Source organism: Dactylosporangium sp. NPDC051484 (genome assembly GCF_040689395.1).
GTDB lineage: Bacteria > Actinomycetota > Actinomycetes > Mycobacteriales > Micromonosporaceae > Dactylosporangium.
Map to the genome: position 1 here is coordinate 401,001 of NZ_JBFAZX010000003.1, position 112,104 is coordinate 513,104.

General features: G+C 72.0%; 109 protein-coding genes, 1 tRNA gene and 3 pseudogenes (2 of these 113 running past the window's edge). 71 read left to right on the forward strand and 42 right to left on the reverse strand.

Features of this window, described 5'->3' with window-relative positions; genetic code table 11:
* Positions 1-430, forward strand: the 3' end of a protein-coding gene (locus AB0367_RS08055) for an anti-sigma factor RsbA family regulatory protein (RefSeq protein WP_366225471.1). It extends 527 nt beyond the left edge of the window; 430 of the gene's 957 nt are visible here — the last part of the coding sequence; the start codon falls outside the window, past its left edge; it ends in the stop codon at positions 428-430.
* A 46-nt stretch (positions 431-476) separates the two neighbouring features.
* Here AB0367_RS08055 and AB0367_RS08060 read toward each other — a convergent pair whose 3' ends face one another.
* Entirely contained in the window at positions 477-3,230 is a 2,754-nt protein-coding gene (locus tag AB0367_RS08060; protein ID WP_366225472.1) for a carbohydrate-binding protein, read from the reverse strand.
* A gap of 222 nt (positions 3,231-3,452) precedes the next feature.
* A complete protein-coding gene (locus AB0367_RS08065; protein ID WP_366225473.1) occupies positions 3,453-3,641 on the reverse strand; it encodes a hypothetical protein in 189 nt (62 codons plus the stop codon).
* A gap of 212 nt (positions 3,642-3,853) precedes the next feature.
* On the opposite strand from AB0367_RS08065, the gene AB0367_RS08070 reads away from it, so the two are divergent.
* On the forward strand, positions 3,854-4,294 hold the full coding sequence (locus AB0367_RS08070; RefSeq protein WP_366225474.1) for an SRPBCC family protein: 441 nt from the start codon (positions 3,854-3,856) through the stop codon (positions 4,292-4,294).
* A gap of 5 nt (positions 4,295-4,299) precedes the next feature.
* Positions 4,300-4,401: pseudogene (locus AB0367_RS08075) on the forward strand (DNA-binding response regulator); the annotation flags it as partial.
* A 19-nt stretch (positions 4,402-4,420) separates the two neighbouring features.
* Here the strand turns inward: AB0367_RS08075 and AB0367_RS08080 are convergent.
* Positions 4,421-4,579, reverse strand: a complete 159-nt coding sequence (locus AB0367_RS08080; RefSeq protein ID WP_366225475.1) for a hypothetical protein — start codon at positions 4,577-4,579, stop codon at positions 4,421-4,423.
* Between the two features lie 208 nt (positions 4,580-4,787).
* On the opposite strand from AB0367_RS08080, the gene AB0367_RS08085 reads away from it, so the two are divergent.
* The gene (locus AB0367_RS08085) at positions 4,788-5,114 is read left to right on the forward strand and encodes a TfoX/Sxy family protein (RefSeq protein WP_366225476.1); all 327 of its coding nucleotides are present in this window, start codon (positions 4,788-4,790) and stop codon (positions 5,112-5,114) included.
* A gap of 395 nt (positions 5,115-5,509) precedes the next feature.
* Here the strand turns inward: AB0367_RS08085 and AB0367_RS08090 are convergent, their stop codons facing one another.
* On the reverse strand, positions 5,510-7,756 hold the full coding sequence (locus AB0367_RS08090) for a glycoside hydrolase family 3 N-terminal domain-containing protein (RefSeq protein WP_366225477.1): 2,247 nt from the start codon (positions 7,754-7,756) through the stop codon (positions 5,510-5,512).
* A 96-nt stretch (positions 7,757-7,852) separates the two neighbouring features.
* Between AB0367_RS08090 and AB0367_RS08095 the strand changes: the two genes are divergently transcribed.
* Positions 7,853-8,941 (forward strand): substrate-binding domain-containing protein, encoded by a 1,089-nt coding sequence (locus tag AB0367_RS08095; protein WP_366225478.1) that lies wholly within the window; start codon positions 7,853-7,855, stop codon positions 8,939-8,941.
* 140 nt (positions 8,942-9,081) lie between these two features.
* Complete coding sequence (locus tag AB0367_RS08100) at positions 9,082-9,282, forward strand: DUF1918 domain-containing protein (RefSeq protein ID WP_366225479.1); 201 nt, start codon at positions 9,082-9,084, stop codon at positions 9,280-9,282.
* Between the two features lie 131 nt (positions 9,283-9,413).
* Here the strand turns inward: AB0367_RS08100 and AB0367_RS08105 are convergent, their stop codons facing one another.
* A complete protein-coding gene (locus tag AB0367_RS08105; protein ID WP_366225480.1) occupies positions 9,414-10,334 on the reverse strand; it encodes an acyl-CoA desaturase in 921 nt (306 codons plus the stop codon).
* Between the two features lie 348 nt (positions 10,335-10,682).
* Here AB0367_RS08105 and zwf point away from each other — a divergent pair, with 348 nt between their 5' ends.
* On the forward strand, positions 10,683-12,185 hold the full coding sequence (gene zwf, locus AB0367_RS08110) for a glucose-6-phosphate dehydrogenase (RefSeq protein WP_366225481.1): 1,503 nt from the start codon (positions 10,683-10,685) through the stop codon (positions 12,183-12,185).
* Between the two features lie 108 nt (positions 12,186-12,293).
* Here zwf and AB0367_RS08115 read toward each other — a convergent pair whose 3' ends face one another.
* Positions 12,294-12,677: a VOC family protein gene (locus AB0367_RS08115; RefSeq protein WP_366225482.1), complete on the reverse strand. Its 384-nt coding sequence runs from the start codon at positions 12,675-12,677 to the stop codon at positions 12,294-12,296.
* Positions 12,678-12,864: 187 nt separating this feature from the next.
* On the opposite strand from AB0367_RS08115, the gene AB0367_RS08120 reads away from it, so the two are divergent.
* On the forward strand, positions 12,865-13,977 hold the full coding sequence (locus tag AB0367_RS08120) for a serine hydrolase domain-containing protein (protein ID WP_366225483.1): 1,113 nt from the start codon (positions 12,865-12,867) through the stop codon (positions 13,975-13,977).
* Positions 13,978-13,985: 8 nt separating this feature from the next.
* Here AB0367_RS08120 and AB0367_RS08125 read toward each other — a convergent pair whose 3' ends face one another.
* The gene (locus AB0367_RS08125; RefSeq protein ID WP_366225484.1) at positions 13,986-17,171 is read right to left on the reverse strand and encodes a BTAD domain-containing putative transcriptional regulator; all 3,186 of its coding nucleotides are present in this window, start codon (positions 17,169-17,171) and stop codon (positions 13,986-13,988) included.
* 248 nt (positions 17,172-17,419) lie between these two features.
* Between AB0367_RS08125 and AB0367_RS08130 the strand changes: the two genes are divergently transcribed.
* The 3 genes from AB0367_RS08130 to AB0367_RS08140 all read left to right on the forward strand — a co-directional run bounded on the left by AB0367_RS08130 (position 17,420) and on the right by AB0367_RS08140 (position 19,470).
* On the forward strand, positions 17,420-17,746 hold the full coding sequence (locus tag AB0367_RS08130) for a hypothetical protein (protein ID WP_366225485.1): 327 nt from the start codon (positions 17,420-17,422) through the stop codon (positions 17,744-17,746).
* A 72-nt stretch (positions 17,747-17,818) separates the two neighbouring features.
* Entirely contained in the window at positions 17,819-18,193 is a 375-nt protein-coding gene (rpsL, locus tag AB0367_RS08135; protein ID WP_366225486.1) for a 30S ribosomal protein S12, read from the forward strand.
* A gap of 167 nt (positions 18,194-18,360) precedes the next feature.
* Entirely contained in the window at positions 18,361-19,470 is a 1,110-nt protein-coding gene (locus tag AB0367_RS08140; RefSeq protein WP_366225487.1) for a MerR family transcriptional regulator, read from the forward strand.
* Here AB0367_RS08140 and AB0367_RS08145 read toward each other — a convergent pair whose 3' ends face one another.
* Complete coding sequence (locus AB0367_RS08145) at positions 19,471-20,301, reverse strand: hypothetical protein (protein ID WP_366225488.1); 831 nt, start codon at positions 20,299-20,301, stop codon at positions 19,471-19,473. It lies immediately after the preceding gene.
* Positions 20,302-20,462: 161 nt separating this feature from the next.
* Here AB0367_RS08145 and AB0367_RS08150 point away from each other — a divergent pair, with 161 nt between their 5' ends.
* Both AB0367_RS08150 and AB0367_RS08155 read left to right on the forward strand, forming a co-directional pair.
* Positions 20,463-20,651 carry a hypothetical protein gene (locus tag AB0367_RS08150; RefSeq protein WP_366225489.1) on the forward strand — a complete coding sequence of 63 codons (189 nt, stop codon included), beginning with the start codon at positions 20,463-20,465 and terminating at the stop codon, positions 20,649-20,651.
* 5 nt (positions 20,652-20,656) lie between these two features.
* Positions 20,657-21,001 carry a DUF1801 domain-containing protein gene (locus tag AB0367_RS08155; protein WP_366225490.1) on the forward strand — a complete coding sequence of 115 codons (345 nt, stop codon included), beginning with the start codon at positions 20,657-20,659 and terminating at the stop codon, positions 20,999-21,001.
* A gap of 304 nt (positions 21,002-21,305) precedes the next feature.
* Here AB0367_RS08155 and AB0367_RS08160 read toward each other — a convergent pair whose 3' ends face one another.
* Positions 21,306-21,965 carry a DUF4240 domain-containing protein gene (locus AB0367_RS08160; RefSeq protein WP_366225491.1) on the reverse strand — a complete coding sequence of 220 codons (660 nt, stop codon included), beginning with the start codon at positions 21,963-21,965 and terminating at the stop codon, positions 21,306-21,308.
* 199 nt (positions 21,966-22,164) lie between these two features.
* Between AB0367_RS08160 and AB0367_RS08165 the strand changes: the two genes are divergently transcribed.
* The gene (locus AB0367_RS08165) at positions 22,165-23,661 is read left to right on the forward strand and encodes an NAD(P)/FAD-dependent oxidoreductase (RefSeq protein WP_366225492.1); all 1,497 of its coding nucleotides are present in this window, start codon (positions 22,165-22,167) and stop codon (positions 23,659-23,661) included.
* 4 nt (positions 23,662-23,665) lie between these two features.
* Here the strand turns inward: AB0367_RS08165 and AB0367_RS08170 are convergent, their stop codons facing one another.
* Both AB0367_RS08170 and AB0367_RS08175 read right to left on the reverse strand, forming a co-directional pair.
* Positions 23,666-24,577 carry an LLM class flavin-dependent oxidoreductase gene (locus tag AB0367_RS08170; RefSeq protein ID WP_366225493.1) on the reverse strand — a complete coding sequence of 304 codons (912 nt, stop codon included), beginning with the start codon at positions 24,575-24,577 and terminating at the stop codon, positions 23,666-23,668.
* 107 nt (positions 24,578-24,684) lie between these two features.
* Positions 24,685-25,665, reverse strand: a complete 981-nt coding sequence (locus AB0367_RS08175; protein ID WP_366225495.1) for a fatty acid desaturase — start codon at positions 25,663-25,665, stop codon at positions 24,685-24,687.
* Positions 25,666-25,762: 97 nt separating this feature from the next.
* Here AB0367_RS08175 and AB0367_RS08180 point away from each other — a divergent pair, with 97 nt between their 5' ends.
* Positions 25,763-26,440 carry a copper homeostasis protein CutC gene (locus AB0367_RS08180; RefSeq protein ID WP_366225496.1) on the forward strand — a complete coding sequence of 226 codons (678 nt, stop codon included), beginning with the start codon at positions 25,763-25,765 and terminating at the stop codon, positions 26,438-26,440.
* Positions 26,441-26,492: 52 nt separating this feature from the next.
* Here AB0367_RS08180 and AB0367_RS08185 read toward each other — a convergent pair whose 3' ends face one another.
* A complete protein-coding gene (locus AB0367_RS08185) occupies positions 26,493-27,056 on the reverse strand; it encodes a DUF4291 domain-containing protein (protein ID WP_366225497.1) in 564 nt (187 codons plus the stop codon).
* On the opposite strand from AB0367_RS08185, the gene AB0367_RS08190 reads away from it, so the two are divergent.
* Genes AB0367_RS08190 through AB0367_RS08215 form a run of 6 tightly spaced genes read left to right on the forward strand, consistent with a single transcriptional unit; the run spans position 27,055 to position 31,005 of the window.
* Positions 27,055-27,396, forward strand: a complete 342-nt coding sequence (locus tag AB0367_RS08190; protein ID WP_366225498.1) for a MazG nucleotide pyrophosphohydrolase domain-containing protein — start codon at positions 27,055-27,057, stop codon at positions 27,394-27,396. The two genes, AB0367_RS08185 and AB0367_RS08190, sit on opposite strands and share 2 nt — an antisense overlap.
* The gene (locus AB0367_RS08195; protein WP_366225499.1) at positions 27,393-28,016 is read left to right on the forward strand and encodes a hypothetical protein; all 624 of its coding nucleotides are present in this window, start codon (positions 27,393-27,395) and stop codon (positions 28,014-28,016) included. Before AB0367_RS08190 ends, AB0367_RS08195 begins: the two co-directional genes overlap by 4 nt.
* 26 nt (positions 28,017-28,042) lie before the next feature.
* Positions 28,043-28,579 carry a MarR family transcriptional regulator gene (locus AB0367_RS08200; RefSeq protein WP_366225500.1) on the forward strand — a complete coding sequence of 179 codons (537 nt, stop codon included), beginning with the start codon at positions 28,043-28,045 and terminating at the stop codon, positions 28,577-28,579.
* Positions 28,563-29,354, forward strand: coding sequence for an ATP-binding cassette domain-containing protein (locus tag AB0367_RS08205; RefSeq protein ID WP_366225501.1), 792 nt, complete (start codon positions 28,563-28,565; stop codon positions 29,352-29,354). Before AB0367_RS08200 ends, AB0367_RS08205 begins: the two co-directional genes overlap by 17 nt.
* Positions 29,314-30,135 carry an ABC transporter permease gene (locus AB0367_RS08210; protein WP_366225502.1) on the forward strand — a complete coding sequence of 274 codons (822 nt, stop codon included), beginning with the start codon at positions 29,314-29,316 and terminating at the stop codon, positions 30,133-30,135. The genes AB0367_RS08205 and AB0367_RS08210 overlap by 41 nt, the downstream gene beginning before the upstream one ends.
* 27 nt (positions 30,136-30,162) lie before the next feature.
* Positions 30,163-31,005 carry an SAM-dependent methyltransferase gene (locus AB0367_RS08215; RefSeq protein WP_366225504.1) on the forward strand — a complete coding sequence of 281 codons (843 nt, stop codon included), beginning with the start codon at positions 30,163-30,165 and terminating at the stop codon, positions 31,003-31,005.
* 24 nt (positions 31,006-31,029) lie between these two features.
* On the opposite strand, the gene AB0367_RS08220 is transcribed toward AB0367_RS08215, so the two are convergent.
* Entirely contained in the window at positions 31,030-32,061 is a 1,032-nt protein-coding gene (locus AB0367_RS08220) for a LacI family DNA-binding transcriptional regulator (RefSeq protein WP_366225505.1), read from the reverse strand.
* Between the two features lie 161 nt (positions 32,062-32,222).
* Here AB0367_RS08220 and AB0367_RS08225 point away from each other — a divergent pair, with 161 nt between their 5' ends.
* The 5 genes from AB0367_RS08225 (at position 32,223) to AB0367_RS08245 (ending at position 37,261) form a co-directional block, all read left to right on the forward strand.
* A complete protein-coding gene (locus tag AB0367_RS08225; protein WP_366225506.1) occupies positions 32,223-33,563 on the forward strand; it encodes an extracellular solute-binding protein in 1,341 nt (446 codons plus the stop codon).
* Positions 33,564-33,637: 74 nt separating this feature from the next.
* Positions 33,638-34,471 carry a sugar ABC transporter permease gene (locus tag AB0367_RS08230; protein ID WP_366225507.1) on the forward strand — a complete coding sequence of 278 codons (834 nt, stop codon included), beginning with the start codon at positions 33,638-33,640 and terminating at the stop codon, positions 34,469-34,471.
* A complete protein-coding gene (locus tag AB0367_RS08235) occupies positions 34,461-35,318 on the forward strand; it encodes a carbohydrate ABC transporter permease (protein WP_366225508.1) in 858 nt (285 codons plus the stop codon). Before AB0367_RS08230 ends, AB0367_RS08235 begins: the two co-directional genes overlap by 11 nt.
* Entirely contained in the window at positions 35,315-36,412 is a 1,098-nt protein-coding gene (locus AB0367_RS08240) for a Gfo/Idh/MocA family oxidoreductase (protein WP_366225510.1), read from the forward strand. The genes AB0367_RS08235 and AB0367_RS08240 overlap by 4 nt, the downstream gene beginning before the upstream one ends.
* A gap of 3 nt (positions 36,413-36,415) precedes the next feature.
* Positions 36,416-37,261 (forward strand): sugar phosphate isomerase/epimerase, encoded by an 846-nt coding sequence (locus AB0367_RS08245; RefSeq protein WP_366225511.1) that lies wholly within the window; start codon positions 36,416-36,418, stop codon positions 37,259-37,261.
* A gap of 89 nt (positions 37,262-37,350) precedes the next feature.
* Here the strand turns inward: AB0367_RS08245 and AB0367_RS08250 are convergent, their stop codons facing one another.
* The 6 genes from AB0367_RS08250 to AB0367_RS08275 form a co-directional block, all read right to left on the reverse strand.
* Positions 37,351-38,229, reverse strand: coding sequence for an ROK family protein (locus tag AB0367_RS08250; RefSeq protein WP_366225512.1), 879 nt, complete (start codon positions 38,227-38,229; stop codon positions 37,351-37,353).
* A gap of 10 nt (positions 38,230-38,239) precedes the next feature.
* Positions 38,240-39,268 (reverse strand): serine/threonine protein phosphatase, encoded by a 1,029-nt coding sequence (locus AB0367_RS08255; protein ID WP_366225513.1) that lies wholly within the window; start codon positions 39,266-39,268, stop codon positions 38,240-38,242.
* Between the two features lie 69 nt (positions 39,269-39,337).
* The gene (locus AB0367_RS08260) at positions 39,338-40,405 is read right to left on the reverse strand and encodes a hypothetical protein (RefSeq protein ID WP_366225514.1); all 1,068 of its coding nucleotides are present in this window, start codon (positions 40,403-40,405) and stop codon (positions 39,338-39,340) included.
* 8 nt (positions 40,406-40,413) lie between these two features.
* Positions 40,414-41,613 (reverse strand): SPFH domain-containing protein, encoded by a 1,200-nt coding sequence (locus AB0367_RS08265; RefSeq protein ID WP_366225515.1) that lies wholly within the window; start codon positions 41,611-41,613, stop codon positions 40,414-40,416.
* A gap of 307 nt (positions 41,614-41,920) precedes the next feature.
* Positions 41,921-42,805 carry a GH25 family lysozyme gene (locus tag AB0367_RS08270; protein ID WP_366225516.1) on the reverse strand — a complete coding sequence of 295 codons (885 nt, stop codon included), beginning with the start codon at positions 42,803-42,805 and terminating at the stop codon, positions 41,921-41,923.
* Between the two features lie 71 nt (positions 42,806-42,876).
* On the reverse strand, positions 42,877-43,827 hold the full coding sequence (locus AB0367_RS08275) for a hypothetical protein (RefSeq protein WP_366225517.1): 951 nt from the start codon (positions 43,825-43,827) through the stop codon (positions 42,877-42,879).
* A gap of 177 nt (positions 43,828-44,004) precedes the next feature.
* On the opposite strand from AB0367_RS08275, the gene AB0367_RS08280 reads away from it, so the two are divergent.
* The 8 genes from AB0367_RS08280 to AB0367_RS08315 all read left to right on the forward strand — a co-directional run bounded on the left by AB0367_RS08280 (position 44,005) and on the right by AB0367_RS08315 (position 51,751).
* Entirely contained in the window at positions 44,005-44,799 is a 795-nt protein-coding gene (locus tag AB0367_RS08280) for a class II aldolase/adducin family protein (protein ID WP_366225518.1), read from the forward strand.
* A 76-nt stretch (positions 44,800-44,875) separates the two neighbouring features.
* A complete protein-coding gene (locus tag AB0367_RS08285; RefSeq protein ID WP_366225519.1) occupies positions 44,876-46,126 on the forward strand; it encodes an amidohydrolase family protein in 1,251 nt (416 codons plus the stop codon).
* Positions 46,127-46,136: 10 nt separating this feature from the next.
* Entirely contained in the window at positions 46,137-46,946 is an 810-nt protein-coding gene (locus AB0367_RS08290) for a GntR family transcriptional regulator (protein ID WP_366225520.1), read from the forward strand.
* Between the two features lie 126 nt (positions 46,947-47,072).
* Complete coding sequence (locus AB0367_RS08295; protein ID WP_366225521.1) at positions 47,073-48,188, forward strand: endonuclease/exonuclease/phosphatase family protein; 1,116 nt, start codon at positions 47,073-47,075, stop codon at positions 48,186-48,188.
* Positions 48,185-48,361 (forward strand): hypothetical protein, encoded by a 177-nt coding sequence (locus AB0367_RS08300; protein WP_366225522.1) that lies wholly within the window; start codon positions 48,185-48,187, stop codon positions 48,359-48,361. Before AB0367_RS08295 ends, AB0367_RS08300 begins: the two co-directional genes overlap by 4 nt.
* Positions 48,358-49,335, forward strand: coding sequence for a hypothetical protein (locus tag AB0367_RS08305; RefSeq protein WP_366225523.1), 978 nt, complete (start codon positions 48,358-48,360; stop codon positions 49,333-49,335). The genes AB0367_RS08300 and AB0367_RS08305 overlap by 4 nt, the downstream gene beginning before the upstream one ends.
* Positions 49,332-49,850: a hypothetical protein gene (locus AB0367_RS08310; protein WP_366225525.1), complete on the forward strand. Its 519-nt coding sequence runs from the start codon at positions 49,332-49,334 to the stop codon at positions 49,848-49,850. Before AB0367_RS08305 ends, AB0367_RS08310 begins: the two co-directional genes overlap by 4 nt.
* Positions 49,847-51,751: a DNA recombination protein RecN gene (locus tag AB0367_RS08315; RefSeq protein WP_366225526.1), complete on the forward strand. Its 1,905-nt coding sequence runs from the start codon at positions 49,847-49,849 to the stop codon at positions 51,749-51,751. Before AB0367_RS08310 ends, AB0367_RS08315 begins: the two co-directional genes overlap by 4 nt.
* A 24-nt stretch (positions 51,752-51,775) precedes the next feature.
* Here the strand turns inward: AB0367_RS08315 and AB0367_RS08320 are convergent, their stop codons facing one another.
* From AB0367_RS08320 to AB0367_RS08330, 3 genes are all read right to left on the reverse strand, one after another.
* Positions 51,776-53,026, reverse strand: coding sequence for an Ig-like domain-containing protein (locus tag AB0367_RS08320; protein ID WP_366225527.1), 1,251 nt, complete (start codon positions 53,024-53,026; stop codon positions 51,776-51,778).
* A gap of 132 nt (positions 53,027-53,158) precedes the next feature.
* Positions 53,159-53,536, reverse strand: a complete 378-nt coding sequence (locus AB0367_RS08325) for a DUF427 domain-containing protein (protein WP_366225528.1) — start codon at positions 53,534-53,536, stop codon at positions 53,159-53,161.
* 10 nt (positions 53,537-53,546) lie between these two features.
* A complete protein-coding gene (locus AB0367_RS08330; RefSeq protein WP_366225529.1) occupies positions 53,547-54,089 on the reverse strand; it encodes a TetR/AcrR family transcriptional regulator in 543 nt (180 codons plus the stop codon).
* A 100-nt stretch (positions 54,090-54,189) separates the two neighbouring features.
* Between AB0367_RS08330 and AB0367_RS08335 the strand changes: the two genes are divergently transcribed.
* From AB0367_RS08335 to AB0367_RS08350, 4 genes are read left to right on the forward strand one after another with little or no spacing between them, the layout of a single operon-like run.
* On the forward strand, positions 54,190-55,407 hold the full coding sequence (locus AB0367_RS08335; RefSeq protein WP_366225530.1) for an MFS transporter: 1,218 nt from the start codon (positions 54,190-54,192) through the stop codon (positions 55,405-55,407).
* A gap of 57 nt (positions 55,408-55,464) precedes the next feature.
* The gene (locus tag AB0367_RS08340) at positions 55,465-56,160 is read left to right on the forward strand and encodes an SDR family oxidoreductase (RefSeq protein ID WP_366225531.1); all 696 of its coding nucleotides are present in this window, start codon (positions 55,465-55,467) and stop codon (positions 56,158-56,160) included.
* Between the two features lie 7 nt (positions 56,161-56,167).
* Positions 56,168-57,142, forward strand: a complete 975-nt coding sequence (locus AB0367_RS08345) for a glutathione S-transferase C-terminal domain-containing protein (protein WP_366225532.1) — start codon at positions 56,168-56,170, stop codon at positions 57,140-57,142.
* Between the two features lie 9 nt (positions 57,143-57,151).
* Positions 57,152-57,880: an SDR family oxidoreductase gene (locus AB0367_RS08350; protein WP_366225533.1), complete on the forward strand. Its 729-nt coding sequence runs from the start codon at positions 57,152-57,154 to the stop codon at positions 57,878-57,880.
* Between the two features lie 37 nt (positions 57,881-57,917).
* On the opposite strand, the gene AB0367_RS08355 is transcribed toward AB0367_RS08350, so the two are convergent.
* The 3 genes from AB0367_RS08355 to AB0367_RS08365 form a co-directional block, all read right to left on the reverse strand.
* Positions 57,918-58,232 carry a hypothetical protein gene (locus tag AB0367_RS08355; RefSeq protein WP_366225534.1) on the reverse strand — a complete coding sequence of 105 codons (315 nt, stop codon included), beginning with the start codon at positions 58,230-58,232 and terminating at the stop codon, positions 57,918-57,920.
* Positions 58,229-58,978, reverse strand: coding sequence for a serine hydrolase domain-containing protein (locus AB0367_RS08360; protein ID WP_366225536.1), 750 nt, complete (start codon positions 58,976-58,978; stop codon positions 58,229-58,231). Before AB0367_RS08360 ends, AB0367_RS08355 begins: the two co-directional genes overlap by 4 nt.
* A gap of 73 nt (positions 58,979-59,051) precedes the next feature.
* Positions 59,052-59,510, reverse strand: coding sequence for a MarR family transcriptional regulator (locus tag AB0367_RS08365; RefSeq protein WP_366225537.1), 459 nt, complete (start codon positions 59,508-59,510; stop codon positions 59,052-59,054).
* Positions 59,511-59,602: 92 nt separating this feature from the next.
* Here AB0367_RS08365 and AB0367_RS08370 point away from each other — a divergent pair, with 92 nt between their 5' ends.
* The 3 genes from AB0367_RS08370 to AB0367_RS08380 all read left to right on the forward strand — a co-directional run bounded on the left by AB0367_RS08370 (position 59,603) and on the right by AB0367_RS08380 (position 62,326).
* The gene (locus AB0367_RS08370; protein WP_366225538.1) at positions 59,603-59,794 is read left to right on the forward strand and encodes a hypothetical protein; all 192 of its coding nucleotides are present in this window, start codon (positions 59,603-59,605) and stop codon (positions 59,792-59,794) included.
* Between the two features lie 151 nt (positions 59,795-59,945).
* Positions 59,946-61,265, forward strand: coding sequence for a hemolysin family protein (locus tag AB0367_RS08375; protein WP_366225620.1), 1,320 nt, complete (start codon positions 59,946-59,948; stop codon positions 61,263-61,265).
* Complete coding sequence (locus tag AB0367_RS08380) at positions 61,262-62,326, forward strand: hemolysin family protein (RefSeq protein ID WP_366225539.1); 1,065 nt, start codon at positions 61,262-61,264, stop codon at positions 62,324-62,326. The genes AB0367_RS08375 and AB0367_RS08380 overlap by 4 nt, the downstream gene beginning before the upstream one ends.
* On the opposite strand, the gene AB0367_RS08385 is transcribed toward AB0367_RS08380, so the two are convergent.
* Positions 62,323-62,889, reverse strand: coding sequence for a hypothetical protein (locus tag AB0367_RS08385; RefSeq protein WP_366225540.1), 567 nt, complete (start codon positions 62,887-62,889; stop codon positions 62,323-62,325). The genes AB0367_RS08380 and AB0367_RS08385 overlap by 4 nt on opposite strands.
* A gap of 155 nt (positions 62,890-63,044) precedes the next feature.
* Between AB0367_RS08385 and AB0367_RS08390 the strand changes: the two genes are divergently transcribed.
* Genes AB0367_RS08390 through deoC form a run of 4 tightly spaced genes read left to right on the forward strand, consistent with a single transcriptional unit; the run spans position 63,045 to position 66,637 of the window.
* Complete coding sequence (locus AB0367_RS08390) at positions 63,045-63,893, forward strand: NAD(P)-dependent oxidoreductase (protein WP_366225541.1); 849 nt, start codon at positions 63,045-63,047, stop codon at positions 63,891-63,893.
* Positions 63,890-65,182, forward strand: coding sequence for a serine hydrolase domain-containing protein (locus AB0367_RS08395; RefSeq protein WP_366225542.1), 1,293 nt, complete (start codon positions 63,890-63,892; stop codon positions 65,180-65,182). Before AB0367_RS08390 ends, AB0367_RS08395 begins: the two co-directional genes overlap by 4 nt.
* A 52-nt stretch (positions 65,183-65,234) precedes the next feature.
* A complete protein-coding gene (locus tag AB0367_RS08400; RefSeq protein WP_366225543.1) occupies positions 65,235-65,948 on the forward strand; it encodes a GntR family transcriptional regulator in 714 nt (237 codons plus the stop codon).
* A 14-nt stretch (positions 65,949-65,962) separates the two neighbouring features.
* Positions 65,963-66,637, forward strand: coding sequence for a deoxyribose-phosphate aldolase (gene deoC / locus AB0367_RS08405; RefSeq protein WP_366225544.1), 675 nt, complete (start codon positions 65,963-65,965; stop codon positions 66,635-66,637).
* 31 nt (positions 66,638-66,668) lie between these two features.
* Here deoC and AB0367_RS08410 read toward each other — a convergent pair whose 3' ends face one another.
* The 3 genes from AB0367_RS08410 to AB0367_RS08420 form a co-directional block, all read right to left on the reverse strand.
* Positions 66,669-67,091 (reverse strand): hypothetical protein, encoded by a 423-nt coding sequence (locus tag AB0367_RS08410; protein ID WP_366225545.1) that lies wholly within the window; start codon positions 67,089-67,091, stop codon positions 66,669-66,671.
* Positions 67,092-67,201: 110 nt separating this feature from the next.
* The gene (locus tag AB0367_RS08415) at positions 67,202-67,546 is read right to left on the reverse strand and encodes a hypothetical protein (RefSeq protein ID WP_366225546.1); all 345 of its coding nucleotides are present in this window, start codon (positions 67,544-67,546) and stop codon (positions 67,202-67,204) included.
* 19 nt (positions 67,547-67,565) lie between these two features.
* Positions 67,566-68,570: a LacI family DNA-binding transcriptional regulator gene (locus AB0367_RS08420; RefSeq protein WP_366225547.1), complete on the reverse strand. Its 1,005-nt coding sequence runs from the start codon at positions 68,568-68,570 to the stop codon at positions 67,566-67,568.
* A gap of 173 nt (positions 68,571-68,743) precedes the next feature.
* Here AB0367_RS08420 and AB0367_RS08425 point away from each other — a divergent pair, with 173 nt between their 5' ends.
* Both AB0367_RS08425 and AB0367_RS08430 read left to right on the forward strand, forming a co-directional pair.
* Positions 68,744-70,630, forward strand: a complete 1,887-nt coding sequence (locus AB0367_RS08425) for a ricin-type beta-trefoil lectin domain protein (RefSeq protein WP_366225548.1) — start codon at positions 68,744-68,746, stop codon at positions 70,628-70,630.
* 289 nt (positions 70,631-70,919) lie between these two features.
* Positions 70,920-71,966, forward strand: a complete 1,047-nt coding sequence (locus tag AB0367_RS08430) for a 3-deoxy-7-phosphoheptulonate synthase (RefSeq protein WP_366225549.1) — start codon at positions 70,920-70,922, stop codon at positions 71,964-71,966.
* Positions 71,967-72,019: 53 nt separating this feature from the next.
* On the opposite strand, the gene AB0367_RS08435 is transcribed toward AB0367_RS08430, so the two are convergent.
* On the reverse strand, positions 72,020-72,661 hold the full coding sequence (locus AB0367_RS08435; protein WP_366225550.1) for a hypothetical protein: 642 nt from the start codon (positions 72,659-72,661) through the stop codon (positions 72,020-72,022).
* Positions 72,662-72,904: 243 nt separating this feature from the next.
* On the opposite strand from AB0367_RS08435, the gene AB0367_RS08440 reads away from it, so the two are divergent.
* On the forward strand, positions 72,905-73,525 hold the full coding sequence (locus tag AB0367_RS08440; protein ID WP_366225552.1) for a class I SAM-dependent methyltransferase: 621 nt from the start codon (positions 72,905-72,907) through the stop codon (positions 73,523-73,525).
* Positions 73,526-73,553: 28 nt separating this feature from the next.
* On the opposite strand, the gene AB0367_RS08445 is transcribed toward AB0367_RS08440, so the two are convergent.
* Both AB0367_RS08445 and AB0367_RS08450 read right to left on the reverse strand, forming a co-directional pair.
* Complete coding sequence (locus AB0367_RS08445; protein ID WP_366225553.1) at positions 73,554-74,045, reverse strand: hypothetical protein; 492 nt, start codon at positions 74,043-74,045, stop codon at positions 73,554-73,556.
* Between the two features lie 47 nt (positions 74,046-74,092).
* A complete protein-coding gene (locus AB0367_RS08450) occupies positions 74,093-74,560 on the reverse strand; it encodes a helix-turn-helix domain-containing protein (protein ID WP_366225555.1) in 468 nt (155 codons plus the stop codon).
* A gap of 97 nt (positions 74,561-74,657) precedes the next feature.
* Here AB0367_RS08450 and AB0367_RS08455 point away from each other — a divergent pair, with 97 nt between their 5' ends.
* Positions 74,658-75,284 (forward strand): NAD(P)H-dependent oxidoreductase, encoded by a 627-nt coding sequence (locus tag AB0367_RS08455; protein WP_366225556.1) that lies wholly within the window; start codon positions 74,658-74,660, stop codon positions 75,282-75,284.
* Between the two features lie 239 nt (positions 75,285-75,523).
* A complete protein-coding gene (locus AB0367_RS08460) occupies positions 75,524-77,839 on the forward strand; it encodes an EAL domain-containing protein (RefSeq protein ID WP_366225557.1) in 2,316 nt (771 codons plus the stop codon).
* Between the two features lie 72 nt (positions 77,840-77,911).
* Here the strand turns inward: AB0367_RS08460 and AB0367_RS08465 are convergent, their stop codons facing one another.
* The 3 genes from AB0367_RS08465 to selA form a co-directional block, all read right to left on the reverse strand.
* Positions 77,912-79,201: a condensation domain-containing protein gene (locus AB0367_RS08465; RefSeq protein ID WP_366225558.1), complete on the reverse strand. Its 1,290-nt coding sequence runs from the start codon at positions 79,199-79,201 to the stop codon at positions 77,912-77,914.
* Between the two features lie 379 nt (positions 79,202-79,580).
* Positions 79,581-81,317 carry a selenocysteine-specific translation elongation factor gene (gene selB, locus AB0367_RS08470; RefSeq protein WP_366225559.1) on the reverse strand — a complete coding sequence of 579 codons (1,737 nt, stop codon included), beginning with the start codon at positions 81,315-81,317 and terminating at the stop codon, positions 79,581-79,583.
* The gene (gene selA / locus AB0367_RS08475) at positions 81,308-82,648 is read right to left on the reverse strand and encodes an L-seryl-tRNA(Sec) selenium transferase (protein ID WP_366225560.1); all 1,341 of its coding nucleotides are present in this window, start codon (positions 82,646-82,648) and stop codon (positions 81,308-81,310) included. Before selA ends, selB begins: the two co-directional genes overlap by 10 nt.
* A 218-nt stretch (positions 82,649-82,866) precedes the next feature.
* Between selA and AB0367_RS08480 the strand changes: the two genes are divergently transcribed.
* From AB0367_RS08480 to AB0367_RS08495, 4 genes are all read left to right on the forward strand, one after another.
* Positions 82,867-84,336 (forward strand): glycosyltransferase 87 family protein, encoded by a 1,470-nt coding sequence (locus AB0367_RS08480; RefSeq protein WP_366225561.1) that lies wholly within the window; start codon positions 82,867-82,869, stop codon positions 84,334-84,336.
* Positions 84,337-84,434: 98 nt separating this feature from the next.
* Positions 84,435-84,755 (forward strand): GYD domain-containing protein, encoded by a 321-nt coding sequence (locus tag AB0367_RS08485; RefSeq protein WP_366225562.1) that lies wholly within the window; start codon positions 84,435-84,437, stop codon positions 84,753-84,755.
* Positions 84,756-85,154: 399 nt separating this feature from the next.
* Positions 85,155-85,358, forward strand: a complete 204-nt coding sequence (locus AB0367_RS08490) for a hypothetical protein (protein ID WP_366225564.1) — start codon at positions 85,155-85,157, stop codon at positions 85,356-85,358.
* Between the two features lie 98 nt (positions 85,359-85,456).
* On the forward strand, positions 85,457-85,996 hold the full coding sequence (locus tag AB0367_RS08495) for a DinB family protein (RefSeq protein WP_366225565.1): 540 nt from the start codon (positions 85,457-85,459) through the stop codon (positions 85,994-85,996).
* Between the two features lie 19 nt (positions 85,997-86,015).
* On the opposite strand, the gene AB0367_RS08500 is transcribed toward AB0367_RS08495, so the two are convergent.
* Positions 86,016-86,111, reverse strand: a tRNA-Sec gene (locus AB0367_RS08500).
* Positions 86,112-86,173: 62 nt separating this feature from the next.
* Here AB0367_RS08500 and AB0367_RS08505 point away from each other — a divergent pair.
* A complete protein-coding gene (locus AB0367_RS08505) occupies positions 86,174-86,782 on the forward strand; it encodes an alpha/beta hydrolase (protein ID WP_366225566.1) in 609 nt (202 codons plus the stop codon).
* On the opposite strand, the pseudogene AB0367_RS08510 reads toward AB0367_RS08505, so the two are convergent.
* A pseudogene (locus AB0367_RS08510) lies at positions 86,743-88,065 on the reverse strand (M1 family metallopeptidase); the annotation flags it as partial. The gene AB0367_RS08505 and the pseudogene AB0367_RS08510 overlap by 40 nt on opposite strands.
* A gap of 197 nt (positions 88,066-88,262) precedes the next feature.
* On the opposite strand from AB0367_RS08510, the gene AB0367_RS08515 reads away from it, so the two are divergent.
* The 3 genes from AB0367_RS08515 (at position 88,263) to AB0367_RS08525 (ending at position 96,697) form a co-directional block, all read left to right on the forward strand.
* Positions 88,263-89,666 (forward strand): discoidin domain-containing protein, encoded by a 1,404-nt coding sequence (locus AB0367_RS08515; RefSeq protein ID WP_366225567.1) that lies wholly within the window; start codon positions 88,263-88,265, stop codon positions 89,664-89,666.
* Positions 89,667-89,992: 326 nt separating this feature from the next.
* Positions 89,993-93,196, forward strand: a complete 3,204-nt coding sequence (locus tag AB0367_RS08520; protein ID WP_366225568.1) for a BTAD domain-containing putative transcriptional regulator — start codon at positions 89,993-89,995, stop codon at positions 93,194-93,196.
* A 78-nt stretch (positions 93,197-93,274) separates the two neighbouring features.
* The gene (locus tag AB0367_RS08525; RefSeq protein WP_366225569.1) at positions 93,275-96,697 is read left to right on the forward strand and encodes an ABC transporter ATP-binding protein; all 3,423 of its coding nucleotides are present in this window, start codon (positions 93,275-93,277) and stop codon (positions 96,695-96,697) included.
* 87 nt (positions 96,698-96,784) lie between these two features.
* Here AB0367_RS08525 and AB0367_RS08530 read toward each other — a convergent pair whose 3' ends face one another.
* Positions 96,785-97,669, reverse strand: coding sequence for an NADP-dependent oxidoreductase (locus tag AB0367_RS08530; RefSeq protein ID WP_366225570.1), 885 nt, complete (start codon positions 97,667-97,669; stop codon positions 96,785-96,787).
* 171 nt (positions 97,670-97,840) lie between these two features.
* Here AB0367_RS08530 and AB0367_RS08535 point away from each other — a divergent pair, with 171 nt between their 5' ends.
* Positions 97,841-98,185 (forward strand): helix-turn-helix domain-containing protein, encoded by a 345-nt coding sequence (locus AB0367_RS08535; protein WP_366225621.1) that lies wholly within the window; start codon positions 97,841-97,843, stop codon positions 98,183-98,185.
* Here the strand turns inward: AB0367_RS08535 and AB0367_RS08540 are convergent.
* Positions 98,161-98,844, reverse strand: a complete 684-nt coding sequence (locus AB0367_RS08540) for a hypothetical protein (protein WP_366225571.1) — start codon at positions 98,842-98,844, stop codon at positions 98,161-98,163. The two genes, AB0367_RS08535 and AB0367_RS08540, sit on opposite strands and share 25 nt — an antisense overlap.
* Positions 98,845-98,989: 145 nt before the next feature.
* Between AB0367_RS08540 and AB0367_RS08545 the strand changes: the two genes are divergently transcribed.
* The 3 genes from AB0367_RS08545 to AB0367_RS08555 all read left to right on the forward strand — a co-directional run bounded on the left by AB0367_RS08545 (position 98,990) and on the right by AB0367_RS08555 (position 101,807).
* A complete protein-coding gene (locus AB0367_RS08545; protein WP_366225572.1) occupies positions 98,990-100,189 on the forward strand; it encodes a histidine kinase in 1,200 nt (399 codons plus the stop codon).
* Entirely contained in the window at positions 100,186-100,839 is a 654-nt protein-coding gene (locus tag AB0367_RS08550; RefSeq protein WP_366225573.1) for a response regulator transcription factor, read from the forward strand. Before AB0367_RS08545 ends, AB0367_RS08550 begins: the two co-directional genes overlap by 4 nt.
* A gap of 290 nt (positions 100,840-101,129) precedes the next feature.
* Positions 101,130-101,807 carry a hotdog fold domain-containing protein gene (locus AB0367_RS08555; RefSeq protein ID WP_366225574.1) on the forward strand — a complete coding sequence of 226 codons (678 nt, stop codon included), beginning with the start codon at positions 101,130-101,132 and terminating at the stop codon, positions 101,805-101,807.
* On the opposite strand, the gene AB0367_RS08560 is transcribed toward AB0367_RS08555, so the two are convergent.
* The 3 genes and pseudogenes from AB0367_RS08560 to AB0367_RS08570 form a co-directional block, all read right to left on the reverse strand.
* Positions 101,804-102,799 carry a DUF2332 domain-containing protein gene (locus AB0367_RS08560; RefSeq protein WP_366225575.1) on the reverse strand — a complete coding sequence of 332 codons (996 nt, stop codon included), beginning with the start codon at positions 102,797-102,799 and terminating at the stop codon, positions 101,804-101,806. The genes AB0367_RS08555 and AB0367_RS08560 overlap by 4 nt on opposite strands.
* 34 nt (positions 102,800-102,833) lie before the next feature.
* Positions 102,834-103,670 (reverse strand): NAD(P)H-binding protein, encoded by an 837-nt coding sequence (locus AB0367_RS08565; protein WP_366225576.1) that lies wholly within the window; start codon positions 103,668-103,670, stop codon positions 102,834-102,836.
* A gap of 82 nt (positions 103,671-103,752) precedes the next feature.
* A pseudogene (locus AB0367_RS08570) lies at positions 103,753-103,866 on the reverse strand (hypothetical protein); the annotation flags it as partial.
* Between the two features lie 9 nt (positions 103,867-103,875).
* Between AB0367_RS08570 and AB0367_RS08575 the strand changes: the two are divergent.
* The 9 genes from AB0367_RS08575 to kdpA form a co-directional block, all read left to right on the forward strand.
* On the forward strand, positions 103,876-104,229 hold the full coding sequence (locus AB0367_RS08575; protein ID WP_366225622.1) for a MerR family transcriptional regulator: 354 nt from the start codon (positions 103,876-103,878) through the stop codon (positions 104,227-104,229).
* 62 nt (positions 104,230-104,291) lie between these two features.
* Entirely contained in the window at positions 104,292-104,465 is a 174-nt protein-coding gene (locus AB0367_RS08580) for a hypothetical protein (RefSeq protein ID WP_366225577.1), read from the forward strand.
* Between the two features lie 213 nt (positions 104,466-104,678).
* A complete protein-coding gene (locus AB0367_RS08585; RefSeq protein ID WP_366225578.1) occupies positions 104,679-106,805 on the forward strand; it encodes an MMPL family transporter in 2,127 nt (708 codons plus the stop codon).
* A 178-nt stretch (positions 106,806-106,983) separates the two neighbouring features.
* Complete coding sequence (locus tag AB0367_RS08590; protein WP_366225579.1) at positions 106,984-107,250, forward strand: acylphosphatase; 267 nt, start codon at positions 106,984-106,986, stop codon at positions 107,248-107,250.
* A gap of 352 nt (positions 107,251-107,602) precedes the next feature.
* A complete protein-coding gene (locus AB0367_RS08595; protein WP_366225581.1) occupies positions 107,603-109,132 on the forward strand; it encodes a carbohydrate kinase family protein in 1,530 nt (509 codons plus the stop codon).
* Positions 109,129-110,742 carry a PfkB family carbohydrate kinase gene (locus tag AB0367_RS08600; protein WP_366225582.1) on the forward strand — a complete coding sequence of 538 codons (1,614 nt, stop codon included), beginning with the start codon at positions 109,129-109,131 and terminating at the stop codon, positions 110,740-110,742. Before AB0367_RS08595 ends, AB0367_RS08600 begins: the two co-directional genes overlap by 4 nt.
* Positions 110,743-111,170: 428 nt before the next feature.
* Complete coding sequence (locus tag AB0367_RS08605; RefSeq protein ID WP_366225583.1) at positions 111,171-111,302, forward strand: hypothetical protein; 132 nt, start codon at positions 111,171-111,173, stop codon at positions 111,300-111,302.
* Entirely contained in the window at positions 111,299-111,388 is a 90-nt protein-coding gene (gene kdpF / locus AB0367_RS08610; protein WP_366225584.1) for a K(+)-transporting ATPase subunit F, read from the forward strand. The genes AB0367_RS08605 and kdpF overlap by 4 nt, the downstream gene beginning before the upstream one ends.
* Positions 111,388-112,104, forward strand: the beginning of a protein-coding gene (gene kdpA, locus AB0367_RS08615; RefSeq protein ID WP_366225585.1) for a potassium-transporting ATPase subunit KdpA. 945 nt of this gene lie beyond the right edge of the window; 717 of the gene's 1,662 nt are visible here — the first part of the coding sequence; it begins with the start codon at positions 111,388-111,390; its stop codon lies off the right edge, out of view. The genes kdpF and kdpA overlap by 1 nt, the downstream gene beginning before the upstream one ends.

A 112,104-nucleotide genomic window follows, 5' to 3' on the forward strand; every position in this document is an offset into this window, starting at 1 on the left:
GGACTTCCTGCGCGGCCGTGCCTGGTCGTGGCGCGACCCCGTCGAGGACACCGAACCGCTGGCGTGCCTCACCGACCCGGCCCCCGCGGCCGTCCGCGCCACCGTTGTCGCCACGGCCACGGCCGCCGGGGTGCAGGCGTTCGAGGTGCGGGGCATGACCCTCGCCGCGACCGAGGCCGTCACGAACGCCATCGTCCACGGCGCGCCGCCGGTCGAGGTCCGCGTGTGGGCCGCCTCCGGCCGCATCGTCGTGGCGGTCACCGACCACGGCCCGGGCCTGTCGGACCCGCTCGCCGGCATGCGGCCGACGGGCGCGGCGACGGGCGGCCTGGGCCTGTGGGTGGCCCACCAGGTTTGCGCGTTCGTGTCCATGCAGCACCGCGACGGCGCCTTCACCGTCCGCCTGGTCGCCGGCCGGCCCCACCCCTGACCGCCGCCGGGCCGGCGCACCCGCCGGCCCGGCCCCGCGAACCGTGCTACTGGTTCCAGACCTGGAACTCCGAGAGCTGGCCCGCCGGCCAGCCGGTGTTCGCGCCGATCGTCACCCGCCAGTACCGCTGCGTCGCCGCGGGGAAGGTGATCGTGACGGTGTTGTTCGACGCGGGGGAGAACGTGTACGTCGCGGACGCCGCCACCGTGACGAACGACGATCCGTCGGCCGAGGCCTGCAGCGTCAGCGTCTGGTTGCGGGAGCCCCACGACGCCGGCAGCTGCAGCACGACCCGGCTGGCCTGGCGGGCCGAGCCCAGGTCGACCTGGACCCACTGCGGGAACGCGTTGTTGGCGCTCTCCCAGTAGCTGCCCTGGTTGCCGTCGGTGACGTTCGACGAGGCGTACGCCTGGTTGTGCGACGACTCGGTGGTCGGCCGGCCCGCGGCCAGGTTCGTCGGGGTCGTCGCGCCGGCCGCGGTGAACTGCAGGCTGTTGATGTTCCAGCCGCCGTTGTCCTCGGCGAGGGTCAGCACCTGGGTGCCGGCCGGCAGGGTGAGCGTCGCGGTGACGGTGGCCCAGGTCTGCCAGCCGCCGGTCGCCGGGAGGTTCACCGCGCCGGTGAGGTTGGTGCCGGAGGCGTCGGCCAGGTGCAGGGCGCCGGTCACGGCACTCGGCGCGGCGACCCGGGCACTGAGCGTGTAGGCACCCGCGGCGGCCACGTTGACGGTGTAGCGGAACCACTGGCCACCGCTGGTCCAGCCGAGGTTGTAGCCGCCGCCGGTGTCGGAGGTGGCCTCCAGGTCGACACCGTCGGCGCGGTAGGCGTTGCCGGAGCCGTTGACCGACGTGACGTTGTAGGCCAGGCCCTGACCGCCGGTGTCGTAGTTCTCGGCCTGGACCGTGCCGGGGATCGCGGCGGGGGTGCCGCCGTACGGGGCCTGGACCGGCCCGCCGCCGCCCTGCCAGCTGTTGCCGCTCAGCGTCGCGGCGAAGCCGCCGGAATTGTTCAGGTACGCCGACGCCCCGGCACGCAGCCCGGTGACCGTGTTGCCGGTGATGGCGGCCGAGCCGCTCGGCGCCGGGTAGAACGGCGGCGCGACGACGATCCCGTTGCGCCACGGCGACGTGACGGTGTTGTTCTGCAGCTGGGTGTTCGTCGACGTGGAGAAGCCGATGCCGTCGTAGAGCGCGTCGACGACGGTGTTGTTGGTGACGGTGACCCGATCGACGACGCCGACGTTCTGGCCGTCACCGCCGTTGCCGACCTGCAGCGCCGGCTGGCCCTGGTTGTAGCCGTTGCCGCCGGAGCGCGTCACGACGTTGCCGTTGACGGTGGCGCCGAGCAGGTCGCTGCCGTTGACGCCGAACCGGCCGGCGCCGAGGCCGATGTAGCGCGCCGTGTCGCTGATCGCGTTGTACTGCACGTCGTGCCCGCTGCCGCCGTAGATGCCGATGCCCTTGCCGCCCCACGGCGCGATCACCGTGTTGCGGGTGAACGACGCGTTGGACATCGGGGTGTAGTACGTCCGGTTGCCGTTGCCGTCGGTGTTGTAGTTGACGGAGTTGATGGCTATGCCGTCGTCGCCGGTGCCGCGCACGAAGTTGTTCGTCGCGGACAGGTTGTTGCCGACCGAGTTGTTCAGCGAGACGTTGTTGAGGTTGATGCCGTCGGCCCAGATCGTGGTGAGCCGGCTGTTGCGGACAGTACCGCCGGTGCCGGAGGCCCAGAAGCCCGACAGGGTGTGCTGGGTCCAGATGTTGTCGGCGACCCAGTTGGTGCCGGTGGTGTCCATCGCGCCGCCGGCGCCGTCGGCCGTGGCCCGGCTGGTGGCGTTGGAGTCGACGTGGAAGTCCTTCACCGTGCACGACGTCACCTGGAAGATCGCGCCGAGCGGGGTGTTGTTCGGCAGCGGTACCGCGCGATAAACGGTGCTGTACCAGGGCCCCGCGCCGGCGATGGTGATCCCCTGCGCGTGCAGGCCGTTCGTGCCCTTCAGGTAGAACGTCCCGGCCGGGATCCACAGGATCCTCCCCTGGGCCTGCGCCTGGTCGATGCAGTTCTGGATGGCCGTGGTGCTGTCCACGCCCGCGTTGTCGGGCACCGCGCCGCAGGAGGTGATGGAGATGGAGTTCGCCGGCTGGGCGATGGGCCCCGGCGGGTTCTCCACGTCGACGACGTCGATGTCGTAGTACGACGCGGTGTTCGCGGCGTCCTTCTGCAGCGTGAACGTGGCGCCCGGCGCGATCGGCGCTCCGGTGACGAACGTGCTGGCCTCGTCGAAGAAGACGCGCGGATTGCCGTCGGCGGGGTTCTGGTCGCTGCTGTCGTTGTAGTGGTTGTTGCCCTCGTAGACCCAGGTCTGCTTCGAGCTGAGGTTGAGGGCCTGGCGGAACGCGCCGTCGACGTACAGGTTGAGCGTGGCGGTGATCCCGCCGCCGGTGGGAGAGTCCGGGATGCTCGCGCGCACGACGAGCGCGCTGATCGGGCGGCCGGTGGTGTTCGTCCACTGCACGCGCTGGCCGGGGCCGGCCAGGTGTACGTACGCGTGGCCGGACGCCTCCAGGGCGGGACTGGAGTACTGCGTGGTCGGCGCAGCGGTCAGCGACACGGTGGTGGCGCCGCCGCCGGGCGTGCCGGCCTCGGCCTCGTAGCTGGTGAAGGGTGTGCTCGCCCCAGCGGCCGGGCCGGCGGCCGTGGCCGGTGCCGGCGGTGCGGCCACGAGCAGCGCGCCGGCCAGGGCGGCGGCGGCCGCCGGGGCCAGCGCGCGACGCGCGGCATTGATCGATGGTTGTCTCATCGGAGTCCTCCTCGGACCTGCGGTACGTAGCGGCGTACCTCGCGGTCCGTGAGCGCACCGCCGACGCGCGGTTCGGAACGCGACTGACGCAAGTATTTGCATACAACGCTTCGAACTGTCGCCCGTCAAGAGTCATCTTTCGCAGCGTCCTCGGCAAAAATTCGACTATCCCCGGACGGTGGTGGACCGGCGCGTGCCCTTACGCGTCGAATGAGAAGACGATCATGTCCAGCATGGGGATGCCGTCCTCGTGGATGGGCGGCCGGACAGCGCACGACGGCCGCGCCGACGAGCGCACCGCCCTCGCGCGCCGCGGATCCGCTCGTCGCCCTCCTCGGCGTCGCGCAGGATCGGCACGAGCCCCTCGGCCGCGGCCCGGTCCACCGCGACCAGCTCGAACGGCGGCGTCATGCGGCCTCCTTCGTCGGGAACCGCCAGGCTGGCACCCGTTCGCCGATGAGCTCAACCGATAAACGCCCGGGCCGCGTTGCGGCGAACCCTCACCTCGGTGGGGTACCCTCGCCGCCGCGATCGGTCGCGGAGGTCGAGTCCGGCGCTCACCCGGGCATGAGGCTCGGGCCGCTCGGGCGCTGATCGCCCCGCGCGAGGTGCACGATGGTGGCGTGGCCGTGGACGTGCTGACCCAGATCGAGATCGGCCGGCCGCGCGACGTCGTCGCCGCGTACGCCGCCGATCCGGGCAACGCCCCGCAGTGGTACGCCAACATCGACTCGGTCGAGTGGCGCACCGCGCCGCCCGTGCGCCTCGGCTCGCGGGTGGCGTTCGTGGCCCGCTTCCTCGGCCGGCGGCTCGTCTACACCTACGAGATCGTCGAGTACACCGCCGCCGAGCGGCTGGTGATGCGCACCGCCGAGGGGCCGTTCCCGATGGAGACCACGTACACGTGGGCGGACCACCCCGGCGGCGGCACCCTGATGACCATGCGCAACCGCGGCGAGCCGGCCGGCCTCGGCCGCCTCGCGGGGCCGTTGGTCGCGCTGGCGGTGCGCGCCGCGAACCGCAAGGACCTCGCCGCCCTGCGCCGCCGCCTTGAGCGGGGCTGAGTACGAGCGTCCCCACGGTGAGGGCTCACGTATCGCGACTGCTCGCCAAGCTGGCGTTGAACAACCGCGTGCGGATCGCCCTGCTCGTCCACGACGCCGTCGGCTGAAGAGCCGTCGACGGGGGTGTCAGCCGCCGAGCGAGGCGAAGAAGTCGCCGAAGCCGTTGGCGATGTCGAGGAGGCTGCCGCCGATGGAACCCACCACGTTGGCCGCGGACTGCGGACGGTACGCGACGAAGAACACCAGGAACGCCAGGCCACCCCATCTGAGGATCTTCTTGACCATGGTCGCCTATTCCTCCCCATCCGGACGCTGGACATTCAGCGTAGCCGATCTGTGACACTCAGTGAAGCTGCTCCGTGCGGTACGCAATGACGATCGCAACACACTGAGGGCATTCACGGGGGGTTCACTCAGGCCGCGCCGGACTGCGCGCGATGGGCGTGCGGCTCAGCCAGGGCGAGGGGACGACCGGGTCGTAGACTCGGCACCCGTGGCGTACGACGAGGTGCTGGCCGACCGCCTCCGCGAGCGGTTGCGGGACCGCTTGGGCGTGGCGGAGAAGCGCATGTTCGGCGGCCTGGCGTTCCTCACCGACGGCAACATGACCGTCGGCATTCACGGCGACGACCTGATCGTCCGCCTGAGCCCCGAGACCGGCGACGCCGCCCTGACCGGCCCCGGCACCCGCCCGTTCGACATTACCGGCCGCCCGATGCGCGGCTGGATCCTGGTCGCCGGCGACCATCTCGACGACGCGGACCTCGACCGCTGGCTCGCCGAGGCCACCGCCTTCGTCGCCACCCTGCCGCCGAAGTGACGCGACCGGGCACACGCGCGGATCTCAGCCGCCGTTGCGCCGGCCTGGACGGCCGGGGCTGGGCCGCGCTCCGCGGACCGCTCCCGCGCCGTGTGAGCACGGCCAGCGCGGTGCCGGCGAGCACGGCCAGCGCCGTGCCGGCGAGCACCCTGACGGCCGTCGGTGGTCGACCAGCCGGTGACCGGTATCGCCGGGCCGCCGTCGGGCACGCCGACGCTGTGCGTGCCCGCCATGGCAGGGGACCCGCCGTGGCCCGTCACCGCCGCGCGCGGCGTCGTCGGCAGCGTCATCAGGAAGCCCGGCGCCATGCCGGCCAGCGACACGGTGAAGCCAACCGGGTGGCGGAGCGCACGACCCGGGTCGGTGTTGTCCTTACTCGCCGCCCCGAGGCCCGATCAGCCCGGCAGGATCTCGAAGCCGGCCCGCAGCAGGTCGGCGGGCTTGGAGCTGCGCCCGACGAGCAGCTCGAAGCGGCCCGGCTCGACGACCCGGCGCCCGTCGGCGGTGACCAGCGAGCACGCCGCCGCCGGCAGTTCGACCTCGACCTCGATCCGCTGCCCGGGCTCGACGGTGACCTGGCGGAACGCCTTCAGCTCGCGCTCGGCCCAGGTGACGCTGGTGACGAGGTCGCTGACATACACCTGCACGGTCTCGATCGACGGCCGGGCGCCGGTGTTGGCCACCGTGACCCGGGCCCGCACGGTCCCGCCGACCGGCACCCGGTCGCGCTCGACGCGCAGGTCCGAGTATTCGACCGTGGAATACGACAGGCCCTCGCCGAAGGCGAACAGCGGCTCCTGGGTCAGATCGGCGTAGCGGTCGCCGTGCTGGCCGCGGATCTGGTTGTAATACACCGGCAGCTGCCCGGCGTGCCGGGCGAACGAGATCGGCAGGCGCCCGGCCGGCTCGATGAGCCCCAGCAGCAGCTCGGCGACGGCCCGGCCGCCCTGCATGCCCGGGTTGAACGCCTCGACGATCGCGGCGACGCCGTCGGCCGACGGCGGCAGGGTCGACGGCTTGGACTGGATCAGCACGACGATCACCGGCCGGCCGGTGGCGACGAGTGCGTCGAGCAGCGCGTGCTGGCCGCCCTGCAGCTCCAGCGTCGCCGTCGACTTGCCCTCGCCGGTCAGCGCCACGTTGTCGCCGAGCACCGCCACGACGGCGTCGCTGGCCTCGGCGAGCGCGACGGCCTCGGCGATCGCGGCCGGGTCGGCGGGCGCGGGCTGGAACAGCGGCGGGCGGGGCTGGCCGTCGGGGAAGTGGCTGCCGGCGGGGTCAGGCTGCAGGCTGCCGATCTGCGCGCCCGGGGCGTGCGCGACCGTCCAGCCCTGCGGGGCCAGCGCGCGCAGCCCGTCGAGCACGGTCGTGATCGTCTCCCGCGGCTGCCCGTCCGGCATCCAGTCGACCTGGCCTGAGGCGCCGGCCCAGTCGCCGAGCTGGGCGTGCGGGTCGTCGGCGTTGGGGCCGACGACCGCGATGCGCCGGGCCGCACCCGACAGCGGCAGCGTGCCATCGTTGCGCAGCAGCACCAGCGAGCGGCGGGTGAGCCGCAGGTTGAGCTCGGCGTGCGGGGCGCTGCCGATGACCGCGGCCTGGCGCTGCGGGTCGGCGGCGCGGGGGTTCTCGAACAGGCCCAGCTCGAACTTCAGGCGGAGGATGCGCCGCACGGCCGCGTCGATCTTCGTCTCGGCGAGGCGGCCCTCGGCGACGGCCTGCTGCGCGGCCTCGAAGAAGACCGGGGTGGTCATGATCAGGTCGTTGCCGGACTCGACCGCGACGACGGCGGCCTCCACGTCGTCGGCGCAGACCTTCTGCTCCCAGACCATCCGCCCGACGTTGTCCCAGTCGGTGACGAGGGTGCCGGGGAAGCCCCACTCGCGCTTGAGCACGCCGTCGAGCAGCCAGCGGTTGGCGGTGACCGGGACGCCGTCGATCGCCTGGTATCCGAGCATGAACGTGGCGCAGCCGGCCTGCACCGCGCGCTCGAACGGCGGCAGGAACCAGGAGCGCAGCTTGCGGGGCGTGAGGTCGGCCTCGCTGGCGTCGCGACCGCCCTGGGTCTCGGAGTAGCCGGCGAAGTGCTTGGCGGTGGCGAGGACCGCGGTGGTGTCGCCCAGGCCGCCGCCCTGGTATCCCCGGATCATCGCGGCGCCGAACTCCCCGACGAGGTGCGGGTCCTCGCCGAACGTCTCGTCGACGCGCCCCCAGCGCAGGTCGCGGGCGACGCACAACACCGGCGAGAACGTCCAGTGCAGCCCGGTCGTGGAGATCTCGGTCGCGGTCGCGCGCGCGGCACGCTCGACCAGCTCCGGGTCCCAGGTGCAGGCCATGCCGAGCTGGGTCGGGAACACGGTCGCGCCCGGCCAGAACGCGTGGCCGTGGATGCAGTCGTCGGCCATGAGCAGCGGGATGCGCAGCCGGGTGGCTTCCACCAGGGCCATCGCCTCGCGGATGCGGTCCGGGGAGGCGTGCAGCAGCGAGCCGGCCGTCCTCTTCAGCACCGCGTCGGCGAGGTCGAGCCGGGCGTCGAGCTGCAGCATCTGGCCGACCTTCTCGACGAGGGTCATTCGCCGGACGAGATCCTCGACGCGCTCCTCGACCGGCAGGGCCGCGTCCTGGTACGGGAGTCTCTCGGTCACAGTCGTCACGATCCGTCGTCCTCTGCCAGCTTGCTCGAAACTTTTTCCGGTGTTTCCGGTTGATAGGGACGTTATTGGTAACCTAGGCTGCTGTCAATGCGCGAAACTGTTTCGGGAGGCGGCATGGGCGACCAGCATCCGCGCGTCACGCTGGAGGACGTCGCCCTGGCCGCCGGGGTGTCGAAGGCCACTGCGTCGAAGGTGCTCAACGGGCGCCCCAACGTCGATCCGCGGACCCGTCGCAGGGTCGAGGAGACGATCATCGCGCTCGGCTACGTGCCCAGCACCGGCCCCCGCGAGGCACAGGCCGACACCTCCGTCGACGTCGTGTTCGACTCGATGGTCAGCATGTATTCCCTGCAGGTGCTCAACGGCATCCTGACCGCGGCCCGCGACCTCGGCGTCGAGGTCGTCGTTGACGTGCTTGACCAGGCCGGCGGGTCGGGCACGCCGCTGAGCGACGCGTGGCTGATGCGCTCCGCCGCCCGCCGCCGCCTAGGCGTCATCGTCGTGTCGCTGGCCCTCACCGCCGGCCAGGTCCGCACGGTGGAGGAGCTCGGCCTGCCGCTGGTCTCGGTGGACCTCACCGGCCCGCTCGGCGCCGGCCTGGCCAGCGTCGCCTCGACCAACTTCGCCGGCGGGACGCAGGCGACCGAGCACCTGCTGGCGCTGGGCCACCGGCGCATCGGCTTCGCCGGCCTGCCCGCGCAGATCGCGGCGTCGCGGGAGCGGCTGCACGGCTACCGCAACGCCCTCGAACTGGCCGGCGTCGAGGCCGACCCGTCCCTGGTCGTGCACGGCGGCTTCTCCGCCGAGGCCGGCTGCCGGATGGCCCTGGAGCTGCTGCGCCTGCCCGACCCGCCGACCGCGATCTTCGCCGCCTGCGACGGCACCGCGTTCGGCGTGTTCGAGGCGGCCCGGCGGCTGGGCCGCCGGGTGCCGCAGGAGCTGTCCATCGTCGGCTTCGACGACGTCGAGCCGGCCAAGCTGTCCTCGCCGCCGTTGACCACGGTTCACCAGCCGATCGCGGACATGGGCCGGGTCGCCATGCGCACCCTGCACACCATGGCCCGCGGCGGCGTGCCCGACTCGCTGCACATCCAGCTCGCCACCCACCTGGTGGTCCGCGAGTCGACCGCCCCTCCGCCGGGCGGGCAGTGCCCGGGGACGCCGCCGGTCAGCTGACCGTCCACCATGAGGACGGCCTGGTCGCGGGTTCGCGGATGCCGCTTTCCGGGATCCCGCCGCCTGCCCTGAAACCGCCCGGCCGGCCTCCGGACCGGGCATCCTGGAAGGGTGCGGCCGACAGCGACCGAGGAGGAGCGATGCACGCAAACGTCGGAGATCGCCTGATCGTCGAGGGCGCTCACGTCGGTGACGCCCGCCGCGAGGGCGTCATCACCCAGGTGCGGCGCGACGACCACACGCCGCCGTACACCGTACGCTGGCTCGACGGGCACGAGGGCCTGGTCTTCCCGGGCCCGGACGCCCACGTCGTGCCGGCGGAGTCAACCGAGTCCCGCTGACCGCCGTCGGGGGGGTGCGCCGGCGCCAGGTCGGGGCCGGACAACGCCGGGCGCGTCTGCGCCCGGCGGGCCCTCGTGACGGGTGCGGCGGGTGGCCTCGGCGTGCGCGCCACCTGACCGGCGGGCCGCGGCTACGTGGGAATGGCGGTGATGCGGGCCAGGCGCTGCGGGGTCGGCCAGCGCACGTTCCAGGCCCAGCCGGCCTTCTCGAACAGCCAGATGACGCGGGCCGAGACGTCGACCTGGCCGGGCAGCACGCCGTGGCGGGCGCAGGTCGGGTCGGCGTGGTGCAGGTTGTGCCACGACTCGCCCATGCTCAGCAGGGCGAGCGGCCAGAAGTTCGCGGAGCGGTCGCGGGCGGCGAACGGGCGCTCGCCGATCATGTGGCACACGGAGTTCACCGACCAGGTCACGTGGTGCAGGGCGGTGACGCGGACGAGGCCGGCCCAGAAGAAGGCCGTCACCGCGCCCTGCCAGCTCCAGCTGATGAGGCCGCCGAGCAGGGCCGGTGCGGCGAGGGTGACGATCGTGAGCGGGCCGAACAGCCGGTGCACGAGGCGGATGTCGCGGTCGGCCAGCAGGTCGGGGGCGAAGCGCTCCTGGTTGGTCAGGTCGCGCTCGAGCACCCAGCCCAGGTGCGCGTGCCAGAAGCCGCGCACCAGCGCCCCGGGGGAGGTGCCGAACAGCCACGGCGAGTGCGGGTCGCCCTCCTTGTCGGAGAAGGCGTGGTGGCGGCGGTGGTCGGCGACCCAGTGCAGGATCGGGCCCTGTACCGACATGCTGCCAACGATGGCCAGGCCGATGCGCAGGGCGCGCTTGGCCTTGAAGGCGCCGTGCGTGAAGTACCGATGGAAACCCACCGTCGTGCCGAGACACGTCACGGTGTAGAAGGCCGCGGCCAGGATGACGTCCAGCCAGGCCAGCCCCCAGCCCCAGGCGAGCGGGACCGCCGCGAGCAGCGCCAGGAACGGGATGATGACGAACGCGTAGACCGCGACGTGCGCCGGGATGGGGCGCTTGCGGCCGAGGAGGGGCTTCACCGCCGTGGTCATGCGCGGACCGTAGCCGCCGGTCATGGCTGGTACCCCGCGAACAGGATGCCAGCCCACGACGCTCAGGTGACGTGATTGGCGCGTTCCCGCCACGGTGTGATCGACATCGCGTACCTCACGCTCCGCTGCTCGATGCTCTGCGCATTCACTGAGTGCCCGCCTCGACCGGCCGGGACGCGGCGTCCGGCAAGCCGTCGGTGTCGTGGCGAGCGGGGTCGTCCCCAGGCCCTAACGTACTGACTAGGCTTGTCAGGGGACCGCCAGAGACGCCGGTCACGTTCCGGAATCGTTGCTGCGCGTTCCGGTTGACTCGTAATGTCACGGCGGAGTCCGACGGAGAGGCATCCCATGTCCAGCGACACGGTCCTGCAGGAATCCGACAACCGGCACGCCCCGCCGGCGACGGTGGTCATCTTCGGCGCCTCCGGAGACCTGACGCGCCGCAAGCTGATCCCCGCGATCGAGAGCCTGGCCCGGCACGGCCGGCTCACCGAGCGGTTCGCGGTCGTTGGCGTGGCCCGCACCCCCATGGACGACGAGCGGTTCATCCACAACGTGCTGGGCGACCGTGGACTGTCCGGCATGCCGCAGCTGACCGGTGGGGTGCGCTACATCGCCGGCGGCTACGACGATCCCGAGACCTACAAGAACCTGTCGGTGCTGCTCGACGAGCTCGACGAGCAGCGCGGCACCGCCGGCAACCGGGTGTTCTACCTGTCCACCCCGGCCGAGGCGTTCCCGCTGGTCATCAACGGCCTCGCCGGCGCCGGCCTGCACCAGGCCCGGGACGGCTCGTTCGCCCGGCTGGTCATCGAGAAGCCGTATGGGCACGACGAGGGCAGCGCCAGGCAGCTCGACCAGACCGTGCACGCCGCCTTCGAGGAGTCGCAGGTCTTCCGCATCGACCACTACCTGGGCAAGGACACCGTCCAGAACGTGCTCGCGCTGCGCTTCGCCAACGCGATCTTCCAGCCGATCTGGAACCGCACCTGGGTCGACCACGTGCAGATCACCGTGGCCGAGACCCTGGGCGTCGGCACCCGCGGCAGCTTCTACGAGCACGCCGGCGCGATGCGCGACATCGTGCAGAACCACGTGCTGCAGGTGCTCGCCCTGGCCCTCATGGAGCCCCCGGCGTCGTTCTCCGCCGAGGCGGTGCGCAACGAGAAGGTGAAGCTGCTGCAGGCGATCCGCCTGCCCCGGGGCCGCGACATCGACGACATCGCGGTACGCGGGCAGTACACCCGTGGCGGCACCCGCGAGGAACTCATGCCCGGCTACCGTGAGGAGCCCGGTGTCGACCCGCTCTCGCGCACCGAGACCTACGCGGCCCTGCGTCTCGACGTGGACAACTGGCGCTGGGCGGGCGTGCCCTTCTACGTGCGCACCGGCAAGCGGCTGCCCAGCCGTGTCACCGAGGTGGCGCTGCAGTTCCAGCGCCCGCCGCACCTGCCGATCCCCGACTCGCAACTGACCGAGCTGCAGCCGGACGCCCTGATCCTGCGCATCCAGCCGGACGAGGGCATCGCGCTGCGCTTCGGCGCGAAGGTCCCCGGCCACTCGTTCCGGGTCCGCTCGGCGAGCATGGACTTCTCATACGACAAGACGTTCCGCGAGGAGTCCCCGGAGGCGTATGAGCGCCTGCTGCTCGACGCGCTGATCGGCGACACGACCCTGTTCATCCGCTCCGACGAGGTCGAGCAGTGCTGGCGGATCGTCGATCCGATCATCGAGCGCTGGGCCGAGGACACGAGCCCGATCCCGACGTACGAGGCCGCTTCCTGGGGCCCGACGGATGCCAACCGGCTGATCGAGCGCAGCGGCCGCGCCTGGCGCAACACGGTGGCCTGACCCGGCCTGTTTCCCCGCGACCTCCTTCGACGCCTCACATTCGCCGCCGCGGCCAGGCGGGTCACCGCCTCGGCCGCGGCGCGGGAGTCGTCGGCGGCGTGCGGCGGGTCAGTCCCAGCGGGTGGCGTTGGCCTCGGACAGGGTGCCGGGGCGGTCCAGGACGACGCAGAAGTTCAGGCCGGCCGGATCGCGCATGACCTGCCAGTTCTCGGCGCGCTCCAGGCTGGTGGCGCCCAGCGCCTCCAGGCGGGCGACCTCCGCGTCCAGGTCGTCGGTGTGGAAGTCGAGGTGGATGCGGGCGGGGCCATCGCCGAGTTGCTGGACCAGCAGCAGCATGTCGTGGTTGGGCAGCTTCGCGCCGTTGAACTCCGGATACTTCGCCATGACCGGGAGGTCGGCGCCGGCCGCGTCCGACCAGAAGGCCACCGCGGCGGCGTGGTCGGGGCGCGGGGCGTCGATGACGATCGTGTACAGCCTGCTGAAGTGAGCCACGCACAGCAGTATGCGGCGGCAGAAGTCATCGAAAGCCCGCACGCGTCGAGCGGCCGGGTGCCCGGGCACACCGCGCCGCCGCCCTGGCGACAGCGGCCGCCGGCCCGCTTCGGCGGTAAGAATTCCGTAACGCCGGCGCAGAGCATAGGCACAAATGGCCTTTCCGAGCGGAGGGAACATGCGTGACATGCAGCAAGAGGTGACCGAGGCCATCCAGCAGATCGTCGCGTCCGGCCAGGAACGCGGGCTCCAGGTGGCGGTCTACCGGCACGGCGAACGAATCGTCGACGCGACCGCGGGCTACGCGGACACCGGTCGGCCCGTCACCTCTGACACGCTGTTCCACGTGACTTCGACCGGGAAGGGGCTCACGTCGACGGTCGTCCACGTTCTCGTGAAGGCCGGCGCGCTCAGCTACGACACACCACTCGTCGACCTGTGGCCGGAGTTCGCGGCCAACGGCAAGGACCGCACGACGGTCCGCGACGTGTTGACCCATTCGGCCGGTGTGCCGGCCGTGCCCGCGGATACGAGGCCGGAAGACCTCTGCGACTGGGACGAGATGTGTGGACGGATCGCCGGGGCGACGCCGTGGTGGGAGCCCGGGACGCAGACGGGCTACCACCCCCAGTCGTATGGTTACCTGCTCGGCGAGCTCGTCCGCCGGGCGACCGGGCAGAGCATCTCCACACAGATGCGGGAGCGTGTCGCCGGCCCGCTCGGGGTCGTTGACGAGTTGTACTTCGCGGTACCGCCGAATGAGCTCGGGCGGGTGGCTCGGCACGAGCAGGCCGACGGCGAGCACCTGACCGCGGAGATGGCGGCGGCGATGGCCGAGTCCGTCCCGTTCTTCCGCGTCCTCGACGGCTGGACAGCGGCGCCGCCGCATGCGATGCCCGACGCCGGCTACTGCAACCGGGTCGACGTGCTCACTTCCGAGATTCCTGCGGGCGGTGTGATGTCGGCACGTGCCATCGCTCGCATGTACGCGGCGTTGATCGGGCCTGTCGACGGCGTACGGCTGATCCCGCAAGACCAGTTCGCGCAGGTCAGTGCCGTCGAGGTGGGCGGAGTCGACGCGGTGCTCGGTTTCCCCGTCAAGCGGGGCCTCGGCTACGACGTCGGCTTCCAAGGCCCGCTCGACAGCCCCGCTCTCTTCGGTATGGCCGGCAGCGGTGGTACCGCCGCTTTCGCCGACCCGACCACGGGCATCGCGGTCGCCGTCGCGAAGAACCGGGTGACGGCCGGCGACTACACGTCATTTCTGGCGATCAGCGCCATTGTGGCGCGATATATCTGAGATCGGGCTCAGATATGGGCGTCGGGTGCCAGCTCGAGTCCCCGTTCGAAGCCGGCGTCGAAGGCCCCTCCCAGGGCGCCGCGGGCGGCGGTCGCGATGCGCTCGAGGTCCTCCCGCTCGGTGGCGGTGACGGGCTTGCCGATCGGCTCGCGGGCGGCCGTGGCGGCGCCGAGCAGCGTCGCGGCGGCGTGGTGGTCTCCGCCGGCGCAGGCCGTGCTGGCCAGGCCTGTCAGGGCGGCCGCGATGTCGCGGGCGGCGCCGAGGTTGCGTGCGATCCGCAGGGCTTCGCGGTGGTGTTCCGCCGCCGTGGTCAGATCGTCGCGAAGCTCGGCGATGTGGCCCAGCTCGACGAGGACGCTGGGGACGTAGAGGGGTTGGCCCGCCTCGGCGTCACGGTCGGCCGCGGCGTCGAGCAGCGAGCGGAGGTGTGTCGTGGCGCTGTCGTAGTCGCCGGTGCGTCGGGCTGTCCAGGCCAGACCCATGGTCGCGAAGAGAGCGAGCAGGGGTGCTCCCTGTTGCTCGGCGAGTGCCAGAGCTTCGCTGCTGTGGGCCCGGGCCTGCGGGTAGTCACCGCGTTCCATGGCGATCCAGCCCAGCCAGCCGAGGTGGCCGGCGACGTCGGCCCAGAGGCCGAGTTCGCGGGCGATGCCGAGTCCTTCGGTGTGCAGCGCGACAGCGGTGTCGTGGTCACCTCCCAGGCCGGCGTAGGCCCCGAGCCACTCGGTGGCCTGCAGCACCCCCCAGCGGTCACCGATCCGGCGGAAGAGCGCGGCGGCGTGGGTGCCGTCGCGGGCGACCGTCTCGGCGTCGCCGCGGATGTAGGCGAGTTTGGCCAGCAGCGTGAGGGTCGCGGCCGTACCCCACATGTCGTTGCTTTTGTCGAACCGGGACAGGGTGTCGTGCAGCAGGGTCTCGGTCGCGGTGACGTCGCCGAGGTCGATCTCGGCGTAGCCGAGGAACCACGCGGCGCGCGCGTAGGCGTCGTCGTCGGCGATCTCGTCGAACTCGTGCAGCGCCGCTTCGTGGCGGGCAGGCCAATCGCTCACGTCACCGAGCAGGAAGGCGAAGCCGGTCTCCCACGCGATGGCCGTCGCCCGCGCCGAGGCGCGGTTCGGTCCGGTGCCGACGGCCAGCGCGGCGCGCAGCGCACGGTGGGCCTCGCCGAGGCGGCCTCGCAGGAACCAGTACCAGGCGAGCCCGTTGACGAGTCGCACAGCGGCCTCGCCGGTCCGCTCGCGGATGGCGAAATCCAGGGCGGTGCGCAGGTTGGCCGCCTCGGCGTCGAGGATGTGCAGCCAGTGTGCCTGGTCAGGTCCCCGCACCAGGAGTTCGGCCTTCTCCGCCAGCACGATGTAGTAGCGAAGGTGGCGCTGCCGGGTCGGGCCGAGGTCGTCGGTTTCGCGGAGGCGGTCGAGGCAGTACGCGGCGACGGACTCCAGCAGCCGGTAGCGGGGCGCGTCGGTGTTGCGTTCGACGCGCACCACCAACGACCGGTCGACGAGGCGGGCGAGCAGATCCGGCACGTCCTGCGGGCCGATGTCGGCGGCGGCGCAGATCGCTTCGGCGGCATCGAGTGTGCAGCCGTCGGCATGCACGGCGAGGCGGCGCAGGACGATGCGTTCGGGTGCGGTCAGCAGCCGCCAGCTCCAGTCGATGGTCGCGGTCAGGGTCTGGTGGCGGGGCTGGCCGCCGCGGTGTCCCGGCGCCAGCAGGCGGAACCTGTCGTCGAGGCCGGCCACGAGTCGTTGGATGCCCAGACCGCGCACCCGGGTCGCGGCAAGCTCGAGCGCCAGTGGGAGGCCGTCAAGGCGCCGGCAGAGGGCGGCGACCAGGCCGGAGTTGGACGGGTCGAGGATGAACCCCTTGTTGGCGGCCGCGGCGCGGGCCACGAACAGTCGCACCGCGCTTGAGCCTCCCGGGTCGTCGGCGAGCGCCGGCAGGTCCAGCGGCGGCACCGGCCAGACGACTTCGCCGGGCACGTTGAGCGGCTCACGGCTGGTGGCGAGGACCACGAGATCCGGCGCCGCGTGCAGCAGCCGGGTCGCCACGGCGGCGGCGTCGGTGATGAGGTGCTCGCAGTTGTCGAGCACGAGCAGCATCCGGCGGGGCCGCAGCGCGGCGGCGAGCCGGTCGACGGGAGGTGCGGTCCCGGCCGCGGTGTCTCGAAGGCCCAGCGTGGTGATCACCGTGTCGACGACCGCGTCTTCGCCCTCGTCGACGGCGGCGAGCTCGACCAGCCAGGCCCCATCGGGGAAGGACGGCTGCGCGCGACGGGCCGCCTCCAGCGCCAGCCGGGTCTTGCCAACGCCGCCGGGACCGGTCAGCGCGACCAGCCGGTTGGCGTGCACCAGGTCGGTGACCTCGGTGACGGCCTCGTCGCGGCCGAACAGATCGGTGACCGGCGTGGGAAGGTTGCTCGTCGGCTGCGGTGCCGGTGGTGCCGCCGGTGCGTCGAGCGCCGGATCCTGAGCCAGCACCGCCCGATGGAGCGCCGCGATCTCGGGTCCTGGTTCGACTCCGAGCTCCTCGACCAGCTGAGATCGCAGTTCCGCGTATGTCTCGAGTGCCTCGGTCTGCCGACCGGAGCGGTAGAGGGCCAGCATGCGCAGACCACGAGTCCGCTCGCGCAGCGGGTTCTCGCTCACCACGTCGGCCAGGGAGTCGGCGACCGCGGTGTGCCGGCTCAGCGCGAGCAACGCCTCGGCTCGGTCGTCGAGCGCGCTCAGCCGCTGTTCCTCCAGGCGGGCCACCGCGACCTCGGCGAACGCCTCGTCGCGGTGGTCGGCGTAGGCGGGCCCGCGCCAGAGCGCGAGTGCGTCGTTGAGCAGGACGGCCCGGGCGTCCGCCCGCGGCTCGTCGGCTGCCCTGGTGAGCAGGGCGGCGAACTCGGTCGCGTCGAGCGAGCGGGCGTGCAGCGTGAACCCGGCCGGCCCGGACCCGACGAGCGCCCGGCTGCCGGGCTCGATGTCGTCGAGCGCCTTGCGCAGCTGCGACACCTTGACGGCGAGCGCCGCCGGCGGGTTGCCCGGCGGGTTGCCGCCCCACAGCTCATCGACGAGGCGATCCGTCGGCACCGGTTGCCCCGCTCGCACCAGGAGCGCCGCGAGCAGCGCGCGGACCTTCGCGCCTGGCACCGAGACCGTGCGCCCGTCGTCCGCCCATACCGTCAGCGGGCCGAGCACCCCGAAACGCATGTCATCCACCCTCAGCAGCCGATGCCCCGTACGGTCGTACAGTACGTCGCCGCCTGACCGACGCGCCGACGATGAGGAATCCACGAACGCGAGCGCGCTCCGGCGGCGCCGTCGCACCGCATCGAGCGGCTGGCCGGTTCGGCCTCTAGAAACCGATCGTAAGAGGACGGTAAGCGGTCCACGGCAGCCTGGCGGCAAGAGATCGCGGCCGTGTCACGGCGGCGCCGGACGGGAAGGACCGCACGAACGTGGGCAACCTGATCATCTCCACCTTCATCACGCTCGATGGTGTCCAGGAGAACCCGCAGGATTGGTCGCTCGGCTTCTGGAGCGACGAGTACGGGCGCTACGCGCGGGATCTGCTGTTCGCCGCCGACGCGCTCATCATGGGCCGCGTGACCTACGAAGGGTTCTCGGAGACGTGGCCGGCGGTCGACGACCAGGGCACCCCGACCGCGGGATACGCGAGCCGCATGAACAGCATCCGCAAGTACGTCGTCTCCCAGACCCAGCTTCCCAAAGGGGTGATCGTCCTGTCCTACCGGCCGAGGAAGACGGATCACCCGCTGTCGTGAGCGGTTGACCCTCCCACGAAGGGAGACGCGATGCTGGGGTGTCGGTTCGCCCAAGATGCGCGAAGGGGCAAAATGCCAACGATCCAGCAATTGGTTCGCAAAGGTCGCAAGAAGAAGCCGAAGGCGTCCAAGACGCCCGCACTGAACGGCAGCCCACAACTCGCCGGGATCTGCGTTCGCGTTTATACGACCACGCCCAAGAAGCCCAACTCGGCCTTGCGGAAGGTGGCACGGGTGAGGCTGTCCAGTGGCGCGGAGGTCACCGCGTACATTCCAGGGGAGGGCCACAACCTCCAGGAACACTCGATGGTCCTCGTCCGTGGCGGTCGGGTGAAGGACCTTCCCGGCGTCCGCTACAAGATCATTCGGGGGGCGCGGGATGCGGTAGGAGTGCGCGGGCGTGGACAATCCCGCAGCCGCTACGGATCCAAGCAGAAGAGTTCATAGTCGCCGGCCCGCCGCGGTCGCCGCGATGGCGAATGACCCGGCGGGACGGTGTTTCTCGGTGTGGCCGTCGCGGCGCCGATAACCTGTGGTGTGGGCGATGTCGGTCGGCGGTCGATCGTCATGCCCGTGGTTGACTCTCCCGCGATGGGAGACCTGATGGTGGAGGCGTGACGGTAGCCGACGAGGAATCGCTGAGCATCGGCGACCTGGCCAAACGGTCGGGTCTGCCGGTCAAGCTCATCCGGCGCTGGTCCGACTGCGGCCTTCTGCCTCCGAGCGAGCGCACCCGGGCCGGATACCGCCGCTACGACGCACGGGCCGTCGCGCGGCTCGAGCTGGCGAGGACGCTGCGGGAGCTTGGTCTCGGACTGGCGGCGATCCGCGAGGTCGTGGGATCGCAGAGAGGGCTTTCCGAGGTAGCGGCCACGCACGCCGACGCGCTTGACGCTCAGATTCGTACGCTGCGGCTACAACGCGCCGTCCTGCGTTGGGTCGCGGCGCATCATTCGACCGCCGAGGAACTCTCGGTCATCAGCAGGCTGACCCGTCTGTCCTCCGCGGAACGTGCCGCGATGATCCACCGGTTCGTCGCCGAGACGGTTCAGGGACTCGATGTGCCCGACTATCGCGATCGGCTTCGGGCCGCCATGCCGGACCTGCCCGACGACCCGAGCGCGGAACAGGTCGACGCGTGGATCGAGCTCACTGATCTCATGCGGGATCCGCGGCTGCGAACGGCGATGCACCGCGTCGCCAGCTACGCGGATGAGCACGCACCGGGCCCACACGCAGCCGCTGAGACGGCAGCTGTCGAACGAGTGACCGAGATGTGGACCCGAACGGTGTCCAGGGCGCTGATGGACGGCATCCGCGCGGACTCGCCGGACGCTGAGCGGATCGTCGCCGAGATCGTCGAGGTTTGGCTGCCCACCCAAACCGGGATCGACGAGGACTGCCGCGAGGCCAGACACCGGCTCCTCGAGCAACTCGAGATCGCCGCGGATGCTCGCGCGGAACGCTATTGGCAGCTGGTATGCATCATCAGTGGCAAGCCGGCGCCGCCGAGTATCGCCGCTGCCGGCCAGTGGCTCGTCGTCGCCCTGCGCGCGAATCCGCAACCGGCTTCCAAACCCGCGAACACGCGAGCGTCCGTCGCGGCCCGTCAACGAGCACTGAATGCGGTGCCATCGCACCGGCGCCGACGTTACCGCGTGCTCTTCACCGCGGACCGCAAACGGCCGGTGACCGACGCGGCGTTGTCGGCTCGGGAGCAATAGTCAAGACTTGTCGATGCCCGGGAACGACACGGCGGTGCTCAAGTCGCCAAGAAACGCGCTCGAATCGAGGTCCAGGGCGATGTCCAGGTCGCCGCCGTAGCTTATGCCTCCCAGTCGGCTGACCTCGATGTACCACGGCGACAGGCCGTCGCGCACTCCGTCCGGGGACATGCAGGTGCCGCCCAGGTGCTCGGCGTGGAAGACGTCGAACCGGTCCGGTACGTCGACGTAGGCGTCGCCGTCGGACGGGAAGCTCACCGGTGCCACGCCTGCGTTGGGGTCGTCGCGGGGGACCAGCCACAGGGAACCGTATTGGCCGTGCCTCGCCCTCCAGGAGGTGCTGTCGAACTCGCCGTCGGCGAGCGAGGGCGCCGCAGCGGGCCGGGCGACCCGTGGTCCGTTCAGCTCCGCCTCGGTCAGCCACACCATGGCGAGCAGGGACGCGACGCCATCGTCGGCGATCCGCAGTCGTGGGTGCGGCCTGGCCTGGGCGAGTTCGGCCCAGAACGGGTGCCCGGGCGCGACGACGCCGGCGGAGGTCCCGGCGATGACCGCTGTGACCTGCGGCGACGGGTCCCTGAAGTAGAGCTCGTCCTCCCATTGGAATACCGCGACGGCCACCAGGTCGGGTCCGTGCCGCCGGTACGCCTCGGGCAGCCACAGTGTGAAGCAGTGCAGCATCGGTTGACCGGTGCGCGGGGAGCGTGGCCAGGTCGAGACGTCGATGCCCGGCCCGGCTGGACCGGCCCATCCTGCCGGCAGCCTGGGCCGGTCGCCGGCCTCCTCGGCGACATCGTCCTCGGTCCAGATGTCGAACGCCTCGATCGTCACGGGCCGGACAGTAGTGCACGCTGACCTTGATGATCAATATGCGCCACGTCGGGCCGGGCGGGGCGCCCACCGACGCCGGCCGCCGTAAAGAAACGGTAAGGCCGCCGCGCAGGATGGTGTGCGGCGGGCCGGGAGCGCCCGAGCGACGGGGGAAGGCGACGATGAACCACATCCAGCACAACGTGCGGGACGCGGTCGTGGGCATCGACGTGTTGCTCGGGTCTTCGGTCACGCGCCCCGGCTCCGCCACCGGGATCGTCGTCGCGGCGGCGAACAACCGGGTCACGGCCGGCGACTACCCGACGTTCACGACCATCGGCGAGGTCGTGGCGAATACAGCTGAGGAGTGAGAACCTTGACCGACATCGACGAGTACGTGGCGGGCCAGCTCACCGGCCCGCAACAGGCGATCGTGGCCGAACTGCGCACGCTGATGGCGCGACACGCGCCCGGCACGCGGGAGGTGATCAGCCGTGGTTCGCTCGCATGGGAGGGCCGCAAGCTGGTCGCGATCGTCAGCCGCAGCAAGACCCACATCACGCTGGCATTCGCACGCGGCGCGGAGTTCATCGACCCCCATGGCCGGCTCGAAGGCATCGGCAAGACCACCCGCCATGTCAAGCTCAAGTCGCCATCCGATGTGGACGATGCCCTCTTGGTCGAGTACGTGCGGCAAGCGGTCGCATTTGATCAAGGCTAGGCACGCAAACCTGTCCTGGCTGAGCAGAACGCTTCCCCGTCAACACGCCTCGTGTGAGCGGTGCGGTGACCGGCCCGCTGAACATGCCCAGCGGGCCGGCCAGGTGCGTACTACTAATTAGTGCGGTGTCCACCAACGTTCGCCGGGTTTGCTGCGCATCGATCTTGCACTTGTGGTGCCTGACAAACCCGGCATTCGCGGAGTGTCTCGGCGCCAGAACTGCAAGATCGACAAGGGTGACCCCGGTCAACGTTGGTGGACATCGCACTAGTCGGTCAGGCCGCAGAGGTCGCGCCGCCCGCGGTCACGGCTCCCTCATGAGCCTGCGACGACTGCCGCGCACCTGGTCATAGAAGCGAGCCGACAGTCGTGGAAGGGCGGCGAAGACCGCATCGCGGTCTTTGAAGGCGATCGGCTCTCCGGCCAGCGGTAGCGGCTCGTCACGGCGGGCCTCATAGCCGCGCCTCTCGAGTTCCTCCTCAAGCCCGTCGACCTCGTCGGGGTCAAGGCTGACGTGGCCACGCTTGTCTACCGAAGAGCTGAGTTCGGGCGCCCCGGTCACCCTTCGCCACGCCTCGTTCGCCACGTAAAGGAAGTCCTCGCAGTCGGCGAAGCAGTCGTCCGCCACCGGGTCCATCGCCGACACGCCCGGCACGTCCAGCAAACTGTCCGGATTGGCCAGCGCCGCCTCGAACGCGGCGCGCCCCTGCACCAGAAGCCAGTCTCGGAAGTACAGGAAGCCGTCGTCGGAGCCGAAGCCGGCGTTGATCAGCCGGCAGGCGGTCAGCAAGTCCTCGCGATAAGCTGCCCACTCCAATTCGTCTTGGATCTGCGCGAAGTCGGCGATGTCGGCCAAAGGCCGCCGGGCCAAGGCGTCTGTGACAAACTCCGGCACAGCGCTCCAGTCGCCGCCAGCCTGCGCCCGGGCGCCGTCGACGACGGCCCAGAACTGATCAACATCCATCTGGGCATGGTAGGGGCCGCGGCCGGGCCGCCGAACTGTCTCGTATGCCACCGTTGCGTCGGAGATTCCGCATCACCGCCCCGGGGCGGTGACAATTCGCACTGGAATCAGGCGAACTCGGTGCGTTTCGCCCTTGGCTCGCAGACGTCGAACCGCGACGCTGAAACAAGCAACCGACGACGGCCACCTGGAGGTGCCAATGCCCGAGGTCGAACACCTCGACGTCGTCATCGTCGGCGCCGGGCTCTCCGGCATCGGTGCCGCCTGCTACCTGCGGCGCTCCCACCCGCACCGTCGCTACGCGATCCTCGAGGCCCGCGGGGCCAGCGGCGGCACGTGGGACCTGTTCCGCTACCCCGGCGTCCGCTCCGACTCCGACCTGCACACGTTCGGGTACGAGTTCCGGCCCTGGCGCGACGAGCGCTCGATCGCCGAGGGCCCGGCGATCCTGCGGTACCTCCGCGAAACCGCGGCCGAGCACGGCATCGATCGGGCGGTGCGCTACCACCACCGGGTCGTCGCCGCCTCGTGGTCGTCGCCCGACGCGCGCTGGCGGCTGGAGGTCGAGCGTGCCGACACCGGCGAGCGGACCGCGCTGACCTGCACCTGGCTGTTCTGCGCCGGCGGATACTACCGCCACGACGAGGGGTTCACCCCGCGCTTCGAGGGCCGCGAGCGCTTCCGCGGGCCCGTCGTGCACCCGCAGGAGTGGCCGGACGACCTCGACCACGCGGGCAAGCGTGTGGTCGTCATCGGCAGCGGTGCCACCGCGGTCACCGTGCTGCCGGCGATGGCGGGCACCGCCGCGCACGTGACGATGCTGCAGCGCACCCCGAGCTACGTCCTCTCGGTGGCATCGCGGGCCGCGCTGGCGGCCCGGCTGCGCCCGCTGATCGGCGAGCGGCGGGCGCACGAGACGGTGCGCCGGCTGAACATCGCCCGGCAGCGGGCCCTGTGGCGGTTCTGCCGCCGGTACCCGCGGGCGGCGCGCCGGTTCATCCGGTGGACCAACGTCCGGCAGCTGCCGAAGGGCTATCCGGTCGACGAGCACTTCAACCCGCCGTACGACCCCTGGGACCAGCGGCTGTGCTTCGTGCCCGACGGCGATCTGTTCCGGGCCATCCGGGCCGGCACCGCGTCCGTGGCCACCGGCCGCATCGCCACCTTCACCGAGACGGGTGTACTGCTGGAATCGGGCCAGGAGCTGCCCGCCGACATCATCGTGACCGCGACCGGCCTCAACGTGCGGGCGTTCGGGGGCGTCGCGCTCAGCGTCGACGGTGCGCCGGTCCACCTGCCCGACACCGTCGCCTACAAGGGCGTCATGCTGTCCGGGGTGCCCAACCTCGCGTACGCGATGGGCTACACCAACTCGTCGTGGACGCTCAAGGTCGGGCTGCTGTGCGAGTACTTCTGCCGCCTGCTGTCCCACATGGACGAGCGCGGCTACAACGTGTGCCGCCCGGAGCCGGCCGACCCGGGCATGCCGACCCGGCCGCTCCTGGACTTCGACGCCGGCTACATCCAGCGCGCCATCGGCGAACTGCCCCGCCAAGGCGACCGCGCGCCGTGGCTGACCTCGACGAGCTACCACGCCGACGTGAAGCTGCTGCGCCACGGGTCGATCGCCGACCCGGAGCTCCACCTCAGCTCGAGCCGTGCGACGGTGCCGGCAGGTGGGCGGGCTCGAGGTTGAGTGGTCAGCGGACGATCATCGCGAGTTCGTCGATCTGGGCCGGGTTGTCGGCGTAGCAGTAGAAGACCACCTCGTCAGCGCCGAGTTCGCGGTATGCGGCGATAGCTTCGGTGATCTGGCCCGGTTCGGTGAGTGGTTGACCCCAGCCGGGCCGGCCGGTGAATGCGTAGTATTCCGCGACTGCTCGCCGGGCCTGTCGCACCGTTTCGGCTGTGCCGACGGCGACGTTGATCTGGCAGACCAGCCGTGGTCGTCCTGACCGGCCCGCGGCGTGCCACTGGTCGCGGACGGTTTGCAGCAGGTGCCCTGCCCAGGTCGGCGGGGCGGCGCAGATGAACCCATCGCCGTGGCGTGCGACCCGCTGCAGCGCCGGCTGCGCGAATCCACCGATGAGCATGGGCGGACCCGCCGGCGTGGCTGGTCGCGGGCCGATGAGCGTTCCCGCGTAGGGCCGGCCCTGCCAGACGCCGCGCAGGTCGGTCAGTTGCTGCTCGAGGATGCGGCCGCGCTGGTTGATCGGGGTACCGGCGGCGGCGTGGTCATCGTCGCGGCCGCCGATGCCGATGCCGAGGACGAACCGGCCGCTGGACATGTGATCGAGGGTGGCGACCTGCTTGGCCAGCAGCGCGGTGCTCCGTAGCGGGCCGAGCAGCACCTCGGTCTGCAGGCGGATACGGGTGGTCGCGCCGGCCAGAACGGACAACGCGACGAGCGGTTCGGGGTTGTCGAACGCGAGCCGGTCGAGCAGTGCGAGCGTGTCGAAGCCGGCCGTTTCGGCGCGGTGGGCCCAGTCGAGTAGGCGACCGGGCGAGCTGATCGGCAGGCCGATACCGAAATCCATCGTGAACTCCTCAAGGTGGGCAGCCAGCAGTGCTGTCGCCACCTCCTCCCCGCCGGTGCGGGGCCCCGTGTCCATCTGCGACGTACTTCTCAGACGACGGAAGACGGAGTTCCACCAAGGATTCTACGGGGTACGGCGGGGCCGTGGGTGCCAGGCCGCTGCGGCGGGTCCGGCGAGCAGCCTCAGCGACTCGTCGAGGGCGCGCCCGACATCTGCGCTGTCCACTCTGGCACCGTATCGGCGTCCGGCAGCGGGCGCACGTCGTCGGCCGTGGCCGGGACCGGGCCCTGGAACTGGCGGGCGATGGCGGTGAACCAGCCCAGATGTAGCTCGTCGCGGTCGGCGGCGAACGCGGCCCGCAGCTCGTGCCAGCGCAGGCCGGGGTGGCGGTGGTGCACGTTGTGCAGGTTGAAGGCCAGCACGAAGTACTCCAGCGGCCGCGGCAGGCGCAGGTTCATCGCGTCGAGCGGGCGCTCCAGCCGGGTGCGGTAGTGGTACGCGTTGTCGGCCAGCGACACGATCAGGGCCCGGGCGCCGACCGCGCTCCACAGCAGCCACGCGTGGCGGCCGTAGGCTATGGAGGATCCGGTGTAGGTCACGATGACCGCCAGCGCCTCAAGCCGGAACCGGCGGAGGTTGTCGCGGCGGGAGACCCGCTCCAGCAGCAGGCCGCTGACCGAGTCCAGCGAGTCGGTCCGGCGCACCAGCATCCGCCAGCCGGGCCGGGGGAGCAGGACCAGCAGCACCGAGGCGAGTTCCGCGAGGTACAGGCCGCCGAGCAGCCGCGGGTAGTAGGAGCGCGCCGCGGCCAGCCACGTGGTGTGGGCCGGGTCGTAGACCTCGGTGCGCTCCCGCTGGGTGCGGCTGAACCGGTGGTGCAGCAGGTGCCCGGCCTTGAGCAGGGTGAACGGGCCGCCGTAACCGGTCGCGAGCACGCGGCCGAGCCGGTCGTTCCAGCGCCGGTCGCGCAGCAGCGTGCCGTGGATGCCCTCGTGGATGAGCGACCACAGCGGGACGGTGGTGAGTGCGATCGGCACGAGCAGCCAGGCCCAGCGCGCGTCGAGCGGGAGCAGCAGGAGGGGCAGCGCGACGAGTTGCAGCAGCAGGGTGGCGAGCGCGGCACTGGCCAGCGCGATCGCCAGCACGGACTGACGGCGGACCATGAACGCACGTTAACCGGGCAAGGAAACCACCGAGTGACTTCCTCACGAAGCTTTCCCTCGGTACTGCCGGAAGCTACGCCCTGTCACGATTGGCCGCATGCTGCTGGAGATCATCGCGCTGGACGCGCTCGACGCCCGAAACGCCGCGGAGGGCGGCGCCGACCGAGTCGAGCTCGTCAGCGACATGGCGGCCGACGGGCTGAGCCCCGACCCGCGGACCGTCGCCGCGGTGCGCGCCGCCACGGCACTGCCGGTCCGCGTGATGCTGCGCACCGCTCCCGGCTTCGCGGCCGACCTGCCCGCGCTGCGCCGTGTGGCCCGGGACCTGCGCGCGGCCGGCGCCGCCGAGTTCGTGCTGGGCTTCCTGGACGCCGCCGGGGGCGTGGACCGGGCCGCGCTGGACGCGCTGCTGCCGGCGCTGGACGGCGCGCCGTGGACGTTCCACCGCGCGATCGACCACGCTGCCGCCCGCGCCGCGGCCTGGCGGGCGCTCGCCGGCCGGCCCGGCCTGGACGCCGTGCTCACCGCGGGCTCCCCGGACGGCATCGGCGCTGGCCTGGACGTCCTCGCGGCCGAGGCCGCGGCGCACGGTCACCGGATCCTGGCCGGCGGCGGCCTGCGCGAGGGCCATCTGGGTCGGCTGGTGGCGGCGGGCGTCACGGCGTTGCATTCCGGTAGCGCGGCACGCCGGGGCGGCGACTGGTCGGCCCCGGTCGACCCGTCGCGGGTACGCCGTCTCAGGACGCTGCTCGCCGCCGCGGACGGCGAAGCATAGGAGTGGACAAGTCCGGCACGCGAAGTGTGCCGCCCGTGCGCCGCGCCCGCTGTCAATACTCGCGCTCGGCCGGCAGTAGCGCGCGGGCCGCGTCGAGGTCGCCCGCGCGCACCAGCCCATGCGCGCGGTGGGCCAGCCCGGTGACGTCGGTGAGCCCGACGATCCACTCGTCGGCGTAGCGCCGCACGGCCACCCCGCTCAGCCCCAGTTGCAGTGAACGCCGCTGCGGCATCGGCCGCAGGTGCAGGTCGCGCTCCGGGTCCCACTGCACGCGCACCGGGCTGGCGCGCAGCTGCCGCTGCCACTCGGCGCGGCTGCCGTGCACGCCGTGGTCGTAGTGGCTCAGGCAGGCCCGCGCGAGCGCCCACTCGAACCCGTCGCGGCGCATCTCGACGGCGAGGACGTGCTCCTGGCCCTCCTTGGTGGCCCAGCCGCTGCGGTACATCATCCACAGGAACGACGGCTTGATCCACGTCATGCGGTCGCGCTTGAACGCCGCGGTGAAGCGCCCGGCGGCCACCGCGGGAAGGGCGATCTGCGGCCCGTACGCCTGGTAGACCGTGATCGTCTCCGCGCAGTACGCCGCCCGGATCTGTCGCGTCTCGCTCTGCGTCATGCTGAGCATTGTGGACAACCCCCGACCCTTCACGCTCGCCGATTTGCCAGGCGTCGCCGCCGATGTGGCCGCCAAGCTGACCGACGCCGGCTTCACCGAGGCGCCCCACCTGCGCCAGGCGCTCGCCCTCGCCGAGGAGGCCGGCGAGTTCGTCGGCGCCGTGCGGCGCCACTATGGCCTGGCCCGCCGTTCCGGCTCGTTCGAGGACGTCGAGGCCGAATTGGCCGACGTGGTCATCACCGCCTTCGTCACCGCCCACACGATGGGCATCGACCTCGAGCGGGCCGTGGCCGCCAAGCTCGGCGTGGTGTACACCCGCGGCTGGCGGGAGGAGCGGTGAGCTGGCTGGAGATCGTCGGCTGGGCCGGCTCGGCGCTGCTCGTGTGGTCGCTGCTGCAGCGCCGCCTGCTGCGCCTGCGCGCGTTCAACCTGATCGGCTCGGTGATCCTGATCGGTTACAACGCCGGCGTGCGGGTCTGGCCCATGGTCGGCCTCAACCTCACCCTGGCCGCCATCAATGTCTGGCAGTTGTACTCCCTGTTGCGCACCCGCCACGACGAGCACAAGTACCAGGTGGTGCAGGTCGGGACCGACGACAACTTCCTGGCGCACGTGCTGCGGGTCCACTGGGCCGACATCGCGAGGTTCAACCCCAGCTTCCGCTTCGACGACGAACACCGGCTGGTGTTCTTGACGCTGGACGCCGATGTCGTCGTCGGCGTGCTCATGCTCCGCCCGGACCCCGAGGATCCGCGGGTGGCACAGGTCGAGCTGGACTACGTGACCCGCCGATACCGCGACCTCAGCCCGGGCGAGTTCGTCTTTCGCCGCAGCGGGCAGCTGACCGCCCACGGGTTCCGCCGCGTGCTGACCCCGCCGGGCATGGTCGCCCCCTATTACGCCCGCCTGGGCTTCCGGCCGGTCGGCGACCGGTACGCCCTGGAACTCCCTTCTGATTAGCTCTGCTAACGAGGTATATTACTGGGGTGGATCACGCGGGCCTGGCCGACGCGCTCGGCGCGCAGCTCATCGGCGTGCGCCGGGTGCTGCGCCGGCGCCTTCGCGCTGACCTGCTCGCGGGCCTGATCGCGGGCTCGGGCGCCACGCCGCTGACCGGCAGCCAGGTGGAGCTGCTGCGCCTGGTCGAGTCCGCGCCGGGCATCGGCGTCGGCGCCGCCGCGCAACAGCTGCACCTGGCCGGCAACTCGGTCAGCACGCTGGTCAACCAGCTCACCGAGGCGGGCCTGCTGCGCCGGGACACGGACCCCGCCGACCGGCGCTCGGCCCGGCTGATGCTGACCCCGGCCGCCGCAGTGCGCCTGGACGCGTGGCGTGCCGCGCGGGTGTCGCTGCTGGCCGGCGCGCTTGGGGAGCTCGAGGACGGCGAGCGAGACGCGCTCGCGGCGGCGGTGCCCGTCCTGGCCCGCCTCGCCGGCATCATCCTGGCGACCGATCCACAGCCTAGTTTCCTAGGACACATTGCCGAGCGTGACGAGGGAGACCGCGATGACAGCGGCGGTTGAGATACGCGGGCTGCGGCACCGGTTCAAGGAGACGGTCGCGGTCGACGACCTCTCACTCAGCGTCCGGCCCGCCGAGATCTTCGGCCTGCTCGGGCCCAACGGCGCCGGCAAGACGACCACGATCCGGGTGCTGACCACGCTGCTGCCGCCCCAGGCGGGGGAGGTGGCCGTGTTCGGGCTCGACGTGCGGCGCAACCGGATGGCGGTGCGGCGGGCGATCGGGTATGTCCCGCAGGCGCTGTCCGCCGACGCCGCCCTCAGCGGCCGGGAGAACGTGGCGCTGTTCGCGCGGCTGTTCGACGTGCCCCGCGCCCAGCGGCGCGACCGGGCCGAGGCCGTGATCGAGGCGATGGGGCTGGCCGAGGCGGCCGACCGGCCGGTCGGGACGTATTCGGGCGGCATGATCCGCCGGCTGGAGCTGGCGCAGGCCCTGGTGAGCGCGCCGCGCCTGCTGGTGCTGGACGAGCCGACGATCGGGCTTGACCCGGTGGCGCGTGCCGGCGTATGGGAGCGCATCACTCAGGTGCGGGCGGAGACCGGGATGACGGTCCTGGTCACCACGCACTACATGGAGGAGGCCGAGGAGTATTGCGACCGCGTCGCGCTGATGCACCGCGGCCGCGCACGGGCGCTCGGCACCCCGCAGGAGCTGATCGCGTCGGCGCAGGGGGAGAGCCTCGACGACGTGTTCCGCGAGTACACCGGAGATGATCTCGACTCGGGAGGGTTCAGCGATGTCCGCGCAGCTCGTCGCACCGCAGGCCGCCTCGGCTGACGTGCGGCCCGCCGGCCCGGTGCGGGTGCTGCTGACCCGCATCGTGGCGATGTGTCTCGTCGAGCTGCAGAAGCTGCGGCGGGACCGGACCGAGGTCGTCACGCGGGCCATCCAGCCGGCGCTATGGCTGATCATTTTCGGCCAGACGTTCACGCACCTGCGGGCGATCCCGACCGGAGGCATTCCGTATCTGGACTTCCTGGCGCCCGGCATTCTGGCCCAGTCGGCGCTGTTCGTGTCGATCTTCTACGGCATCCACATCATCTGGGAGCGCGACGCCGGGGTGCTGGCGAAGCTCATGGTGACGCCGACCCCGCGCGCGGCACTGGTGACCGGCAAGGCGTTCGCCGCCGGCGTCCGGGCGCTGGTGCAGGCGGTGGTGGTGATCGTGCTGGCCGCGGTGCTGGGGGTGGCGCTGACGACCAACCCGCTGAAGCTGCTCGGCACGGCGCTCGTGCTGGTGCTGGGCTCGGCGTTCTTCTGCTGCCTGTCGATCACCCTCGCGGGCCTGGTGCTCAAGCGGGACCGGATGATGGGCATCGGTCAGGCGATCATGATGCCGCTGTTCTTCGCGTCGAACGCGCTGTACCCGGTCTCGGTGATGCCGGGCTGGCTGCGCATGCTCAACCACGTCAATCCGCTGAGCTACGAGGTTGACGCGCTGCGAGGGCTGTTGATCGGCACCCCGTCGCGGCTGCTGCTCGACATCGCCGTGCTGGTCGGATCGGTCGCGGTGGCGGTGTTCGCGGCCTCGGCGATGCTGGGCCGGCTCACCCGATGAGACGGTGATGGACTACGATATCCATTCATGACGGTGGACGGGGGCGTCGACGAGCAGGCCGGCTGGTCAGAGCGGATCGACACGAGCACGCCGCACCCGGCCCGGCGATACAACTACTGGCTCGGCGGCAAGGACAACTTCGCCGCCGATCGTGAGTCGGGCGACGCCATCGCCAAGGTCTTTCCCGCGATCCGCACGACGGCCCTGGAAAACCGTGCGTTCCTGCGGCGGGCAGTGCGGTTCCTGGCCGCCGAGGCGGGCGTGCGGCAGTTCCTGGACGTCGGCACCGGCATCCCGACCGCGAACAACACGCACGAGGTGGCGCAGTCGATCGCACCGGAGTCGCGGATCGTCTACGTCGACAACGACCCGATCGTGCTGACCCATGCCCGCGCGCTGCTGACCAGCACGCCGCAGGGCGCGACCGCGTATATCGACGCGGACCTGCGCGATCCGGCCTCGATCCTGGCCCACGACAGCGTGCGCGGGACGCTCGACTTCGACCGGCCGATCGCGCTGATGCTGATCGCGATCGTGCACTTCCTGTTCGACGAGCACCGGCCATATGACACGGTCCGCCGCCTGGTCGACGCCCTGCCGTCGGGCAGCTATGTGGTGATGACGCACGGCACGAGCGACCTGGCGTCGGCTGCGATGCGCCAGCACGCGGAGGAGGAGATCCGCTCCGGCCGGCTGCGCCTGGACGCGGTGCCCCGCTCGAAGGACGAGATCGCCCGTTTCTTCGACGGCCTGGAGCTGGTCGACCCGGGCATCGCGCCGATCGTGGAGTGGCGCTCGACGGTGCCGCCGCAGGACCGTCCGCCGTTGGCCGACGCCGCGCTCTATGGTGTGGTGGCCCGCGTCCCGTAGGCCCCGCTCCGACCGGCGGAGGCGTCACCGCCGGGGCCCCGGTCCGGTCGATCCGCGCACGGTCAGGTGCACCGGCAGCATGACCTGCTGGCGGGTGGTGGGCGACGGGGCGGCCGTGCGGTCCAGCCGGGACAGCAGCATCGACACGGCGACCCGGCCGGCCTGCTCGATCGGGGCGGTCAGCGTGGTCAGCGGCGGGTGGCAGAAGTCGGCGCCGAAGATGTCGTCGCAGCCGACGACGCTGATGTCCTCCGGGACGCGGACGTGGCGCTCGCGCAGGCGCTGCAGGATGCCGATGGCCAGCAGGTCGTTGAAGACGATGCATGCGGTGGCGCCGGTGTTGAGCAGAGCGTCGGCGGCGGCCGGGCCGGAGCCGCGGCCGGACGGGAACGGGCCGATCCGGGTGAAGGTGAGGCGGTGTCGGGCGGCGACGGCGCGCATCGCGTTCCAGCGGGCCTCGTTGGGCCAGGAGCGCTGGGGGCCCGACACGTAGGCGATGTCGCGGTGACCGAGCGACAGCAGGTGCTCGGCGGCCTGGCCGATGCCGGCCGGGGTGTCGATGATGGCGCTGGGCACGCCGCGGACGTTGCGGTTGATGGTGACGAGGGGGATGTCCCCGGCGAGGCGGGCGAGCTCCTTGTCGGGCAGGCGGGACGCGGCGAGGATGGCGCCGTCCAGGGAGCGGCGCATCTTGTGCAGCATCTCGGCCTCGAGCTCGCCGGTGTCCTCGGTGTCGATCAGCAGCTGGGCGTAGCCGGCCGCCTTGAGCTGCTGCTGCGTGCCGCGGATGACGCCGTAGTAGAACGGGTTGGTGACGTCGGAGACCAGCACGGCGATGGCCCGGGTGCGCCCGGACGACAGCGCGCGGGCCGGTGAGTTCGGCACGTAGCGCAGCTCGCGGGCGGCGGCCTCGATGCGTTCGCGGGTGGCGGCGTTGACCCGGCCGGGGTTGTTCAGCGCGCGGGACACGGTCGACGCGGCGACGCCGGTGGCCTCGGCGATGTCGTTGATGGTGACCGGGCGTTTCCCGTCGGCACCGAGGGGCAGGGCGGGCATGGCGCACAGCAAAGCAGGTTTGGCAAAAGATGGCAAACGATTGCCGCCACCGGAGCTGCGCTGATAGCTTCGCCTCGATCCGCTGGTCAAGCAGCATCGATGCGCCGCCGACACCCCCGATGACCCGGCGGCTCACCGCTCACTGAGGAGTGGACACCCCTATGAACCGATTGAAGATCATCGCCATCGGTGCCGCCGCGGCTCTGGCACTCGCGGCCTGCGGCGACGACGCGAAGAGCGACGGCAGCGCCGACGGTGCGCTCAACGGCGCCGGCAAGACCCTCAACGTCCTGATGGGCGCCAACACGATCTACCCGCAGCAGCAGAAGCAGTGGTTCACCGACATCAGCAACGCGTTCAAGGCGCAGACCGGCGCCGAGGTGAAGTTCGAGACGTTCGCCTCCGCCAACGAAGAGCTCACGAAGATCCAGACGTCGGTGGTGTCGGGGCAGGGCCCGGACATCTACGCGCTGGGCACCACGTTCACCCCGACCGCCTACTCCACCGGCGCCTTCCTGGAGCTGCAGGACGCCGACTGGCAGAAGGTCGGCGGCAGGGACCAGTTCCTGCCGGCCACGTTCGGCATCTCCGGGCCCGACGCGCAGCACCAGGTCGGCATCCCGTTCGCCAGCCGCCCGTTCGTCATGGCGTACAACACCGAGCTGCTCAAGGCCGCCGGTATCGACAAGCCGGCCGAAAGCTGGGACGGGCTGCGCGAGCAGGCCAAGAAGCTCACGACCGGCGCCACTCACGGCATGGCCGTCGCCTACGCCGACGGTTTCGACCCGTGGAAGTTCATCTGGGCGATGAGCGTGCAGGCCGGCAACCCGCTCGTCGCGGGCAAGAAGGCGTCGCTGGACGACCCGGTCACGCTGAAGGCATACGAGACATACCTGGGCTGGCTGGCCACCGACAAGGTCGTCGACCCGGCGTCGGTGGGCTGGAAGAACGCCCAGGCGATCGCCGAGTTCGGCGCCGGCAAGGCGGCGTTCCTGCCGATGGTGTCGGCCTCGTCCAAGGTCACCCTGGACAAGTCGCAGGTTGCCGGCAAATACGCGTACGCCGTCATGCCGACGATCCCGCCGGGGCAGAGCAGCCGGCCGTCGGGCGGTGTCGGCGCGACCAGCATCCTGTCCGGCGACAACCTCGTCGTGGCCAAGTACAGCAAGAACAAGGACCTCGCCCTGGCCTTCATCAAGCTGATCACCAGCGCCGGGCAGCAGAAGTCGTACTACCGCACGTTCGGTGACCTGCCGACCAACGCGGCCGCGGCCAAGGAGCTGCAGTCCGACGCGGCCCTGGCGGCGATCGTCGACTCGGCGGGCCACTCGGCCGGCACGCCGTTCAACGGCGGCTGGAGCAAGGTGCAGCTGGCCCTGCTCAACGTGGTCGTGCAGTCGATTCCGGACCTCAAGGCCGGCAAGGTCGACGAGGGCCACCTGAAGTCGCTGGTGGGCGCCGCGCAGAAGGACGCCCAGAGCGCCGTCAACGAGGCGAAGTGACGACGATCGCACGAAGCGCCCGGACGGCCCGACCGGCCGGCCGGGCCGTCAGCCGGCGTCAGCGTCCACTGTGGATGTTGGCGCCGGGTGGCGTCCTGCTGCTGCTCGTCATCGTGCTGCCGCTGGCCGTCGCGCTGCTGGTGTCCACGCTGGACCTCAACCAGTACACGCTTCGGCAGTGGACCGGCGCGCCGAACGTCGGATTCGACAACTACGTGAAGGCGTGGCGGGAGACCGCGCTGCCGCACGCGATCTGGGTCACCGTCGGCTACTCGGTGATCGTGACCGTGGCCGCGGTGCCGGTGGGCCTGGCCGCCGCCCTGGCCACCCAGCAGCGCTTCACCGGGCGGGCGCTGGTCCGCTCGGCATTCCTGATCCCGTACGTGCTGCCGGCGTTCGTCGTGGGCACGGTGTGGCGGACCATCCTGCAGCCGGCCGGGCCGCTGGACCGGGTCCTCGGCGAGCAGAACCTGTGGCTCAACGGGCCGCGCAGCTACTGGGTGCTGGTGTTCGTGCAGCTGTGGACGTCGTGGCCGCTGCTGTATCTGCTGGCGCTGTCCGGGCTGCAGGGCATCGCCGAGGACGTGCACGAGGCCGCGGCGCTGGACGGTGCCGGCTGGTGGGCGAAGCTGCGCCACATCGTGCTGCCGCACCTGCGCGGTGCGCTCGCCCTCGGCATGGTCATCGAGTTCCTGCACACCCTCAACAGCTTCACGCTGCCGTATGTGCTCTTCGGCGTCCCCGCCCCGCACGACGTCGAGGTGCTGCCGGTGCTCACCTACGTGGAGAGCTTCCAGAACTTCAAGTTCGGGCTCAGCGCCGCGATGGCGGTGCTGTCACTGGTGCTGGTGGCCGTCCCGCTGTCGGTGTACCTACGAGCGGTGAGGCTGAACCGCGATGAAGACTGACGTCCAGCGCCTGCTGCCCCGGGGTCTGCAGGCGGCCGTCGTCGCGCTGCTGCTCGTCTTCGCGCTGACGCCGGTGCTGTACATGCTGTTCGCGAGCGTCAACGACGACCTGGCGGTGGCCCGCGGCGGGTTCTGGCCCAGCGCCTTGCGCCCCGGCAACTACCTCGACATCTGGAATACCGTCGAGCTCGGTGACGGCCTGCTCAACAGCGTCCTCGTCGCCGGTGGCGTCGCCGTGCTCTGCGCGCTGGTCTCCGTGGCCACGGCGTACGTCCTGGTGCGCTTCTCCTTCTTCGGCCGCGGCCTGGTCCTGCGCGGGCTGCTGGCGCTGCAGAGCATTCCGGGCACCCTGATGCTGCTGCCGGTGTTCGTGCTGTTCGCCAACCTGGCCCGGGTGCTCGGCATCGACGTGATCGGCACCCGGTGGGCGCTGTTCGTCACCTACCTGACGTTCGCGCTGCCGTTCTCCACCTGGGTGATGGTCACCTATCTGCGCGGGCTGCCGCGCGAGCTGGACGAGGCCGCCCGCCTCGACGGCGCCTCGTCGTGGCGGATCCTGCGCTCGATCGTCGTCCCGCTCAGCTGGCCCGGCCTCGTCGTGTCCGGCATCTTCGCGTTCCTGCTCGGCTGGAACGACGTCCTGTTCGCCTCGGTCATCACCGACGCCGACACCCGCACCGCCGCCGTGGCGCTGCAGGTGTTCGGCGCGACCCAGGAGGGCGGCGCCATCCCGCTCTACGGGCAGCTGATGGCCTCCGCGCTCGTCTGCGCGCTGCCGGTGGTGGTCTTGTACCTGGCATTCCAGCGGTTCCTGGTGGGTGGCCTGACGGCCGGAGGAGTGAAATGAGTTCGGAAACGACGCGGCTCAACGTGGCGATCGTCGGCAGCGGCATCATCGGTGTCAACCACGCCGAGGCGATCGGGCGGCACCCGCGGCTGCGGGTCGCCGCGCTCGTCGATGCCCGCATCGAGGCCGCCGAGGGCCTCGCCGCGAAGATCGACCCGCGCCCGGCGTGCCATCTGACCCTGGCCGAGGCGCTGCGGGCGCAGCGGATCGACCTCGTCGCCATCTGCACCCCCAGCGGCCTGCACGTCGAGGCGGCCGAGCAGACGCTGCGCGCCGGGGCGCACCTGCTGGTGGAGAAGCCGCTGGACACCAACCTGGCCAAGGCCCGCGAGTTCGCGAAGGTGGCGCTGGAGGCCGAGGGGCGCGGCCTCGTCTGCGCGATGGTCAGCCAGCACCGCTTCGACCCGGCGATGGTCGCCGTGCGGACCGCGGTCCGCGACGGGCGGCTCGGCCGGATCACCTCCGCCGTGGTGTCCATGCCATGGTGGCGCGACCAGGCGTATTACGACTCCGCCGACTGGCGCGGCACGTGGGCGTACGACGGCGGCGGGGCGCTGGCCAACCAGGGCATCCACCTCGTCGACCAGATGCTCGCCCTGCTCGGCCGCCCCGAGGAGGTCTACGCCCGCACCGCGCTGGTCTGCCACGAGCGTATCGAGGTCGAGGACCTCGCCGTGGCCACGATCCGCTTCGCCGGCGGCGCCCTCGCCGTGCTGCACGCCACCACCGGCGCCCACCCCGGCCTGCCGGTCCGCCTCGCCCTGCACGGCACCGGCGGTTCCGCGATCCTGCAGGACGACCAGCTGGAGTACTTCCACTCCGCCACCTCCGGCGGCCTGGACCTGGCGCCAGCCGAGCGCTACGGCGCCCCGAAGGCCGCGGACGGGTTCGTCGTCGGGCACCTGCGGCAGTACGAGGACATCGTCGAGGCGATCGACACCGGCCGACCACCAGGCGTGCGGGTCGCCGACGGCCTGCTCGCCCTCGCGCTCGTGCGGGCCGTCTACGTCTCGGCCACCCTCGGCCGCCCCGTCGACTTCGGCCAGGTCCTCGACGGCGTCTTCGACGACGTCACCGTCACAACCCAGGAGTAGCACGTGAGGTTCTCCGTTTTCACCGCCTCGACGCCCGACTGGACCCCCGAGGAGGCCGTCGCCAACCTCGCCGAGCAGGGCTGGGACGGTGTCGAGTGGCGCGTCACCGACCAGGAGCCGGCCGACGCGCCCGGCTTCTGGGCCGGCAACCGCGCCACCTGGCCCCTCACCGGCCTCGAGGACCGCCTCGGCGACATCGACCGCCTGACCCGTGGCGCCGGCCTGGACTACTCCGGCATCGGCGGCTACGCCCGCAGCTTCGAGCGCGACGACGTGGCCCGGCTGCTCGCCGCCACCGCCGCCCTCGGCGCCGGCCGGGTGCGGGTCAACATGCCGCTGCTGCGGACCGGCGACTACCGCGACCTGTTCGCCGGAGCCCGCAAGGACCTCGAGTGGGCCACCGCCGAGGCCGCCCGCCACGGCGTCGCCGTCCTTGTCGAGCTGCACCACGAGACCATCGCCTCGTCCGCGTCCGCCGCCCTGCGCCTCCTCGACGGGCTCGACCCGGCCGCCGTCGGCGTCATCCACGACCTGGGCAATCTCGTCATCGAGGGTCACGAGGACCACCGGGCCGCGTTCCAGCTGCTCGGCCCCTACCTGCAGCACGTCCACGTCAAGAACGTCGCCTGGCACCGGACCGGCACCGCCGCCGACGGTACCGTCTCCTGGAAGGCCGACTGGGCCACGTTGCGCGAGGGCCAGGCCGACGTCGGCGCCTACCTGCGGGCCCTGCGCGAGCACGGGTACGACGGCTGGGTCACCCTCGAGGACTTCTCCACCGCCCTGCCGCTGGCCGAGCGCACCCGCGACAACCTCGCCTACGTGCGAGCCCAGCTCGCCGCGGCCTGATCGGTCGCCGACACCGGCACAGATGCGTGACGGCGTTGCCGGGCCGGCAGGCCCGGCTCGCCGGAGCGGTGACCGTCGAGACGGCCGGGTCAGGCGTCGGTGCGCCCCGCGTAGGCGGCGCCCAGCATGGCCGAGCGCTCGGTGTCGCGGACCGGCCGGGCCGGCACCGCCAGGCCCAGCGCCGGCGCGATGAGGTCCCACGCGCCGACCATCGAACCGCCGAACACCACGACCTCGGCGCCGAAGCGCTCCAGCCATGAGGTGAGCAGCCGGCCGAGGATGCCGAACGCGGCGTCGACGACCTCGCGGGCGTCCTGGTCCCCATCCCGGGCGAGCGCCGCCAGCCCCCGCATGCCGTCGACGGTGGTGCCGGTGCGGGCCAGGTATCCGCGCACCAGCGCCCGGTCCGACACGAGATCCTCGATGTTGACCCCGTCGACGTCGCAGAAGTGGATCTCGCCGTCGGGCGGCACGTCGGGCCCGCTGGAGACCACGGCCCCGTCGGCGAGCCACGACGAGCCGATGCCGGTGCCCAGCGTGATCGCCACACTCCGGCTGGTCCCCAGCGCCGCCCCGTCGATCCACTCGCCGAGCAGGAACGCGTCGGCGTCGTTCACGAATGTGAACGCTCCCGGCTCGGCGGGGATCGCCGCGGCCAGCGCCGCGCGCAGGTCCAGCCCGTGCAGGTCGTCGAACTTGCCGACCCCCTCGTGCAGCGACACCCCGGCCACGTAGTCGAACGGCCCCGGTATCGCCACCGCCCACCGGTCGCCCGGCGCGGGCAGCAGCCGCTTGGCCGCGTCCGCGAGCACACCGACGATCGTGTGCGCGTCCTGCGCGGGATCGAGCTGGTGCCGCTGCTGGTCAAGGATGCGATGACCAGCGACCTCGACGCTACCGGCGGTAACGTGACTGCCGCCGATCTCGAGAACCCGCACGGGGTTGGAAACGGATAGGGTGCCCTGCACGAAGTAAACGTTATCGTACGGCTGAATTGTTGATCTGATCCGTGTAGGGGTAGGCCGTGTGCTTCGATGTCTGGATCAGGCCGGCGAAGAAGTCGTTCATCCGGACCGCCGTCGGCGCGTCGCGCAGGACCAGGCGGCGGGCCTCGGCCGGGGCGTCGTCCAGCTCGGCCGGCAGCGCGCCCGTCGCGGCCTCGGCGACCAGGGCCTGAGCGCGTTCCCAGTCGCCGGGGGAGCCGAGTGTGAACGCCAGCCACGTCGCCAGATGACCGGCGGTGAAGTTACGGTCGTAGCCGGCGTGGGCCCGCAAGAACGAGACCTCGTCCGGTGCGCGGGCGAATGTGGAGTGCAGGGCCAGGCCGAAGTCGGTGAGGTAGACCCGGCGGCCGTCGGTGAGCAGGTTGCCCATGTGGGCGTCGAAGTGCAGCAGGCCGCCCGCGTTCATCGCGGCGAGGCCGGCCTCCAGCTGGGCCGCCACCGCCGCGCAGAATCTCCCGTCGCCGTCGGCCAGCCGCTCGGTGAGCCAGGGGCCCAGCTCGTAGGGGATGCGCTCCAGGAACAGCACCAGCGCCGACCCGGCCGCGTTGAGCTCCGTCAGCCGCCGGCGGACCGCCGCAGACCCGTCCCAGAACGCCACCCGCTCCTCGACGTCGACGGTCTCGGCCGGGACGCGGGGCAGGACGCGCCAGTGGTACAGCATTGGAAACCCGGGATGGCGGCCAGAGCGCACCCAGGCCGTGGTGAGGCGGTGCGCGGTCAGCTCCCGCCACGCGCCGAATCCGGCCGAGCCGATGCCGTACTGGTAGAAACCGGGCAGCCCGAACAGGTTTCCGGTGTCGTGCGGCGCGGCCAGCTCGGTGGCGGTCAGCGGGACCCGTTTGACGAACACCGGGACCCCGTCGACGTCGAGGCCGGCAGTCTCGCCGCCGATGCCGGCGCCGAGCGGTGTGGCGGTGGCCACTATCGCGGTCAGGGTGTCGTCGTCGAGCTTGGCCAGGGCTGGCGCGGCGCGCGTGAACGCCGTGGCGCGGTGATCGATCACGGTCGCAGTCTGCCACTCGGCGGTGGCCGGTGGGGGGCGCGCCCGGACGGCGCGCCCCGGTGCACGGCGTCAGTGCTTGTTGACCGCGTACAACCCGATGATCGTCACGATGACCGCGATCGCGGCGAGGACGGCCAGGGCGATCTTCATGGCGCTGTACGGGCGCTCGCCCGCGACCTCGCCGGTCACGCCGTTGACCTGGATGTTGTACGTCTTGCCGGCGTACAGGTAATAGGCGATCCACACCGGCAGCAGCATGAGCTTGAACGTCACGTCGTTGTACTGCGTGTGGATGCGGTCGACGCGCTGCACGTCGCCGCCGATGTCGTCGCGGCAGTCGCCCTCGATCACCGGGGCCATCTTCTGCTTGGCCGCATCCAGACCCGACTCCGGCTCGACGTCGTAGCGCAGCGTCTCGTGCCCGGCGAGGTACTCCGGGCGATACGGCTGCGCGTCGGGCAGCGGCCACGGGTCGAGCGAGTCGAGGTGCTTCTGCGAGACCTTCGTCGTGCCGGTCACCAGCACGTCGTCGAAGTCCCGCGCCACGGTGCCGCTCGCGTAATACCAGCGTGTCTTCTGCACCTGGCGGGTCTTCGTCTCACCGTTCTCGGTGTAGGTCTCGGTGACGTAGTAGTGCTCGCCGCGCTGGCCCACGTAGTCCGAGACGGTCCGGGAGTCGTACGTCCAGTGCGGCAGGTACATGCTCTTGGCGGACTCCGCCTCGGACACCTTCTTCAGGCCCGACGGCGCGAACCAGCGTGACGACGCCCACTTGCCCAGCGCCTCGCGCAGCCGGCGCCTGTCGAGCACGAAGGGCAGCACCGCCTCCGGGACCACGAGGTCCTGGGGGTTGAGCTGGGCCACGACGGGGGCGCTGCAGAACCGGCAGCGGTCGGAGATGGCGTCGCTCTCCGTCTGCGCGCCACAGTTGCGGCAGACGAAGACGTTCTTGGCCAGCATCGCCACCGGCTTGCGCGGAAGGCTGGTGAAGTTGAGGTAGTCGTGCTCGCGGACTCGCGCGCCGGTGGACTGCAGCACGGTCTCGTGGCCGCAATAGGGGCATTTGAGCACGTTCGTGCCGGGTGCGAACTCGACGTTGGCGCCGCACCCGGCGCACGGATACTGGCTCTGCGACATGGTTGAAATCAGCCGATCGGGGGTAGCGGCGGGGGCACGACGGCGAAGAGGTTGCCGAGCTCGGGCACCTGACCGGCCGGCGTCCAGTTGGCCATGCCGTTCTTCCACACGAGCGTGTCGCGGTTGATCTGCCCGGTCTGCACCTGCGTGCCGAGCGCGCCGGCGTCGAACGGGCCCGCTTGGGCGCCGTTGATCGCCGCGTACCACTGCGCCTGCTGCGGCAGCGGCGGCGGCGGGGCGGCCGGCGCGGCCTGGTGAGCCGGCTGCGGTGCGTAGTGCGGATCGTACTGCGGCTGCTGCGGAGCGTATTGCGGCTGCTGGGGGGCGTACTGCTGCTGCGGCGGGCGCTGCTGCGCGGCGTTCATCGAGTTGGCCACCTGCTGCGCGGCCGCCATGCCCAGGCCCAGGCCGAAGCCCTCGCCCGCGCCGCCCTGGTTGTTCGCCGCGGCCTCCATGGCGTTGGCGGCCTGGAACTTCGTGTACTGGTCCAGGTTGCCCAGCACACCCATCGAGGTGCGCTTGTCCAGCGCCTCCTCGACCTCCGGCGGCAGGGAGATGTTCTCGATGATGAACTTGGGGATCTGGATGCCGTAGCTGGCCAGCTCCTGGGTCAGCACCCCGGCCAGCTTCGTGCCGATCGTGAGCTGCTGCGCGGCGAGGTCGAGCACGGGCACCTGCGCGGTGGCCAGGGCGCTGCCGAGGTGGCCGACGATGAGCTGGCGCAGGAACTCCGACACCTCCTCGGTGCGGAACTGCGGGTCGGTGCCGACGAGCTCCTTGAGCAGCTTCTCCGGGTCGGTCACGCGCAGCGAGTACGCACCGAACGCCCGGATTCGCACCATCCCGAACTCCGGGTCGCGCATCATGACCGGGTTCTGGGTGCCCCACTTGAAGTCGGTGAACTGCCGGGTGTTGACGTAGTACACCTCGGCCTTCCACGGCGAGTCGAACCCGTACTTCCAGCCCTTCAGGGTGGACAGGATCGGCAGGTTCTGGGTCTGCAGCGTGTGCGTCCCCGGGACGAACACGTCGGCGATCTGGCCCTCGTTGACGAAGACCGCGACCTGCGACTCGCGCACGACGAGCTTGGCGCCCATCTTGATCTCGTTCTGGTAGCGCGGGAACCGCCAGACGATCGTGTCCCGGCTGTCGTCGAGCCACTCGATGATATCGATGAACTCGCCTTTGACCTTGTCCCACAGTCCCACGTCGTCCCCCTTGCATCTGGATCGCCAAGCGTCGCAGACCCTAGCAACCGTTTCCGTGAGGAACGCAAGGTTGTCAGGGCAGACGCTGTTGTGTATTTCAGCGTATGAGTTGCCTCGCGTCAGTCAGGAACCGGGCAGCCGTCGCGGGCTTCGATGGCCGAGGCCTTGGAGAACGGAGAAATCCGCCGCTTCACGACAGATTTTTTCGAACATGTCCCCATTTAGTGAGAAAAGTTTCGCGCCCTCCACCGTCGGTCCGAGGCGGTGTGGCGACGCGGGTGCGACCCGGAATCTGCACAGCGCGTCCTCAGCCGCCGGGCGGGGGCGGCCAGGCCAGTGCCCGCAGGCCGGCCGGGCCGCCGTTGACGACGTCACGGTCGTGGCTGTGGCGCTGCTCGGGGTCGCCCGGCTGGTACTGCCACAGCGCGAACGTGCTCCACCCGGCGGGCAGCCTGGTGGCCTTCGCCGAGTAGTTGGCGATGTCCAGCGGATAGCCGCCGTACGACGCGTCGTCGCCCGTGCACGGGTTCCACCAGTAGGTGTTCGTGTAGATCATCGGCTTGCGGCCGATGCCGGCCTCGATCCGGTCCATGAACGCGCGGATCCACGCGCGCATCTGTGACGGGGTCAGGCCGTAGCAGTCGCCGGCCCGGACCGCGGCGTAGGGCCACTCGAGGTCGACGAACGGAACGAGGGTCCGCGCGTCGCGGGTGAACCTCGCGTGGCGCAGGAAGAACTCCGCCTGGCCCACCGGGTCGCCGCGGTCGGGGCGGGCGTAGACGTAGGCGCCGACGTACCGTCCGGCGGCCCGCGCGGCGGCGTAGTCGGCCGCGAAGTGCGGGTTGACGTACCCGGTGCCCTCGGTGGCCTTGATGTACACGAATTGGCTGCCCGCCGCGACCTCGGTGGGCCAGTGCACGGTGAAGCGGCGATGGTCGTGGCTGGACAGGTCGATGCCGCCGATGGGAAAGCCGGCCGGGCGCCCGGCCTGGATCGCGGCGACCGCCTGCGGTGACGGCGGCCCCGCCGGCGGGAGCGCCGGGCGCCCCGGCGGCGCGGCGCTCACCCCCCACAGGGAGCCGGTCAGCAGGAGCAGCGATGCGGCGACGGTCCGGCGCTGCCAGGGTGTCCGCGCGATGCCGCGCGAGATGCGGCGCGCGTGGTCCACCGCCGCGTCCCAACGCTTCGGCATGATCCCAGTGTGCCCGCCGGGCTTCAGGAGGCGCCGCCCCGGCGCCGCGCCGCCGGACCGCCGCCGGGCGGTCATGGGGTGACGGCGTCGTGGAGGTTGCGCATGGCCAGCAGCGAGGAGCGCACCTCCTGCAGCAGCTCGGTGGTGCTCAGCGGCCGCCCCCACGCCCGCGTCGCGAGGTCGTCGAAGCCGACCGTCTCGATGCCGCAGCCGTAGCGGAGGCCGAGCAGGCGCACGGCGTCGCAGTGCTGGTGCCGGACGTACGGGTCGTTCGTGACCAGCAGTACGCGCTCGGCGGCGGTCGGTGTGCACACGTGCTCGGCCCACCCGACGAGGGTGTCGGCCGTGTTCGCCCGGCGCGGCGGCCGGGTCGACGCGGCGGCGAGCACGTGGACCTCCTCGACACCCGGGCGCGGGCCCGGCCAGACCCGGTGCCACCAGCCGTCACCCTCGTGCGTGGCCGCCGGCTCCGCGAGGTTGAGGAACTGGCGCAGCCCCACCATCATCATGTCGGCCTCGGTGTCGATCGGGCCGAGCCCGAGGCGGATGCCCTCGCGGTGCTCCCGGTCGTCGCGCCACCGCAGGCTGCCCAGCCCGGCGAGGGTCCGGGCGCGCAGGTCGCCCTCCAGCAGCCGGGCGACGTAGCCGGTCCGCCCGAGGGCCACGCGGATCCCGCCGCCGAGGACGACGACGTGGTCGTAGCCGTCGCGCGCCGGGCGGTCGCGCCCGGCGAGGCCGAGCACGTGGATCAGCTCGCGCAGCCGGGCGTCCAGGTCGGGGCCGTAGTCGAGGTGGGTGGTGTCGAACCGTTCCCTCACCCCGGCCCGGAAGTCCCAGACCTGCGAGAACTGCGCCGCCCACGCCAGCGCTGGCCCGACCGGGCCGGGCGGCACGTGGCCGCCGAAGTGTCCGACCAGCTCGGCCAGCGCCGGCGAGGTCACCCACTCGCCGATCGAGGCCGCCACCGCCGCCGGATCGGGCCCGCCGGGCTCGCACGGCGGCAGCGGGAACGGTTCCGTCACCGCGCAGACACTACAAGACGCTCTCGCGGATCGCGGGGAAAGGAGCCCGCCCCCTGCCCGATCTGACCCGGGGCCGCGCAGCACGCGCCGAAAAGCCAACCAAGCGATTGCTTGCTTTTCGCGGTACGCCTTGCTAAATCTTTTAAAAGATTAGTTCTTAACCGTGAGGGAGGGGACGTGTCAGCTGCGACGGACACCGCCGCCGAGGCGCCGGTCAAGCAGGGGGGCACGGCCGTCTGGGCGCCGCGCATCACGCCGCCGATCGGGGTGGAGCTCACCGAGCCACAGGCGCTCGCGTGTGCCTTCCGGATCCTGGCGCACGACGGCTTCAGCGAGAACATCGCCGGGCACATCACCATGCTCAAGAACGACGACGGCGACATGTGGATCAACCCGTGGGGGTTGTGGTGGGACGAGGTCTCGGCCTCGGACCTGTGCGTGGTCGACCGCGACGGCCAGGTCGTCGAGGGGCGCTGGGACGTGACGCCGGCGTTCCACATCCACACCGAACTGCACCGGGCGCGGCCCGACGCGCGGGTCGTGGTGCACAACCATCCGTACTACGTGAGCGTGCTGGCGGCCGTCGGCGTGCTGCCCGAGATCGTGCACCAGACCGGGTCGATGTTCGACGGCGACCTCGCGTTCGTGCAGGAGTACACCGGCGAGGTCGATGACGCCGAACTCGGTGCGGACCTGGCCCGGCGCATCGGCGACAAGTCCGTGGTCATCCTGGCCAGCCACGGCATCATCGTCACCGCGCCCACCGTCCAGGAGGCGACGTACCGCTCGGCGAGCATCGACCGGGTCTGCCGCCTCGCCTACGACGTCATGCTGCTCGGCCGCGACCCCCTGGCCATCGCGCCCGGGCTGCGGCACGGCATGAAGCAGTCGCTGCTGGAGCGCGGCACCGACGTTTTCTGGGCTGGCGCGGTGCGCTCGCTGCTGCGCCGTGAGCCCGAGGTATTGGACTAAGACGGACCGACCTGGACCAATCCGGGCCGATCCGGACTGAGCTGGACTGTTCTGAACTGACAGGAGCGACACCCCTATGGCATCGATTGACGAACTGCTGCGCAACACCGGATTCACCACCGCCGACCGGAACAAGGTCACGTTCCTGCCCGACCCGCCGCGGCAGGAGCGCAAGTACACGTTCATCTCCGTCGACGACCACATCGTCGAGCCGCCGGACGCGTTCGAGGGCCGCATGCCGGCGAAGTTCGCCGAGCAGACCCCGCACGTCATCGAGAAGGACGGCAGCCACGTCTGGGTGTACGACGGCAAGGAGTTCCCCAACGTCGGGTTCAACGCCGTCGTCGGGCGTCCCGTCGACGAGTACAGCATGGAGCCGAGCCGCTTCACCGACATGCGCCGCGGCTCGTGGGACATCCACGAGCGCATCAAGGACATGGACCTCAGCGGCGTCTACGCCTCGCTGTGCTTCCCGTCGTTCCTGCCGGGCTTCGCCGGGCAGCGCCTCCAGCTGTCCACAAAGGACGCCGAGCTCGCGCTGGCCGCCACCCGCGCCTGGAACGACTGGAACATCGAGGCGTGGTCCGGCGCCTACCCCGACCGGATGATCCCCTGTCAGCTGCCGTACTTCCTCGACCCGGAGGTCGGCGCCCAGGAGATCTACCGCAACGCCGAGCGCGGCTTCAAGGCGGTGACGTTCACCGAGGCGCCGCACATGCTCGGGCTGCCGTCGCTGCACACCGGGCACTGGGACCCGATCATGCGGGCCTGCGCCGAGACCGGCACCGTGGTGAACCTCCACATCGGCTCGTCGGGCACCTCGCCGTCGACCGCGGCGGACGCGCCGCCGGACGTGGTGGGCGTGCTGTTCTTCGGCTACTCCATGTTCTCCGCCGTGGACTGGCTCTACTCGCGCATCCCGGTCCGCTTCCCGGACATCAAGATCGTGCTGTCGGAGGGCGGCATCGGCTGGGTGCCCGGCCTCGTCGACCGGCTCAACCACATGCTCAGCTACCACTCGATGTACGGCACCTGGAAGGGCATCGACCTCACCCCGGCCGAGGTGCTGCTGCGCAACTTCTACTTCTGCGCGGTCGAGGACCCGTCGTCGTTCGCGCTGCGCGACGTCATCGGCGTCGACCACATCCTGCTGGAGCAGGACTACCCGCACTGCGACTCCACCTGGCCGCACACCCAGCGCACCATCGAGGAGGAGATCGGCGGCCTGCCCGAAGCGGACGTGCGCAAGATGACGTGGGAGAACGCCTCGGTGCTGTACCGCCACCCGGTGCCGACTGCCGTGCAGAACGACCCGAACGCCTACTAGGTTTCAGCGCATGCCCGATTCCGCCGTGGACGACGAGCCGAAGGTCCGCGTCCATCGCCTCGCCGAGCAGGTGGCCGACCACATTCGCGGCCGGATCATCCGCGGCGACTTCGCCGACGGTGACCCGCTGCCGAAGTCGGAGGAGCTGATCCGCCGATACCCGGTCAGTATGCCGACGTTTCGCGAGGCGATGCGCATCCTGGAGGCGGAGGGCCTCATCACGGTCCGCCGGGGACGGCTGGGCGGTGCGATCGTGCACCGGCCGTCCCCGGCGAACCTGGGGTACAACCTCGGCCTCGTGCTGGCCGCCCAGCGGGCCGGGATCGGCGACGTCGCCGTCGCGCTGCGCCACGTCGAGCCGGCCTGCGCCGCGCTCTGCGCCGCCCGCCGAGACCGCGCCCGCACGGTGGTACCGCGCCTGCGGGAGCTGCACGATGAGTACCTCGCCAGCATCGACGACCTGCCCGCCGTCGTGGGCGTGTCGCGTCGCTTCCACGAGGCCCTGGTGAGCCTGTGCGGCAACCCGCCGCTCATCGTCCTCGCCGGCGCGCTGGAGGCGCTGTGGTCCAGCCACGAGGAGAGCTGGGCGAGCCGCACGGAGCCGCATGGTGTACCGCTGAGCAAGCGCCAGGCCTCGGGCGAGGTGCACGGCAAGATCCTGGAGCTCATCGAGGCGGGCGAGGCCGAGGCGGTGCACCAGCTGGTCGCGTCGCACCTGGCCACGGCTCAGCGCAACCCGAAGCCCGCCAGCGATCCGGCCATCGACCTCACCCTGGTGCGCGAGCTGATGCAGCCGCCCGGCGCGGCCGCCGACTCATGACGCGAAGCCCGTCCCGTGGTAGAAGAACCGGCCCAGGCCGACCGTGAAGATGAGCAGGCCGTAGGCGGCGTGCTCCATTCGGCGACCATCCGTGGGACACTGTCATCCAAAGATGACCGTCTCCTCATGGTCGCGTGGACGATGCGCATCGCGAGCTACAACGTCGAGAACCTGTTCAACCGGGCCAAGGCGCTGGATCAGCGCACGTGGGCGGCCGGGCGGCCGGTGCTGGAGGCGTTCGCGCGGGCGGGGGAGCTGCTCGAGGAGCCGATCTACACCGACGAGGTCAAGCACGACATCCTGCGCGAGCTGGGCCGGCTCGGGCTGCGCAACGGTGACCTGGCGAAGTTCGCCCGGCTGCGGCAGAACCGCGGGCGGCTGCTGCGCCGCTCGCGCGACGGGCGGGTCGAGGTGGTGGCCGGCGGGCGCGCGGACTGGATCGGCTGGGTGGAGCTCACCACCGACCGCTGCGACGAGACGGCGCTGCTCAACACGGCCCGGGTCATCCTGGACCTGCGCGCCGACGTGCTCGGCGTCGTCGAGGCCGAGAGCCGGCACGCGCTCAAGCGGTTCACCGAGGGCGGGCTGCGCGGCCGGTATCACCACATCATGGTCATGGACGGCAACGACGAGCGCGGCATCGACGTCGGGGTCATGTCCACCCCCGGCTTCCCGCTCACCGGCCAGCGCACCCACGTCGACGACGCCGACGAGCGCGGGCGGGTGTTCAGCCGGGACTGCCCGGAATACCACTTCGAGCTGCCCGGCCGGCAGGAGCGCCTGGTGGTGCTCGTGAACCATCTCAAGAGCAAGGGCTACGGGGGCAAGGTCGCCTCGGACGCCATCCGGCGGCGGCAGGCGGCGCGCGTCGCGGAGATCTACCGGGCGCAGCGCTCGCCCTTCGTGGTGGTGCTCGGCGACCTCAACGACACGCCGGAGAGCGAGCCGCTGGCGCCGCTGCTGCGCGGCACCGATCTGCGCGACGTGTCGAGGCACCCGGGCTTCGACGACGGCGGGCGGCCCGGCACCTACGGCTACTGCACCGCCCGCAACAAGCTCGACTACGTGCTGCTGTCGCCGGCGCTGTTCGCGGCCGCCAGCGGCGGCGGAATCGAGCGCCGGGGCGTGTGGGGCGGCCGCAACGGCGTGCTGTGGCCCGTCTACGAGACGATGACGAGGGCGGTGCACGCGGGCTCCGACCACGCGGCCATCTACGCGGACATCGATCTGAACAAACTGTGATCGCACATTCGGTGAAATTCGCGCCGAAAGTAGCGGTCGCATCGCTGTTCGTGAAAGTCTGGAATCCGCAACGTCGCGCCTGGCGTGGTGAGCAGGGCGAAGCGCACATCGATGCCCCGCCCGCGCCGAGGGCGCGCGCCGGCCAGGACCAGCCGGAACCGGAGGCGAGATGACGGCGACCTCGGCTGTGAAGAGCCTCGCCTCCGGTGAGCCTCCGATCAATTTCGCCGCGCACCAGCTGCGGGCCGGCAACCTCGCGGGCGCCCGCGACGACTTCGAGCAGATGCTCGCGATGCTGCTCGCGGCGATCCACCCCGGCGCCCGCGCGATCAGCGCGAACCCCGGCGACTGGGGCATCGACATCCTGCTCGGCGAGCTGTCCGGCCTCGTCGTGATCTGGCAGTCGAAGTACTTCTGGCCGATCGTCACCCGCGCGCACCAGGCCCAGATCCGCGAGTCGTTCGACTCCGCGGTGGCCGCCGCGGCGCGCAACGGCTACCGGCTCGCCCAGTGGGTGTTGTGCGTGCCGGCGAGCATGGACGCGCCCACGGCGCAGTGGTGGGACAACTGGCGGGCGCGGCGGCAGCGCGAGACCGGTGTGCAGATCGAGCTGTGGCACGAGAACGCGCTGCGCAACCTGCTGATCAAGCCCGACTGCGCGCACGTGCGCCGGCACTTCTACGACCCCTACGCGGGCGCCCGTGCGGTGCCGGCGCAGGCACCACGGTTGCCGCTGCGAACTCTGCCGCCGGAGGACGGCGCCGCGCTCGAGGACGCGTTGTTCGTGCGGCAGCTTCGCGCGGCCGGGCACACCGAGGTGGGCGCGGCCAAGCGGGAGTACTTCAACGCCGACCTGCTGGCCCGCGAGATCCTCGACAAGCGGGTGCCGGAAGAGCTCGAGGCGCTGGACGAGGCCGACGGCATGGTGCACGGCATCTGGGAGGCCGGCTTCAACCACCATGTCATCAGGTTCCGGGACGATCCGCTGCTACCGGGGCTGCACGCCACCGTGATGCACCAGATCCGCGAGTCCACCGCCTTCCCTGCCGGGCTGCGCGCCGGGCCCGTCCACAAGTGCGGGCTCATGCACCGGGTCGTCGAGCAGCGCCGCGCCGGCTGGGTGACGCACTGGCGGGAGCTGGCATGACGCCCGACGATCTCACCGCCTTCCGGCAGGCCAGGATCCTGCTGGTCCTGGCCGTGGCGGGGGCGGAGGGCGCCGACGCCGAGCGCCTCGGCATCTACGAGTTTCTGGCCGGGCACCCGCTGCTGCTGGCCCGCGCCGAGGACGACCCGGACCGCACCACGCTGCGGCTGGCCGGGTTCGACGACCGCAGCGTCGCCTACGCCAGCCCCGCCCAGCGGTTCGTGACCGCGCAGCTGCACCTGGGCCGCGACCTGTCCGCGCTGGTCGCGCGGGGGCTGGTGCGGGTCACGGCCGCCGGGCGGGTGACGTACCGCCTCACGGACGAGGGAGTGAGCATGGCGAGCCGATTCACGGCGATGTATGCTCAGTCATACATCACAGCCGTACGCATCGTCATCCGGCGGCTCCGGCGCCTCAGCGGTCGTAAACTTCGTGAGGGCCTGCGGCAATGGCTTCTCCCGGTGTCCAGCGGGCACGTGCCAGTCCAGCAAGTGTCATTGAAGGGCGCGCCATGATCGGTTTGCGTACCCACGACGGCATCCGGATCAGGCGGCTGCGCCTCCGCGGCGACGACCGCGCCTACGACGTCGACTTCCGCGCCCCCGACGACGCCCCGCGACCGCTGTCGATCCTGGCCGGCGCGTTCAGCACCGGCAAGACCACCATCCTCGAGTTCGTCGACTACTGCCTCGGCGCCAACGATCACCCCCGGCACCCGGAGATCACGCCGAAGGTCAAGTCCGCGACGCTGGAGGTCGAGCTGTCCGGCTCGCCATACCTCATCGAGCGCGCCGTCGGCGAGCCGTCGATGTTCGCCTACGTGCGCGCCGGCCGCCTCGACGACCCCGGCGCCGCCCCGCGGGTGCGCCGGCCGCTGCGCCCCGCCGGGCACCCCGAGAGCCTGTCCAGCCTGCTGCTCTCGCACTGCAAGCTGCAGGGCGTGCGGCTGTCGTTCGACACCCACGACCCGCTGAGCTTCCGCGACCTCATGTGGCTGTGCCTCCTGCCCAACGAGCGCCTCGACGGCAAGGACCTGCTCTTCGAGAGCGTGCCGATGAAGCACCTCAAGCTGCGCCAGGTCGTCGATGTGGTCTTCGACGTCCACGACGACCACACCGTGGAGATCGGCCGGCGCATTCGCACCGTCGAGGCGGAGCTGGCCGCGGCCCGCACCGCGTATCGCGCCGCCGAGCAGCTCGTCGAGGAGCAGCACGTCGGCAGCCGCGCCGACCTGGAAGCGCTGCACCACAGCGCCAAGGAGGAGCTGTCCGCGTGCGCCCAGGCTCTCGCCGACCTCGACGCCCGCGCCCGGGCCGGCACCGGCTTCGCCGCCGGGCTGCGCGAGCGGCACCGCGAGGCGGCCCGCGCCGCGCTGGTGGCCTACACCGACCTGCGCGACCGCGAGACCCAGCTGCAGCGCATGATCCCGCTGCGCGGCAGCTACGCCGACGACGTGAGCAAATGGACGATGCTCGCCGAGGCCGACCGGCTCTTCGAGACCGCCGCGAGCGTCTGCGCGTCCTGCCAGGCCCCGCTCGACGCAGCCGACGATGAGCGCTGCCCCGCCTGCCGGTTCCCGATCACCCCGGTCGACGTGTCCGGGGAGCTGCGCTCGGCCAGGACCCGCCTGGCGGAGCTCAGCCGATACATCGACGAGCTCGAGCGGGAGATCCCGCGGCTGCGCTCGGCGGCCTCGCGTGCCCAGGAGGCCGAGTCCCGCGCCGCCGCCGAGGTCGACGCCCTGACCGCGCACGCCGTCACCCCGTTCCTGGCCGAGCGCGACGCGATCGCCCGCCGCCGCGAGGAGGCGGCGGCCACCCTCCAGCGCGCCGTCGGCGGGCTGCGGCTGGTGCAGGGCCTCGAACGGCGAGCCGCCGGCATCGTGCAGATGATGGAGCAGGTCGGCGCCGACCGCGAGGAGCTCGTCGCGGCCGGCCCGCAGTCCCGCCGTGCGGACCGCTCCGCCGTGGTGCGCCGCGTCGGCGAGCGCTACCGCGAGATCCTGCGCGAGTTCCGGTATCCGAAGCTCGCCGACGCCTACCTGGCCGAGGACCTCACGCCGTACGTGCGGGGCGAGCCCTACACCGCCGCGTCCTCCGGCGGGCGCACCCTCATCGCGCTCGCCTGGCAGCTGGCGATGTTCGAGACCGCGTGGGAGACCCGCTCGTCGCATCCAGGGTTCCTGCTGCTGGACAGCCCGCAGAAGAACCTCGGCGCGCTCGGCGATCTCGAGGACGGCCAGACGATCGAGCGCGTCTACCGGCACATCGAGGACTGGCTGGCCGGCCGTGGTGTCGGCGCGCAGGTCATCGTCGCCGACAACGCCCCGCCCCCGACCGCCGCCGACGACGTGATCGTGCGCTACTCGCGCCGCGCCGACCAGCCCCCCTACGGCCTCATCGACGACGACGTCTGAGGCTCAGGCCGGCTCACCGTTGCCTCACCACTGGGCCCAGGGCACGTTCCAGTCGCCGAGGCCGTCGTTGAGGGGCAGCTGCTTGGGCGTGTTGCGGACCTCGACGACGTCGCCGGTGTCGAACGTGTCGTAGAACCACTGCGCGTTGGCCGGGGCCACGTTGATGCAGCCGTGAGAGGTGTTGGCCTTGCCATGGGAGGGGATGTTCCAGTCGGCCAGGTGCACGTATTCGCCCGACAGCGAGATCCGGCACGCCAGCCGGATCTTCTCCTCGTAGTAGTTCGGGTTGTTCTTGTCCGTGATGCCGTAGCTGGCGGAGCTCATCGTGACGAGGGGCTCCTTGGTCATCAGCACGTGCACGCCGGAGCGGGTGAAGAAGTCGATCGTCTCGCCCTTGGAGCCGGTCGTGGTCCCGCCCTTGCCCAGGCTGACCGGGATCTTCTTCACCATCTCGCCGTCGACATAGCACTCCATCTGATGCGTGTTGGAGTCGGCGATGGCGATGCGGGACGGGCCGATGGAGAAGTCGGCGGAGTAGTTGCCGCCGCCGTACACCCCGTTGCCTAGGTCGACCCCGAGGAGGTCGACGGCGACCTTGACGGTGGTGCCCTTCGTCCAGTACTTCTCCGGGCGCCAGTGCGCGCTCTGGTTGCTGACCCAGTGCCACTTGCCCTCGACGCCGGGCGAGGAGGTCACCTTCATCGCCCGCTCGGCGGCGTCCTGGTTCTTGACGGCCTTGTTGAAGAACACGATGACGGGCTGGCCGACGCCGTAGGTGGCGCCGTTCTTCAGCGCGAGCATCGGGTTGGCCTGGAACGTGATCGAGGCGACCGCGCTGGGCTTGAGCGTGGTGAAGCTGCTGGTCTCGTTGACGTCCTTGCCGGCCGCGTCGACCCCGGTGACGGTCACCGTATACGTCTGCCCGTAGGTCAGTGCCCCCGTCGAGGTCCAGTTGTGCTTGTCGTCGGCGAGCTTGCCGTCGAGGTTCTTGCCGTTGGCCGCCACGGTGACCGTGCTGAGGGTGCCGTGCTCGATCGCGACCGTGACCTGGCTGGTGGGCGGCACGTCCTTGCTGTCGGCGGCCGGCGCGACGGTGACCTTGGCCGGTGTGCCACCCCCGCCACCCCCGCCGCCACCGTCAGCCCCGTTGCCGCCGGCGCCCGGCGACGACCCGTTCGACGCCCAGGTGCCCTTGGCGTCGTTGTCACACGCGGCGAGCGCGGCGGCCGAGACGATCCCGGCGCCGGCGGTCAGCATCTTGCGACGACTCAACATGTCTGCGTCCTCCCCCGTCCGCGAACGGTACCCACAACGGGCCGCCGCGCAAAACCCTTGGGCCGGTATTGCCCCTGACCGGCCCCGAACCCTAGACGTGGCCGGCGGCGGCCCGGGTTTACAGTGAGCGGCTCAGGAGCCGGAGACGACCGTCACTTCGAGGCGGTCGGTGTAGAAGGCGACGCGCTTCTCGATCGGCGTCACGGCCGGGTATGGCTCCTCGTAGCTCCACACCGCGTTCTCGACCGTCGCGTCCGGTGTGACGACGGAGTAGTAGGACGCGTCCCCCTTGTACGGGCAGTAGGTGCTGTGCTCGGTGCGGCGCAGCAGGTTCTGGTCGACGTCGGCCAGCGGGACGTAGTACACGACCGGGTAGGTCGACTCCTGCAGTGCGAGCGCGTCCGTGGTGTCGGCGACGACGTGCTCGCCGGCGCGTACCACGACCCGCACGCCCGCGGGCGCGACGGTGATCGGGTGGTCGGGGCCTGGGATCAGCTGTGAGCGACTCATGCCGCCAACGCTATGCGGGCAGCAGCCGGTCGACCAGGCGGGCCGCCAGGTCTTCGTCGAGGGTCCACGGCAGGAAGACGGCCCGGTAGACGATCGGCGCGATGATCTGGTCGATCATCTCGTCGGCGGTGACCTGGCTCGCGGTGCCGGCCCGCTCGACGATCTGCAGCGCCTCGGTGCGGCGGTTGCGCAGGCAGTCGGTCTCCCGCTCGCCGGCCATCGGGGTGCCGCCGCGCAGGATCGCGGCGTTGAGCGGCTTGCGGTAGTGCTCGACGATCTCGCCGGCCCACGCGGTCAGGTCGGCGCGCAGGTCGCCGGTCTGCGGCAGCGACCGGTCCGGGTCGAGGCGGTACGTCGCGATGTCGTTGAGCATCGCCGGCGCGTCGCCCCAGCGGCGGTAGATGCTCGTCGGGTTGACGCCCGCGCGCTCGGCGACCATCGGGATCGTCACCTTCTCCGCCCCGCGCTCGCGGACGAGGTCCTCCACGGCGTACCGGATCGCCGACAGCACGGCGGCGCTGCGCCCGCCGGTGCGGCGCACAGGGGCAGACATGATGTGACCCTCCTAACTAAAGCAAATATCGTTGCTTTAACGACCGGGATGTGGCGTACGTTCAGCCTAACGCAAGAACTTTTGCTTTAGGAGTCGCGCGATGTCTACCGCAACACTCGAACGCCCGCTCGTCACCGGCCGCCGCCGGACCCTTCCGCCGGGCGTGGCGTTCGCCGGCGCCGCGCTGGCCTTCGCGTCCCTGTATCTCGCGGCCGGCGCGCCCACGTCCCTACTGGTCCTCTTCGAGCACCAGTGGGGCTTCGCGCCCTGGGTGCTGACGGTGGCGTTCGCCGCCTACGCCTTCGGCCTGCTCGCCTCGCTGCTCGTCGTCGGCTCCCTGTCCGACCACGTCGGGCGCCGCCCGGTGCTCATCGGCGCGCTCGTCGTCGAGCTCGCCGCGATGCTCATGTTCGTGTTCGCACCCGGCATCGGCTGGGTGATCGCCGCCCGGATCGTGCAGGGCGTCGCCACCGGCGCCGCGACCAGCGCGTTCACCGCCGCCCTGGTCGAGCTCGCGCCCCCGGGGCACAAGCGGCTCGGCGGCATTCTCGGCGCCGTCGCCCCCGCCGGCGGCCTCGGCCTCGGCGCCCTGCTCACCGGCGCCGCCGTGCAGTTCACGCACGAGGCGAACCTCATCGTCTTCACCAGCCTCGCCGTCATCATGGCGCTGGGCACCGTGACCGCGGCACTGTCGGCCGAGACGGTCAGCCGCCGCCCGGGCGCCGTCGCCGCGCTGCGGCCCCAGGTGTCGGTACCGCGGCCGGCCCGCCCGGACTTCCTGGCCGCCGCCCCGGCGCACCTGGCCTCCTGGATGCTGGCCGGGCTGTTCATGGGCCTGTCGCCGAGCATCCTGCGCGACGTGTTCCACCACGACAGCGGCCTGCTCAACGGCGTGACCGCGTTCCTGCCCCCGGCGGCTGCCGCGAGCGCCGCCTACCTGCTCAGCCGATACCCCGCGCGCACCGTCGTGCGGTTCGGCACCGTCGCCGTCCTGGCCGGCGCCGCGATCGTGCTCGCCGGCATCGGCACGGTCACCCTGCCCCTGCTGTGGGTGGGCGGCCTGGTCGGCGGGGCCGGCTTCGGCTCCACCCTGTCCGGCGCCCTGCGTACGGTCGGCCCGCTCGCCGAGGCCCACCAGCGGGCGGGCCTGTTCGCCGCGGTGTTCCTGGTCGCCTACCTCTCCTTCGGCGTGCCGACCATGCTCGCCGGCCAGCTCGTCGCGCCGCTGGGTCTGCTGAACACCGTGCTGTGGTACGGCGGCGCGATCATCGTGGCCGCGCTCGTCGCGCTCGCCGCCCAGCTGCGCCTGGCCCGGTAGCCCCTCATCCCCAAGCTTCGACACGCGGTCGGTTTTCTCGTTCACTCGGAGGTTCAGATGCAGCTCGAAAACGCAGTCGTCCTGGTCACGGGCGGCAACCGGGGACTCGGACAGGCGTTCGTGGAGGCCGCGCTGGCGCGCGGCGCCCGCAAGGTCTACGCCGCCGCCCGCGACCCGCGGTCCGTGCGCACGCCCGGCGCCACGCCGCTCGCCCTCGACGTCACGGATCCGGATTCGGTACTCCACGCGGCCGGCCAGGCACAGGACGTGACCCTGGTGGTGAACAACGCCGGCATCAGCATGCGCGCGAGCGTGCTCAACGGCGCCATCGCCGACATTCGCCGCGAGTTCGAGACGAACTTCTACGGCCTGATCCACGTCAGCCGCGCCTTCGCCCCGATCCTCGCGGCCAACGGCGGCGGGCACCTGCTCAACGTGCACTCGGTGCTGTCGTGGATCAGCCAGGGCACGTCGTACAGCGCGTCCAAGGCCGCCGCCTGGCAGGCGACGAACGCATTGCGGCTGGAGCTCGCGCCCCAGGGGACCGGGGTGACCGGGCTGCATGTCGGGTACATCGACACCGACATGACCGCGGGCATCGAGGGCCCGAAGGCGTCCGCCGCCGAGGTCGCCCGGCTCGCCTTCGACGGGGTCGAGGCGGACGCGTTCGAGGTGCTCGCCGACGAGGTCAGCCGCAATGTCAAGCGCGGCCTGTCCGCCGCACCGGAGGCTCTCTACCCGCAGCTGGTGTAATTGGAATATGAGCACATACCGGACCGAGGGCGAGTTCAAGCGCGACGCGCGGTACATCGGCAGCCGCGTCACGGCGGACGGCCGGTTCGGCTATCCGGTCGAGCCCGGCCGCTACCGCCTGGTGGTCAGCCGGGCATGCCCGTGGGCGAGCCGGGCCATCATCGTGCGCCGGCTGCTGGGGCTGGAGGACGTGCTGTCGATGGGCGTGTGCGGCCCCACCCACGACGTGCGTAGCTGGACGTTCGACCTGGACCCGGGCGGCCGCGACCCGGTGCTGGGCATCGAGCGGCTGCAGGAGGCGTATTTCAGGCGCTTTCCCGGCTACGAGCGCGGGATCACCGTGCCCGCGATCGTCGACGTGCTCACCGGCGAGGTCGTGACGAACGACTACGACCCGCTGACGCTGGACCTGTCGACGGAGTGGACCGCGTATCACCGCGAGGGCGCGCCCCGGCTCTACCCCGAGGCCCTGCGCGCGGAGATCGACGAGGTCAACGAGCTCGTCTTCCGCGACGTCAACAACGGGGTGTACCGCTGCGGCTTCGCGGGCAGCCAGGAGGCCTACGAGAACGCCTACCGCCGCCTGTTCGCGCGCCTCGACTGGCTCTCGGAGCGCCTTTCGCGGCGGCGGTACCTCGTGGGTGACTCCATCACCGAGGCCGACGTGCGGCTGTTCACCACGCTGGTGCGCTTCGACGCCGTGTACCACGGCCACTACAAATGCAACCGCGAGAAGCTCACCGAGATGCCGGTCCTGTGGGCCTACACGCGCGACCTGTTCCAGACCCCGGGCTTCGGCGACACCGTCGACTTCGACCAGATCAAGCGCCACTACTACGAGGTGCACCGCGACATCAACCCGTCCGGCATCGTCCCGCTCGGCCCCGACCTCTCCGGCTGGCAGGAGCCCCACGGCCGCGAATCGCTCGGCGGCACCCCGTTCGGCGCCGGCACGCCCCCGACGGCCCCCGCGGACCGGTAGGTTGGAGCCATGGAGCAGGTGACCATCGTGACCGGCGGCAGCCGGGGGATCGGCGCGGCGACGTGCCTGCGGCTCGCGCGCGACGGGCACCGGGTCGTCGTCGGGTATCGCAGCGCGGCCGGGGCGGCGCACGGCATCGTCGAAGCCGTCGCGGCGCTGGGTGGCCACGCGATCGCGGTGCGGGCCGACACCGCGCTGGAGGACGACGTCGTCGCGCTGTTCGAGGCGGCGGCGGGCCTCGGCCCGGTCACCGGGCTGGTCAACAACGCCGGCATCGCCTCCACCCTGGGGCGCCTGGCCGACGTGCGGGCCGACGAGCTGCGCCGGGTCATGGAGGTCAACGTCATCGGGGCGTTCCTCTGCGCGCGGCAGGCGGCGCGGGTGATGACCCGGGGCGGCGCGATCGTCAACGTGTCCTCGTCCGCCGCCACCCTGGGCAGCCCCGGCAACTACATCCACTACGCCGCCAGCAAGGCCGCCGTCGACGCGCTCACCCTCGGGCTGGCCAAGGAGCTCGCGGCCGAGGGCATCCGGGTCAACGGCGTCGCGCCCGGGTTCATCGACACCGAGATCCACGAGCAGACCGGTGACCCGGACCGCGCCGCCAACGTCGTGTCCCGCATCCCCGTCGGGCGGCTGGGCACGCCGGACGAGATCGCCGAGGCCATCGCCTGGCTACTCAGTCCCGCCGCCTCATATGCGACGGGCGCCACCCTCCGCGTCGCCGGCGGCCTCTGACGGGCGTACGCGTCAGCACCACGTCGTCATACCCGCCTCAGAGGCATGCCTCGAGCGCGTCGTACAGCGCGTTGCCGCGGCCGTGGTCGGCCAGGTGCCTGGTCACGTATGCCATCCGGTAGCCGCCCGGCTTGTCGAGGTGCCCGCCGGCCGACGACCCGCCGATCCCGCCCATGCCGACCCAGCCCGCGTCGCGCCGCCAGCCGAGCGTCCAGGTCGCGTTCTCCTCGAGCAGCCGGTCGACCCCCTCGGCCTGCGGCGCCAGCGCCTCGGCGAGCAGCCCGGCGGGCAACAGGTCGGGGAGGGCCTGGTACAGCCCCGCGAGGCCGCGCGCGGTCGCATGACCGTTCACGGCGGGCAGCTCGCCCTCTCGCCAGGCGGCCCCGTTGAGCACCGCGGTGTCGAGCAGCCCGGCCGGGTTGCCAGCGCCCGGGCCCACAGCTCGCCGCGGCCGTGCACCGCGCGCTGCGCCCAGTCCGGCGCGCCATGCTCCATCTCCGCGCACCGCGCCGAGCCGGCCGTGGACAGTCCGAAGTGGACATCATGGCCGAGGCCGCGAACCACCGCGCCGACGGTCTCGCCCGTCGCGCCCCGCAGGATGGCGCCGAGGATGTTGCCGTACGTCAGGGCGTGCTCGCCCACCGCGGTCCCCGGTTCCCACTCCAGCGGACTCGCGAAGATCGCGCCTGTGTAGCGCTCCCAGTCCAGCGCCTCGCCCGGCGTGAGCGCCTCGGCGATCGCGGGCAGCCCCAGCTGGTGCGCCAGCGCATGCCGGACGGTGCCGCCAGAGTGCTGGAACGCCGGCCAGTACCGCGCGACCGGATCGTCCAGTCCGATCCGCCCGTCGGCGACCCGCGTGAGCACGGCGAGCGCGGCGACGGGCTTGCCCGCCGAGAACACGGTCGCGAGCGTGTCGTGCCGCCAGGGCCTCGTCCGGCCGGCGTCCGCCCAGCCGCCCCAGAGGTCCACGACGAGCTTGCCGCCCACATACGCCGCCACCGAGGCGCCGGTCTCCGCCCCGGACTCGACCAGCCCACGAAACGTCTCGGCGACGCCCTCGAACCCGGGCGCCACGCTCCCTTGTACGACATCGTTCACGGCTGCGCACAGTACCGCCCGGCCGCACCCAGCCGCTGCTGAATACCGCGCCCGCGAAGCGGAATCGGTCGTACTAGGCTGTCGTGATCTTGATGACCCTCGTCAGGGCCTCATGTAGCTGTAGCAGCTCCTCCAGCGGCATGCCGAGGCGCTCCACCACGGCCGGCGGGATGCGCTCCGCGTCCACGCGCAGCGCCCGCCCGGACTCCGTGAGCGTGACCTCCAGGACGCGTTCGTCGTGCGGCGCCCGCCGCCGGTGGATGAACCCGGCCGACTCCAGCCGTTTGAGCAGCGGGGACAGGGTGCCCGGGTCGAGCTGGAGCAGGCGGCTGAGGTCCTTGACCGACAGCGGTGCGTGCTGCCACAGCGCCAGCATCACGAGATACTGCGGATGCGTCAGCCCCATCGGCTCCAGGAGCGGACGGTAGAGCGCGATGACGTTGCGTGACGCCACCGCGAGCGCGAAGCAGACCTGATGCTCCAGGGCCAGCGGATCAGGGATCTGTACCGCGGCTGCCGCGTCCTCGGTCACGTGCCCCGCCCTTCCCGAACGTGTTGGTCGCTGACATACTAGCCGTACACCAATAGTTAGCACCCCAACGATTTGCACCCGAAGGAATCGTCATGTTCCCGTTCAAGCGTCGTTCGCAGCCGAAGAAGGACCGTGTCGCTCACTTCCTGTTCCGGATCTTCGGTCCGGCCACCGTCGAGGGCGCGATCCAGGGCTGGAGCCCGGAGGCACGCGAGCAGTACAAGCGCCTGCGGGAGAACCAGAAGCGCGCGGCCGAGGAGCAGCGCCGCGCTCGTGAGCCGTGATGCGCCCAAGGCCCGCAACGGCACGGAAACTGTACAGTTGCGCGTGATAGTTTTCGTTCGTGGGTGATCCCGACCGACATACGCCAGCGCCGCCATGGTCGCGCGGACGCGCCCGACGTGCTGGAGCCGGTGAACGCCGGTGACGCTCATAATGGTCGGCTTGGCGCTGATCCTGGCGTTGACCGCGGCGACGGCGTACTTCGTCGCACAGGAGTTCGCCTACGTAGCGGTGGATCGTGGCGCACTGCGGCGGGCGGCTGACGGTGGTGACCCCGCGGCGGCGCGAGCGTTGCAGGTGACCGAGCGGCTGTCGTTCATGCTGTCGGGGGCGCAGCTCGGCATCACCGTCACGGCCCTGCTGGCCGGTTATGTCGCCGAGCCGTACCTGGGCGAAGGACTGGCCGCGCTGCTCGGGTCGGCCGGCGTCCCACGCACGGCGAGCCTGCCTGTGTCGGTGGCGGCGGCGTTGCTGGTCGCCACCGTGGTGCAGATGGTCCTCGGCGAGCTCGCACCGAAGAACCTCGCCATCACCAAGCCGGACACGTTGGCCAGGTGGCTGTCGAGCTCGACACTGATGTACCTGACCGTCGCCGGGCCGCTGATCAAAGTCTTCGACGCCGCGGCGACGCGGCTGTTGCGCCGCGCCGGCATCGAACCGGTGGAGGAACTGCCCCAAGGCGCCACTCGTGAAGACCTCGAACGCATCGTCGCCGACGCTCGTGACCGCGGCGACCTCGACGTCGACACCGCGCGGCTGCTCGACTCGGGCCTGGACTTCCGCAACCTCAGCGCCGGCAAGGTGATGGTGCCCCGCGTCGACGTCATCACCGTGCACGCCGACGAACCCGCCAGCCGACTCGTGCGACTGCTGCCAAGCGGCCATTCCCGCTTCCCCGTCATCGGCACCGGCGTCGACGACGTCACCGGCATCGTCTCGGTCACCGACGTGCTGACCCTCGACCCGGACCAGCGCGACCACACCCCCGTACGCGAACTGGCCGCACCCCCGGTCGTGGTGCCGGCCTCCGCGAGGCTCGCCCAGGTGCTGGAGCAGCTGCGCGTCGCGCGACGGCAACTGGCCATCGTCACCGACGAGTACGGCGGGTTCGCCGGCGTCATCAGCCTCGAGGACATCGCCGAAGAACTCGTCGGTCAGATCCGCGACGAGGACGACCTGCCCGAACCCGGCGCCGAACGCCAGCCTGACGGATCCTGGCTCGTGCCGGGCCGGTGGCGGCTGGACGAGATCGCCGACGCCACCGGCATCCAGCTGCCCACGGATTCGCGCTACGACACGATCTCCGGCCTCATGCTGTGCCGCCTCGGCCGGGTACTGACCGAGGGCGACCACGTCGACCTGGCCACCCAGCCCGGACCCGACCTGCTCGCACGGCCGATCTGGCTGACCGCCGTGACCGTGCGGCGGCGCGTTGCCACCACCGTCCACGTCGCCATGGGGCAGCAGTCATGAGTCCCACCACCGCCCTGGCCGCCTCACTGGCGCTGCTGGCCCTCAACGCCTTCTTCGTCGCCGCCGAGTTCGCACTGGTCGCCTCCAAGCGTCATCGGCTGGAGTCCCTCGCCGCCGACGGTTCCCCCGCCGCACGCGCGGCCCTGGCGGGCAACCGGGAACTGTCGCTCATGCTCGCCGGATCCCAGCTCGGCATCACGTTGTGCTCACTGGGGCTGGGTGCCCTGGCCAAACCCGCCCTGGCCGACCTGCTCGAACCGCTGCTGCACGCCACCGGGCTGCCGTCCCAGGCCAGTTACGTCGCCGCGTTCATCCTGGCCTTAGCGGTGGTGGTGTTCCTGCACATGGTCGTGGGTGAGATGGCACCCAAATCGTGGGCCATCACCCAACCGGAACGTTCAGCGGTGTTGCTCGCCTTGCCGTTCCGGGCGTTCGCCCGGCTCGCCCGTCCTGCCCTCGCCGCGCTCAACGCCATGGCCAATGCCATCCTGCGACTGTTCAAGATCACACCGCAGGGCGAACTGGCTCAGGCTCACGGCCCCGATGAGCTGCTGATCCTGTTGCAGACCTCGCGCCGGCACGGCACCCTGCCCGCCTCCGACGAGCAGCTGCTCACCGCGATGCTGACCCTGCAGCACACCACCGTCGCCACGGTCATGGTTCCCATCGAACAGGTCGTCACCGTGCACGCCGACGCCACCGCCCGCGACGTCGAACGACTCTGCCTGCGGCACGGCCGCTCCCGGCTCCCCGTCACCGACCACGGTCGCATCGTCGGCGTCGTGCACGCCCGCGACGCGCTCAAGGCCACCACCGGCCGCGTCGAGGCCACCGCCGGCTACCTGATGACCACCCCGTACACCTTGCCCGCGCAGTGCAGCGCGCTGTCGGCCATCCGCGCCATGCGCGAACACCGCGCCCAGGTCGCCATCGTCACCGAACACGACCACCCGGTCGGCCTGGTCGCCCTCGAAGACCTCCTGGAACAGGTCATCGGCCAGTTCGACGACGAAACCGATCCGATCGTCGCCGCGTACTGCAACACACCAGCTCGAAGCTAACGGGCCCTTCGCCGGATCGTCTCCTGCAGCAACGTCAGTCGTGTGGCGCCCACGGCCACGACGGCCAGCGCCGTCCGCCACACCGCCACCCCGAATTCGACGGTCGTGACTTGCCCGGACCCGAACCGCCCGGCGATCCCGTCGAGCCCCGGCACGCTGATGATCAGCGTCACTATCGCCACCACCGCCGTCGTCGGCGCGATCCAGATCGACCGTGGCCGCTCGAACGTCGCCCAGGCCGCGCCCACCAGCACCACCGTGGCGGTGATCAGCAGCATCGCGAACGCCACGGTGACCGGCCGATGCCCGTCGAGCCGGCTGGCGCCGTGCAGCGCCCACCCGGTCCACACGTCGCCCCCGCGCTGCAGCAGGGTGGCGGTCTCGCCGAAATCGGTGGCCACCGTGACGGTGTTGTCCTCCCGGGCCCACGGCAACGCCAGCGCCAGGACCGCCGCGAGCGCACCGACGAGTGCCACGACCCGGCTGCCGATGCCAACCGGCGAAGGCTGCGGAGCCGGCGTCGCAACGCACTGACCGACTTCGGTCTCCTGCGGTGAGCTCATGCCCGTAGACCGTAGCGGGACACCGCCAGCACCGTCACTCGCCCTGGTCGATGCTCACCGATCCTGCGCCACTCGGTGCCGGTGGGTGGGGTGACGCGCAGCGGTGGGGATGAACGGCTGTTGGAGAGGGCACCAAAGCGTGCGACGATCGCCGCATGACACTGGCTGTGCTGGGCACCGGGATCATGGGCGCGGCGGTGGCCCGGAACTGGCTCAGGGCGGGTCAGGAGGTGCGGGTGTGGAACCGCGCCCGCGCCGGCGCCGAACCGCTCGCCGCCGACGGCGCGGTCGTGGCGGACACGCCCGCCGACGCGGTCCGGGGCGCCGATCCCGTGGTGACCGTGCTGTTCGACGCCGCCTCCGTCGCAGAGGTCATGCGCGCTGCCGCGCCCGGGCTCGCGCCGGGCACGCTGTGGCTGCAGTTGAGCACCGTGGGTGCCGACGGCGCCGACGAGCTCGGGGCGCTGGCCGCCGATCTGGGCCTGACCTACGTCGACGCCCCGGTGCTCGGCACCCGCGGCCCGGCCGAGCAGGGCAAGCTCAACGTGCTCGCCTCCGGCCCCGACGAGGTGCGCGCCCGCGTCGAGGAGCTGGCGGCGCCGATCTCGGCGAAGGTCACCTGGCTCGGCCCGGCCGGCCGGGGCAGCCGGGCCAAGCTCGTCGTCAACAGCTGGGTGGTGACCAGCGTCGCCGCGCTCGCGCAGAGTGTCGCGCTGGCCGACGCGCTCGGCGTCGACTTCCTTCCGCTCATCGCCGGCGGCCCGCTCGACATGCCGTACGCACAGGTCAAGGGCCAGCTGATGGGGCAGCGCGACTATCCGGTGGCGTTTGCGGCCGAGGGCGCGGCGAAGGACGCCCGGCTCGTCGGCGAGCTCGCCGCCCGGGCCGGGGTCGATTCGTCCATTGTGGACGCCGTCAGCCGCCTGCTGGACGAGGCGGTCGCACGCGGCTTCGCCGAGGTCGACATGGCGGCGATCTACGAGGCCGTCCGCTCACCGTCGTGACAGGTGGCGGCCCGGACCTATCGCAGATTTCGGGTTTCGGCGCCTGCGACCTCGCCGCCTCCCGGCCGATCGCCCGCCGCCGGCTGCTGATCCTGGGAGTGGCCGCCGCCGCGGCACTGACCGGCTGCGGCGGACCGACCCGCCGGTCGCCGGTCCCGGCGTCGCCATCGGCCGTTTCGCGGGCCTGGTCGATCCCGGTGTCGCTGCCGGAGCCGTGGGCCACACCGCCGGTCACCCGCTACGAGGCCGGCTTGCGTGCCGCGGTCGAGGGCTACCTGCGGCCGACGCCCGACCATCCGGGGCACCCGATGTATCCGGGCGCGGTCGCCTTCGCCGCCGTCGACGGGCGGGTCGCCGCGCACTTCGCCGTCGGCGACGCGGTCCGCTACGCTGCGGACAAGACGGAACTGCCGGCGGCCGAGCGCGTGCCGGCCCGCCCGGACACCATCTACGACCTGGCGTCGCTGACCAAGGTGTTCACCGCGGTGCTCGCCCTGCGCCTCGTCGAGCGCGGCCGGCTCGACCTCGACGCGCCGGCGGCGCGATACCTGCCGTCCTTCGTGGACAAGCCCGGGATCACGGTGCGGATGCTGCTCACCCACACGTCCGGCCTGTCCAAGGACGCCCCGCTGGCCGGCGGCTCTCCGGCCGACCAACTGGAGCACGTGCTGCGTGAGCCACCGGTCGCCGCGCCCGGCTCCGCGTTCATCTACGCCGACCAGAACTTCATCGCCCTCGGCGCGATCGTCACCGAGCTGACCGGCGAGCGCCTGGACACCCTGGTCCGCACCGAGATCGCCGCGCCACTGGGCATGGCCGACACCGGGTACCTCCCACCGCTGCGGCTGCTGCCCCGCATCGCCGCCACCGAGGGCCCGCTGCGCGGTACCGTCCACGACCCGGCCGCGGCGGCGTTCGGCGGCGTGTCCGGGCACGCCGGCCTGTTCGCCACGGCCGCCGACCTGGGCCTGTTCGGCCGGGCGCTGCTGTCGGACGGCGGCCCGCTGCTGCGCCCGGCCACGGTGGAGCGGATGCGCGCCAACGCCAACGCCCACCTCGGCCCGGCGGCGGCGCACGGGCTGGGCGTCGACGTCGACCGGGCGTGGTACATGGGGCGCCTGGCCGGCCACGGCGCCTTCGGTCATACCGGCTTCACCGGTACGTCGATCGTGATGGAGCCGCGCCGCGGGGTGGTGCTGGTGCTGCTGACCAACCGCGTGCACCCCGACGCCGCCTGGGGCGGCAACAACGCGGCCCGCAAGGCCGCCGCCGACGCCCTCGCGGGCTGACCCGGCCGGCGGCGTAGTTGTATAGCCCGCTAGTTGACTATACATTTACGACATGAGCGTGGAGTTCGCGCCGAAGTACCACCAGATCGAGCAGGCGCTGCGCGTGCGCGTCGCGGCGGCCCGGCCGCACGACCCGGTGCCGTCCGAGGCCGAGCTGTGCGACGAGTTCGGCGTCAGCCGGATGACCGCCCGCGCGGCGCTGCAGCGGCTTGCCGCCGACGGGCTGGTGTATCGCCGGGTGGGCCGTGGCACGTTCGTCGCCCCGCCGGTCACCCAGCGTCGTGCGGACATGCTCGTGCGGTTCAGCGCGGAGATGCGCCGCCGCGGCCGGCGGCCCTCCTCGCGCCTGCTCGGCGCCGAGGTGCGCCCGGCGAGCCCCGACGAGGCGGCTCGGCTGGCGCTGAGGCCTGGCGCCGACGTCGTCGCAGTGTCCCGCCTGCGGCTGGCCGACGACGTGCCGGTGGCGATCGAGCGTGCCGTGTTCCCGGGCGATCTGCGCGGGCTGCTCGACGCCGACCTCGCCCGCGACTCGCTGCACGAGACGCTGGTCCGGCTGGGCCGCGCCCCGGCGAACGGTCACGCCTCGCTCGACGCGCATCCGGCGACCGAGGACGACTGCCGGCTGCTGGACCTGCCGCCCGGCTCGGCGCTGCTGGTGGAGCGGCGCCTCATTCTCGACCGGGACGACCACCCGCTGGAGCTGACCGAGTCCCGGTATGCCGGTGCCCGCTACGGCCTGCAGGTCGCGTTCTCGGTGGACCCCTGAGGAAAGGATCCCGCATGCTGTCCGTACGACAGGTCGCGAAGATGATCGACCACTCGCTCCTGCGCCCGGAGCTGACCCTCGCCGATGTCGCCGCGGGCTGCGACCTCGCCGCGCGCTACGACGTCGCGTCGGTGTGCGTGAAGCCGTCCGACGTGCCGTTCGCCGCCGCACGACTCTCCGGCACCGGAGTCCTGGTCGGTACGGTGGTCGGCTTTCCGCACGGCGCCCACGCGACCCGGATCAAGGTCGCGGAGACCGCGGCGGCCCTGGCCGACGGCGCCGCCGAGATCGACATGGTGCTCAACATCGGCCGCCTGCGCGAGGGCCGCGACGACGACGTGCGCGCGGACGTCGCCGCCGTCGTGGTCGCGGCCTCCGGCGCGGCGGTCAAGGTGATTCTGGAGAATGCCTACCTGACCGACGCCGAGAAGCGTCGCGGGTGTGAGCTCGCCGAGGAGGCGGGCGCGCGATACGTCAAGACGTCGACGGGGTTCGCCCCGACCGGCGCCACGCTGCACGACGTACGCCTGATGCGGGCCGCGGTCTCGGCGCACGTCGGCGTCAAGGCGGCCGGCGGCGTGCGGACGCTGGACGTGCTGCTGTCCATGGTGGACGCCGGCGCCACGAGGTTCGGCGCCACCACGACCGCGGCGATGCTCGACGAGCTGGCCACCCGGCACTCCGCGTGAGGTCAGGCCCTCGGCGGCTCCCGGCGGGCGGTCACTGCGTCCGGCGGCGTGCGCTGCGGTGCATCGCGACACCGAGGCCGATCGCGGTGACCCCGGCCAGTGCCAGCCCGCCGATGGTCCCGCCCGTCGCGCCGCCGGTGACCGGCAGGGACGACGGGGTCGGCGTCGCGGTGTGCGTCGGCGTCACCGTGTGGGACGGAGAGTTCGACGGGGACTTCGACGGCGACTTGGACGGGGACTTCGACGGCGTCGGGCTCTTCGAGTGCGTCTTGGTCGGCGTGGGCGTGGGCGTGTGATGGTGCCAGAAGTCGCCCTCGCCCGACGCGGTCAGCATCTGCGCCGGGGCTTGCGCCGGTGGCGCGGACGACCAGGCGGACAGCACGCCTGGACCGGCGATGAGCAGCGCCGTGCAGCCCGTGGCCGTGAACAGGACTTTCCAGACGGGTCGAGACATGAGGCCTCCCTGCTTCCGTGAGAACTGAATGACGGAAGCAAAACCCCGCGACTGGTGGCCAGGTCGTCACATTCGGAGGCGATATTCCGGCGGATCCGGGCTCACCCGGGTCATCCGGCCGTATCGGGCCCGGTGGGCGGCAGCACGGGCGCCATGACGACGGTCCATGTCCGGACCGTCACCGAGAGCAGGCCCGAGCGGACCGCCTCGTCGTCCTGTTCGGCCAGGCGGCGGGCCTCCTCGGGGGTTTGGGTGGCGAGCACCGCGATGTCCTCGCCCTCGCCGGTGTCGCTGTCCTCGAGCGGGCCGGCGGCGACCAGGGTGCCGTCCCGCTCGCGCCGGCGCAGGAACGCCAGGTGTTCTTGAAAGCCGGGCTGGTCGGTGATGCGGACGGCGGGGTCGGCGGCGGGGCCGGGGCGGTGTTGCAAGACGTACCAGATGCGGGGTCGCGTCATGCGTCCCAGGATCGCACCGTCAGGCTGCCGGCGGAGGGGCTGCCGAGGAGCGGATCACCAGCTCGGTGGCGAGCTCGATGTGCAGCGCGTCGAGCTCGTGCCGCTCCAGCAGGCGGACCAGGAGCGTGACCGCCATGCGGCCCATCTCCTGCAGCGGCTGGCGCACCGTGGTCAGGCCCGTCGCCTGGGCCAGGTCCAGGTCGTCGAAGCCGGTGACGGAGAGGTCGGCCGGGATGCGCAGGCCGCGCTCGGCGGCGGCGCGCAGGGCGCCCACGGCGGCCTTGTCGTTGAAGCAGACCAGGGCCGTCGGGCGATTCGGCAGGTCGAGCAGCTCGCCGGCGGCGCGGTGGCCGCGTTCGGTGGTCGGCTCGACGCTGCGCAGCAGTTCACCGGACGGGAGCACGCCCACGTCGGCGAGGGCGGCGTTGTGGCCGGCCAGGCGGGCGTCGCTGGCCAGCCACTCGGTCGGGCCGCCGATCACGCCGATGCGGCGGTGGCCCAGCCCCACCAGGTGGGCGGTGAGGCGCCGGGCGCCGGCGAAGTGCGCGGCGGAGACCGAGACGATGTCGCGCGGCAGCGCGGTGCGTGGATCGACGACCACGAACGGGATGCCGCGGCGCCGCAGCTCGACCAGGTCGTCGCCGGGCTCCGGGGGCAGGATCACGATGACGCCGGTCAGGCCGTAGCGGGCGTCGAGGTCGGCGAGCAGCGGGGTGCGCTGGGCGGCCTCGCCGGCGGTGAGCACGAGCCGGCGGCCGTGCAGCGTGAGCGTCTCGGCGATCGAGGTGACGATCAGGCCGAAGTAGTCGGTCAGCACATACGGGCAGCGCACGAACACCGTGCCGCCCCGGGGCTGGTCACTCAGGCCGATCCGCGCGCGCAGGCGCTCGGCGGCCTCGTGGACGAGCGCGCGGGTGGGCGGCGCGACCGAGGCGTGGTCGTTGAGGGCGCGCGAGACCGTGGCGATCGACATGCCGGTCTCCGCGGCGATGGCGCGTACCGTGACCCGCCGGTGGCCGGCCATGGTCACCACCCCCGTTCCATGATCCGCGGCATAGAGGTTTCTCTAAAGACTCTTGACAGTCAATGCCTGTGGCGGTTTCCTGATGCTCTGCGATGTTACACCGCCGTTTCATTTGTTACATCACAGTCGGCGTCCGCACCCGCCGTTTCCCGCCCCTGGCCCTAGGAGGCCGCATGCACCGTCCCCGTATCAGGCTGCGCACCGGGCTCGCCGCGTTCGCCGCCGTCACCGTCGGCGTCGTCGGTTTCGCCGCCGCGCCGAGCGCTTTCGCCGCCGGTGAGACCGTCAGTGTCTGGCTCACCACCACCAGCGACGCCGGTGGCCGCAATGTCACCCAGGGCCTGGCCCAGCAGGCCGCCGTGGGCTTCACCTCCGGCACCGGCGGCGCCGGGCAGAACATCACCGTCAACGACGCCACCCGCTACCAGACCTTCAGCGGTGGCGGCGCTTCGTTCACCGACACCGCGGCCTGGCTGATGAACAGCTCCGGTGCGCTGTCGGCGAGCACCAGGAATACCGTGATGCAGAAGCTCTTCGACCCGAACAACGGCATCGGCCTGAGCTTCCTGCGCAACCCCATGGGCGCCTCGGACCTGGCCCGCTACGGGTACAGCTACGACGACCGCCCGGCCGGCCAGACCGACCCGAGCCTGGCGAACTTCAGCATCTCCCACGACCTCGTCGACGTGCTGCCGCTGACCAAGCAGGCGCAGCAGCTCAACCCGCAGCTGACCACGATGGCCAGCCCCTGGACGGCGCCGGCGTGGATGAAGGACAACGGCAACCTCAACGGTGGCTGGCTGCAGTCGCAGTACTACGGCGCCTACGCGCAGTACTTCGTCAAGTACGTCCAGGCGTATCAGGCGCAGGGCGTGAAGGTCGACTTCGTGACCCCGCAGAACGAGCCGACGTGCTGCGCCGGATACCCGTCGATGAGCTGGAACGGCAGCGGCCTCGACTTCTTCGTCGCCAGCAACCTGCTGCCCGCGTTCCACGCCGCCGGACTGTCCACCAAGGTCCTGGTGCACGACTGGAACTGGGACATGTACGACTCCTACGCCGCCCCGTCGGTCAACGACGCGGCCATCCGCAACGACTCGCTCTTCGGCGGCATCGCCTGGCACGGCTACGGCGGCGACGTCACCAAGCAGACGTCGGTGCACAACCAGTACCCGGGCGTCGATGCCTACAGCACCGAGCACTCCGGCGGCACCTGGATCGCCAACCAGCAGAAGGAGGACATGCTCAACCTCATCGACTACGGGCGCAACTGGAGCAAGAGCTTCACGAAGTGGAGCCTCGCCGTGGACCAGAACGGTGGCCCGCACTACGGCGGTTGCGGCACCTGCACCGGCCTCATCACGGTCCACAATGGAGACTCGCGCAGCGGGCAGGTGGACTACACCATCGAGTACTACACGATGGGCCACCTGACGAAGTTCGTGAAGCCGGGCGCCTGGCGCGTCGACTCCACCGCCAACGCGAGCGTGCCGAACATCGCGTACCTCAACACCGACGGCACCCGCGCGCTGATCGCCTACAACAACACCGGCAGCACCCAGCAGGTCACCGTGAACTGGGGCGGTCAGCACTTCACCTACAGCCTGCCCACCAGGACCTCGGCGACCTTCACCTGGAAGTCCGGCGTCACGGGCGGCGGCGGTGGGGGCGGGGGCGGCTCGCGCACCGGCCAGATCACCGGTCTCGGCGGCAAGTGCGTCGATGTGGCCGGCGCCAGCTCCGCCAACGGCACGGCCGTGCAGCTCTACACCTGCAACGGCAGCACCGCCCAGCAGTGGACGGTCGGCACCGACGGCACGATCCGGGCGCTGGGCAAGTGCCTCGACGTGACCTCGGCCAGCTCCGCCGACGGCGCGAAGATCCAGCTGTACGACTGCAACGGCACGACGGCGCAGCAGTGGACGGCCAACTCCGACGGCACGCTGCGCTCGCTCGGCAAGTGCCTCGACGTGACCGGCAACACCTCGGCCGACGGCACGCGGCTGCAGATCTGGACCTGCTTCGCGGGCGCCAACCAGCGCTGGACGCTGCCCGCTTAGCAACGCCCGGGTCCCGGACGGCGACGGTGGGGTGGTCGTCCGGGACCCGGTCGCGACTCGGCTTTGACGAGCGTCACGTCGACAGCGCGGGCTCCTGCGGTACTATGGTCACGTGAATTTCGGTTATCGGGCGTTTACCGTGGCTCCGGGTGGAGCCGGCGGTCGCTCACGCTGACCTAAGTTCACCCGGAGCCAGCAAGGGCGGAGACCTCGGTCTCTGCCCTTCGTCGTGTCACGCGGCGGGCTGGTTGCACCGGGCCCGCCTCCCTGGGAAGGATTGAGACGGGTCATGGACACCAACAATCTTCGGGTCACCGGCTACCGGCCGCTGGTCACCCCGCGCGAGCTCGCCGCCGAGCTGCCGATGGACGACGAGCGGGCCGCGGTCGTGCAGCGCGGCCGGGACGAGGTGCACCGCATCGTCACCGGCGCGGACGACCGGCTGCTCGTGGTCGTCGGGCCGTGCTCGGTGCACGATCCGGTGGCGGCGGTGGACTACGCGCACCGCCTGGCGTCCGCGGCGCAGCGACTGTCCGCCGATCTCGCCATCGTCATGCGGGTGTACTTCGAGAAGCCCCGCACCACCGTCGGCTGGAAGGGCCTCATCAACGACCCCGGGCTCGACGAGACGTTCGACGTGCCCCGCGGCCTGCGGCTGGCCCGCCGGCTGCTGCTCGACGTGCTCGGCCTCGGGCTGCCGGTCGGGTGCGAGTTCCTGGAGCCGACCAGCCCGCAGTACATCGCCGACGCGGTCTCGTGGGGCGCGATCGGCGCGCGGACGCCGGAGAGCCAGGTGCACCGGCAGCTGGCGTCGGGCCTGTCGATGCCGGTCGGGTTCAAGAACGGCACCGACGGCGACGTGCAGGTAGCCATCGACGGTTGTCGCACGGCGGAGAGCCGGCACGTGTTCTTCGGCGTGGACGAGGACGGGCGGGCCGCGGTGGTCTCCACAGCAGGCAACCCGGACTGCCACATCATCCTGCGCGGCGCCCGTTCGGGCCCGAACTACGGCTCGGCCGACGTCGCCGACGCGCTGGCCCGGCTGGAGAAGGCGCAGATGCCGCAGCGGCTCATCGTGGACGCCAGCCACGGCAACAGCGGCAAGGACCACGTCCGCCAGGCCGGCGTGGCGCGCGAGGTTGCCGAGCAGGTGGCCGCGGGCCAGGACGGGATCGCCGGGGTGATGCTGGAGAGCTTCCTCGTCGCGGGGCGGCAGGACCTGGGGGACGAGCTGACCTACGGCCAGAGCGTCACCGACGCCTGCATGTCCTGGGACACCACCGACGCCCTGCTCGACGACCTCGCCGCGGCGGTACGGGCCAGGCGCGCCGCCTGACACGGAAACGGCCCGGGCCACTTGGCCCGGGCCGTTCGCGGTCTGGTGGAGGTTCAGGCGTTGGCGAACTTCTTCGAGGCCGACTCGGGAACCGCGAAGCCCTCGCTGCGCGGCGTGCGGGCGGCGTGGAGCAGGCCGGCCGCGCCGACCAGGAACAGCAGGCCCGCGCCCAGGTAGGCCACCAGCGCGGCCTGGGCGGCCTTGGCGCCGAACTCGCTGAAGCCGTACGAGGTCAGCAGCATCCCGCGCAGGGACTCACCCTTGAAGACCGTCTCCCGCTGGCCGTTCACGTCGGTGAGCTGCTTCTGCAGGTCGGCCAGGGCTGGGTCCTCAGCCTTCTGGGCAGCGGCGATCTTGGTCTTCAGTTCGGTCTGCACGTCGCCGAGCTGGGCGTAGGTCTTGCCACCGGCGATCGACTTCAGGTGCAGGCCGATGAACTCGTTGGCGTAGCACTCGGCCTTCTTGCCGCTGTCGAGCGGCTGGCCGGCGTACTTGACCAAGCACGCGGACGCCTTCTCCTCGGCGGTCAGGGTGGCGGCGGGCTTGAAGGTGATCTGCTGCTCGCTGAGCTGGTTCTTGACGTAGTCGTTGGCGAAGTTCGCGTTGCTGGTCAGGACGAGGCCGGCGATCAGCAGCAGTCCGGCCAGGACGACCAGACCGGCGCCGACGATGATGTCGAGGGTCTTGCGCTTCATGGGGCCCTCCTGGGCTCGGGTCGTGCTCGGTGCGTGATGCCAATAGCGTGCCGGTCCAGCCCGGGCGCTCGGGAGAGGCCAAGCGCCCGCCTGCACGGGACCGACGTCCCGTAACGCCGGGACCTACGCCACCGGTCGAATCCCGGGCACTGCCGGCCAGGCAACCGCGGGCCAGAGACGGTTGAGCCCTTGGCGGCGCCTGTTCACGCCGGGATACCTTGATCGGGTACGGAAAGGGGAACCATGACCGAGCAGAACATCGTCGAGGAGAATGCCTGGCTGCGCCGCAAGGCCGAGGAGCCGGGCCACGCGAGCTGGTATGTCCAGCGGTTCCGGGACCTGGCCGCGAGCGGCGCCGACCTGGCCGGGGAGGCCCGGCTGATCGATGCCATGGTGCCGCGCGGCGCCCGGATCCTCGACGCCGGAAGCGGCACCGGGCGGGTCGGCGCCTTCCTGGCCGCGGCCGGCCACGAGGTTGTCGGCGTCGACCTGGACCCCGAGCTGGTCGCCGTCGCCGAGCAGGACCATCCCGGGCCGACGTGGCTGGTCGGCGACCTCGCCGAGCTTGACCTGCCGGCTGCCGGCATCCGGGCCGGCTTCGACGTGGTCGTCTGTGCCGGCAACGTGATCACCTTCGTGGCGCCCTCCACGCGGGTGGAGATCCTGCGGCGCCTCCGCGCGCACCTGGGCGAGGGCGGGCGGGTCGTCGTCGGGTTCGGCGCCGGGCGCGGCTACGCGTTCGACGAGTTCCTGACCGACGCGGCCGCCGCCGGGCTGCGGCCGGATCTGCTGCTGGGCACCTGGGACCTGCGGCCGTTCACCGCGGACTCGGACTTTCTCGTCGCGGTGCTCGGCACCGGCTGACCGGGCTACCCGCGCCGGGCCGGCGGGCTCACCATGGCGAGATGGTCGGGCGGTTCAGGATGAAGTGGTAGATGCGCTCGGCGGTGTCCGGCAGCGGGTCCGTGCCGTCGACGACGAGGTCGGCGAGCTGGCGCCCAGGTGCGATGTTGCGGGCGTGCGCGTCGCGCCCGCCGTCGAGGTAGGCGCGCAGCACCGTGTGCGGGTCGTCCAGGCCCAGCGCGCGGCGGGCGAGGCTGATGTCCAGCGGGGTGTCGACGTAGACGGTCCACCGCGCGGCCCAGCGGATCGGCGGCAGCGCCAGGGCGAAGACGCCCTCGACCACGACCAGCTCGGCGTCCTCGTGGGCGTCCAGCCGGTCCTGCAGGGTGTTGAGGTCGACGCTGTGCTGGTCCTCGCCGGCGCTGTCGTCCAGGCCGACGACCGGGGCGTCGACGCGTTTGGCCACGGCGTCGGCGATGCTGCTCTTGCCCGCACCAGCCGGGCCGCCGATGACGAGCAGGGGCGGCAGCACGCGCATCATGATGGGCGACCCTACCGCGCCGGAGGCCTCGGCACGAACCCGCTTCGTCAGCGGGGGCGGACGGTCGGGGGCGCTACGAGGACCGAGGCGTCGTGCGCGCGCAGCACCTTGCCCAGTGCGGCCGCCACGGCCTGGGCGTCGGCACGGGTCATCCGGCCGGTGAAGTGCCGCTCGATGCCCGCCAGGTAGGTGGGGGAGGCCGCGTGCAGCCGGGCCCGGCCGGCCGGGGTCAGCTTCGCGAACGCCGAGCGCTTGTCGTCGGGGTTGGCGTCGCGCTCGACCAGGCCGGCCCGCACGAGCTCGTCGACGATGCGGCTGACCCGGCTGCGGCTGACCACCGCCGCGGCACCGAGCGCGGACATCGTGAGCCGGCGGCCGGGCACGGCGTTGAGCTCCAGCAGCACGTCGTACCACGTCAGCGGCAGCCCGTGCGCGGCCTGCAGCTCCTGGTCGAGCAGCGGGGTGATCGCCGCGTGCACGCGCAGCAGCGCCGCCCAGGCCGTCGTGGAGTCCATGGTCACACCGTAGCAGTCTTGTGCGCGCGCACATACATGGCTAACTTTCAGTCAAGAGCGTGCGTGCGCACGCACTTATCCTGGAAGGAGTCCGGCGATGACCCGGCTGCTGCACATCTCGGCGTCCCCGCGCGGCACGCGCTCCGAGTCCCTCGCCCTGGCCGCGACTTTCCTTGAGGTGTACCGCGAGCTGCACCCCGAGGACGAGGTGGTCGAGTGGGACCTTTGGGACGGCTCGCTGCCCGAGTTCGGCCCGGCCGCCGCGGCGGCGAAGATGGACGTGTTCGCCGGGCTCGAGCCCAGCGGGGCGGGCGCCGAGGCGTGGCGAGCGGCCGCCGGCACGTTCCGCCGCTTCGCCGGCGCCGACAAGTACCTGTTCTCGGTGCCAATGTGGAACTCCGGAATACCGTATATCCTCAAGCAATTCATCGACGTGATCAGCCAGCCCGGCATGGTGTTCGACTTCGACGGCGAGCTGGGATACACGGGCCTCGTCACCGGCCGCAAGGCCGCGGTGCTGTACACCAGCGCGGTCTACGGCGAGGGCCGCGGCCCGCGGTTCGGCGCCGACTTCCAGGCGCCGTTCTTCGACGACTGGCTGCGCTGGGCCGGCATCACCGACATCACGGCGGTGACCTTCCGCCCCAACCTGGCCGCGACCGACGTCGAGACGCGGCGGACCCGCGCCCACGCCGACGCGGCCGAGGCGGCCAAGACCTTCTGACGCGCGGCACCGACGTGCCCCGTCGCCGGTGCGGGGCACGTCGTGGGTGCGGGGCACGAGGGGCGCTCGGCGTGTCCGTCGACGGCGACTCCCGCACCGCCGTGGAGACCGGGGCCGCAACACGCGGCCGCGCGCGCCATCGCATCGCCATCGTTGAAAGTTCCGGCGCACAAGCGCGCGCCAGTGCGGTACCGTAGCCCGCGTGTCGTCCTGATCACCTCGGGTGAGGATGGATCCATTTGCCGCGCGGACCTGCCTCGAAGCCGCTCCTCGTCGTGGCCGTCTCGGTGGCCGTGGTCGTCGGGCTGGGTGGGTCGGGCCTGCTCCCCGCGTGGTGGGCGCAGCTCATCGACGACCTCGGCCAGTTCGCCGCCGGCGTGGCCGCGACCGTGGCCTGCTGGGTCACCGCCCGTCGCTACACCGGCGCCCAGCGGCGATGGCGGCTGTGGATGGGCACGGGTGCCTTCGGCTGGACGATCGGCCAGTCGATCTGGAGCTGGTATCAGCTGTTCCGCGACGACGCGCTGCCCTCGCCGTCCCTGGCCGACGCCGGCTACCTGACCCTTCCCGTCTTCGCGCTGCCCGCGCTCGTCTCGCTGGCCGCCGCCCGGCCGCCCGACGGCGCGCCGCGGCGCCGCCCCGGCCAGCTGGTGCTGGTGCTGGACGGGCTGATCGTCGTCGGCGCGCTGTTCGTGCTCACCTGGGCCACGACGCTGGGCTCGGTGGCCGCGGCCGGCGCGGCGACGCCGTTCGCGTACTCGGTCGCCATCGCCTACCCGGTCACCGACCTCGTGCTGACCGTCATCGTGATCCTGCTGCTGGCCACGTCGGCCCCCGCCAACCGCGGCCAGCTCACGATCCTCGGCGCCGGGCTGCTGTGCCTGTCGCTGTCCGACAGCATCTTCGCCTACCTGGTCTCCAGGGGCGCCGACAGCATGCCGCCGCTGTTCGACGCCGGGTTCGTCGCCGGGCAGGCACTCGTCGCCGTCGCGGCGCTCACCCCGCCGCGGCCGGGCGACGCGCCGGAGCCGCGGCGGCACGCGCGCTGGGCGCACCTGATGCTGCCGTACGTGCCGGTCGCCTTCACCGGGGTGCTGTTCATCGCGCAGCTGATGCGCGGCCACCCCGTGGACGGCGTGGAGATCGTCGTGGAGACCGCGGTCATCTCGCTGCTCATCATCCGCCAGGCGGTCACGCTGGTGGAGAACGCGGTGCTGCTGGACCGGGTCACCGAGAGCCAGGCTCGCCTGGCTCATCAGGCGTTCCACGACGCGCTCACCGGCCTGTCCAACCGGGTGCTGTTCCACGACCGCCTCGAGCACGCCCTGGCCCTGCATCACCGCGACGGCCGCCCCCTGGCGGTCCTCTTCTGCGACCTCGACGACTTCAAGGCCGTCAACGACCGCTTCGGCCACCTCGTCGGCGACCGGCTGCTGCGCCAGGTCGCCGAGCGGCTGCGCGCCGCGGTGCGCGACAGCGACACCGTCGCGCGGGTCGGCGGTGACGAGTTCGCGATCCTGCTCGAGGGCGTCGGCGACCCCGGCGAGCCGGCCGAGCGGGTCATGGCCGAGATCGGCAGGCCGTTCGAGCTCGACGGGCACAGCGTCACCGTCGGCGTGAGCGTCGGCCTGGTCCAGGCGGGCGAGCACGGCCCGGCGCTGTCCGCCGACGCGCTGCTGCGCCGGGCCGACGCCGCCATGTACTCGGGGAAGCGGCGGGGCAAGGGGACGCTGGTGCGCTACCGCGTGGACCTGCCCGACGGCACCGGCAGCTCCGATCTGGCCGAGGCGCTGGCCGCCACGTTGCGCCACGGGCGCGGCCTCGACGTGCACTACCAGCCGATCGTCAGCCTCCACGACGAGACGGTCGTGGCTGTCGAGGCGCTGGCCCGCTGGACCCACCCGAGCCTCGGGCGCGTCTCCACCGACGTCTTCATCGCCACCGCCGAGCAGATCGGCCTCATCGGCCTCGTCGACGATTTCGTGCTCGACCGCGCCTGCCGCGACGCCGCCGCCTTCCGCGGCCCCTGGGCCGGTATCGCCGTGCACGTCAACATCTCCGCCGCCCGGCTGGGCCGCCCGGAGCACGAGGAGACGGTGCGGGCCGCGATCGTGCGTCACGGCCTGGCCCCGCACCGCCTCCTGCTGGAGCTCACCGAGACCGCCCCGCTGGCCGACCTGGGCGCCGCCGCCGGTGCCGTGCGCCGTCTCGGCCGCTTCGGCGTCCGCTTCGCCCTCGACGACTTCGGCACCGGCTACAACGCCCTGGCCCAGCTGCACGCGATGCCGGTCGACGAGGTGAAGCTGGACCGCTCCTTCACCCTCGCCGACGGCGGTCGCAGCGAGGCGATCTGCCGCTCGATCGTGCAGATCTGCACCGGCCTCGGCGTCACGGTGGTCGCCGAGGGCATCGAGACCGACGGCCAGGCCGCGGCGATGGTGGCCCTGGGCTGCCGGTATGGCCAGGGCCACCGCTACGGCGCCTCGGGCCCGCTGGCGAGGGTGGCCCCGCCAGGGGTGCTCGACCCGGACGACCGCGCCGTCATCGGCCGCTGAGCGTCAGGCCGGTGACCGTCTTGTCAGGTCGCCACCGGCTGAAGCGACGCGACCGCCGGCCGTGAGCGCGGCTCAGGCGGTGATGCGCTCCATGACGCCCATCAGTTCCTCGGCGGTGGCGGGGGACAGGTGCGCGGCGTCGAGATACAGGCTCAGGCGCAGCGTGCCCGGCGCGTCGTCGACGTGCACGAACAGGGGCTCGAACGACGGGGCGTCCTGGGCGGCCACCCAGCGGAACGACGACTCGCCCGGCTCGATCGGCGCCTCGTCACGCCCCGGGCCGCGGCGGTCGTTGAAGTAACAGCCCAGCTCGATGTCGGTGCCGCGCTCGGCGGCCACCCGCGCCACCAGCCCCTCCATGCCCGCGTGGTGGAAGTAGGCGTACTTGTAGGCCGCCATCGTCACGCGGCGGGTGCGCTCCAGCAGCTCGCCGAACGGCGCGCCCGCCGCCTGGATGCTCAGCAGCCCGGCCTGCGCCAGGGTGCACACCACGTCGGCCAGGCCAGGGCGGAAGCGGTTGCTCACCATCGGCCGGATCACCACCGGGTCCACGCCGGTGATCGAGGTGAGCGCGCCCGCGTACGCGGCCAGCAGCACCGTCGACGTGTCCAGGCCGGACCGGGCCGCCCAGCGCCGTGCGGCCAGGCCCAACGCCGGCGAGGTGAACTCGCCGTGCCAGTACCTCGGCGACTCGACCGTCGCGGGGCGCGGGAAGCGGTCCGGCGCCACGGTGCGCAGGATGCCCTCCCAGTACCGCTGGGCCGCCGCGTCGTGCCGCTGCCCCGCCGGGGACGTCTGCCACTGCGCCTGGGCGAGCGGCTGCAGCCCGCGCACCGGCGTCGCGGTGCGCTCGGCCACCTCGGTCAGCATCGTCATCGCCCCGGCGGCATCGGTGACGAAGTGCGACACCAGCACCGCCAGGTGGGTGAGCGCGCCGCCGCTGCGCACGACCGCCATGCGCAGCGGCCACTCGCTGGCGAAGTCCAGCTCCTTGACCCGCCAGCGCTCGCAGACGTCCTCGGCGACCTGGGCTGGGTCGGCGTCGCCCGCGTCGATCATCTCCAGGTCGATCTCGCCGGCCGCGTACACGACCTGGGTCGGCGTGCCGTCGGCGTCGAAGCGCAGCAGGGTGCGCATCGGCTCGTAGCGGCTCATGAGGTATCGCAGCTCGGCCGCGACCTCGTCCACGGTCGTGCCCTCCGATAACGGCTTCACGCCGCCCAGCGGTAGCCACGTTCTCTGCTTGACGATCGCCGACCAGTTCTCGAGCTGGCCCCACGACAGCGGGCCACACCTCGGCGCCCCGCCGGCCGCCCCTTCGCCCTGGAATCCGACGCTGACCCGATCCGGCGCAGCACGCATCGCCGGCCCTCCCATCCATAGTGACGGCAGTGCACGACCTCCCGGCCCGGCCGGCATCGGTGCGCGGCGGGCAGAGGCGACCTGCACAACGTGGCGGGTCGCAGCAGGGCGCATCGGTGTTGGCCGTAGCGTACGAAAGTGCGTTCCCCGGCACCATGCGCCGGATGTACGATTGCGCCATGACTGCCGGGTCGGCCACATACCGTGAGCGGAAGTCGCGCCCGGCCACCGTTTGACCGCCCCGCGGGCCCGCCACCTCCCCCGTACGACCTCAACTGCATGATCCGCGCTGCGAACCGGGACGATTTCGTGGCCCGGCACCGCGTCGGGGACATCGTCGACGGCCTCGTCACCAAGCGCGCGCCCTTCGGCGTGTTCCTCAGGCCCCGGCGTCCGTCGTGTGACGGCCGTCGGGCAGGCGCCGGGTGGCGCCGCGGCGGTGCAGGAACTCCAGCAGCGGTACCGCCACCCGCCGCGTCGTCCCGAGCGCCTGGCGGGCCTCGCTCAGCGTGAACGGCTGTGGCAGTGCGGCGAGGCGCTCGACGGCGGCGTCCGCGGCGCCGGGCAGCAGCACGATGCCGTCGGCGATCCGCAGCAGCAGGCCGGCCTTCGCGGCGGCGCCGAGCTCCTTCGGGCCCAGGCCCAGGGTGGCGAGGCGGTCGCTCTCCGGCGCGGCGAACGGGGCCTCGGCCAGGCCGGCCCGCACGGCGTCGATGGCGCGCCGCAGCCGCTCCGGCAGGCGTTGCCCGGCCCCAATTCGTCCATTGTGGATGGTCAACGGCGGGCTCAGGAGCCGCTCGACGAGCGCGCGGTCGGGCAGGCCGAGGCGGCGGCGGATCGCGTCGACCGGGGGGTCGGGGTCGACGGGGTGCGCCTCGGCGTACCGGCGGACCTCCGACGCCAGGCGCGCGCGCAGCTCGACCTCGTAGACCGGGTCGAGCAGCCAGCCGGCGCCGGGCCCGGGGATGCCCATCCGGGCCAGCTCATCGGCGTGTACCAGGCGCCGGCGGCGCAGCTCGCCGGCGACGTCGGGGCGGCCGTCCATCGTGGACAGTTCCAGCGCCCGGGCGGCGGCCGCGCCGCGACGGCGCAGCTCGGGCGGGGCGACGTCCAGGACGGTGACGCCGCCCGGCACCCGGTGCAGACCCGGGTCGCGCAGCAGGGCCCGGTCGCCGGCGTGCAGCGGCAGGGCCCGGGCCAGGCGCAGGCGCGCGGTGTCGGTGCCCAGCGGGCGCAGCCGCGCCGGAACCGCGGCCGAGCCGATGTGCAGCACCACCGTCGCGGGCAGGCCGGCGACGGGTTCGCCGTGCACCCGCACGTCGACGAGGTCGGTGAACACGAACCGGCCCGGCGAGACCAGCGCGTCGCCGCGGGCCACCGCGGAGCGCTCGACGCCGCGCAGGTTCACCGCCACACGCGCCACCGCGTCCACAGTGGACACCGGCTCGCCGAGCGACTGCAAGCCGCGGACGTGCACCGCCGCGCCGCCCAGCTCCAGGTCGGTATCCGTGGCCAGGCGGCCGACGCCGAGGGTGCCCGTCACGACGGTACCGCTGCCCCGGATGGTGAACGATCGGTCCACCCACAGCCGGACCGGCGCGTCCAGGTCGGGCCGCGGCAGGGCGGCGCCGAGCCGGTCCAGCGCGGCGCGCAGCTCGTCGAGGCCGGCCCCGGTCACCGCGCTGACGGCGACCGCCTCGACGTCGCCGGCCGAGGTCTTCGCCAGCTGCGCCAGGGCCTGCCGGGTGGCCGGCTCCGGGTCGGCCAGGTCGGCGCGGCTCACCACGAGCAGCGCGTGCCGTACGCCGAGCGCGTCCAGGGCCGCCAGGTGCTCGGCGGACTGCGGCTTCCAGCCCTCGTCGGCGGCGACGACGAGCATCGCGGCCGGCACCGGCCCGACCCCGGCGAGCATGTTGGGCACGAACCGCTCGTGCCCCGGCACGTCGACGAACGCGACTGTGGCGCCGGAGGGCAGCCGCGTCCAGGCGAACCCGAGGTCGATCGTCATGCCGCGGCGCCGCTCCTCGGCCCAGCGGTCCGGTTCCATCCCGGTCAGCGCGCGCACCAGCGTCGACTTGCCGTGGTCCACGTGCCCGGCGGTCGCGATCACCCACATGGGCGCTCGGTCTCGTTCTCGGTCTCGTGGTTGTTCTCGTCGCGCTGCTCGGGCACGCGGCGCACGGCGCGTAGGATCGCCGCCGCCACCGTCTTGTCCTCGTCCTCGGGCACACATCGCAGGTCGAGCAGGAGCCGCTGCCGCTCGACCCGCCCGACGACCGGCGGATCGCCGAGCCGCAGCGGCCCGGCCAGCTCCGCCGGCAGCGCCAGCGCGGCCGAGGGCAGCTCCACCTCCGGCGCCCCGCCGCCCCCGACCACCGCGACGGTGTCGACGACCTCCGCGGGAACCCCGTCGAGCGCCTCCCGGACCGCCTCGGCCCGCCGGCGCAGCCGCTCGACCGGCGCCCGCAGCGCGAGCCAGGTCGGCGTCTCGGGCCCGAGCAGCGTCGCCTCCAGCGCGGCGAGCGTGAGCTTGTCGACCCGCAGCGCACGGGCGAGCGGATGCCGCTGCAGAGCCCTGACGAGATCGGCCCGCCCGAGCAGCAGCCCCGCCTGCGGCCCGCCCAGCAGCTTGTCGCCGCTGGCGGTGACGAGGTCGGCGCCGGCTCGCAGTACCGTGGCGGCATCCGGCTCATCGGGCAACAGCGGGTCGGCGTCCAGCAGGCCGGACCCGATGTCGACCACGAGCGGCACCGGCAGCTCCTTGAGCCGCTCGACCGCCACGGCGGAGACGAACCCGCGCTGGTAGAAGTTCGAGGGATGCACCTTGAGGATGAATCCCGTCTGCGACCCGATCACCGCCCGGTAGTCCTCCAGCGAGGTCCGGTTGGTCGTGCCGACCTCACGCAGCCGCGCCCCCGTCGACACCAGCAGATCCGGCAGCCGGAACCCGTCCCCGATCTCGACCAGCTCCCCACGGCTGACCACGATTTCCTTGCCGGCCGCGAGCCCGGTCGCCACCAGCACGAGCGCCGCCGCCCCGTTGTTCAGCACGTGTACGGCCTGAGCCGCCGGCACGGCCTCCGCGAGCGCCCGCATCGCCCCCAGCCCGCGCCGCGCCCGCCGCCCGGACTCCAGATCGAGCTCGACGTCGGTGTGCCCAGCGGCCGCGACGACCGCCTCGACGGCCGCCCCCGACAGTGCCGCCCGGCCAAGATTGGTATGCAGCACCACGCCGGTGGCGTTGAGCACGGGACGCGGCCCGCCACGGCGCTCCAGCCGCCGCAGCACCGCCTCGACCACCGCACCCGGCGCCAGCTCGCCGCGCCGCACCCGGTCGAGCTCCTCACGGACGACGCCCCGAGCCCGGTCCCGCGCGAACGCCGCCAGTCGCGGATCATCGAGCACCGCATCGGTGCGCGGCACGGCCCGTCGCGGATCCACGCGCACCCCTCACCCTCGCTAAACGTGCTGCCGGTTGGAACGTTAGCAGCGGAAACGGTTCCCGCACTCATACCGCGGGCTTTCGTATGCCCCTCCGGCACCACGAGTTCCGCTATTCTTCGCCGGTGATCAAACGGTGGCCAGCTGCGGCCGTGTGGGCGGTGTTCGTCGGCATTTGCGGCGTGTCCTCTGCGCTGACGCTGCGCCGCCCGCAGTTTGACCGCATGGCCGACTTGAGTGTGTACTACGGCGCGGTCCAATGGGCCCGGGCCGGGCGGCCGCTCTATGACTACGCTGCCGACAACGGTGACCCGTTCACCTACCCGCCGTTCGCCGCGATCGTGATGTGGCCCCTGACCGCGCTGCCCCTGCCGTCGGTCCGCGTGCTGTGGCTGGCCGGCACCTGCCTGGCAGTGGCTCTGATCGCCTACGCCATCACCCGGCGCCTCGGCCGCGCCAACCTGTACGCGGCAGCGGCCGCCTGCGTCCTGGCCGTGTCCGCCCCTATCCAAAGCGACTTGAGATTCGGCCAGGTCAGCGTGTTCGTCGTCGTGCTTGCCCTGAGCGACGCGCTGGACCTACTTCCGCCTCGATGGCGCGGAGTGCTCATCGGTATCGCCGCCGCGATCAAGCTGACACCGTTGCTGTTCGTTGTCTACTACCTGATCGCCCGACGTCACCGAGACGCACTTCGATCGATCGCAAGCTTCCTCGCGGCAGGCGCCCTCGCAGCCGCCCTCCTCCCGGCCGACAGCCGGCAATTCTGGACCCACACCATCGCCGCGACCTCCCGCATCGGTGACCTCGCCTCACTCGGCAACCAATCGCTGCACGCGTTGCTGGCGCGTGCCGGGGTCGGCCCCGAACACCGGCTCATCATCTGGGGCGCTCTGGTCAGCCTCATCTGCGGCCTGGCGCTCTGGCGAGCACGACAACTCGCCGACGACGGCCGGCCCGTCCACGCCGCGGTCCTGGTCGGCTGCGCAACCGTCGCCGCATCCCCGGTGTCGTGGACCCATCACCAGGTATGGCCCGTTCTCGCAGGCATGCTGCTCGTCGCGTCCGGGACCGAGACCAAACGAGCGGCCGGCGTGTTCCTGCTGGCCGTCATGACGCTGAGCCTGGCCAACGTCGTTGGCGAGTCAATATCCAACCCCGGCCTTCAATATTTGTTCAGCAATGCCAGAGGCATCGGCGTGATAGCGATCTGCTGCATCGGGTTCGGCGCGGTCGCCCACGGCCGCCTGCGGTTGCCCGCCATGGTCCGGATCAGACGCGCACTGGTCACCGTGCTAGCTGGCGTTGCCATGTTCGCCCTGCTGCCGCTCCCGCCCAGCTATGACCCGGGCCTGCGCACGTACTCGCTGGCCGAGGCTGAGCGGGAGTTCTCCATGACTGAGATCTCCTGCGACGGCGGGCCCTGTGACATGTCGTTCGGCGGACAGCTGGTCGTGAACTACTCGGTCGGGGGTTCCGAGGAGCGCTACGTCGTCAACGGTTGGGTCGCCGACCGGGTTGCCAAACTCGCCGTGCGAACGGCACCGGGGGCCCCGATCCACTTCATCCCGATCATGACGATCGACGGTCAACGGATCTTCTGCTTCGGCGGAACCAACCTCTACTACGGGCAGTTACTCATCTACGACACCGCCGGGCGGCTGATCGAGAACCCGCCCCGGGCCCTGTGGAAATAGCACCTCCGGCATCACCGTGATGATGCGGTTCCGCCACGCCGGGCGACCTTGCGACCGGCGTACCTCTGGATAGGCTTGGCTCGAGGGAGGTGATCTCCATGACCAGATTTCTCATCGAGGGCACCTACACGCACGAGGGACTCCGCGGGATTATGAAGGACGGCGGCAGCGGACGCGTCGAGTCGGTCCGGAAGATGGCCGAGAGCGTCGGCGGGCGTCTCGAGTCCTTCGACTTCTCATTCGGTGATCGGGACACGCATGTGATTTGCGACCTGCCCGACCACAAGGCCGCCGCAGCCGTCGCGCTCGCGATCGGTGCGGCCGGCGGAGCCACCACCAGGACCGTAGTGCTGCTGCGCCCGGAGGAGGTGGACGAGGCGGTGCACAGGGCGGTCGAGTACCGGGCGCCCGGCGTCTGAGCCACCCAGCGGTCCCACATCCCGCGGTGCGCTGGCCCGAGCCGGTTCGCTTGAAGCCCCGGACATCCTCACCAGGAGGAGTCCGGGGCTTCAAGCGAACCGGTGACTCCGCAATATCGTCAGCCGCTGCGTTCCTGCGCCGGGTTAGCCCGTGGAACCGAGATGATGACCGATGTGGCAAAAACGCCAAGACAAAGCCGTTCCGATGGGGGATGCTGCGGCTGTCGATACGTCTTCAGGGCGGCCCTGACGGACCAACAGACCAGGACTATTCTTTGCTTTTGGTCCCAGATCTGCGAGGGGGTCGCCATGCCGGTCGTGCTTGTTACTCAGGGGCCGACTTTCACGCAGGAGCGGTACGAGGAAACTGTCCGGAGGCTCACTGGCGGTAAGAGCCGCGTGGAGACGCCTGCGGACTGGCCCGTCGAGGGCCTGCTGACGCACATCGCCGGAGAGGGCGAACATGGCTTCCGGGTAGTCGACGTGTGGGAGTCCGAGGAGGCTTGCCGTCGATTCGGCGACCGCCTCATGCCGGTCCTGGAGGAAGCCGGCATCAAGGAGGAGCCGGAGATGTACTCGGCGCACACGTTTGTATCGGCCTGAGCCAGACCACATCCACGTCCTGGCCCCGGGTTCGGCAATGCGCATCGCGCCAAGCGGTCGGCCCACACGGGTTCCACCTTCTCGGTCAGACTGATTGTGTGACCGATCGGACCTGGAAGTCGTTCGTGCGGAACCTGGCGGACCGGATCGAGCTGGACGTGATGGCTGTGCTCGACGGGCTGGACCCGGCGCTGCTCGACGCGGTGCCCGAGCCCGGCACCAACTCGATCGGATGGCTCCTATGGCACCTGACCCGAAGCCATGACCGGAACGTGAGCGAGTTGCATGGTCAGGCCCAGCTCTGGGTGGCCGACGGATGGCACGCTCGGTTCGGCCGGCCAGGGGATCCTGACGAGACGGGCTATCGGCATACGCCCGCGCAGGTGGCGTCCTTCCATAGCCCGGAGCCGGCGGTCGTCGCCGCGTACCACCGTGCGGTGGTTGCGAGGTTCCACGCCTACCTGGACGCCGCGCCGGCCGGAGAACCGGCGCGACTGGCTATCAGCCCTACGCTCGGCAATGCCGTGCCGGTTCAGGAGCGGCTGGTCGGGGTGCTCGTCGAAGGGCTCGAGCACGTCGGCCAGGCGGCCCTCCTCCGCGGTCTGCTCCAACGCCGCGCGGGTGTGGCCAGTGAGTAAGCCTTCCTGTCTCGCTGGTTGGCGGAGGCGGACGGGAATCGAACCCGCCTGGCCCGGATTCCGGACCACACCGGTTTTGAAGACCGGGAGGAGCACCAGCCGCCCACACGCCTCCGCCGTCACCATAGCCTGCTCATCCGGGCCTGCCTGACGCGCTACCGTGGTTACGCTCGAACTGTGACGTACGCCGAGGTCAACGGGGTTTCGTTGTGGTACGAAGAGCAGGGCGAGGGTGAGCCGCTGATCCTGCTGCACGGCGGGTTCTGGACCATCGAGATGTTCGGGCCGTTGCTGCCGGCGCTGGCCGCCCGTCGGCGGGTGATCGCCGTCGAGCTGCAGGGGCACGGGCACACGCCGGCCGTCGATCGGCCGTTGCGGTACGAGACGCTTGGCGATGATGTGGCGGCGTTGATTCGCCACCTGGGCCTGGTCCGGGCGGACGTGATGGGCTACTCGCTGGGCGCCGGCGCGGCGCTGCGGACGGCGATGCAGCACCCGGACCAGGTGCGCCGCCTGATCGTGGTCTCCGCGCCGATGCGGCGGTTGGGGTGGTTCCCGGAGGTTCCTGGCGATTCTGCCCGGCCGCACGCACTACGACGTGACCGCCGCACCCTGTCTGCCGGCTCTGGTCGAGGAGTTCCTCTCGGCTCCCGAATGAGGCGCGCTCAGCCGTCGATGCGGTGCGTGGTCCAGAACGATGCCAGGCTCGTCGAGCCCGCGGCCGACTGGGCGGCCGCCTTGAAGTCGGCGACGGTGGACACGCCGTACCAGTGGGACTGGGCGTAGGAGCTCATCAGGCTGGTCATTTTCGTGTCGCCCAGGGTGCGGCGCAGGTCGTGCAGGGCGCACCTGCCGTAGCCGTAGACGACGGTGGAGTACCGGCTGGAATGGGCGTCCCAGTAGACCATCGAGCTCGTCAGGCGCTCGCTGGAGGACTGCCACGTCACCGAGTTCCAGCAGTTCGCGCCGGTCCGGCCGAAGTACAGGTCGGTGGCGTAGTCGGTGAAGGCCTCGTCCAGCCACGGCGTGGTGTACTCGTCGTCGCCGACGATCCCGTAGAACCACTGGTGGGCGAGCTCGTGCGCGAGCGCGGTGCTGGAGACGACGTCGAGCACGAAGCCGGGGTATTCCATGCCGCCGAACCAGAAGTTGTTGTCCAGCACGACGTCGGCCTCGCCGTACGGGTAGGCGCCGAACCGCGCCGAGTGCGCGTCGAGGGCGTTCTGCGCGGTGGTGAGCATCGACTGGGCGCTGCTGGAGCTGATGGCGCTGGTGCGGTACACGTTGACTCGGTAACCGCCGGCGGAGACGCCGGTGGTCTTCGTGAACGGGCCGGCGGCCCAGGCGAAGTCGCGGACCTGCGGGGCGACCGCGTGGGTCACGGTGCGGCCGGTCGCGCCCGGCGTGTCGGTGGACGTCCCGGTCGCCGGCACGGCCAGCGCGGTGGGGTGGTCCAGCGTGACGTCGAAGTCGCTGATGAGGCTGTAGAAGGACTCGCCGTTGTTCGTGTACGGGTCGAGGTGCCAGCCGGTCCCGTCGCGCACGGCCAGGACGGGCAGGGCGTTGCCGATGAAGTTGTACGCCCCGTCGCGCCCGAACCGGTCGGCCCCGCTCGGCACCGTGATGCCCAGGTCGAACCCGATGGCGGCGGAGGCGTTCTGGACCAGCGGCGCCGGCAGCGTGACCTTGAGGGCGGTGCAGCCGACGGTGGGCGCCCCAGCCGAACCGCCGGTCAGGTTGCTCACCGTGATCGGCGTGCCGGACGGGCAGGTGCCGTGGTAGTTGTCCCACAGCCGCAGGTAGACCTCGCTCAGCGCCGCCGGCGAGGTGTTGGTGAAGGTGACCGACTCGTGGCCGGTCCACGCGGCGCCGGTGCTGTCGCTGGTGAGCGTGACGGTGTACTGGGCCAGGCCCGGGGTTCGGGTCGTATCGGGCGCGGCGAGCGCGGCGTGCGCTGCGGGGGCGAACGCCCCGACGGCGACGGCGACAACGGTGGCGATCACGGCGGTGAACGCGGTCCGGACGCGGATGCTCATCGTGTTTTCCCTTCGTGGGGGTGCGGCCAGCATCCCGATATGCACTCATCGATGTCAATGTGGCGATACCCGAGCCGAACCCTTGACGTCCAAGGGGCGGGTGTTGGTAGCGTGCGATTGAGAGAGCGCTCTCTATATCGAACCTCACTGCGCCCGCCGGGTCCGCGGCCGATCCGCCATCGGCCCCTCAATCGTGCGGCCGGTCGGGCGCATCGCCCACGAGGAGAGCCATGCAGACCTCCGATCAGCAGGACCGGCGCCCGCCGCGCCGGACCAAGGGCTGGGCCGCCGGCGTCACCGCCGCGGCGACACTCGCCCTGGTTGGCATCACCGCCGTCGCCTACGCCGGCACCGCCGACCGGGCCGCGGCGGGCACGCAGACCGCGCGGCTGGCCGCCGCGGCCGCGCCCGCCCCGCCGCCGGGCTTCACCCTGACCTGGAGCGACGACTTCACCGGCGCCGCGGGCACGGGCGTGAACACCGGCACGTGGAAGTACGACACCGGGCCCGGCGGCAGCTTCGGCACCGGCGAGATCGAGACCATGACCAACAGCACCGCCAACGTGTTCCAGGACGGCAACGGGCACCTGGTGCTGCGGGCCCTGCACTCCGGCACCGACCCGCGGGCGGGCTGGACGTCCGGGCGCATCGAGACCCAGGCGGCCACGTTCGGCGCCGACGCGGGCGACGTGGTGCGCATGGAGTCCTCGATCCAGCAGCCCAACGTGACGACCGCCAACGGCGCCGGATACTGGCCGGCGTTCTGGATGCTCGGCTCGACGCTGCGCACGGGCACCCCGTGGCCGACCAGCGGTGAGATCGACATCCTGGAGGACATCAACGGGCGCAGCTCGGTGTTCGGGACGCTGCACTGCGGCACCAACCCCGGCGGCGCCTGCAACGAGTCGACGGGTCTCGGCAGCGGCGAGCGCGCGTGCGCGGGCTGCCAGACCGGGTACCACACCTACGCCGTGGAGATCGACCGGTCCAAGTCGCCGGAGGAGATCCGCTGGTATCTCGACGGCGCCAACTACTTCACGCTGCCCGCCACCCGCGTGGACGCGACGACGTGGAACAACGCCGTGCACCACCCGTTCTTCATCATCTACGACCTGGCGATGGGCGGCGGCTTTCCCGACGCGTTCGGCGGCGGTCCGAATGCCGGCACCATCTCCGGCGCCCAGATGAACATCGACTGGGTGGCCGTCTACAACAAGAAGGGCGGCGGCACCACCACCCCGCCGCCGGGCAGCAACATCTCCCAGGGCAGACCGACCACGGCGTCCTCCACCGAGAACGCCACCCTCGGCGCGGGCAACGCGACCGACGGTAACACCGGCACCCGCTGGTCGAGCGCCTTCAGCGACCCGCAGTGGCTGCAGGTCGACCTCGGCGCCACGCACAGCATCAGCAAGGTGACGCTGAACTGGGAGGCCGCGTACGCGAAGGCGTTCCAGATCCAGACGTCGCCGGACGGCACCAACTGGACCAGCGTCTACAGCACGACCACGGGCACGGGCGGCAACCAGACGCTCAACGTCACCGGCTCGGGACGGTACGTGCGGGTCTACGGCACCCAGCGGGCCACCGTCTACGGCTACTCGCTGTGGGAGTTCCAGGTGTACGGCAGCTGACCGCCGCCGTGCGAACGGGCGCCGGGCCCATCGCCCGGCGCCCAGCCTGGTCAGCACCGCCCTCGTCGCCCCCGCCGAGCGGCACCGGTCCACCGGCCCAGGCCACCCCCGCCGCCGGGAACTCGGCCCGCGGCGCCGTCACGCGCCGGGGTCGCGAACAGGTCATCACCGAGCGCGTCGGCCCGCAGTACCGCGATCTTGCCCACCTTCACCGCTAGCCGTGATACCCGCCGAGCCGGCGATCATGCCCACGTCGGCGGCGTCCGCGGCGGTAGGCTCGCGGAGCATCTGCGGAGCCGGCACGACGGGAGAGCACAATCGGGGGCGTGCGGATCGGCCTGCTGGGACCGCTGGAGCTGCGCGACGGCGACGGCGCGCCCGTCGGGGTCGGCGGCACGCGCCTGCGGGTCCTGGTCACCCTGCTCGCGCTGGAGCCGGGCCGGGTCGTCACCGCCGCCCGGCTCGTCGACGGGGTCTGGGGTGAGCACCCGCCCGCCGGCGCCGGCAACGCGCTGCAGTCGCTGGTGTCCCGGCTGCGCCGCGCCCTGCCCGACGGGGTGCTGCGGGCGCGCCCGACCGGGTATCTGCTCGACGTCGACCCGGCCGGCGTCGACCACGTCCGGTTCGAGGAGCTCGTCCGGCAGGCCCGCGCGGCCGCGGAGCCGGCGGCCGCGGTGGCGCTGTTTCGCCAGGCCGAGGCACTGTGGCGGGGGCCGGCACTGGCCGACGCCGCCGACGCGCCATTCGCCCGGCCGTGGCGGGCCCGCCTCGACGAGCTGCGCTTCGCCGCCACCGAGGACCGCGTCGAGGCCGAGCTCGGCCTCGGCGAGCGGGTCGTCGCCGAGCTTGAGGCGCTGGTCGCCGTACACCCGCTGCGGGAGCGGCTCGTCGCGCTGCTCATGCGCGCCCTGCACGACGCCGGCCGCGGGGCCGAGGCGCTCGCCGCGTTCGAACGCTGCCGGGCTCGCCTCGCCGAGGAGCTCGGCGCCGACCCGTCGGGGCAGCTGGTGGAGGTCCACCTGGCGATCCTGCGCGGCGAGGCCGATCGGGAGCGCCGCGAGCCCGCCGCCGGCAACCTGCGCGCCGCGCTGACCAGCTTCGTCGGGCGCGACGCCGAGGTCGGCGCGGTCCGCCGCCTCGTCGCCGCCGGGCGGCTGGTCACCCTCGTCGGTCCGGGCGGCGCCGGCAAGACACGACTGTCCGTGGAGACCGGCCGCACGCTGCGTGAGGAGACGCCCGACGGCGTGTGGCTCGTCGAGCTGGCCCCGGCCACCGACGCCGACGACGTCATCCAGGCCGTCTGGGCCGGCCTCGGCCTGCGCGACCCGGTGGGCAAGCCCGGGCCGGGCCTGCGCACCGGCGGCACCGATGGCGCCGACGCGCCGCGCCGGCTGGCCAACGCCATCGCGCACCGCCGGCTGCTGCTCATCCTCGACAACTGCGAGCACGTCATCGGCCCCGCGGCCGCGCTTGCCGAGCGGCTGCTGGGGGAGTCGCCGCACCTGCGCATCCTGGCCACCAGCCGCGAGCCGTTCGGCATCACCGGCGAGGCGCTCTACGGCGTCGAGCCGCTGCCCCTGCCGCCCGGCGGCGTGGGCCCGGCGGACGCCGAGCGCTTCCCGTCGATCCGGCTGTTCCGGGACCGGGCGGCGGCGGTACGACCCGGCCTCGCCCGCGACGCTGCCCTCGACACCGAACTCGACGCCGCCACCGTCGACGCCGCCGTGCGCATCTGCCGCGCCCTCGACGGCATGCCGCTGGCCATCGAGCTCGCCGCCGCGCGGTGCCGATCGCTCACTCCGGCGCAGATCGCCGACCGGCTCGACGACCGCTTCCGGCTGCTCACCCGGGGCAGCCGCACCGCCCTGCCGCGCCACCAGACGCTGCGCGCCGTCGTCGACTGGAGCTGGGACCTGCTCGCCGAGCCCGAGCGCGCGATGCTGCGCCGGCTCGCGATCTTCCCCGGCGGCGCGACCGCCGAGTCCGCGGCCGCCGTGTGCGACCCCGGCGGCCTGCTCGGCGACCCGGACGACCTGCTCGCCACCCTTGTCGAGAAGTCGCTGCTGATCGTCGGCGACGACCTGCGGTACCGGATGCTGGAGACCATCCGTGCCTACGGCCTGGAGCGGCTCGAGGAGCACGGCGAGACCGACGAGCTGCGCCGCCGGCACGGGGCGTGGTTCCTCGCGCTGGCCGAGCGCCTCGAGCCGAGCCTGCGCACCGGCGCGCAGCTCGAGGCGCTCACCGTGCTCGGTGCCGAGCACGACAACCTGCACGGCGCCCTGCGCCGGGCCGTCGCCGCCGGGGACGCCGACCTCGCCGTGCGCCTCGTCGCGGCGTTCGGCTGGTACTGGTGGCTCGGCGGGCACCGGGTCGAGGGTGCCGGCCTCGCCAACGCCGCGCTGTCGCTGCCCGGCCCCTGCGACCCCGAGGCCCGCGCCATGGCGTGCGGGGTCGCCGCCGTCAACGGCTTCGACGGCCTGGTCGAGTCCGAGCTGCTGGACGGGTGGTTCCAGGAGGCCGTTCGGTACCCCGCGAGGCACCCCCTGTTCCGGCTCTTCCAGGTCGTCGCCGCCCTCTACCGGCATGGCCCGACCCCCGAGGTCCTCGCGCGCATCGGCAGCCTGGCCGACGACCCCGAACCGTGGCTCGCCGGCCTCGGCCTGCTGCTCGTCGGCCACACCGTGATGAACCTCGGCGCCCGCTTCGACGAGGCCCTCGACGCCTTCGAGGCGTCGCTGGCCGGGTTCCGCGGCATCGGCGAGCGCTGGGGCATGTCGTTCGCGCTCGCCGCGCTCGCCGAGGTGGTCGCCCGCCAGGGCCGCCACCGGGAGGCCATCGCGTACTTCGAGGAGGCCCTGACCTACCTGCGCGCCCTCGGCGCCACCGAGGACCGCCCGGTGACCGAGGTGCGGCTGGCGCAGGAGTACGACCTCGTCGGCGACACCGCCCGCGCCGACGAGGTCTTCGCCGAGGCCGGCCGCACCGCCCTGCGCTCCGCCGTGCCCGACAGCATCGCCTTCGTCGAGTGCGCGTATGCCCACCGGGCTCTGCGCGCCGGCGACGTCGGCCAGGCCCGCGTCCGCTTCGCCCGCGCCCTGGAGTTCGTCGGCGACAAGCGCGTCTCGCCGCAGATGCTCTGCGTCCTGCACAGCGGCCGCGCTCTGGTCCTGGCCCACGACGGCGACCACGCCGGCGCACGGGCGCTCAACCGCGAGGCGGTGGCTCTCGGCAGCGGCGTGTTCGACGCCCCGGTCGTCGGCGGCGCCCTCGACGACGCCGCCGAGGCCGCCCTGCTCGCCGGCGACCCGGCCCGCGCCCTGACCCTGCTCAGCGCCGCCGACCTCCTGCGCGGCGGCCCCGACCGGACCCGCCCGTGGACCGATGGGCTGGACGCGTCGGCCCGCGCGTCGCTGACCGCCGGTGCGGCCGCGGCCGCGCAGGAGGCGGGCCGCAAGGCCACGATCGAGAACATCCTCGAGTTCTTTGCGCAGGAGGATGCCGACGCAGCGGCGCCCGTCACCGTGTAGCGGCGTAAATGCGTTGTCCGACCCCCGGTCCGCGGAGCACGCTGGTGAGCCGCAGCAATTCTTCCGGGGGACCACACCATGCGATTGATGCGCGACCTCTGGGCCACGTCGCCGCGCCGGACCGCGCTCGTGGCCTTCCTCATCGTGCTCGGCGCGGCGGGGCAGGCCGCCGCGTCGGCCGTCGGCGGGTCGGTGCTCATCCATCGATCGTGGACCATGTTCGCGGTGCTTGCGGCGGCCCTCGCGGCGGCCGTGCTCACCGATCTCGGCGTCGGGCTCATCATGGCCCGCCTCACCGCCGACTGGGCCGCCGACGTCCGCCGGCGGCTCTGTCGCGTGGCATTCGGTCAGGACCTGCCGACACTGGAGACCACGCCCGTCGGCGAGCTGCTCGACCGGATCGACGGCGACGTCTACCAGGTCGCCGCCGAGCTGCGCAACGCCGGCGTACGCATCGCGCAGGCGGCCTGCTACACCGTGCTGTCGGTGGCGACCACGCTGTTCGTGTGGTGGCCGGCCGGCCTCGCGATGATCGTCATCACCGTCGTGCTGATCGTGACCCTGCGCAAGCCGGCCGCGAAGATCGCCGCCGCGCGCATGGGCGAGGAGGAGGCCTGGTCCGATGTCGCCGCCGTGATGGAGGAGAGCATCCACGGGCAGGACGACGTGCGCACGACCCTTGCCCGGCCGTACGTGCTGCGACTCTTCGCCCGCCGGGCCGCCACCGTGCTCGAACGCGGCCGCCGGGTGTGGCGCCGCTCGGCGGCCGTCACGTCCGTCGCGTCCGGGTCCGTCCGGCTCGGCATCGCGCTCGTCGTGCTCGGCGGCGTGTGGGCGATGGCCGCCGACGCCCTCGATGTCGCCCGGCTCAGCGCCGTCTGGCTGCTCGCGCTCGGCTTCGGCGCGACCGTCGAGCACACCAGCCGGATGGTGCCCGAGCTGCAGTACGCGCTCGGCGCCTGGGCCCGCGTGCAGCTGCTGCGCGACAGCAGACAGGAGCCGGTCGGCGGGCAGGCGCCCGCCGCCGGCGATCTCGAGGTACGCGACCTGACCTTCCGCTACTCCAGTTCGGCCCGCAGACCGGCCCTGCGCGACGTGAGCCTCACGTTCGCCCGGGGCCGGTCCTATGCGCTGATCGGGCGTACCGGATCGGGCAAGTCGACCCTCGCCAAGGTGCTCACCCGCGCCGTCGAGCTGCCCCGCGGCACCGTCTTCCTGGGCGGCACCGACCTGGTCGACATCGACGTGGAGGCGCTGCGCCGGTGGATCGCCGTCGTGCCGCAGCGCACGGAGATCCTCGCCGGCACGCTCGCGGAGAACATCGCGCTGTTCGACCCCGGCCTGCTGGAGCCGGCCGCGCGCGCGATCGAGGAGCTCGGCCTCACCGGCTGGGTCGCCGACCTGCCCGACGGCATCCAGACCCGCCTCGGCGACGGCGGCCACGTGCTCTCGGCCGGCCAGGAGCAGCTCGTCGCCTTCGCCCGCATCGTGGTCCGCGACCCGCAGGTGGTCATCCTCGACGAGGCCACCGCGCGGCTGGACTCGGTGACCGAGGCGCAGGTGCAGCGGGCGACCGAGCGCCTGCTCACCGGCAGGATCGGCATCATCGTCGCGCACCGGCTCTCCTCGGTGCGGCAGTGCGACGAGGTCGTCGTCCTCGCCGACGGCGCCGTGGTGGAGGCCGGCCCGCTCGCCGGGTCGGCCCGCTTCGCCGAGCTGCTGTCCGCCGCGCGGTCCGCTTCGCCGGTGCCCCGCTCCGCCGCGGACCGGCCGGTCCTCACCAGCGCCGCGAGCAAGGCCGACCCGCCGCCACTGCCCGAGATGCCCAGGGCCCGCACCCTTTGGAACATCTTCAAGCTCGCCACCAACGACTGGCGCTTCGGGCTCGTCTCCGTGGTGATGTTCGCGCTGATGACGATCCTCGGGCTCGACGGCTCGGTGCTGCCGTGGCTGTGGGCCGACCTCGTCGACGGCGCCGGCAACGCGCTGTGGCCGGCGCTCGGGATCGCCGCCGGCCTGCTGCTGCCGATGGCGCTGCCGTACTACACGAGCCGGTTGTACCCGGAGTGGTGGGTACGCCAGCTGCTGCGCATCAGCCTGCGCCTCGTGCACGGCCAGACCGGGGCCCGGCGGGTCAGCAAGCACACCCCCGCCGAGGTCGTCGCCCAGGGCGGCGACACCGAGCGCGTCGTGGTGCTCGCCGACAACCTCATCGACCAGTGGATCTGTGTGTGGATCCTGGTCGCGATGACGGTCGTCTCCGGCTCGTTCGTTCCCGCGCTGTTCATGGCCGGCACGATCGTGCTCTCCGGCCTCGCCGCGACCCTGTTCGGCCGGTCGCTGAAGCGCTCGGCGCAGAAGACGGTCGCGGCGCGCGCGGCCTTCGCCACGTCCCTCGTGTCGTCGCTGTCCGCCGCGCGCACGGTGAAGCTCGCCGGCGCCACCGCCCCGGTCCTGGCCCACCTGGCCCGGCTCGACCGCGTCCGCAGCGAGCACCAGCGCCGCGAGATCTCCGTGCAGGTGTGGGCCCGCTCCACGCCCGCCCTGGCCAGCGGCCTGCTGCCGATCGGCGCCTGGGCGCTGCTGCTGTCCGGCCGCCTCTCCGCCGGCGCCACCCTGGTCGCGGTCTCCACCCTCGGCTCGGCGCGCTGGTTCGCGTGGACCACCGCCTCGCTCATCTCCCAGCTGCCGTCGGCCCGCGTCTGGACCCGCCGCACCATCGAGATGACCGGCGTCGCCGAGTACGCCGCCGCCGTCCCCGGCGTCGACCTCTCCGCCGGCACCGCCCCCGCGCCCGCCGCCGCGCCGAGGCACCCGCTGCGCCGCCTCGACCTGGCCGGCTTCACCGCCGTGCACGAGGACGGCACCGTCGCCGTGCGCGACCTGGACCTGTCCGTCGAGCGCGGCCAGCTCGTCCTCGTCGTCGGCCCCGTGGGGTCCGGCAAGTCGTCGCTGCTGCGTGCCCTGGCCGGCATCGTGCACCACACGGGCAAACTCGAGTGGAACGGCGAGCCGGTCACCCAGCCCGAGATGTTCCTGCGCCCGAACCAGATCGGTTACGTGGCGCAGCTGCCGAGGGTCCTGTCCGGCACGATCGCGGACAACATCAGCCTGGGCCATGAGGTCGACGCCCACAGCGCCGTCTCCACCGCCCAGCTGGAATACGACCTGAACGCCGCCGGCGCCGGGCTGGGCCTGCTCATCGGTCACAAGGGCACCCGCCTGTCGGGCGGCCAGCTGCAACGCCTGGCCCTGGCACGGGCCCTGGCCCCGCGCACGGAGCTGCTCATCGCCGACGACGTGTCCTCGGCCCTGGACGTGACCACGGAGCTGGCCCTGTGGCGTGCCCTGCGCGAACACGGCGTGACGGTGATCGGCTCGACATCGAAACGAGCGGCCCTGACCCAGGCCGACCGCGTGATCGTGCTGCAGGACGGCACCGCGGCCGCGCAAGGCACCTGGCGCGAACTCGAGTCGCGCTGGGGCCACCTGGCCGGCTGATCCGCCTCGCCCTGCCCCACCCCCACGGCGGCACGGTCGTGACCGTCACCCTCGCGCGGCCCGCCGCGCCGCCGTGACGCGCGCCGGTCAGGGGAGCAGCACCAGCTTGCCGCGCAGGCCGCCCCGCTCCACGCGGCGGTGTGCCTCGGCGGCCTTGGCCAGCGGCAGGCGGCCGGCGATGCGGGTCGTGAGCCGGCCGGCGGCCAGGTCGTCCAGCAGCGCCGCCAGGCCCTCCGCGGAGGGTGCGACGCTCACCTTGGCGACCCGGATCCCGCGCTCGGGCGCGGGCGTGCTCGGGTCGGTGACCGCGACGTACGCGCCGCCGTCGCGGACCGCGTGCAGCACGCCGCCGTACGAGGCGGCGTCCAGGGCGGCGTCGAAGGCGCCCGCCGGCAGCGCGGCACCACGGGTGACGACCTCCTTGGCGCCCAGCCCGGCGACGAACGCCTCGTCGCCCGGCGAGGCGATCGCGGTCACGTCCAGGCCGGCCGCGGCCGCCAGCTGTACCGCGAGGCCGCCCACCCCGCCGCTGGCGCCGGTGACGAGCAGCCGCGCGCCGGCCCGCAGGCCCGCCAGCGGCAGGGCCTGCCGGGCGGTGAGGCCGTTCAGGGCGATCGTCGCCGCCTCGGCCGGGTCGACGCCGGCCGGGATCGGGGCCAGCCACGCCGGGTCGGCGAGCAGGCGCTCGGTGTAGGTGCCGGTGGCGCCGGCTTCGTCGAACCACGGCACCAGGCCGGCGACGGCGGTGCCGTCGTCGGTGACGCCGGCGAAGTCCCAGCCGAGCACGAACGGCGGCCGCAGGCCCGGCACCATCGCGGCCAGGCCGCCGGCCCGGGTGCCCACGTCGACCGGGTTGACCACGGCGGCGCTCACGCGGACCGGGACGCGGCCGGCGACGGGCGCGGGGTCGGGCCGCCACGTACCGCGCAGGCGGTCGGCGTCGCCGAACTGCGAGACCTCGACTAGGAACATGACTTCCTCCAGGTGGGTGCGGTGATGACCGATCGCCACCGTGCCCCGAGTCGGGTACTGTTGGTAAGTAGGTACCTATTGGTGCCTATGTCACCCGGAGGGGCTGGAGGAGCCGTGACCAAGACCGCCGAGCAGCGGCGCGCCGACGAGCGGATCGTCTACGACGCGTACATGGCGGCCTGCCCGACCCGGCAGGTGCTCGCCACCGTCGGGGACAAGTGGGCCAGCCTGGTCGTCAACGCCCTCGCCGAGGGGTCGCTGCGGCACGGCGAGCTGCGCACCAGCATCGCCGGGGCGAGCCAGAAGATGCTCACCCAGACGCTGCGGACACTGGAGCGCGACGGAATGGTGACCCGCACCGTCACCCCGTCGGTGCCGGTGCGGGTCGACTACGAGCTGACGCCGCTCGGCCACTCCCTCGTGCCGATCCTCGTCGCCCTCAAGAGCTGGTCCGAGACGCACATCGGGCAGATCCTGCAGGCCCGCGAGGACTACGACGCCGCCGCCGCGAGGTAGGCCGGCGCGCCGACCCGGGCCCGGCCGAGCACCCGCCAGCCGGCGAAGGCCATCGAGGCCAGCATCGGCAGGGTGCCCACGGCCGGCAGGACCGGGGTGTCGTAGGGCATGAAGAGCAGTCCGGCGTAGCCCAGCACCACGGCCGGCACCGTCCACCAGCCGACCACCCCGGCCCGGGACAGCCCGGCGAACGTCAGCAGCAGCGCGAGCGACACCAGCGGCCCCGGGCTGAACGCGAGCTGCTGCGCGGGGTGGGCCAGGACCTGGTCGGAGATCGCGACGGCCTGCTCGACCGGCAGGTTGCGGCCCAGCTCCATGTGGAACCAGTCGGACAGCAGGGCGCCGGACATCTCGATCAGCCCGAGCGCGCCCAGCAGCGCGCCGATCACGGTGAGCACGCCGCCGCGGCGGCCACGGACCAGCAGCGGCACCGCCAGCAGGCCCACGCCCATGAGCAGGTTGCCGTAGTGCAGCAGCATCGCGGACAGCTGGGTGGTGAACGGGTCCTCGGCGAGCGAGCGCAGGTAGGTGGCCTTCGACTCGTCGGCCTGCGGCGGCGACGTGGCGAGGCCGGCGAAGAAGGATGCGGCGCCCGCGACGAGGGCGGTGCCGGCGGCTATCCCCATGACCCGCTTGGCGGGGGAATCGGTGTTCGTCATGCCGGAAACGCTATGGCCGCACCCGCGCCCGGCTCTGCCCGCGAGCGTCTCGAATCCCGTCCGCCGCGCGGGGGACACGGGTCCGTCACGCTGTCCGTCGCGCGGCCGACCCGGCGGCTGACCAGTGCCCTTTACGATCGCCGGCATGCACCGCATGATCGTGCCCTGGGGGCTCGCCGCCGCGCTGACCGTTGTCGGTATCGCCGAGATCCTCCTCGACGCGCAGTTCTCCGCGGCACCGGCCGTGCCCGCCGCGGCCCTGGCGGCCGTCGCCGGCGGGATGTGGCTGGGCGCGTGGCGGCCAGTCGCCGGAGCGCTCGTGGTGGGGCTCGCGTTCCCGATCGCGGTCGCCGGCGGGCTGCACGGGCCGACGGGCGCCACGGTGCTGGGCTTCTGCGCCGCCCCGGGCTGGGCCGGATACCGGGTCGTCCGGGCCGGCTCGACGCGTGTCGCCGCGTCGTGGCTCGCGCCGCTGGCGCTGCAGCTCATGGCGAGCCTGGGCACCTGGGTCGCCGGGCGGGCGGCGGACTCGACGGTGGCCGGGCTCGGCGGGCAGGCGTGGGAGAACCTGTTCTTCGGCCTGCTGTGCTGGGGCGCATGGGGCGTCGGCCTGCTCGCCCGCCGGCTGCGCGACCGCGCGGACCTGCTGGCGCGGCTCAACACCGCGCTGGACGCCGAGCGCGAGGCCCGCGAGCGCGCCGCCGTCGCGCGGGAGCGGCAGCGCATCGCCCGCGACATGCACGACGCGGTGGCCCACTCGATCAGCGTGATGGTCCTGCAGCTCGGCGCCGTGCGCAGCACCCTGCCGGCGGGCACGCCGCAGGCCGAGATGATGGAGGGCATCGAGCGGCTGGGGCGCGAGTCGGTGGGGGAGATGCGCGCCCTGGTCGGCATCCTGCGAGACGCCTCGCCGGACGTCGGAGCCCCGGCGCCGCAGCCGACCCTCGCCCGGGCCGAGGAACTCGTCGCCGAGGTGCGCGCCGCGGGGCTGCCGGTCTCGCTCACCGTCGACGGCGACCTCACGGGGATCTCGCGGGCGCAGGACATCTCGGCGTACCGCGTGCTGCAGGAGGCGCTGACCAACGTCCTGCGCCACGCCGGGCCCGCCCCGACCACGGTCCGTCTGCGCCGCGAGCCCGGGCGCGTGTCGCTCACGGTCGACAACGAGTCCGGCGTCGGTACGGCGGGTGCCTCGCCCGGCGGCCACGGGCTGATCGGCATGCGGGAACGGGTGGCGGCGTTCTCCGGCACGCTGAGCGCGGGAGCGCGGCCGGGCGGGTACACGGTGCGGGCGGTCTTTCCCCTCGGTACCGAATCCGGGGTTGTGAAGGGAATCCGGGCATGATCCGGGTGGTCGTCGCGGACGACGAGGCGATGATCCGGGCCGGGCTGCGGATGCTGCTGGAGCACCAGGCCGACATCGAGGTGGTCGGCGAGGCGGCCGACGGGGAGCAGGCGCGCGCCGAGGTCCGCCGTGCCGCGCCCGACGTGGTCCTGCTCGACGTGCGCATGCCGCGCGGCGACGGGATCGAGGCGGCCCGGCACATCCTCGCCGAGTCGTCCGCGAAGGTGATCATCCTGACCACGTTCGACGAGGACGAGGCGGTCCGCCAGGCGCTGCGGGCCGGGGTGAGCGGGTTCCTGCTGAAGGTCGCGCCGCCGGAGCAGCTCGTGCACGCGGTGCGCACGGTCGCGGCCGGGCAGGCGCTGCTGGACCCGGCGGTGACGCTGCGGGTCATCGAGTCCTACGCTAGGGCGCCCGCGGCCGACCCGTGCGCCGCGGCGCAGCTGGCCGGGCTCACCGAGCGGGAGGTCGACGTCCTGCGGCTGGTGGCCCGCGGGCGGTCTAACGCCGAGATCGCCGCCGCGCTGTTCCTCGGCGAGGCGACGGTGAAGACCTACGTGTCGCGGATGCTGACCAAGCTCGGGCTGCGCGACCGGGTGCAGGCGGTCGCGTTCGCCTACGAGAGCGGCCTCATCCGCCCCGGTGGTTGATCACGCCTCGTCGGCGCGTGCCTCCAGGCGCTCGTAGCGCTGCCGGGCCGCCTGCGGCGAGTTGAGACCCAGGCCGACATAACGTTCAAAGTCACAATCGGTGCATGTCTCACGTCGCGATCTTCCGCTCGGTGTACGGGCTGCGGCCCGTCGAGCGCCGCGCCGCCAACCGGTGCGCGCCGCCGGGCACCACGTGGTGGCGCCCGACCTGTTAGGAATCCCGTGGGCACCCGGGGGCGGCGCCCGGGCCGGCGTCTGGTAGACCGGCAGGGGAGGAACGGAGGCATCGGATGCGCATTGCGGCGCGGTTCAACGGCCCGCCCGGCTCGGGCAACGGCGGCTACAGTGCCGGCCTGCTGGCGGTGGAGCTCGGCCTGGCACCGGCGGAGGTGACGCTGCGTCGTCCGCTGCCGCTGGACACCGACCTCGCCGTGGTGCGCGCCGCCGCCGCCGCCCGGGTGCTGGCCGGCGACACGCTGATCGCCGAGGCCCGCCCCGCGCCCGCGCAGCGACCGGATGCCGTGCCGCCGGTGCCGCTCAGCGACGCCGCGGAGGCCTCGAAGGACTATCCGGGCCTGCGCTCGCACCCGTTCCCGACGTGCTACGTGTGCGGCACCGGGCGCGACGACGGCCTCGCGCTGCGCCCCGGCATCCTGCCGGACGGCCGCACCGCGGCGCCCTGGCACGTGCCCGGCGACATCTGCGAGCCGACGCTGTGGGCCGCGCTGGACTGCCCCGGCGGCTGGTCGGTCATCGCGCCGTCGGGCGGCCGTCCATATGTCCTGGGGCGCATCTCGGCCTGGATCGACGCCCTGCCGCGGCCGGGCGACACATGCGTGGTGGTGGGCCGCCACATCGGCGGCGGGGGCCGCAAGGCCGATGTACTGTCCACTGTGTACAGCCCGGATGGGGTGGTCCTGGCGACCGCTCACGCGACCTGGATCGCGCTGCCCCCGGCGACGGACTAGCCGGACAGCGGGCGCAACCAGGCGCCATGCAACGCGGAGAAGGCCAGCGGCCGCTCGTCCAGCGACACGACGTAAGCGATCGTGTCGGCGGACGACGGCCCCGGCAGCCGCGCGTCGATGCGCGGGAGCATCCCCGGCCTCTCCTGCGAGAGCCAATGCCCGTCCAGGCGCCGGACCCGATCCACGAACGCGCCGCGCCCCGGCTCCGGCACGTAGTCCAGGACGGCGGTGTGGAAGACCACGAGCGTGGCGCCCGCCCGGACCGCATCGCCGGCCTCGGCGACGAGCTCGTCGAGGCGGGCGTTGAGGTCCCCGGCCACGACCCGCGGCGGGTCACGGCGGGCGACCTCGAGCGCCGCGTCGAGGCGGGCGAGCCGGTCGAGCTGCTCGGGCCAGACCAGCGTGCGCAGCCACCGCACGTCGTCCTCGTCGGTCACGTCGAGTGGGTTGAGGTCGACGCCGGCCCGCCACGCCACGCGCACCGCGTCCGCGCCCACGGCCGGCGGCGCGCCCTCGACGCGGCAGTGCAGCCGCGGCGCACCGTCCGCCGCGCCGGCCCGGACCATGGTTCCGTCGTGGCAGGTGTACTCGTACGAGTACCGATCGGGCAGCAGGCACAGCCCCGCGGAGGCGCCGACCTCCAGCAGCGTCAGCGGCTGCGGCAGCGCGGCGAGCACCGGATACAGCGCGGCGCACCGCCCCGCCTCGTTGGTCTGCGTGCGCCGGGCGAGCATCGTGGCCACGACCGCGTCGCGGTGACCAAGGACGATGTCGCGGAACTGCGCATATCCGCCCGGGGTCCCGCCCACGTGCCGCGCCGCGGCGAAGAGCAGGTTGGGCTGGCGCTTGGCGGGCGGCAGCCCGTCGAGCATATCGATCAGCTCCGCGTCCCCGGCGACGCCGAGGGCGAGTCGCTCGTAGAGCGGTGAGCTGCCCCGTGCCATCGCCGTGGCGAAAAACCGATACTCCTGCGTCGTCGTCCCCCGCGACATGCACACGATGCTACGGCCTGTGCCGAAGTGTGGGTCAGAACTCGGCGGCGTGGTCCGCGGCCCACTGCGCGAACGAGCGCGCCGGCGCCCCGGTCAGCCGCTCCACCGTGCCGGTCACCGGCTCGGGCGAGTCGACGAGCGAGGCCCAGTAACGCAGGATCGCCTCCGCCCAGCCCGGGTCGGCCCAGCCCAGCCCCGCCCGAGCCTCCTCGGGCGTGGCCGCCTCGACCCGCGCCGCGCGCCCGGAGGCCGCGGCCAGAATGCGGACCTGCTCGGCCTGGGTGAGCGCGGCGGGCCCGGTCAGTGTGTAGGCGGCGCCCGCGTGCCCGGGCTCGGTCAGCACGAGCGCGGCGACCTCGGCGATGTCCCGCTCGTGGATGAGCGAGCGCGCTGCCTCCGGATAGGCCACCCGCACCACTCGCCCGGCCCGGATGTCTTCCGCCCATTGCCGAGTATTGGTGGCAAACCCGCTCGCCCGCAGGAACGTCCACGCGACGCCGGTGCGCCGGATCGCGTCCTCGACCTCGCCCCAGACGCCGCTCTCGGCCGGCGGGCGGTCGTCGCGGACGCTGAGCGCCGAGACATACGCGACCCGCCGCGCCTCGCCGGCCATCGCGCCGGCGACCGCCCCGATCCCGTCCGCCGTCGGGAACGGCCAGATCAGCAGAACCGCGTCGACCCCGGCGAGCGCCCGGCCCAGGGCCTCGGGGTCGCGCACGTCGCCGCGGATCGGCTCGACGCCGGCGGGCAGGCCGGCCGGGTCGCGGGCCATCCCACGCACGGCGACGCCCCGCTCGCGCAGCAGCGCCACCGCGTGCCGGCCGATGTTACCGGTGGCCCCGACCACCAGCGTACGGTTGATGTCCGTCATGCCGGCCATCCTGCGACCTCAACAGCGCTTGAGGTCAAGCCGGTCAGCGGCATCTGAGACCTCGTCATCGCAACGCGGGGGGCTACGCCGAGCGCAGGGCGGCCGCGCCGGGGAACTCGGCCCGGGCGCCGAGCTCCTCCTCGATGCGGATCAGCCGGTTGTACTTCGCCGTGCGGTCGGAGCGGGACACCGAGCCGGGACCACCATACGGGCGCTTCGGTACTACGAGTCGGTGGGCCTGGTCGTGCCGCGCCGCCTCGGCAACGGCTACCGTGAGTACGACCCGATCGCCGTGCGGCTGGTCGTGCAGATCCGCGAGCTGACCGCGCTCGGGCTCAGCGTCGAGGAGACCCGGCCGTTCGTGGAGAGCGTCGCCGCCGGCGCCGACGAGTCGGACGTGTGCGCGGCGGCCCTGGCGACGTATCGCAGCGCGATCGGCGGCCTGCAGGAGCGCATCGGTCAGCTGACCGCGCAGCGCGACGCCCTCGAGGTGCGCCTCGCATTGATGAACGTCACGAGGAAGCCCGACGTCTTGTCGAGTGGCCTGCCGTACCCCTGATCCCCGACCCCCGGCTCGCCCTGGCCGCCGCGATCGGCCTGCCCACGTTCACCGCCGGGGGCATGACCCTCTACCGCCGCCTCACCCTGGTCGTCGCGGACGGGCGCGTCGAGCACGTCTGCCATCCGATCCCGGCCCCGCCGACGCACGCCAACGAGGTGCTGCGCTGGCTCAACCGCTCCCGCGCCGGGGACGGCACCCGGTTGGTCTCACGCCGTCGCCGGGTCGTGACCTGAGCCCGGTCGGCAGCTGACCGGCGGCGAACGACAGCGCCACGCCTCCCAGGCCGACGGTCGGCCCCGGTTCCAGGCGTTCGGCCACGACGGTGGCCGGGTCGCCGCTAGTGTCAGTCACCGACGCCCTGCCCGCGACCGTGAGCCGTGCGGGCCTGCGTCGAGCCGCCGCCCCGGCACAGTGTCGCGACTCATGTGAAGGGCAGCAACCGACCCATGACGAGATCTGTCGCGGGGCTCATCGCGGGGCGGTGGGTGAAGTACGTCATCGTGGTCTTCTGGCTGGCCGTCGCCGCCGTCGCGCTGCCGCTGTCGCAGAAGCTCGCCGGCGCCGAGCAGAACGACACCAAGTCGTGGCTGCCGGGCGGCGCCGAGTCGGTGCAGGTCCTCGACGTCCAGGCGAACTTCGCCTCGCCCAGCACCATCCCGGCCGTGGTCGTCTACGAGCGCGCCACCGGCCTCACCGCTTCGGACAGGACCAAGCTCGCGGCCGACGCCCGGGCGTTCGGCGCCATGCCCGAGCTCGACGGCAAGGTCTTCGACGCGCGGCTGACGAACGACAACCAGGCCGCCCAGATCGTCGTGCCCCTCAACCTCGGCGGCGACGGCTGGAACAAGGCCGGCGACATCGCCGAACGGCTGCGCGCCACCGCCGAGGCCGGCGCGAACGGCATGACCGTGCACATCACCGGCCCGCTGGGCAACGCCGCCGACTCGAGCAAGGCCTTCGCCGGCATCGACACCAACCTGCTCGCCAGCACGGTCGTCGTGGTCGTGGTGATCCTGCTGGTGACGTACCGCAGCCCACTGCTGTGGCTGCTGCCGGTCATCTCCTCCGGCGTCGCGCTCGTCGTCGCGCAAGGCGCGATCTACCTGCTGGCCCGGCACGCCGGGCTGATCGTCAACGCGCAGAGCGCCGGCATCCTGACCGTGCTCGTCTTCGGCGCCGGCACCGACTACGCGCTGCTGCTGATCGCGCGGTACCGCGAGGAACTGCGCCGCCACGGCGACCGCCACGAGGCGATGACCGAGGCCCTGCACCGGGCCGGCCCGGCGATCGTGGCGAGCGCCGCGACGGTCGTGCTCGGCATGCTGTGCCTGCTGCTCGCCGAGACCAACGCGACGAAGGGCCTCGGTCCGGTCGCCGCGATCGGCATCGCCGTCGGTCTCGCCGTGATGCTCACCCTCCTGCCGGTGCTGCTGACGATCTGCGGCCGCTGGATCTTCTGGCCGATGCGCCCGCGCCTGGGCTCGCCGGAGCCGACGACCACCGGCCTGTGGGCCCGCACCGGCGCCCGCATCGGCCGCCGCCCGCGCGCGGTCTGGATCGTCACCGCCGGCGTCCTCGCGATCGCCGCGATCGGCATCGTCCAGCTCGGCGCGACCGGGCTGACGAACAAGGAGTCGTTCCGCGGCACCCAGGACTCGGTCGTCGGCGAGGACGTCCTCGCCCGGCGCGGCGCGGCCGCGGCCGGCAACCCGGTCGTCGTCATCGGCGCCGCGGCGAAGTCCGACGAGATCCGCGCCGTCGTCGCCGCGACGAGCGGCCTGGACCCGGCGACGGTCACCGCGTTCCCGCCGCGTAACGGCCACGCGTACATCAACGCCTACCTCGTCGACGAGGCCGACAGCGCCGCCGCGTACGCGACGGTCGACCGCCTGCGCGACCGCGTCCACGCCATCCCCGGTGCCGACGCGAAGGCCGGTGGCACGACCGCGATCAACCTGGACGTGCGGCGCGCCGCGAAGTACGACCGCGGCCTCATCATCCCGGTCGTCCTCGCCGTCGTCCTGCTCATCCTGGTGGTGCTGCTGCGCTCGATCGTGGCCCCGCTCGTGCTCATCGCGACGGTCGTGCTGTCCTTCGGCGCCGCACTGGGCATCAGTGCCCTGGTGTTCCGCCACGTCTTCGGCTTCGCCGGCGCGGACACGAGCTTCCCGCTGTTCGTCTTCGTGTTCCTGGTCGCGCTGGGCATCGACTACAACATCTTCCTGATGACCCGTGTCCGCGAGGAGTCCCCGCGCCACGGCACACGCCGTGCCGCCCTGGTCAGCCTGGCCGCGACAGGCGGCGTCATCACCAACGCCGGCCTGGTCCTGGCCGGCACGTTCGCGGTCCTGGCGACGCTCCCGCTCACCGCGTTCGCCGAGATCGGTTTCGCGGTCGCGTTCGGCGTGCTACTCGACACGATCATCGTCCGCTCGGTCCTGGTGACCGCGCTCAACCTCGACATCGGCCGCCACATGTGGTGGCCGAGCGCCCTGTCGAAGGCCACGGGCCACCCCGCGGACGCGAGGGGGCCCGAACCGGCCGTCGCCGCCGCACAAGGAGCGACTTCATAAGGACTCGGGTCCGCGTCACTCACAGACCGTTCTTCCCACGAGACACCGGTCGGCGCCGGCGCGCCTTCCTGCAAGGTCCGCGGTGTCAAGACCCGGCCCCGCGACGCCCCGCCGGCGGTCCCAGCCGGCCGGGATCGAACCACACGCCTGGGCGGTGCAGCGGCGGTACCGTCAGACAGTGATCCGCAAACGGGTACTCGTCTCCGGCCGGGTGCAGGGCGTGTTCTTCCGCGACACGTGCCGGCGCGCCGCCGAGACGCGCGGGGTCGCCGGCTGGGTGCGCAACCTGCCCGACGGCCGGGTGGAGGCCGTGTTCGAGGGCGACGCCGAGGCGGTCGAAGCGCTCGTGGCGTGGGCCGGTCACGGTCCCGAGTCGGCCCACGTCACCGGCGTCGAGGTGCGCGACGGGCCGCCGGAGGGGCTGACCGGGTTCAGAATCCGGTGAGCCGGTCCACGCCCAGCACCGCGCGGGGCCGGGTGAGGCCATGTGAGGTCGTGCGTGCTCCGCGTCTTGACCGTCGCCAGGAGCGGTGACCGTCGCGGTCGCGGTCGCGCCGCCGGACGTCACTGGCCACGACCACTACGGGGCGCAGCCGGCCGAGCGAGTCCGGCTGGCAAGGCTTCGGCGCTTACGACCGCGGGGCCATCAGCGGAGCGACCCGAACGGCACAGGCCCGTAGCGTCGAACGGCTCGCCCGGCCGGTGACGACGCTGGAGGCCCCGGCGGCGAGCGTCATTGCCCATCTATCGATGGTGATGCGACACTGGAGTCGCCGCTGCGGCACTCGGAGGTTGTCGTGACCGGAACCCGAAGCCGTCTTGACGTCGTCGGGCTGGGCGCACTGAACGTCGATTACATCGCGGGCGCGTCAAGCCTGACGAAACGCATGGCGGACTGGGTCGTCGAATCGGCCGCTCGCTTCGAGGGCAACGTCGAGGGCCCGGCCTCGGAAGAGGTCATCCTGGCCGTCATCGACCAGCTCGGGTCAGCGTCGCTGCAGACCGCTCTGGGCGGATCGGCGTGGAACACCGTGTTCGCACTGAGTCAGATGCGCGTGGGTGTCCGGTGCGGCTACGTCGGCGTTGTCGGCGAGGTCGGCATGCTCGGCCTATCGTTCACCCATCAGATGGATCTGCTCGGCATCGATCGGCGATGGGTGCACAAGCTGCCGATGCGCCCGTCGGGCATGTGCCTCTCATATATCGACGACGGCGAGCGGACGTTGCTCACCTGCCCCGGCGCCAACCTGCACATGGCGACATATCTGCGGCAGCACCGGGAGCGGATCGCCCAGTATCTGGCGAGCGCTCGCTTCGTTCACGTCACGTCGCTGCTGGACGATGAGAGCCCGGTGGAGCAGTTGGCCGTCCTGGCACGGGCCAAGGAGCTCAACCCGGCGACGCTGATCACCTTCGACCCGGGACACGACTGGGCGCTGAACCCCACCGAGGCGATCCTGGGCATCCTCCGGCTCGCCGACTACGTGTTCGTCAACTTTCGTGAGTTCAAGGCGCTGGGCAACTACCGCCACGGCCAGCTCGACTCCGAGGTCGCGCGGACACTGCTGGCGCGCTGCGGTCCCGATGCGACGATCTTCGTCACGAAACGCTACGACTTCGTCGAGGTCTTCCGCAGCGGGCGGGGGAGCCTCACGACGGAGCAGTTCAGGCTCGCCTTGCCGCTCACGGCCGAGACCGGGCTCGAGGATGCGACCGGGGCCGGCGACGTCTTCTCGGCCGCCGTCCTGGCCGGACTGGCCTCGCGCGAGATCCAGGCTGAGCTGGGCTCGCTGCTCGGTCTCAGCCTGGCCCGGCACAAGCTGCGGGGCTCGGGCCTGCCGGCGCTGGCGCGCGGGTTCCTGCAGATCAGGGAGAGCGTGACCCGCGAGCGACCTCGGCCCAAAGGGGTGTTCCTGTCACACGACGGCACGCCGCCGTCGCGCGATCTCCGCGAGTTCCTCGAGATCGACTGCCGGGTCACCGTTTTCGAGCTGGACCGGTCCGATTCGCAGATACCCGTGACCGACGCGATGCGCATGATATTGACGGAATGCAGCTTCGCCGTATGCGTCCTGACGGTCGGGGCGGCGACGTCCGACGGGCACGGCCGGGCCGATCAGGATCTCGTTCATCAGGCGGGCATCTTTCACGGCAGATACGGTTTCGGCCGGGTCGCGATGCTGGTGGAAGACGGTTGCGAGATGTTCTCCAACGCCGCTGGGCTCATTCGACTTCCGTTTCCCAGGGGACGCGTGGACGCGACCTTTCTCGAGATCGAGCGCATGCTCGTTCGAGAGGGTTTGATCGAGAGGAATGAACTGAGATGATTTCATATACTGCGGAAAGACTGGCCGGGGAACCCAGGAGCGCGAAATTCCAGTTCGACGTCGTCGGCGTCGGTGCCATCAATCTCGATTACATCGCGACCGCCTCGGCCGTGCACCGCCAGACGTCGGCGAACAGCACCTCGCTCACCACCCGGCTCAAAGGCGTTCTGGGCGACGAGACGGCGATCGAGTGGGGCGCGGAGCGTGACGTCGGCGCGGACGTGATCTACGCCGCGCTGGAGGCGGCCGACGCCGGCTCCCTGAAGGTGAACCTCGGCGGCTCGGCGTTCAACGCCATCATGGCGATCGCGCAGACCGATCTCGGGCTGCGCCTGGGCTACGTCGGCGTCGCCGGCCGTATGCCGATGCCGGGAATTTCCAGCACCCGGCAGATGCGGCTGCTGGGAATCGACGACTCCGGCGTCCGTCAGCACGCCGAGGTGCTGAGCGGGATCTGTTTCTCGTTCATCGAGGACGGCGAGCGCACCCTGTTGACCCATGCGGGTGCGAATGAACTGATGGCCGATTATCTGGAAGATGATTTCGAGGCGGTCGTGAAATATCTGTCCGCCGCCCGCGTGATTCACCTGACGTCATTTCTCGATCCGCGCACGCCGCAACGGATGCTGGCCGTGCTGGAGACGGTCAAGCAACGCAGTCCGGAAACGATGATCTCGTTCGACCCAGGTCACGTCTGGGCGACCAACCCCACGCCGGCGATCGCCGAACTCGTCGGGCTCGCCGACTTCCTGATTCTCAACAACCGTGAGTTCCGGGCCCTCGGTGAGCATGCCGAGGGCGACGACGACACGCTCGTGGCCGACCGGCTGCTGTGCCGCGCCCAGCCCGGCGCGATGATCCTGGTGAAGAAGCCGTCCGGGATCTCGACCTTCACGCGCACCGGCGGTGAGCTGCGCAGGGATCACTACGCGCAGTCGACCCTGCCGGCCGGCGAGGTTGAGGACGACACCGGGGCCGGCGACGTCTTCGCGGCCGGGCTCCTCGCCGTCATCACCTCCGATCGGCTCCAGGTGGAACTGGGCGCGCTGCTCGGCATGGCACTGGCGCGGCACAAACTCCGATACGTGGGGCACGGCGGGCACGCGCACTTCCCGAAGGTCGCGCGGGATCTGATCCGCTCGCTCGACGCCGGCCGGCGCGCGGCGATCGAGCCGCCCGGCGTCTTCATCGCGCACGGCGGAAGCTCGGACTGGCTCGCCGTCAAGGAGCTCATCGAGGCGGAGCTCGGCCTGCCGGTGCACTTCTTCGAGCGCCAGACCTGGGGCAGCGTGGCGGTGACCGAGGCACTTGAGGCGAACCTCGCGCTGTGCTCGTTCGCCGTCTGCGTGCTCACCGTCGAGGACCTCACCGCCGAGGGAAAGCGGCTCGCCCGGCAGAACGTCGTGCACGAGATCGGGCTGTTCCAGGGCAGGTACGGCTTCGACCGGGTCGCCGTGCTCGCCGAGGACGGCTGTGACTACGTGCCGGAGCTTGCCGCGCCGTACTCCATCGCGTTCCCGCGCCACGGTATTCAGTCGGTCTTCTGGAAAGTGCGGCGCATTCTGAAGCAGCGATCCCTCGACGGCGCGGTGGTGTCGAATTCCGGGTGAGGGCGGCGTCATGGTGGTACGACGACGCTCGGAGGAGGGCGTGCGGCGCCGACCCACGGGCGGTTCGCCGGCCTCGTAGCGCACGACGCGACGTAGCGCTCATTGAGCGCCTCGGCGTGCGGGCCGAGCCGGTGCGCCGAGCTGGCGTCGTGGCCGAGCCCCAGGTCGGACGGGGCAGGGTGTCGAGGTGCGGCGAGGCGTCGGCGGCAGCGACATCACCGACGAGCTCGCCGTCGCCGGGCGGGCCGGCGCGCCGGCGACGGCCCGGGTTCGTGGCGTAGGAGACCGTTGCGCGGCGGCCACCGTCCTGCCCGGCCGAATTCGATCATGGTGGAAGCCCGTGGCGTAAAGAACGCGTCAAGAAACGGGTGGGCGGCGTAGGGATTTCGTCAACGCACCTGGGCAGTGCTGCGGCTACGGCCTTGACTTTGCGTGTGCCCTGGTGGCAGGGCCGCCGAGCTGAAGGAGGCACCCCGGTGGCTGATGTGGTGTTCGTGCTGCTGACGATCGTGGCGTTCGCGGTTCTCGGCCTGGCGGTGCGGGCGGTGGAGCGGCTGTGAACGCCGAGAACCTCGTCGGCCTCGTCCTCGCGGTCGCGCTGGCCGCGTTCCTGATCGCCGCCCTACTCTTCCCGGAACGGTTCTGATGAGCCAGACGGCAGCCGGTGTGCTGTTCATCCTTTCGCTGATCGTGGTGCTGGTGCTGGTACACCGCCCGTTCGGCGACTACATGTACCGGGCGATCACCGCCACCCGGCACCTGCGCGCGGAGAAGGTCCTCTACCGCGCGGTCGGCGTCAACCCCGACGGCGAGCAGTCGTGGGGCGTGTACGCGCGCAGCGTGCTGGCGTTCTCGGCGGTGTCGATCCTTGCGTTGTACCTGTTCCAGCGGGTCCAGAACCATCTGTGGCTCAGCCTCGGGTTCGCCCCGGTCAAGCCGGACCAGGCCTGGAACACCGCGGTCAGCTTCGTGACGAACACGAACTGGCAGTCGTACTCGGGTGAGTCGACGATGGGCCACCTGGTGCAGATGGCCGGCCTGGCGGTGCAGAACTTCACCTCCGCGGCGGTGGGTGTGGCGGTGGCGGTGGCGCTGGTGCGCGGCTTCGCCCGGTCCAGGACCGATCAGCTGGGCAACTTCTGGGTCGACCTGGTGCGCGTCTGCGTGCGGATCCTGCTGCCGGTCGCGGTGCTGGGCACGATCGTGTTCGTCGCCGGGGGCGTGGTGCAGAACCTGTCGGCCGGTGCGGATGTGACGACCCTGGCGGGCGGCGCGCAGCACATCACCGGCGGGCCGGTCGCCTCGCAGGAGGTGATCAAGGAGCTGGGCACGAACGGCGGCGGCTTCTACAACGTCAACAGC

Coding starts and splice junctions, on each gene's coding strand:
- AB0367_RS08400 (WP_366225543.1), top strand. CDS start 65,235: ATGAGCGTGGAGTTCGCGCCGAAGTACCACCAGATCGAGCAGGCGCTG.
- AB0367_RS08580 (WP_366225577.1), top strand. CDS start 104,292: ATGACCCTCTACCGCCGCCTCACCCTGGTCGTCGCGGACGGGCGCGTC.
- AB0367_RS08220 (WP_366225505.1), bottom strand. CDS start 32,061: ATGCCCGCCCTGCCCCTCGGTGCCGACGGGAAACGCCCGGTCACCATC.
- AB0367_RS08600 (WP_366225582.1), top strand. CDS start 109,129: ATGATTTCATATACTGCGGAAAGACTGGCCGGGGAACCCAGGAGCGCG.
- AB0367_RS08560 (WP_366225575.1), bottom strand. CDS start 102,799: ATGTCGCGGGGGACGACGACGCAGGAGTATCGGTTTTTCGCCACGGCG.
- AB0367_RS08540 (WP_366225571.1), bottom strand. CDS start 98,844: ATGACGAACACCGATTCCCCCGCCAAGCGGGTCATGGGGATAGCCGCC.
- AB0367_RS08565 (WP_366225576.1), bottom strand. CDS start 103,670: ATGACGGACATCAACCGTACGCTGGTGGTCGGGGCCACCGGTAACATC.
- rpsL (WP_366225486.1), top strand. CDS start 17,819: ATGCCAACGATCCAGCAATTGGTTCGCAAAGGTCGCAAGAAGAAGCCG.
- AB0367_RS08150 (WP_366225489.1), top strand. CDS start 20,463: ATGAACCACATCCAGCACAACGTGCGGGACGCGGTCGTGGGCATCGAC.
- AB0367_RS08285 (WP_366225519.1), top strand. CDS start 44,876: ATGGCATCGATTGACGAACTGCTGCGCAACACCGGATTCACCACCGCC.
- AB0367_RS08340 (WP_366225531.1), top strand. CDS start 55,465: ATGCAGCTCGAAAACGCAGTCGTCCTGGTCACGGGCGGCAACCGGGGA.
- AB0367_RS08440 (WP_366225552.1), top strand. CDS start 72,905: ATGACCGAGCAGAACATCGTCGAGGAGAATGCCTGGCTGCGCCGCAAG.
- AB0367_RS08230 (WP_366225507.1), top strand. CDS start 33,638: ATGTTGGCGCCGGGTGGCGTCCTGCTGCTGCTCGTCATCGTGCTGCCG.
- AB0367_RS08415 (WP_366225546.1), bottom strand. CDS start 67,546: ATGACGCGACCCCGCATCTGGTACGTCTTGCAACACCGCCCCGGCCCC.
- AB0367_RS08420 (WP_366225547.1), bottom strand. CDS start 68,570: ATGGCCGGCCACCGGCGGGTCACGGTACGCGCCATCGCCGCGGAGACC.
- AB0367_RS08345 (WP_366225532.1), top strand. CDS start 56,168: ATGAGCACATACCGGACCGAGGGCGAGTTCAAGCGCGACGCGCGGTAC.
- AB0367_RS08535 (WP_366225621.1), top strand. CDS start 97,841: ATGGCGGCCTGCCCGACCCGGCAGGTGCTCGCCACCGTCGGGGACAAG.
- AB0367_RS08390 (WP_366225541.1), top strand. CDS start 63,045: ATGACACTGGCTGTGCTGGGCACCGGGATCATGGGCGCGGCGGTGGCC.
- AB0367_RS08210 (WP_366225502.1), top strand. CDS start 29,314: ATGTCCGCGCAGCTCGTCGCACCGCAGGCCGCCTCGGCTGACGTGCGG.
- AB0367_RS08190 (WP_366225498.1), top strand. CDS start 27,055: ATGCTGAGCATTGTGGACAACCCCCGACCCTTCACGCTCGCCGATTTG.
- AB0367_RS08455 (WP_366225556.1), top strand. CDS start 74,658: ATGACCCGGCTGCTGCACATCTCGGCGTCCCCGCGCGGCACGCGCTCC.
- AB0367_RS08125 (WP_366225484.1), bottom strand. CDS start 17,171: ATGCGTTTCGGGGTGCTCGGCCCGCTGACGGTATGGGCGGACGACGGG.
- AB0367_RS08545 (WP_366225572.1), top strand. CDS start 98,990: ATGCACCGCATGATCGTGCCCTGGGGGCTCGCCGCCGCGCTGACCGTT.
- AB0367_RS08430 (WP_366225549.1), top strand. CDS start 70,920: ATGGACACCAACAATCTTCGGGTCACCGGCTACCGGCCGCTGGTCACC.
- AB0367_RS08335 (WP_366225530.1), top strand. CDS start 54,190: ATGTCTACCGCAACACTCGAACGCCCGCTCGTCACCGGCCGCCGCCGG.
- AB0367_RS08375 (WP_366225620.1), top strand. CDS start 59,946: ATGGTCGGCTTGGCGCTGATCCTGGCGTTGACCGCGGCGACGGCGTAC.
- AB0367_RS08410 (WP_366225545.1), bottom strand. CDS start 67,091: ATGTCTCGACCCGTCTGGAAAGTCCTGTTCACGGCCACGGGCTGCACG.
- AB0367_RS08325 (WP_366225528.1), bottom strand. CDS start 53,536: ATGAGTCGCTCACAGCTGATCCCAGGCCCCGACCACCCGATCACCGTC.
- AB0367_RS08120 (WP_366225483.1), top strand. CDS start 12,865: ATGCAGCAAGAGGTGACCGAGGCCATCCAGCAGATCGTCGCGTCCGGC.
- AB0367_RS08180 (WP_366225496.1), top strand. CDS start 25,763: ATGCTGCTGGAGATCATCGCGCTGGACGCGCTCGACGCCCGAAACGCC.
- AB0367_RS08320 (WP_366225527.1), bottom strand. CDS start 53,026: ATGTTGAGTCGTCGCAAGATGCTGACCGCCGGCGCCGGGATCGTCTCG.
- AB0367_RS08370 (WP_366225538.1), top strand. CDS start 59,603: ATGTTCCCGTTCAAGCGTCGTTCGCAGCCGAAGAAGGACCGTGTCGCT.
- AB0367_RS08215 (WP_366225504.1), top strand. CDS start 30,163: ATGACGGTGGACGGGGGCGTCGACGAGCAGGCCGGCTGGTCAGAGCGG.
- AB0367_RS08385 (WP_366225540.1), bottom strand. CDS start 62,889: ATGAGCTCACCGCAGGAGACCGAAGTCGGTCAGTGCGTTGCGACGCCG.
- AB0367_RS08480 (WP_366225561.1), top strand. CDS start 82,867: ATGGCCGACTTGAGTGTGTACTACGGCGCGGTCCAATGGGCCCGGGCC.
- AB0367_RS08310 (WP_366225525.1), top strand. CDS start 49,332: ATGACGCCCGACGATCTCACCGCCTTCCGGCAGGCCAGGATCCTGCTG.
- AB0367_RS08240 (WP_366225510.1), top strand. CDS start 35,315: ATGAGTTCGGAAACGACGCGGCTCAACGTGGCGATCGTCGGCAGCGGC.
- AB0367_RS08080 (WP_366225475.1), bottom strand. CDS start 4,579: ATGGTCAAGAAGATCCTCAGATGGGGTGGCCTGGCGTTCCTGGTGTTC.
- AB0367_RS08290 (WP_366225520.1), top strand. CDS start 46,137: ATGCCCGATTCCGCCGTGGACGACGAGCCGAAGGTCCGCGTCCATCGC.
- AB0367_RS08350 (WP_366225533.1), top strand. CDS start 57,152: ATGGAGCAGGTGACCATCGTGACCGGCGGCAGCCGGGGGATCGGCGCG.
- AB0367_RS08330 (WP_366225529.1), bottom strand. CDS start 54,089: ATGTCTGCCCCTGTGCGCCGCACCGGCGGGCGCAGCGCCGCCGTGCTG.
- AB0367_RS08170 (WP_366225493.1), bottom strand. CDS start 24,577: ATGGACACGGGGCCCCGCACCGGCGGGGAGGAGGTGGCGACAGCACTG.
- AB0367_RS08225 (WP_366225506.1), top strand. CDS start 32,223: ATGAACCGATTGAAGATCATCGCCATCGGTGCCGCCGCGGCTCTGGCA.
- deoC (WP_366225544.1), top strand. CDS start 65,963: ATGCTGTCCGTACGACAGGTCGCGAAGATGATCGACCACTCGCTCCTG.
- AB0367_RS08205 (WP_366225501.1), top strand. CDS start 28,563: ATGACAGCGGCGGTTGAGATACGCGGGCTGCGGCACCGGTTCAAGGAG.
- AB0367_RS08445 (WP_366225553.1), bottom strand. CDS start 74,045: ATGATGCGCGTGCTGCCGCCCCTGCTCGTCATCGGCGGCCCGGCTGGT.
- AB0367_RS08185 (WP_366225497.1), bottom strand. CDS start 27,056: ATGACGCAGAGCGAGACGCGACAGATCCGGGCGGCGTACTGCGCGGAG.
- AB0367_RS08315 (WP_366225526.1), top strand. CDS start 49,847: ATGATCGGTTTGCGTACCCACGACGGCATCCGGATCAGGCGGCTGCGC.
- AB0367_RS08380 (WP_366225539.1), top strand. CDS start 61,262: ATGAGTCCCACCACCGCCCTGGCCGCCTCACTGGCGCTGCTGGCCCTC.
- AB0367_RS08100 (WP_366225479.1), top strand. CDS start 9,082: ATGCACGCAAACGTCGGAGATCGCCTGATCGTCGAGGGCGCTCACGTC.
- selB (WP_366225559.1), bottom strand. CDS start 81,317: ATGTGGGTGATCGCGACCGCCGGGCACGTGGACCACGGCAAGTCGACG.
- AB0367_RS08530 (WP_366225570.1), bottom strand. CDS start 97,669: ATGTTCCTAGTCGAGGTCTCGCAGTTCGGCGACGCCGACCGCCTGCGC.
- AB0367_RS08485 (WP_366225562.1), top strand. CDS start 84,435: ATGACCAGATTTCTCATCGAGGGCACCTACACGCACGAGGGACTCCGC.
- AB0367_RS08515 (WP_366225567.1), top strand. CDS start 88,263: ATGCAGACCTCCGATCAGCAGGACCGGCGCCCGCCGCGCCGGACCAAG.
- AB0367_RS08435 (WP_366225550.1), bottom strand. CDS start 72,661: ATGAAGCGCAAGACCCTCGACATCATCGTCGGCGCCGGTCTGGTCGTC.
- AB0367_RS08305 (WP_366225523.1), top strand. CDS start 48,358: ATGACGGCGACCTCGGCTGTGAAGAGCCTCGCCTCCGGTGAGCCTCCG.
- AB0367_RS08065 (WP_366225473.1), bottom strand. CDS start 3,641: ATGACGCCGCCGTTCGAGCTGGTCGCGGTGGACCGGGCCGCGGCCGAG.
- AB0367_RS08060 (WP_366225472.1), bottom strand. CDS start 3,230: ATGAGACAACCATCGATCAATGCCGCGCGTCGCGCGCTGGCCCCGGCG.
- AB0367_RS08175 (WP_366225495.1), bottom strand. CDS start 25,665: ATGGTCCGCCGTCAGTCCGTGCTGGCGATCGCGCTGGCCAGTGCCGCG.
- AB0367_RS08555 (WP_366225574.1), top strand. CDS start 101,130: ATGCGCATTGCGGCGCGGTTCAACGGCCCGCCCGGCTCGGGCAACGGC.
- AB0367_RS08105 (WP_366225480.1), bottom strand. CDS start 10,334: ATGACCACGGCGGTGAAGCCCCTCCTCGGCCGCAAGCGCCCCATCCCG.
- AB0367_RS08165 (WP_366225492.1), top strand. CDS start 22,165: ATGCCCGAGGTCGAACACCTCGACGTCGTCATCGTCGGCGCCGGGCTC.
- AB0367_RS08295 (WP_366225521.1), top strand. CDS start 47,073: ATGGTCGCGTGGACGATGCGCATCGCGAGCTACAACGTCGAGAACCTG.
- zwf (WP_366225481.1), top strand. CDS start 10,683: ATGTCCAGCGACACGGTCCTGCAGGAATCCGACAACCGGCACGCCCCG.
- AB0367_RS08235 (WP_366225508.1), top strand. CDS start 34,461: ATGAAGACTGACGTCCAGCGCCTGCTGCCCCGGGGTCTGCAGGCGGCC.
- AB0367_RS08550 (WP_366225573.1), top strand. CDS start 100,186: ATGATCCGGGTGGTCGTCGCGGACGACGAGGCGATGATCCGGGCCGGG.
- AB0367_RS08160 (WP_366225491.1), bottom strand. CDS start 21,965: ATGGATGTTGATCAGTTCTGGGCCGTCGTCGACGGCGCCCGGGCGCAG.
- AB0367_RS08270 (WP_366225516.1), bottom strand. CDS start 42,805: ATGCCGAAGCGTTGGGACGCGGCGGTGGACCACGCGCGCCGCATCTCG.
- AB0367_RS08585 (WP_366225578.1), top strand. CDS start 104,679: ATGACGAGATCTGTCGCGGGGCTCATCGCGGGGCGGTGGGTGAAGTAC.
- AB0367_RS08095 (WP_366225478.1), top strand. CDS start 7,853: ATGCGCGAAACTGTTTCGGGAGGCGGCATGGGCGACCAGCATCCGCGC.
- AB0367_RS08525 (WP_366225569.1), top strand. CDS start 93,275: ATGCGATTGATGCGCGACCTCTGGGCCACGTCGCCGCGCCGGACCGCG.
- AB0367_RS08450 (WP_366225555.1), bottom strand. CDS start 74,560: ATGGACTCCACGACGGCCTGGGCGGCGCTGCTGCGCGTGCACGCGGCG.
- AB0367_RS08260 (WP_366225514.1), bottom strand. CDS start 40,405: ATGTCGCAGAGCCAGTATCCGTGCGCCGGGTGCGGCGCCAACGTCGAG.
- AB0367_RS08465 (WP_366225558.1), bottom strand. CDS start 79,201: ATGCGTGCTGCGCCGGATCGGGTCAGCGTCGGATTCCAGGGCGAAGGG.
- AB0367_RS08425 (WP_366225548.1), top strand. CDS start 68,744: ATGCACCGTCCCCGTATCAGGCTGCGCACCGGGCTCGCCGCGTTCGCC.